The organism is Streptomyces sp. ISL-12 (genome assembly GCF_018614415.1).
Lineage (GTDB): Bacteria > Actinomycetota > Actinomycetes > Streptomycetales > Streptomycetaceae > Streptomyces.
In genome coordinates this window covers 1-102,735 of sequence record NZ_JAGGOO010000011.1, presented here as the reverse complement: position 1 = coordinate 102,735, position 102,735 = coordinate 1, and the positions used below count along the sequence as shown (strand labels likewise).

Annotated in this window: 96 protein-coding genes, 4 tRNA genes and 4 pseudogenes; 53 read left to right on the top strand and 51 right to left on the bottom strand. The window is 70.2% G+C overall.

All coding sequences use genetic code 11. The annotated features are described in order from the left end of the window. The 5 genes and pseudogenes from J7I94_RS03495 to J7I94_RS38945 form a co-directional block, all read right to left on the bottom strand. A pseudogene (locus tag J7I94_RS03495) lies at positions 1-250 on the bottom strand (transposase family protein); the annotation flags it as partial. Between the two features lie 130 nt (positions 251-380). Next, positions 381-2,276 (bottom strand): ABC transporter ATP-binding protein, encoded by a 1,896-nt coding sequence (locus tag J7I94_RS03490; RefSeq protein WP_308114485.1) that lies wholly within the window; start codon positions 2,274-2,276, stop codon positions 381-383. 107 nt (positions 2,277-2,383) lie between these two features. Further along, positions 2,384-3,109 (bottom strand): lasso peptide biosynthesis B2 protein, encoded by a 726-nt coding sequence (locus J7I94_RS03485; RefSeq protein WP_215164977.1) that lies wholly within the window; start codon positions 3,107-3,109, stop codon positions 2,384-2,386. Further along, positions 3,109-4,866 (bottom strand): asparagine synthase-related protein, encoded by a 1,758-nt coding sequence (locus tag J7I94_RS03480; protein WP_215164976.1) that lies wholly within the window; start codon positions 4,864-4,866, stop codon positions 3,109-3,111. The genes J7I94_RS03485 and J7I94_RS03480 overlap by 1 nt, the downstream gene beginning before the upstream one ends. Before the next feature lie 91 nt (positions 4,867-4,957). Next, positions 4,958-5,089 carry a hypothetical protein gene (locus tag J7I94_RS38945; protein ID WP_285442402.1) on the bottom strand — a complete coding sequence of 44 codons (132 nt, stop codon included), beginning with the start codon at positions 5,087-5,089 and terminating at the stop codon, positions 4,958-4,960. A gap of 455 nt (positions 5,090-5,544) precedes the next feature. On the opposite strand from J7I94_RS38945, the gene J7I94_RS03475 reads away from it, so the two are divergent. After that, entirely contained in the window at positions 5,545-6,969 is a 1,425-nt protein-coding gene (locus J7I94_RS03475; protein ID WP_251074582.1) for a transcriptional regulator, read from the top strand. Positions 6,970-7,375: 406 nt separating this feature from the next. Here the strand turns inward: J7I94_RS03475 and mycP are convergent, their stop codons facing one another. Beyond that, entirely contained in the window at positions 7,376-8,785 is a 1,410-nt protein-coding gene (gene mycP, locus J7I94_RS03470; protein ID WP_215164974.1) for a type VII secretion-associated serine protease mycosin, read from the bottom strand. A 1,328-nt stretch (positions 8,786-10,113) separates the two neighbouring features. Between mycP and J7I94_RS39310 the strand changes: the two genes are divergently transcribed. Together J7I94_RS39310 and J7I94_RS03460 are read left to right on the top strand one after the other, a co-directional pair. After that, positions 10,114-11,046 carry a helix-turn-helix transcriptional regulator gene (locus J7I94_RS39310; protein WP_215164972.1) on the top strand — a complete coding sequence of 311 codons (933 nt, stop codon included), beginning with the start codon at positions 10,114-10,116 and terminating at the stop codon, positions 11,044-11,046. Positions 11,047-11,078: 32 nt separating this feature from the next. Next, a complete protein-coding gene (locus J7I94_RS03460) occupies positions 11,079-11,507 on the top strand; it encodes a hypothetical protein (protein WP_215164971.1) in 429 nt (142 codons plus the stop codon). Positions 11,508-11,597: 90 nt separating this feature from the next. On the opposite strand, the gene J7I94_RS03455 is transcribed toward J7I94_RS03460, so the two are convergent. After that, positions 11,598-11,882 (bottom strand): transposase, encoded by a 285-nt coding sequence (locus J7I94_RS03455; RefSeq protein WP_215164969.1) that lies wholly within the window; start codon positions 11,880-11,882, stop codon positions 11,598-11,600. 279 nt (positions 11,883-12,161) lie between these two features. Here J7I94_RS03455 and J7I94_RS03450 point away from each other — a divergent pair, with 279 nt between their 5' ends. Beyond that, positions 12,162-12,419 carry a hypothetical protein gene (locus J7I94_RS03450; protein ID WP_215164968.1) on the top strand — a complete coding sequence of 86 codons (258 nt, stop codon included), beginning with the start codon at positions 12,162-12,164 and terminating at the stop codon, positions 12,417-12,419. Next, entirely contained in the window at positions 12,416-12,796 is a 381-nt protein-coding gene (locus J7I94_RS03445) for a hypothetical protein (RefSeq protein ID WP_215164967.1), read from the top strand. Before J7I94_RS03450 ends, J7I94_RS03445 begins: the two co-directional genes overlap by 4 nt. A gap of 13 nt (positions 12,797-12,809) precedes the next feature. On the opposite strand, the gene J7I94_RS03440 is transcribed toward J7I94_RS03445, so the two are convergent. After that, positions 12,810-15,485 (bottom strand): ATP/GTP-binding protein, encoded by a 2,676-nt coding sequence (locus J7I94_RS03440; RefSeq protein WP_215164966.1) that lies wholly within the window; start codon positions 15,483-15,485, stop codon positions 12,810-12,812. A gap of 194 nt (positions 15,486-15,679) precedes the next feature. Between J7I94_RS03440 and J7I94_RS03435 the strand changes: the two genes are divergently transcribed. Continuing rightward, positions 15,680-15,949, top strand: coding sequence for a hypothetical protein (locus J7I94_RS03435; protein ID WP_215164965.1), 270 nt, complete (start codon positions 15,680-15,682; stop codon positions 15,947-15,949). Here J7I94_RS03435 and J7I94_RS03430 read toward each other — a convergent pair. Further along, positions 15,913-17,739, bottom strand: a complete 1,827-nt coding sequence (locus J7I94_RS03430) for a zeta toxin family protein (RefSeq protein WP_308114484.1) — start codon at positions 17,737-17,739, stop codon at positions 15,913-15,915. The genes J7I94_RS03435 and J7I94_RS03430 overlap by 37 nt on opposite strands. A gap of 158 nt (positions 17,740-17,897) precedes the next feature. Here J7I94_RS03430 and J7I94_RS03425 point away from each other — a divergent pair, with 158 nt between their 5' ends. The 6 genes and pseudogenes from J7I94_RS03425 to J7I94_RS03400 all read left to right on the top strand — a co-directional run bounded on the left by J7I94_RS03425 (position 17,898) and on the right by J7I94_RS03400 (position 25,192). Beyond that, a complete protein-coding gene (locus J7I94_RS03425) occupies positions 17,898-20,159 on the top strand; it encodes a helix-turn-helix transcriptional regulator (RefSeq protein WP_215164964.1) in 2,262 nt (753 codons plus the stop codon). 12 nt (positions 20,160-20,171) lie between these two features. Beyond that, positions 20,172-20,729 carry an XRE family transcriptional regulator gene (locus J7I94_RS03420; RefSeq protein ID WP_215164963.1) on the top strand — a complete coding sequence of 186 codons (558 nt, stop codon included), beginning with the start codon at positions 20,172-20,174 and terminating at the stop codon, positions 20,727-20,729. A gap of 151 nt (positions 20,730-20,880) precedes the next feature. Further along, positions 20,881-21,143: pseudogene (locus J7I94_RS03415) on the top strand (hypothetical protein); the annotation flags it as partial. A gap of 1,021 nt (positions 21,144-22,164) precedes the next feature. After that, positions 22,165-23,274, top strand: a complete 1,110-nt coding sequence (locus J7I94_RS03410) for a bifunctional DNA primase/polymerase (protein ID WP_215164962.1) — start codon at positions 22,165-22,167, stop codon at positions 23,272-23,274. Beyond that, complete coding sequence (locus J7I94_RS03405) at positions 23,271-24,794, top strand: phage/plasmid primase, P4 family (protein ID WP_190078342.1); 1,524 nt, start codon at positions 23,271-23,273, stop codon at positions 24,792-24,794. The genes J7I94_RS03410 and J7I94_RS03405 overlap by 4 nt, the downstream gene beginning before the upstream one ends. Further along, on the top strand, positions 24,791-25,192 hold the full coding sequence (locus J7I94_RS03400; RefSeq protein WP_190078343.1) for a DUF6009 family protein: 402 nt from the start codon (positions 24,791-24,793) through the stop codon (positions 25,190-25,192). Before J7I94_RS03405 ends, J7I94_RS03400 begins: the two co-directional genes overlap by 4 nt. A gap of 3 nt (positions 25,193-25,195) precedes the next feature. Here J7I94_RS03400 and J7I94_RS03395 read toward each other — a convergent pair whose 3' ends face one another. The 4 genes and pseudogenes from J7I94_RS03395 to J7I94_RS03380 all read right to left on the bottom strand — a co-directional run bounded on the left by J7I94_RS03395 (position 25,196) and on the right by J7I94_RS03380 (position 28,604). Beyond that, positions 25,196-25,441, bottom strand: coding sequence for a hypothetical protein (locus J7I94_RS03395; RefSeq protein WP_215164960.1), 246 nt, complete (start codon positions 25,439-25,441; stop codon positions 25,196-25,198). Between the two features lie 166 nt (positions 25,442-25,607). After that, positions 25,608-26,614, bottom strand: a pseudogene (locus tag J7I94_RS03390) (IS5 family transposase). Between the two features lie 106 nt (positions 26,615-26,720). Beyond that, positions 26,721-27,977 carry an MFS transporter gene (locus J7I94_RS03385; protein WP_215164959.1) on the bottom strand — a complete coding sequence of 419 codons (1,257 nt, stop codon included), beginning with the start codon at positions 27,975-27,977 and terminating at the stop codon, positions 26,721-26,723. Positions 27,978-28,010: 33 nt separating this feature from the next. Continuing rightward, positions 28,011-28,604, bottom strand: coding sequence for a helix-turn-helix transcriptional regulator (locus tag J7I94_RS03380; protein ID WP_215164957.1), 594 nt, complete (start codon positions 28,602-28,604; stop codon positions 28,011-28,013). A 323-nt stretch (positions 28,605-28,927) separates the two neighbouring features. Between J7I94_RS03380 and J7I94_RS03375 the strand changes: the two genes are divergently transcribed. The 3 genes from J7I94_RS03375 (at position 28,928) to J7I94_RS03365 (ending at position 31,352) form a co-directional block, all read left to right on the top strand. Then, positions 28,928-29,200 (top strand): hypothetical protein, encoded by a 273-nt coding sequence (locus J7I94_RS03375; protein WP_215164956.1) that lies wholly within the window; start codon positions 28,928-28,930, stop codon positions 29,198-29,200. A 314-nt stretch (positions 29,201-29,514) separates the two neighbouring features. Continuing rightward, positions 29,515-30,276 carry a ParA family protein gene (locus tag J7I94_RS03370; RefSeq protein WP_251074581.1) on the top strand — a complete coding sequence of 254 codons (762 nt, stop codon included), beginning with the start codon at positions 29,515-29,517 and terminating at the stop codon, positions 30,274-30,276. Beyond that, a complete protein-coding gene (locus tag J7I94_RS03365) occupies positions 30,276-31,352 on the top strand; it encodes a ParB/RepB/Spo0J family partition protein (RefSeq protein WP_215164955.1) in 1,077 nt (358 codons plus the stop codon). The genes J7I94_RS03370 and J7I94_RS03365 overlap by 1 nt, the downstream gene beginning before the upstream one ends. Before the next feature lie 365 nt (positions 31,353-31,717). On the opposite strand, the gene J7I94_RS03360 is transcribed toward J7I94_RS03365, so the two are convergent. Continuing rightward, positions 31,718-32,059 (bottom strand): hypothetical protein, encoded by a 342-nt coding sequence (locus J7I94_RS03360; RefSeq protein ID WP_215164954.1) that lies wholly within the window; start codon positions 32,057-32,059, stop codon positions 31,718-31,720. A gap of 296 nt (positions 32,060-32,355) precedes the next feature. Between J7I94_RS03360 and mobF the strand changes: the two genes are divergently transcribed. Beyond that, entirely contained in the window at positions 32,356-34,326 is a 1,971-nt protein-coding gene (mobF, locus tag J7I94_RS03355) for a MobF family relaxase (RefSeq protein ID WP_215164953.1), read from the top strand. A gap of 637 nt (positions 34,327-34,963) precedes the next feature. Next, the gene (locus tag J7I94_RS03350) at positions 34,964-36,589 is read left to right on the top strand and encodes a replication-relaxation family protein (RefSeq protein ID WP_215164951.1); all 1,626 of its coding nucleotides are present in this window, start codon (positions 34,964-34,966) and stop codon (positions 36,587-36,589) included. Between the two features lie 77 nt (positions 36,590-36,666). Here the strand turns inward: J7I94_RS03350 and J7I94_RS03345 are convergent, their stop codons facing one another. Together J7I94_RS03345 and J7I94_RS03340 are read right to left on the bottom strand one after the other, a co-directional pair. Beyond that, positions 36,667-37,536, bottom strand: coding sequence for an IS5 family transposase (locus J7I94_RS03345; RefSeq protein ID WP_215164949.1), 870 nt, complete (start codon positions 37,534-37,536; stop codon positions 36,667-36,669). Positions 37,537-37,964: 428 nt separating this feature from the next. Continuing rightward, positions 37,965-38,576, bottom strand: a complete 612-nt coding sequence (locus J7I94_RS03340) for a L,D-transpeptidase (RefSeq protein WP_215164948.1) — start codon at positions 38,574-38,576, stop codon at positions 37,965-37,967. Between the two features lie 306 nt (positions 38,577-38,882). Between J7I94_RS03340 and J7I94_RS03335 the strand changes: the two genes are divergently transcribed. Together J7I94_RS03335 and J7I94_RS03330 are read left to right on the top strand one after the other, a co-directional pair. Continuing rightward, entirely contained in the window at positions 38,883-40,034 is a 1,152-nt protein-coding gene (locus J7I94_RS03335; protein ID WP_215164946.1) for a sensor histidine kinase, read from the top strand. Beyond that, positions 40,027-41,286, top strand: coding sequence for a hypothetical protein (locus tag J7I94_RS03330; protein ID WP_215164945.1), 1,260 nt, complete (start codon positions 40,027-40,029; stop codon positions 41,284-41,286). The genes J7I94_RS03335 and J7I94_RS03330 overlap by 8 nt, the downstream gene beginning before the upstream one ends. Here J7I94_RS03330 and J7I94_RS03325 read toward each other — a convergent pair. From J7I94_RS03325 to J7I94_RS03310, 4 genes are all read right to left on the bottom strand, one after another. Then, positions 41,253-41,909, bottom strand: coding sequence for a response regulator transcription factor (locus J7I94_RS03325; protein WP_215164943.1), 657 nt, complete (start codon positions 41,907-41,909; stop codon positions 41,253-41,255). The genes J7I94_RS03330 and J7I94_RS03325 overlap by 34 nt on opposite strands. A 271-nt stretch (positions 41,910-42,180) precedes the next feature. Then, a complete protein-coding gene (locus J7I94_RS03320; RefSeq protein WP_215164942.1) occupies positions 42,181-42,390 on the bottom strand; it encodes a hypothetical protein in 210 nt (69 codons plus the stop codon). A 258-nt stretch (positions 42,391-42,648) separates the two neighbouring features. Beyond that, positions 42,649-43,770: an IS630 family transposase gene (locus J7I94_RS03315; protein WP_215164941.1), complete on the bottom strand. Its 1,122-nt coding sequence runs from the start codon at positions 43,768-43,770 to the stop codon at positions 42,649-42,651. 34 nt (positions 43,771-43,804) lie between these two features. Next, complete coding sequence (locus tag J7I94_RS03310; protein WP_189417980.1) at positions 43,805-44,293, bottom strand: YajQ family cyclic di-GMP-binding protein; 489 nt, start codon at positions 44,291-44,293, stop codon at positions 43,805-43,807. A gap of 164 nt (positions 44,294-44,457) precedes the next feature. On the opposite strand from J7I94_RS03310, the gene J7I94_RS03305 reads away from it, so the two are divergent. Together J7I94_RS03305 and J7I94_RS03300 are read left to right on the top strand one after the other, a co-directional pair. Further along, positions 44,458-44,539: transfer RNA gene (locus J7I94_RS03305), tRNA-Tyr, on the top strand. 79 nt (positions 44,540-44,618) lie between these two features. Further along, on the top strand, positions 44,619-44,831 hold the full coding sequence (locus J7I94_RS03300; RefSeq protein WP_215164940.1) for a hypothetical protein: 213 nt from the start codon (positions 44,619-44,621) through the stop codon (positions 44,829-44,831). Between the two features lie 27 nt (positions 44,832-44,858). On the opposite strand, the gene J7I94_RS03295 is transcribed toward J7I94_RS03300, so the two are convergent. Further along, the gene (locus J7I94_RS03295; protein ID WP_215164939.1) at positions 44,859-45,515 is read right to left on the bottom strand and encodes an NAD(P)H-binding protein; all 657 of its coding nucleotides are present in this window, start codon (positions 45,513-45,515) and stop codon (positions 44,859-44,861) included. A gap of 109 nt (positions 45,516-45,624) precedes the next feature. Continuing rightward, positions 45,625-46,884 (bottom strand): amidohydrolase family protein, encoded by a 1,260-nt coding sequence (locus J7I94_RS03290; protein WP_215164937.1) that lies wholly within the window; start codon positions 46,882-46,884, stop codon positions 45,625-45,627. A 235-nt stretch (positions 46,885-47,119) separates the two neighbouring features. Here J7I94_RS03290 and J7I94_RS03285 point away from each other — a divergent pair. The 9 genes and pseudogenes from J7I94_RS03285 (at position 47,120) to J7I94_RS03245 (ending at position 52,731) form a co-directional block, all read left to right on the top strand. Then, positions 47,120-47,192 (top strand) — tRNA-Thr (locus J7I94_RS03285). Positions 47,193-47,238: 46 nt separating this feature from the next. Next, positions 47,239-47,311 (top strand) — tRNA-Met (locus J7I94_RS03280). A gap of 90 nt (positions 47,312-47,401) precedes the next feature. Beyond that, entirely contained in the window at positions 47,402-47,566 is a 165-nt protein-coding gene (gene rpmG / locus J7I94_RS03275; protein ID WP_003948671.1) for a 50S ribosomal protein L33, read from the top strand. A 116-nt stretch (positions 47,567-47,682) separates the two neighbouring features. Then, entirely contained in the window at positions 47,683-48,135 is a 453-nt protein-coding gene (locus J7I94_RS03270; protein ID WP_215164936.1) for a MaoC family dehydratase N-terminal domain-containing protein, read from the top strand. Positions 48,136-48,142: 7 nt separating this feature from the next. After that, positions 48,143-48,571 carry a MaoC family dehydratase gene (locus tag J7I94_RS03265; protein WP_215164935.1) on the top strand — a complete coding sequence of 143 codons (429 nt, stop codon included), beginning with the start codon at positions 48,143-48,145 and terminating at the stop codon, positions 48,569-48,571. Positions 48,572-48,673: 102 nt separating this feature from the next. Continuing rightward, positions 48,674-49,243 carry a TetR/AcrR family transcriptional regulator gene (locus tag J7I94_RS03260; RefSeq protein WP_215164934.1) on the top strand — a complete coding sequence of 190 codons (570 nt, stop codon included), beginning with the start codon at positions 48,674-48,676 and terminating at the stop codon, positions 49,241-49,243. Between the two features lie 92 nt (positions 49,244-49,335). Then, positions 49,336-50,775 (top strand): annotated as a pseudogene (locus J7I94_RS03255) (MFS transporter); the annotation flags it as partial. A 406-nt stretch (positions 50,776-51,181) separates the two neighbouring features. Next, the gene (locus J7I94_RS03250) at positions 51,182-51,565 is read left to right on the top strand and encodes a DUF3291 domain-containing protein (protein WP_215164933.1); all 384 of its coding nucleotides are present in this window, start codon (positions 51,182-51,184) and stop codon (positions 51,563-51,565) included. A 110-nt stretch (positions 51,566-51,675) separates the two neighbouring features. Beyond that, on the top strand, positions 51,676-52,731 hold the full coding sequence (locus tag J7I94_RS03245) for a UDP-N-acetylmuramate dehydrogenase (RefSeq protein WP_215164932.1): 1,056 nt from the start codon (positions 51,676-51,678) through the stop codon (positions 52,729-52,731). Positions 52,732-52,748: 17 nt separating this feature from the next. On the opposite strand, the gene J7I94_RS03240 is transcribed toward J7I94_RS03245, so the two are convergent. The 3 genes from J7I94_RS03240 to J7I94_RS03230 all read right to left on the bottom strand — a co-directional run bounded on the left by J7I94_RS03240 (position 52,749) and on the right by J7I94_RS03230 (position 55,819). Next, entirely contained in the window at positions 52,749-53,381 is a 633-nt protein-coding gene (locus J7I94_RS03240) for an NAD(P)-dependent oxidoreductase (RefSeq protein ID WP_215164931.1), read from the bottom strand. Between the two features lie 37 nt (positions 53,382-53,418). Further along, the gene (locus J7I94_RS03235; RefSeq protein WP_215164929.1) at positions 53,419-54,468 is read right to left on the bottom strand and encodes an adenosine deaminase; all 1,050 of its coding nucleotides are present in this window, start codon (positions 54,466-54,468) and stop codon (positions 53,419-53,421) included. Positions 54,469-54,592: 124 nt separating this feature from the next. Then, positions 54,593-55,819 (bottom strand): pyridoxal phosphate-dependent aminotransferase, encoded by a 1,227-nt coding sequence (locus J7I94_RS03230; protein ID WP_215164928.1) that lies wholly within the window; start codon positions 55,817-55,819, stop codon positions 54,593-54,595. 272 nt (positions 55,820-56,091) lie between these two features. Here J7I94_RS03230 and J7I94_RS03225 point away from each other — a divergent pair. The 11 genes from J7I94_RS03225 to J7I94_RS03175 all read left to right on the top strand — a co-directional run bounded on the left by J7I94_RS03225 (position 56,092) and on the right by J7I94_RS03175 (position 70,449). Next, positions 56,092-56,164 (top strand) — tRNA-Trp (locus tag J7I94_RS03225). Positions 56,165-56,272: 108 nt separating this feature from the next. After that, on the top strand, positions 56,273-56,560 hold the full coding sequence (gene secE / locus J7I94_RS03220; RefSeq protein ID WP_190206132.1) for a preprotein translocase subunit SecE: 288 nt from the start codon (positions 56,273-56,275) through the stop codon (positions 56,558-56,560). An 80-nt stretch (positions 56,561-56,640) separates the two neighbouring features. Then, positions 56,641-57,504, top strand: coding sequence for a transcription termination/antitermination protein NusG (nusG, locus tag J7I94_RS03215; RefSeq protein ID WP_215164927.1), 864 nt, complete (start codon positions 56,641-56,643; stop codon positions 57,502-57,504). A gap of 168 nt (positions 57,505-57,672) precedes the next feature. Then, positions 57,673-58,107 (top strand): 50S ribosomal protein L11, encoded by a 435-nt coding sequence (rplK, locus tag J7I94_RS03210; protein WP_215164926.1) that lies wholly within the window; start codon positions 57,673-57,675, stop codon positions 58,105-58,107. An 84-nt stretch (positions 58,108-58,191) separates the two neighbouring features. Next, positions 58,192-58,917, top strand: a complete 726-nt coding sequence (gene rplA, locus J7I94_RS03205) for a 50S ribosomal protein L1 (RefSeq protein WP_215164925.1) — start codon at positions 58,192-58,194, stop codon at positions 58,915-58,917. 147 nt (positions 58,918-59,064) lie between these two features. Next, complete coding sequence (locus J7I94_RS03200; RefSeq protein WP_215164924.1) at positions 59,065-59,922, top strand: hypothetical protein; 858 nt, start codon at positions 59,065-59,067, stop codon at positions 59,920-59,922. A gap of 57 nt (positions 59,923-59,979) precedes the next feature. After that, positions 59,980-60,987 (top strand): hypothetical protein, encoded by a 1,008-nt coding sequence (locus tag J7I94_RS03195; RefSeq protein ID WP_215164923.1) that lies wholly within the window; start codon positions 59,980-59,982, stop codon positions 60,985-60,987. Between the two features lie 345 nt (positions 60,988-61,332). Further along, positions 61,333-61,863: a 50S ribosomal protein L10 gene (gene rplJ, locus J7I94_RS03190; protein WP_215164921.1), complete on the top strand. Its 531-nt coding sequence runs from the start codon at positions 61,333-61,335 to the stop codon at positions 61,861-61,863. A gap of 142 nt (positions 61,864-62,005) precedes the next feature. Beyond that, complete coding sequence (gene rplL / locus J7I94_RS03185) at positions 62,006-62,395, top strand: 50S ribosomal protein L7/L12 (protein ID WP_215164919.1); 390 nt, start codon at positions 62,006-62,008, stop codon at positions 62,393-62,395. A 578-nt stretch (positions 62,396-62,973) separates the two neighbouring features. Further along, complete coding sequence (gene rpoB / locus J7I94_RS03180) at positions 62,974-66,459, top strand: DNA-directed RNA polymerase subunit beta (RefSeq protein WP_215164918.1); 3,486 nt, start codon at positions 62,974-62,976, stop codon at positions 66,457-66,459. 93 nt (positions 66,460-66,552) lie between these two features. Next, positions 66,553-70,449 (top strand): DNA-directed RNA polymerase subunit beta', encoded by a 3,897-nt coding sequence (locus tag J7I94_RS03175; RefSeq protein WP_215164917.1) that lies wholly within the window; start codon positions 66,553-66,555, stop codon positions 70,447-70,449. Positions 70,450-70,515: 66 nt separating this feature from the next. Here J7I94_RS03175 and J7I94_RS03170 read toward each other — a convergent pair whose 3' ends face one another. Together J7I94_RS03170 and J7I94_RS03165 are read right to left on the bottom strand one after the other, a co-directional pair. Continuing rightward, positions 70,516-70,686 (bottom strand): DUF397 domain-containing protein, encoded by a 171-nt coding sequence (locus tag J7I94_RS03170; protein WP_215164916.1) that lies wholly within the window; start codon positions 70,684-70,686, stop codon positions 70,516-70,518. Between the two features lie 2 nt (positions 70,687-70,688). Beyond that, entirely contained in the window at positions 70,689-71,540 is an 852-nt protein-coding gene (locus tag J7I94_RS03165) for a helix-turn-helix transcriptional regulator (RefSeq protein ID WP_215164915.1), read from the bottom strand. A gap of 157 nt (positions 71,541-71,697) precedes the next feature. Between J7I94_RS03165 and J7I94_RS03160 the strand changes: the two genes are divergently transcribed. Then, entirely contained in the window at positions 71,698-72,111 is a 414-nt protein-coding gene (locus J7I94_RS03160; protein WP_215164914.1) for an ATP-binding protein, read from the top strand. Positions 72,112-72,154: 43 nt separating this feature from the next. Here J7I94_RS03160 and J7I94_RS03155 read toward each other — a convergent pair whose 3' ends face one another. The 13 genes from J7I94_RS03155 to J7I94_RS03095 form a co-directional block, all read right to left on the bottom strand. After that, the gene (locus J7I94_RS03155; protein WP_215164912.1) at positions 72,155-72,406 is read right to left on the bottom strand and encodes a hypothetical protein; all 252 of its coding nucleotides are present in this window, start codon (positions 72,404-72,406) and stop codon (positions 72,155-72,157) included. Further along, entirely contained in the window at positions 72,403-72,657 is a 255-nt protein-coding gene (locus tag J7I94_RS03150; protein ID WP_215164982.1) for a hypothetical protein, read from the bottom strand. The genes J7I94_RS03155 and J7I94_RS03150 overlap by 4 nt, the downstream gene beginning before the upstream one ends. Positions 72,658-72,662: 5 nt before the next feature. Further along, positions 72,663-73,535, bottom strand: a complete 873-nt coding sequence (locus tag J7I94_RS03145) for a peptidoglycan-binding protein (protein ID WP_215164910.1) — start codon at positions 73,533-73,535, stop codon at positions 72,663-72,665. A gap of 23 nt (positions 73,536-73,558) precedes the next feature. Further along, positions 73,559-74,422: a peptidoglycan-binding protein gene (locus J7I94_RS03140; protein WP_215164909.1), complete on the bottom strand. Its 864-nt coding sequence runs from the start codon at positions 74,420-74,422 to the stop codon at positions 73,559-73,561. Positions 74,423-74,502: 80 nt separating this feature from the next. Beyond that, positions 74,503-75,951 carry a phage tail protein gene (locus J7I94_RS03135; RefSeq protein WP_215164908.1) on the bottom strand — a complete coding sequence of 483 codons (1,449 nt, stop codon included), beginning with the start codon at positions 75,949-75,951 and terminating at the stop codon, positions 74,503-74,505. A 29-nt stretch (positions 75,952-75,980) separates the two neighbouring features. Next, the gene (locus tag J7I94_RS03130) at positions 75,981-76,715 is read right to left on the bottom strand and encodes a hypothetical protein (RefSeq protein WP_215164907.1); all 735 of its coding nucleotides are present in this window, start codon (positions 76,713-76,715) and stop codon (positions 75,981-75,983) included. A 3-nt stretch (positions 76,716-76,718) separates the two neighbouring features. Continuing rightward, a complete protein-coding gene (locus J7I94_RS03125) occupies positions 76,719-77,828 on the bottom strand; it encodes a hypothetical protein (RefSeq protein ID WP_215164906.1) in 1,110 nt (369 codons plus the stop codon). Between the two features lie 49 nt (positions 77,829-77,877). Further along, positions 77,878-79,083 (bottom strand): hypothetical protein, encoded by a 1,206-nt coding sequence (locus J7I94_RS03120; protein ID WP_215164904.1) that lies wholly within the window; start codon positions 79,081-79,083, stop codon positions 77,878-77,880. 49 nt (positions 79,084-79,132) lie between these two features. Continuing rightward, positions 79,133-80,080: a phage tail domain-containing protein gene (locus tag J7I94_RS03115; RefSeq protein WP_215164903.1), complete on the bottom strand. Its 948-nt coding sequence runs from the start codon at positions 80,078-80,080 to the stop codon at positions 79,133-79,135. Between the two features lie 333 nt (positions 80,081-80,413). Further along, positions 80,414-81,673: a hypothetical protein gene (locus J7I94_RS03110; protein WP_215164901.1), complete on the bottom strand. Its 1,260-nt coding sequence runs from the start codon at positions 81,671-81,673 to the stop codon at positions 80,414-80,416. Positions 81,674-81,684: 11 nt separating this feature from the next. Further along, a complete protein-coding gene (locus J7I94_RS03105; protein WP_215164900.1) occupies positions 81,685-82,875 on the bottom strand; it encodes a phage tail protein in 1,191 nt (396 codons plus the stop codon). 21 nt (positions 82,876-82,896) lie between these two features. Beyond that, entirely contained in the window at positions 82,897-83,655 is a 759-nt protein-coding gene (locus J7I94_RS03100; RefSeq protein WP_215164899.1) for a hypothetical protein, read from the bottom strand. A gap of 1,247 nt (positions 83,656-84,902) precedes the next feature. After that, a complete protein-coding gene (locus J7I94_RS03095; RefSeq protein WP_215164898.1) occupies positions 84,903-85,103 on the bottom strand; it encodes a hypothetical protein in 201 nt (66 codons plus the stop codon). A gap of 376 nt (positions 85,104-85,479) precedes the next feature. Between J7I94_RS03095 and J7I94_RS03090 the strand changes: the two genes are divergently transcribed. Continuing rightward, positions 85,480-86,346 (top strand): hypothetical protein, encoded by an 867-nt coding sequence (locus J7I94_RS03090; RefSeq protein WP_215164897.1) that lies wholly within the window; start codon positions 85,480-85,482, stop codon positions 86,344-86,346. Between the two features lie 7 nt (positions 86,347-86,353). Here the strand turns inward: J7I94_RS03090 and J7I94_RS03085 are convergent, their stop codons facing one another. From J7I94_RS03085 to J7I94_RS03065, 5 genes are all read right to left on the bottom strand, one after another. Then, complete coding sequence (locus J7I94_RS03085; protein WP_215164896.1) at positions 86,354-86,746, bottom strand: hypothetical protein; 393 nt, start codon at positions 86,744-86,746, stop codon at positions 86,354-86,356. A gap of 65 nt (positions 86,747-86,811) precedes the next feature. Next, positions 86,812-87,102 carry a hypothetical protein gene (locus J7I94_RS03080; protein WP_190206109.1) on the bottom strand — a complete coding sequence of 97 codons (291 nt, stop codon included), beginning with the start codon at positions 87,100-87,102 and terminating at the stop codon, positions 86,812-86,814. An 88-nt stretch (positions 87,103-87,190) separates the two neighbouring features. Further along, entirely contained in the window at positions 87,191-87,802 is a 612-nt protein-coding gene (locus tag J7I94_RS03075; RefSeq protein WP_215164894.1) for a phage tail protein, read from the bottom strand. Positions 87,803-87,960: 158 nt separating this feature from the next. Next, positions 87,961-88,377 carry a hypothetical protein gene (locus tag J7I94_RS03070; RefSeq protein WP_215164892.1) on the bottom strand — a complete coding sequence of 139 codons (417 nt, stop codon included), beginning with the start codon at positions 88,375-88,377 and terminating at the stop codon, positions 87,961-87,963. Between the two features lie 368 nt (positions 88,378-88,745). Beyond that, positions 88,746-89,207 carry a helix-turn-helix transcriptional regulator gene (locus J7I94_RS03065; protein ID WP_215164891.1) on the bottom strand — a complete coding sequence of 154 codons (462 nt, stop codon included), beginning with the start codon at positions 89,205-89,207 and terminating at the stop codon, positions 88,746-88,748. 222 nt (positions 89,208-89,429) lie between these two features. On the opposite strand from J7I94_RS03065, the gene J7I94_RS03060 reads away from it, so the two are divergent. Continuing rightward, entirely contained in the window at positions 89,430-89,669 is a 240-nt protein-coding gene (locus J7I94_RS03060) for a hypothetical protein (protein WP_251074579.1), read from the top strand. Positions 89,670-89,961: 292 nt separating this feature from the next. Here J7I94_RS03060 and J7I94_RS03055 read toward each other — a convergent pair whose 3' ends face one another. The 3 genes from J7I94_RS03055 to J7I94_RS03045 all read right to left on the bottom strand — a co-directional run bounded on the left by J7I94_RS03055 (position 89,962) and on the right by J7I94_RS03045 (position 91,278). Further along, a complete protein-coding gene (locus J7I94_RS03055) occupies positions 89,962-90,180 on the bottom strand; it encodes a hypothetical protein (RefSeq protein WP_215164890.1) in 219 nt (72 codons plus the stop codon). Continuing rightward, a complete protein-coding gene (locus J7I94_RS03050; RefSeq protein WP_215164981.1) occupies positions 90,177-90,881 on the bottom strand; it encodes a hypothetical protein in 705 nt (234 codons plus the stop codon). The genes J7I94_RS03055 and J7I94_RS03050 overlap by 4 nt, the downstream gene beginning before the upstream one ends. A gap of 124 nt (positions 90,882-91,005) precedes the next feature. Further along, positions 91,006-91,278 (bottom strand): WhiB family transcriptional regulator, encoded by a 273-nt coding sequence (locus J7I94_RS03045; RefSeq protein ID WP_215164889.1) that lies wholly within the window; start codon positions 91,276-91,278, stop codon positions 91,006-91,008. Between the two features lie 292 nt (positions 91,279-91,570). On the opposite strand from J7I94_RS03045, the gene J7I94_RS03040 reads away from it, so the two are divergent. The 8 genes from J7I94_RS03040 (at position 91,571) to J7I94_RS03005 (ending at position 99,823) form a co-directional block, all read left to right on the top strand. Further along, entirely contained in the window at positions 91,571-92,017 is a 447-nt protein-coding gene (locus J7I94_RS03040) for a helix-turn-helix transcriptional regulator (protein WP_215164888.1), read from the top strand. Between the two features lie 217 nt (positions 92,018-92,234). Further along, positions 92,235-92,801, top strand: coding sequence for a DUF1707 and DUF4190 domain-containing protein (locus J7I94_RS03035; protein WP_374198353.1), 567 nt, complete (start codon positions 92,235-92,237; stop codon positions 92,799-92,801). A gap of 286 nt (positions 92,802-93,087) precedes the next feature. Then, entirely contained in the window at positions 93,088-93,459 is a 372-nt protein-coding gene (gene rpsL / locus J7I94_RS03030; protein ID WP_003948652.1) for a 30S ribosomal protein S12, read from the top strand. A gap of 2 nt (positions 93,460-93,461) precedes the next feature. Further along, positions 93,462-93,932, top strand: a complete 471-nt coding sequence (gene rpsG, locus J7I94_RS03025; protein WP_003992340.1) for a 30S ribosomal protein S7 — start codon at positions 93,462-93,464, stop codon at positions 93,930-93,932. 39 nt (positions 93,933-93,971) lie between these two features. Further along, positions 93,972-96,098, top strand: coding sequence for an elongation factor G (gene fusA, locus J7I94_RS03020; protein ID WP_215164887.1), 2,127 nt, complete (start codon positions 93,972-93,974; stop codon positions 96,096-96,098). 189 nt (positions 96,099-96,287) lie between these two features. Further along, on the top strand, positions 96,288-97,481 hold the full coding sequence (gene tuf, locus J7I94_RS03015; RefSeq protein WP_215164886.1) for an elongation factor Tu: 1,194 nt from the start codon (positions 96,288-96,290) through the stop codon (positions 97,479-97,481). Between the two features lie 147 nt (positions 97,482-97,628). After that, positions 97,629-98,582: a chlorophyllase gene (locus tag J7I94_RS03010; RefSeq protein WP_251074578.1), complete on the top strand. Its 954-nt coding sequence runs from the start codon at positions 97,629-97,631 to the stop codon at positions 98,580-98,582. Positions 98,583-98,710: 128 nt separating this feature from the next. Further along, entirely contained in the window at positions 98,711-99,823 is a 1,113-nt protein-coding gene (locus J7I94_RS03005) for a hypothetical protein (protein WP_215164884.1), read from the top strand. A gap of 32 nt (positions 99,824-99,855) precedes the next feature. Here J7I94_RS03005 and J7I94_RS03000 read toward each other — a convergent pair whose 3' ends face one another. The 3 genes from J7I94_RS03000 to J7I94_RS02990 form a co-directional block, all read right to left on the bottom strand. Further along, a complete protein-coding gene (locus J7I94_RS03000; RefSeq protein WP_215164883.1) occupies positions 99,856-100,758 on the bottom strand; it encodes a hypothetical protein in 903 nt (300 codons plus the stop codon). Between the two features lie 16 nt (positions 100,759-100,774). After that, positions 100,775-101,041, bottom strand: a complete 267-nt coding sequence (locus J7I94_RS39180) for a hypothetical protein (protein WP_306521737.1) — start codon at positions 101,039-101,041, stop codon at positions 100,775-100,777. A 174-nt stretch (positions 101,042-101,215) separates the two neighbouring features. Continuing rightward, a complete protein-coding gene (locus tag J7I94_RS02990; protein WP_215164979.1) occupies positions 101,216-101,683 on the bottom strand; it encodes an ATP-binding protein in 468 nt (155 codons plus the stop codon). 150 nt (positions 101,684-101,833) lie between these two features. On the opposite strand from J7I94_RS02990, the gene J7I94_RS02985 reads away from it, so the two are divergent. Beyond that, positions 101,834-102,682, top strand: coding sequence for a helix-turn-helix transcriptional regulator (locus J7I94_RS02985; RefSeq protein WP_215164978.1), 849 nt, complete (start codon positions 101,834-101,836; stop codon positions 102,680-102,682). Positions 102,683-102,735 lie beyond the last annotated feature (53 nt).

Here is a 102,735-nt window from a genome sequence, read left to right as displayed (position 1 = left end):
GCAGGGTCACGACGGCTCGGACGAGGCTTGTGACGCGAGTGGTCGAGCACCGCAGCTTGCGGAGGAGTCGCCAGGCCTTGAGGGTGGCGACGGCTTGCTCGGCCAGGGCCCGGATCTTGGCGTGAGGCCGGTTGACGGCCTTCTGACCTCGGGAGAGTGTCTCCCAGCGTCCCCAGTACGGGACGCGGACCGTGCCTCAGGCGCCTCGGTATCCCTTGTCGGCCCAGCACGTGGTGCCAGCGTCCGTGAGAGTAGCGAGAGTACGTTGTGGGGCCTCAGCAGAACATGCGCGACGTCGTGCGCGGTACGGTCCCGGCGGAGGGCGCGCCAGTCCGTCCCCTGGGCCCGGCGGCCGGGTCCTCGTGAGAGCCGACTGCATGTCAGCGATCCGCGCCGTCCTGGAGTCGGTGGAGTTCGGCGAACAGTCCACCGGGCTTGGCCAGCAGTTCCCGGTAGCTGCCGGATTCGGCGATCCGCCCGCTGGCCATGACGACGATGCGGTCGGCGACGCGGGCGTTGGCGAGCCGGTGCGTGATGACCAGAGCGGTTCGCCCGGCCGCGAGTTCGCGGAACTGGTCGAAGACCTGGCGCTCGGCGCGGGCGTCGAGGGCGGCGGTGGGCTCGTCCAGGATGTGCACGGCGGCGTCGGCGTGGAAGGAGCGGGCGAGCGCGATGCGCTGCCACTGCCCGCCAGAGAGGTCGTGTCCGCCCCACCAGGAGCGGGCGAGGGAGGTGTCCAGGCCGTTGGGGAGGGTGCCGAGAACGGTGTCGGCTCCGCTGGCGCGGGCGGCGTCGAAGACGGCGGCGTCGCCGCGTTCGCTGGGGGTGCCGAGGGTGATGTTCTCGCGGGCGGTGAGCGGCCAGCGGGTGTACTCCTGCGGGGTCATGGCGATGCGCTGCCACACGTCGGCGGGCGCGGCGTCGGCGATGTTGATGCCGTCCCAGGTCACTTCGCCGGCGTCGGGCAGGTACAGGCCGGTGAGCAGGTGGACGAGGGTGGTTTTGCCCGAGCCGTTCTCTCCGACGAGCGCGACGGTTTCTCCCTTCTTCAGGTCCAGGTCGACGCTGTCGACGGCCGGGTGGTTGCTGCCGGGGTAGGAGAAGGTCAGGCTGCGGGCGCTGATGATCTGGGGTGCGTCGTGCGGCAGGGGGCGGGTGCCGCGGTGAGTGCGGTGCCGGGCCGCTTCGTCCAGGAAGGCGGCCCAGTCGTCCAGGAACAGGCCGGTACGGAAGACGCGCGCGGCGGAGCAGGTCAGCGTGGTCAGTGATGCGGTCGCGGTGCGCAGCGCAAACAGCGCGGTACCGGCCCCGGCCGCTTCCAGGCGTCCGGCGGTGACGAGCGCGGCCAGGGCGGCGAAGGTGCCGGCGAGGGCGAGCGCGGAGATGGCGTCGCCGGCGAGCTGGACGCGTAGGCCGCGCACTGCTGCCGTGAGTGCTTCGGCTTCCAGCCGGTCGGAGACCTGCCGGTAGCGGAGGGACAGGAAGCCGCCCATGCCGGCGGCGCGGATTTCGGCTGCGGTGTTGCGGGTGGTGCTGTAGCCGCGCAGCGTCTGGCGCAGGCGTGAGTCGGAGCGGGCGGCGGTGGCTGCCGCGTGTTCCAGGCGCGCGGCGCGCAGCGAGGCATACGCGCGGGGTGCGGCCGTCAGCACCAGCAGGGTCATGAGGAGGGGGTCGAGGGTGGCGATGACGGCGGCGACGGCGACGAGTTGTGCCAGGACGGAGATGGAGCTCTGGACGTCGAGGACGAGGTCGCGGGCGGACTCGGCGCCCTTGCCTGCGGCGTCGAGCCGGTCCTCGAATCCGGGGTGTTCGTAGGCGATCAGTTCCACGTCGGCTGCGGCGTTGAGGACGCGCAGGTCGGCTTCGCGGAAGACGCGGGGGCTGAGGCGGGCGGCGGCGGCGCGGGCGGCGGTGTTGGCGAGCGCGGCCCCGGCGAGCGCGGCGGCCACCCGGGCGGCCGGCGCGAGGGCGCCGCGCAGGGCGGGGCCGGTGGGTTCACCGCGGCCGTAGGCGGCGGCCGCGTCCAGGACGTGTGTGATCAGGGCGGTGGTGGCGGTGAGGGCGAGCGCAGCCAGGACGGCGGCTGCCGCCTGCGCGGCGAGCATGCCGGTCAGGGCCCGGCGGTCGGCGTGCCAGGCCAGGCGCATGGTGCGGGCCAGGACGGAGGGCAGGCGGCGTGCGGTGGCGGCCAGGCCGAGGGCCTCTTCGCGCTGGTCTTCGGCGTACCGCATGATCGGTGCGGGACCGGCTGCGGCGGGTGTGGGGTGTGCGGTCACCCGTCTGGTGTAGGGGTGTCGCCCGCTGTCCGGCACGCGGGTTTGTGCGGCCCCCTGCCGGGGAGGGCAGGTGGGCCGCCGGGTGCGTCAGTTTTGCGCCCCTTGTTTCACTTGTTCGGGTGAATGGGAGGTGTGACGGCGACCCCGACCCAGGGGCGGCGGGGGTCGTCGGCGTCTCGGCCGGACAGGCCCAGCGCGCCGGCGGGCGTCCATACCCAGGCGTGGGCCTCGTTCGGCATGCGCCGCGATCCGATGACCCAGTGCGCGCGTCGGCCGCGCAGCGCGATCGTCACAACGGTGGCCAGCGACACCTCCATGCACGCGATCCGTCCTGGCCACCAGGCGGGCCGTATCCGCGGTACCGCGGCCGCGGCGGAGGCGGCCAGAGTGGGCGGTGCCGGCGGCAGGTGGCGCAGGAGGTCCAGCAGCCGCATGCGGATGCTCATCGGCAGGCGCATCATGCCGAGCGCCAGGACCAAGCCGGCTCTCGCCAGGACGCGGACCGCCAGACCCGGCTGGTCGCATGGTGGCGCCGGGGCGGTCACCGCCGGCATCGGCGGCGGCAGGACGGCCGAACCGCGGCCGGAGCCGGTGAGGAGCCCCGCCTGCGTCAGCTGCCCGATGGTGGCGGTGACGATCCGCTCGACGTCGCCGGGAACCCCCTCCGCCCGCATCTGGTGGATCAGCTCCGGCACTGTGCCGGACAGGGCCGCCGACCAGATCCGCTCCGTGGCTGTGTTCATCCACTGCCACGTGCCGTTGGCCGTGTTCAAAACGGCGACGGCGCCGTCGCCGAGGGCGGCCCGGTGCACGCCGGGCGGAACGAGCAGCATCACCGAAGACCTCCCGGCACAGCGAGCGGGTCCATGGTGCGCGCGAGCCACCAGGAGGTGATGAAGAACGCCTCCAGCGCGGGCAGCGGCGGCCGGCCGACGCCCGCGGTCGCCGCGTCCAGCGCCGTGTGCACGGCCGCGGCGTCGATGAGCCCGCCGGAGACGAGCACGCTGGCGTCGATCACCTCGCGCAGCTCCTGCCGACGGGCGCGCAGGCCCTCGTACAGCAGCGGCGTGAAATGCCCCTTGGACTGGCGGCTCGTCAGCCAGTGCGGCAGATCCGGGCGTGCCAGGCCGAGCAGCGGCTTGTAGACGTCCGGCCGGCGCCGCTCGCCCGCGCCGATCCGCAGGCACGCCGTCACGACCTCGTTGTCCAGAAACGGGCTGACCTGGCGCGGGCCGTGCTCGGCGAACAGAGGCGCGCTGTCGCGCATGGCGGAGCCGTTGTAGCGCAGCGCGCTCCAGTCGTCCCACTCGCCGGCGTTCACCTCCCCGATCGTGCGCCCGGAATCGTCGAGCATCGCGGCGAGCACCTGCCGCCCGTACGGGGTGAGCCACTTCACTGCCCCGCCGACGGGACACCACGTCCACACCCGGAGCCCGTCGCGGAAGGTGTGTCCGGTCGCGACTGCCTCCGCTGCCCGGGACATCTCGTACGGGCGTCCCCGCGCGGCCGTCTTCACCGCGCGCCACAGTGGGCCGGGCCCGGTGTTGACCCGGCGGGCCAGCGCGGTCACGGCTGCCCGCGCTCGCCGGGTCTGCCCGTCCTGGGCGAGCGCGGTCCATGCGGCCGTCGAGGACTCCAGCACGACATCGCCGCCGTGCCCCGTCAGGTGGACGGCGGCGACCCCGCGTGCCGGCGGCAGGTAGTCGGCGTCCAGCGGGTACGACGAGACGGGCAGCACCGGCGCGTGCGGGAGCGCAGTGGGCCAGCGGGAGAAGTGGGCGGTCGTGGACCCGCCGCTGCTGATGTGGTGCTCGGCGCCCACGTACTGGGCGACCCGCCGCGCCAGGTCCGTGTCCGTGCCGTCGGCGAGCGGGCCTCCGTAGGTGACCGCCACGATCTGGCTCACCGCAGCAGCCGCGATGACGACCGTCGAGGAGTCCAGGCCGCCGGACAGATCCGCGCTGACCCGCGGCCCCGCCGCGCGGGCGTAGCCCTGCGCCGCCGCCCACAAGGCGGCACCGACGTCCCCGGCGCCCTCTCCCAGCGTCCGTCCGTCCGGGCGTGGCCGGATGTCCACGGTGCGCGCGGTGCCGTCCTGGAGGACCAGGGCGTGTCCGCCGGGCACCCGCTCGATGCCCGTCCACACCGAACGCTGCGGCCAGTGCTCCGCCGACCCCAGCACGACCCGGGCCGTCAGCAGCTCCAGGTCCGGGCCGCGGCCGAGCTGTGCCGCCAGCAGTCCCGCCCCGGTCGCCCAGACAGGCCCGCGGCCGGTCCGAGCGGTGAACAGGCCGCGCCCCTCGGCGAGGTCGCCGGCCACGACCGTGCGCCGCGCATCAGGGTCGTGGACGGCCATCCAGTACGAGCCGCCCAAGGCCCTGATGTCCTCGAACTGTCCCCTGGCCACCGCGCCGGCGACACAGGCGATCTCGGTGTCGCTGCCCCGGCATGCCCCAGCCACCACGGCGGTGACCGCCCCTCGCGTCACCATCCGTACGTCCGCGTCGGACGGGTGCCACACCCCAGCCGTCCGCGCGGTGCCCGCAGGGGCGTCGAAGGCACCCCCTGCCAACCACTCCGCTTCTTCCATCGCGTCCATTCCTCTTCGCTGCCTGCCGGATACGCCTGGGGCGGCGTGGCATGGTCACCGCGCCGCCCCAGAACCTCCAGCTGTCGGCCGGTCAGTTCTCGAAGTAGTTCGACTTGTCGGAGTCGTTGAAGTTCTGGCTGCCCAGGGTCACGGTGTCGACGTCGGCCGACGCCAGGACCGGCAGCTGCGGGACGGCCGGGGCGTGCTCGGTGGTCGTGTTCATGGGGGTTCCCTTCGTGTCCGTTGCGACGGCCGGCGCCGGGCGGCGCAGCCGGTGGTGCAGTGGTACGGACGTGCTCAGCGCAGGACGAGCGGTCAGAGCGCGTACCACTCGACCGCGCCCTCGCGGTACCCGTCCTGGTCGCGGCCGAGCGTCACCGCGTCGATGTCCTCCGTGTGCAGCACGGGGAGGCACTGCTGTTCCTGCTGCATGGGGCGGTCCTCCGGATCCATCGCGCCGGGCTGTCCGGCGCACTCCCATCACAGCGCCCCGAACGGCCGTGCGGGAGCCGGTGCCGGGCCGGTGAACGGCGGCACTCGGCCCGGACGCCGAGCACCGTTGCCTCGGCGCCGGCCAAGCGCCTGGGCGGCGCTTTACGGCGAATCACCCAACCCACTGGGCGACTTGGAGGTGGAGTCTTATCCTGGTTGGTCCGCCGTGGCCATGGAGGCACACCGATGGGCAGGCCGCCGCTCCATCAGCAGCCGAACGCCTCGCTGGCGTACTGGATGCGCCGGTGCAACCTCTCCAACAAGAAGCTCGCCCGCCTCGTCACCGCGCGAGGAGCCGAGCAAGGCGTCACCGGACTGGGCACCGACGAGAGCCGAGTACGGGCGTGGCTGAAGGGATCCCTACCGCGCGATCCTGTGCCACGCCTGATCGTGGAAGTCATCAGCGCCGCCAGCGGCTTGGACCTCACCTTCGCCGATGTGGGAATGCCCGGCGAAGGCGAGCCAGTCGGCCCGCGCACCCCATGGACTCGCGCCGCCGCTCTCGCCGCTCTCACCCAGATCACCCGGAGCCACATGATGCTGCCCGACACCCGAACCGGCCCCGAGGCCACCCGCATCACGACCGGCGACCAGCTCCTCGCCCCGCTGCAGGAATGGGCCTTCCCCCGCACCACTCCCGCCCAGGACGCCACGCCAGAAGCCGGCAGGCGGATCGGCATGTCCGACGTCGAGGGGATCCGCCAGATCACCACCACCTTCCGAGACCTCGACAACCGCCACGGCGGTGTCCTGGCCCCCACCGCCGTCCTCGCCCAGACCGACACCGTCCTGTCCCATCTGAAAACCGACACCTACACCGAAGCCGTCGGCGCTGCCCTGTTCTCCGCCGCCGGCGACCTGGCCGGCGTCGCCGCCTGGATGCTGTTCGACGCAGGACACCACGCCAGCGCCCAGCGCACCTTCGTGGCCGCCCTCCACGCCGCCGCAGAGGGCGGCGACAAACGACTGGGCGCCCACATCCTGCAGTGCATGGCCCGGCAGATGTCCCACCTCGGCCACGTCGACGACGCCCTCGACCTCGTGGCCCTCGCCCAGTACGGCGCCCGGCGGCACCTCTCACCCGCCACCACCTCGATGCTCGCCGCGCTGGAAGCCCGCTTCCAGGCGATCCTCGGCCACATCGACGACAGCGAAACGGCTGCCGACCGCGCCCTCACCGCCTTCGACCGGGTCAACCCTGCCGACGAAGACCCCCACATGGCCTTCTTCGACGCGGCCGAGCTGCATGCCACCTTGGGCATGGCGCATCAGATCGCCGCCACGCACCTCGAGCACGGCACAGCACGCACCCGGCACGTCCGTCGCTCCACGGACCTCGTGGGCGCCGCCCTCACCGCACGGCCCGACCACCGCCAGCGCAGCCGGGCCTTCGACCATCTCGGCCTCGCACGCACCCACCTCGCCGCCGGCGATGCCGACGCGGCCTCCGAAGAGACCACGCACTGCCTGCAGATGCTCGGTACCGTCCGCTCCCGCCGCGTCACCGACCGACTCGGTGAGCTGTACGCGGAGGCCGAGCCGTTCTCCGGGGCAACCCCTGGGCGAGAACTGCGGGAGCAGATCCGTGAGCACCTGGCCACCGCAGGGTGACGTGGGAGACGAGCAAACGGCCTACCGGCGCGTCGCCCAAGAGCTGCGCGACCAGGTCGCTGACGGATGCTCAAGCCTGGTCAGCGCATCCGTCGCTGACGGAGCTGCAGGAGACATTCGGTGTCTCGGACACCGTGATCCTGGAGACCCGCAAGATCCTTACCTACAGCCGCGGCAGTCATGTGCTCCAGGGACGGACCCCTGTGGCTGTGTAGGCCAGACGTGGGAACGAATGCCAGCGAGCCTCAACAAGGGGGTGTCCGGGCAGTTGCGGCAGACCCTGACGGGCGCGGCCCGGCCGGCCGGGCCTGAGGGATGTCCTGCAGTATGTGCCCTGACGGCATGAGATCTCCTGCTGCTGAGGGCCGAACGCCCCGCCCTCAGCTAAGACAGCCGTCGCCCTCCTTCACCGCTCCTGGGGCGGGCGTTGCTGGGTGTAGTGCGGGTGCTGCGGGGCCGGTCCGGGAGGTACGGGGTAGGTCTGCGGCGTGCCGGGACCCGGGTAGGGCGGGTGACCGATTGGCGGCTGAGGGGGCTGGACCGTGCCGTAGCCCGGAGTTTTGCCGAGGGCATTGCCGCGGTTGCGGCGGCGGCTCACTGCGAAAATCACGGCCGCGACGGCCAGTAGCACTGCCACGCCACTGGCGCCGGCGATGATGAGGCTGCTGCGGAAGGAGGGCTGCGTCTCCGCGGCCGAGGCCGGTGAGGGCGTGGGCCTGGGGGCACCGCCGCTTCCGGACCCGATCTGCATCTGACCGAGGGGATTCTCTGCCGGTCCTGCGGGAATGTCCATGGTGAGCGCGGAGTAGGGGCGGACCATGCCGTAGCCGTACTCCTCGTCAGGAGCCGTCAGCCCTTCGTGGTGGGCAAATGTGGCCGACTTGATCAGACGATTGATCACCTGGCCCGCGGTGAGGCCGGGGTGTTTGGAGCGGACCAGGGCGGCGGCGGCCGAGACGAAGGCCGTAGCCTCGGAGGTGCCGCTTGCCACGCCATAGCCGTTGTCCATGGTGGCGTTAGCTCCGACGATGTCCACTCCCGGAGCCGTGAGCACCAGGTCCTCGCCGGTGTTGGAGTCTTCCCAGAGGTTGGCGTGGGCGTCGATGGCGCCGACAGAGACCACGCCGGGCAGTGCTGCGGGCTCGATGACGGCGTTGATACCCTCGTTACCCGCAGCGGCCACCACCACGACGTCGTGGGCCTGCGCGTAGGCGATCGCGTCCCGTCCGACCGAGATGGTGCCGGATCCCCCGCTGGCCCCGAACGACATGTTGATCACTTGCGCGCCGTGGTCGACCGCATACCGGACGGCAGCTGCCCAGGTCTCGTCGAGATTTTTGTCCTGCCTGGTCTGCAGAGTGCGCAGCGGCAGAATCTTGGCTCTGGGAGCAAGACCGACCACGCCGGAGGAATTGTCCGTGCCGTGACCGTGGGCGGCGATGATGCTGGCCATTTTGGTGCCGTGGCCGATGACGTCCTCGTGCGCGTCGCCGCCGCCGGTGAAGTCCTTGCCTCCGAGTACCTGGCCGGTCATGTCCGGATGGTTTGGATCGACGCCTGAGTCAATCACGGCGACGGTGACGCCCTCGCCCTGGGACTCAGCCCAGACATCCTCTGCCGCGAACGCTTCTAGGGCCCATTGCCGGTCTCTGATGTAGTCCGCTGACGCGGGGGTGGCTGTGGTGACCAGCAGGGCTCCCGCCAGTGCCACGGCTCCCGTCATGGACAGCACTCGCTGATGGCTCTCTCGCTTTATCTTCACCGGCAAGGCGTCATCGGTTATGTCAGGGCCTTGGCCGTCGCGGGTGTTGGTCATGCGGGCCATCGTTGCAGGACCGTCCCGGCCGCATCCAACTGGCTTGCGGTCACACATCACACAACTTGGGTGATCTCCGCCAGGAGCGAATCCAGCCGACCGCACCCGGTCCCCGCCTGAGTGCGGCAAGCACGCGGTGCCGTCCTCGTTACCCTCGCGGCCACCAAAGCCGGCAGACGGCTGCCACACGCCGCACCCAGGCACTCGATGGTTCGCGCGCACATGGCCCGGTCCACCCACGAGCAGGCCGCAGCTGTGACGATCCCCTCCATGCAGCCCGGAAGTCCGATGTGGTCACTGCGGCACTGGACGAACAGGGCCTCGTGGAACCGGCCCTCCACCAGTTCGACCGGGCACACCATGTCGGCAAGCCTCACGATCAGTCGTCCCCCCTCCGCACGGATGGCCGGGCGGCAACCGAGAACTTGTGGATCTGCGTCCGGTGCCCCTTCGCCATGAACAGCGGCCTGCGGGAACTCCTCGACATATTGACGGCCGGAACAAGGTATTCCATTTGTCCGGTCCGGGGGACGCGTTCGGCTGGCGCCGCTGGTTTTGTTGACACGCTTGTGGATCTTCGAGGGCTGAGCGGGGGCGCGTAACAGGCGTAGGAGGGGATACGGAACTGTGCGCTGGCGTACTCAGATTCGCAGATTCATCCGACATGCCCTATTTCGATGACAGCTTCTGATCATCTCTCGTCGCAAGCGGTCAATAACTTTTGGGTGTGATCGTGCTGGTGTCGGCAGGTACCCATACCCACGACGCTACTTTCCGGCACCGAGAAAATGCGCAAGGTAGTACGGTCCTGCTCCCGGCACTTTCTGCCGGACGGCAAAGACCCCGGCACCGATGGTTGGTAGCCCGCGCGCCGGGGTCTTGTCGCTTCCAACGTCAGCCCGCAACACCGGGACACAGGAGGTCTCCGATGCCGCTACACCGACGCCGAACGCGTTTTCCCGCAACGGCAGCTGCAATTGCGCGGAAAACGAGTCGCGAACGTATCATCCCGTCACCGTGCCCGGCTCAAACCCCGGTATGGCATGTCAAGGCTGTCATGCTCCGCAGAAGCCTGCCCATCGCGGTGTTCGGCCTTCCTCTGGCCGTGATCCCGCACGTTCAGTCTGCGCAGGCGCTGCCCCTCGTTGCCCTTTTTCTGACGGCTGCTCACGGGTCTGTGCTGGTTCACCAGTGGATTTACCGCCACTGATCTGACCGCCGGTGGGGCGCGAGTCACCGCTCGCGCCCCACCGTCTCCCGCCGTGTCCGGCCGCCCGTGGCCGGACGGGCGGTACAGATACCCGTCCAGCCACCCCGAAAGAGGCTCCGTGCCCCCTCAATCACGCACCCAGAAGGCGGACGCCGCCCCGCGTCCCGCGCGCTCCGTACCGTCGGCCGATGCCGCCCGCGCCAGCCGCTGCACCGAAGCCCTGCGCGACATCGCCGAGGACTGCACCGTGCACTCCGAGGCACTGCTGCTCGGCACCTACAGCGGCACCCTGTCCAACGCAGACCTCCTCCAGCGCCTCGTCGACCTCCGGGAGGTGGTCGACGAGGCGATCGGAGTCGTCGTCGTCCGCCAACGCTCCCAGGGCGCGCCACTGGCCGACCTCGCACCGATCGCCAAGCGCACCGAGGACCGGCTGCGCAAGAAATACAACCCGCTCTCCGTCGACCGCGCCCTGACCAACCGCAGCCGGCCCATGCCCGTCGCTGCCGCCCCCAGCAGCGCGACCGCCGCCGGCACCCCGATCCTGCGCCAGCCCGGTCAGCGCCTGGCCTGTGCCCTCACCCTGATGCGCAACGGCTCCGGACGGCGCCAGCGGGAACTCGCCGCGGAGATGGGCGTCGACGAGTCCTACGTCTCCCGCATGCTCTCCGGCCAGCGCGACCTGTCCTGGAAGTACGTCAGGATCATCTGCGAGGTGTGCGGGGCCGACCCGGAGTCGATGAAGCCGCTGTGGCACGCAGCCGCCGACGTGCAGCCCTCCGACGCCGACGATCCGGTCGAGTACCTGCGCACCTATCTGCGGGGCCTGCACTACGCGGCCGGCTCACCCGAACCCGGCATCGTCCTCGCCGCCGCCCAGCACACCCTCAGCGCCGCCGACTTCCGCCGTGCGCTGCACGGCCCCGGCGTGCCCGACTGGCCGGTGATCGAGCGGCTCGCCTTCGCCCTGCAGAGCCTGCCCAACATCGCCCGGCCCCTGTGGCGCCGCGCCCAGAAGGCCGCCGAGAACGGCCCCACCACCTTCAACTGACCTGTCTGCCCACCACCCCGGGGGAAAGGACCATGAAACCCGCACCGCCCGCTCCGACTCTGCTCACCACCGCCTTCTACGCCTTCTGCGACCTGCACCGCCCGGCCTACCACGCCTACGCCGCCGCCCGCCTCCCGCTAGAGGAAGCCCGGCTCAGCGTCACCCAGCTCTTCGACCTCATCGCCAGCAACTGGACCCGCATCATGGCCGAGCAGCACCCCTCCGCCTGGGCCTGGAGCGAGCACACCCGGGCCGTCGCCCGCCGCGCCGGCCGCGCCCCAACCCCAGCCGAGGACACCGCACTCCTCCATGACGAACTCCGCCTGAGCATCGACCGCATCGCCACCATCACCGGCACCGACCCCGCCCGGGTCACCGCACTCCTGGCCGCCGCCCGCCGCACCCGCCAGCCCGCCTGCCCCAGGACTCCACCCCGCCCGTCAGCGTCTCGCGCCGCCTGATGGGCTCAGGCCCGATGGCCGCCCCGCAGGATCCGGCCGCGCCGGGTACCTGCGGGGCGGCCGGTGAAGAGCAGGGCGAGGGGGATGTCGTCAACGCCAGCGATGACCGCGCCCCCGGCAACGCGCCCGACCGAGCAGACAGGACGGCAGCGGGCACCGGCCGGGGCCGGCTGCGGGGTGGGTGGCGACGCGCCAGGACCGGGGCCGGGGGATGTGCTGCCAGTCGAGGAAGCCCTGGAGAGCGGTCGGGTTCCGGGGCTGTCGGGCGGGTGCCGGCGGGAGGTGGACGCCGATGCGTTCGAGGTTGACCGCGATGGCGGTCAGAACGTGCTGGACGTGGTCCTTCTCTTCGCTGCGGTAGCGGCACTGGCGCATTCAGGCGCTCAGTCTCAGGCTGAGTTCCCCTCGTGTGATATCCACGGCGGGGGCGCCGGACAGCCGTCGGCCCTCCCGTGGGGAGGCCGGGAGGGACGGCGCGGCTCGCGCCAAGCGTCTTGGTGAGCCAGGTTGTCCTCTTGGATTGGGGACTACCACTGGTGGAAGCATGGCACTGGTTCCAGCCATACAACAGGCGTGTGGCTGGATTCGACACACCGTCTTAGCATGGGTACGGGTACGTACCCGTACCCTGTCCAGTGTGGAGGGAGCCCGATGATGCCAGACGCCAATGTCCGCATTCCCGAGGAAGCCCGCGACCGGCTGGCTGCCATCGCGGCGGCGGAGGGAATGTCGCTGCGCGCCTACCTGGCCCGCCTGGCCGAAACGCTCCTCACCCCGGACGAGCGGGCCGCGCGGGCCGAGCAGGCCAGGGCCGCGCTGAAGGAGTGGAACGGCTACGCACTTACCCTCGCCGAGGAACAGGACCTCGACAGCGAGCTGGACCGGCGCCTGGCCCGGGCGGCCGCCCGGTGAGCGATGCCGTGCACATCGTCCTGGACGACACCGCCATGGCCGCGGCCGGCCAGGGCAACGTTCTCGCTTCCCGTCTCATCCACCGCGCGCACGTCCAGGCCGGCTGGTACCTGTACGCCCCTGCGTGCGCGCTGGTCGAAGCCGACCGCGCCCGGCCCGGGACGGCGGAACACCTGGCCGCGCTGCCGGGCATCACCGTGCTCGACCTGGACCTCCCGGCCGCTCTGGCCGTGGCCCGGCATGACACCTGGGCGGCGGCACACTGCCAGTACGCGGCCCAGCCGACTCCGGACCGCCCCGACGGGGCGGTCATCGCCACCGCCGCCCCCGACCGGTGGACAGGCGAGCCGGTCCGCGTCCTCGACCTGACACCCTGAGTCAGAAACCGGATCACCCGTCGGCGCCGAGGTGGGCACGGCGGCTCCGGACAAGGCGATGCCATCGGGCGCGGACGGCGTCGGCCCCGTCGAGCCAGCGTGTGCGGGAGGGGCCGGGCAGGGGCAGGTCGCCCATGTAGTGGGCGATGTCGGCGTAGTAGGCGTAGTCGCCGGTTCGGGCGAGTTCGCGCAGGCGGTCGATGGCGGCACGGACCTTGTCCTGCTCGCCGAGGACGGCGTGGTGGAAGGCGAGCGCCAGTTCCAGGACGGCTTCGGCCGCGGTGATGCCGGCGTCGCGGGTCTCGGCGCGGAGGTCGCGGGCGGCTTCGGGGCCGCCCGGCGTGCCGGCGTCGCGGACGAGCGCGGCAATCCGCACGGTGAGGCTGGTGGCACGCAGGTCCAGGCCGGTGAGGAACTGCTCGGCGAGGTGGAGCTCGTCGTCCGCGACGGCGGGGTCGGTGAAGGCCGCTACGAGGGCACGCTGGGCTTGGCTGGTAGCGCGTTCCCCGGCGACGCCGTGCTGCTCGGCCTGGTCGCGGGCGGCGGCGTAGGCGGCGGCCGCGCGGTCCATGTCGCCGTGGGGCCACAGGACGTCGCCTTCGACGCGGTGCTGGCGTCCGGCCCAGCCCAGGGTACGGGCGGTGTCGTACGCGGTGGGGAAGTCGCCGGCGAGGCGGGCGAGGTGGGCCAGGCCGCGGTGGGCGGCGGGGGCGAGGCGGCCGCCGCCGTCGGCGACGAGCTGCATCCCGTGGCGGGAGGCGGTGGAGTCGCCGAGGTCGCGGTGGGCCTTGGCGAGGTAGTAGACGCCCATCTCGTGCAGGTCGGCGGGGAGCAAGTGGCTGCTGGTGACGGCGGCGAGGCGGGAGGCGGTGACGGAGCGGTGCTCGTGCTGGCGGCGGGCGAGGGCGGCGAGGAGTTCGACGAGGGCGTCGGCCGGCGTCTCCAGGCCGTCGCTGCCCGGCCGGGCGGGCGGGGCGATCGGCTCCCACACGGAGTCGCTGACGTAGGCCCAGGCGGCGTCGCCGAGCCAGCCCAGCTCGAGGCCGAAGTCCCTGGCCAGGGTGAGGCCCTGTCGCAGGCAGCCGACGAGCAGCATCCGGCTCTGGCCGGTGGTACCGGCGCCGCTCCACTGGGTGCCGAGGGCCGCCAGAGCACGCTCGGCGGCCTGCTGCCAGTCGCCCTCCGTCCAGCGGTCGTCGGTGGCGTCGTCGGCGCTGCGGATGGTGGAGCGGATCAGACCGTGCAGGTGGTAGGGCCACAGCCCGAAGACGTTCTCTCGGACGAACGGCCGCTCGATCAGTCGTTGGACCGGTGCCTGGTGCGGCAGGCCGGCGGCGGCGGTGGCGAGGGTGAGGTCGAAGGCGTCCAGCAAGGACACCGACCTCAGGACGTGGCGTTCGTCGGGGGTGAGGTCGGACAGGGTGCGGGCGATCAGGGCGCCGAAGTCGTGGTTGAAGTCGGACGGGACCGGCTCGCGGGTGCGGCGGATCTCCAGGAAGCGGAGCACCGACAGGTCGAGGTAGAGGGGCAGGCCGTGGGACCGGCCGGTGATGACCTGGCGGATCTCGGTGCTGATGAGCGGCTGTCCGTCGCGGGAGAGCCGGCGGGCGAGGTAGTCGTCGCAGTCCTCGGGTGAGAAGTCCCCGACCAGCACTTGCCGCCCGCGCCCTCGTGCGGCGCCTGCTGCCCGTGCGGCCGGGATCGCGGAGGCGGGTGCGGTCAGGCCGGGCCAGGCGATCGGCCCGGTGTAGTCGAGCTGCCCCTGCAGGGCCGGGTCGGTCCACTGCAGGCGCGAGCGGCCGGTGACGATGAAGAAGGCGTTCGGCATGAGCCACACCACCCGCTGGATGAGGCGCTCCAGGTCGCGGTGGGTGCGGTCGCCGACGTCCTCGAAGGTGTCCAGCAGGATCACCGGCGTGACGCGCTTGTCGGCCGGGAGGTGGGCGAGCTCCCACGCCAGCAGGTGCGGGTAGAAGGACAGCGCCTCTACATCGGGCTCGGCCTCCAGCAGGTCGGCGAGCCGGGCGCAGCCGGCAAGCGCGCGTACGGTCTGCCTGCGCTCCCGCAGCGCCCGTACGAGGGAGCCGGTCACCTGGCCGACTGCGGTTCCGATGCTGCCGGGCAGAAGGAGGGCCTGGGCGACATCGGCCATGGCGGACTGCATCTGCTGCGGCATGGCCTTGCCGAACCGGCCGACCAGTCCGCCGCGGCGCAGGTACTCCTCCAGACTCTCGCCCGGGTGCTGCGCCTCCCAGTACCGGCGCAGCGCCACGTCGAAGGCGGGCAGTGGGCGGCCGAGCGTGCTGAGGGCGGCCCGGATCGTCAGGACAAGCTGCTCGAAGTCGGTGCCGGCTGAGCGGGACAGGTCGATCCGGACGGGCAGGATCCGCGTCCTGGCCCAGGTGGGTTCGCCCCACTGCGCGGGCCGGTCGGTACTGGCCAGTGCGGCCTCCAGCTTGCGGGACAGCGTCGTCTTGCCGATGCCGCCGACCCCGTGGAACGCGAGCACGTTGTCGCGCGGCGCCTCCAGGTCCTCCACGTCGAAGGCCGCATCGGCGGTGTGCCGCAGGTGCTCGCTGAGCGCGGCGGCGACGAGCTCCCATTGCATCTGGCGGTTGGTGAACGCTTCTCCGGCCTCCAGGCCGCGGTCGTTCGTGCTGAACAGCGCCCTGAGATCCCGACCTGCCACGTTCAACTCCCGATTCGATGATCACCTCGGGCCAACCTATGCCGGTGTGCGGCCCTTTGGGGAAGCATTCCCCGGACGCCGGAGAGCGCGAAGGCATTCCGTACGCGGACGCGGCGCGTCGCGGCGGGGTGCCACCGGAATCGGCCAGGGGACAATGACCGTTTCCCAGCAAGATCAACACGAAGGTGGTAGCCATGTCCGACAGCCCCGACTTCTCCGGTCTGGAGGGCGGCGTCGAGGCGCAGGCCGCGGACGCCGTGCGGGCGGTGGTGAGCTGGTACAACGATCAGCTCCTCGCCGAACAGGGTTCCCCGGTGCTCGATGAGGAGCGGATCGAGGAGCTGCGGGCCGGCCGTCAGGCCGCGCTCGCCGACCAGCAGCAGCTTGTGACCGCCGACCCGGACGAAGCGGCCCGGATCAAGGAGGTCTACGCGGCCCGGCTGAAGGACCTCGACGCGTCGTAGGCCGCTCCTTGGAACGGGACGGGCAGAGGCCACAGGGAGGGGTGCGGCCGGTCGATCCGGGCCGGCTGCATCCCGGGCGGCATCAGCGGGCGGGCGAGTGCGACCATCTCCTCCAGTTCGTCACGGTGCCGGGGGAGCGCTCGCCGCAGACCGTGGTGGAGGCGGAAGAACGCGGCGGCCTCCTGCTCGGTGTACGGGCGTGCCCGTTCCGCCGCCAGGGCCCATGATGCCCTCCCGGCGCCGCCGGCCTCGTGACGCAGCAGGGCGCGGCCGTCCCGCCGGATCACCGTGATCGCGGTGATCGCCGGATGGCGCTCGGCGGCGGTGACGACATCGGTGAGCGCGTGGAAGCAGGTCCGGTGCCCCGACCGCGTGGTGAACCTGGGGGTGAGGCCGATCTGCAGGGACCGGGCGTAGCGCAGCGCGGTGGCCTGACGGCTGTCGGCCTCGCGGACGGCCAGGACCACAAGCTCGACCAGGTAGCCGCTGGCCGCGTACGGCAGTGCGCTGTCGAACAGCTCCTCGACGCTGCCCGGCGCGCCCTCGATCAGGACGTCACCACGCCGCTCCCGCACGTACTGCTCGGCCTGGGTGAACCACGCCCGGTAGTCCGCCCGAATCGCCGCTCCGGCCCGGCGGGGGTCCTCACGCAGCAGCCGCAGGTAGTCCGGGTGCTGGGCTTTGAAGTCGTCGCCGATCAGATGAGTCGTGCCCGGCCGCATCGCGCGCCGCACCATCCTCGCGGCCAGGAGCTTGCCCGCCCCGGGCTGCCCCAGCACATAGACGGCGCGCGGATCGGGCCGGGTGATGATGCCGCTCAGGTACGACGGGGCGATCAGCTCGTCGAAGACCCAGCGGTGCTCGTCGGCGGAGAGGCGGTGGTAGTCGACGCCGGGCGCTCGCCGTCGGGACTGGGCGATGCGCCGTACGGGCTCGGCGAGCGCGGCAGCGCGTTCGACGTCCCGCTGGACGGCCAGGCGCCGGTCCTCGCAGTCGAGCTCGCGGTGCAGCCGCTGATCGGTCCGGGCGAGGTCCCGGCGGAAGAGGGCGGTCTCCTGGGCGCTCCAGGGCCGGGAGCGCTCGTACGCCACCGCCCGCCCGGCCGCTGGCCGACGCCGCCAGCTGCCGTCGACGAGCTCGTTGTCGTACAGCACGGCGCCATCGCGCCGTACAACGGTGACGCGGTCGGCCAGGTACTCGGCCTCGATGACCGCCAGTGTCGCCAGCAGCTGCTGGGCGCAGGTGTCGTGGTTCTCCCATGACACGTACCGGCCGCCTCCCCGAATCGCCTCGGACAAGAAGCGGTCCACAAGCCCGAGCTGGCTCCACGCCTCGGCCGTCGCGACCGCGACCACCTCGATCCGGTGCCGGGAGCGGCGGTACGCGTACCACGACGCCCGGAACTCCTGCGGATCGGCGAGGGCCGACTCGATGACCGCGTCGAAGCCGCAGGCGCGTACGTAATCTTCGACCGCGGCCTGCCAGCGGCTCGTGTCTGGGCGCACCTGGACGCCAGCGGTGCGGACATCGGCGGTCAGCAGCTCTGTGTACCGGCGGTGCGCCGCCTTGTAGAGGTCGCGGCAGATCCGTACGGCGCCGCCCCGGCGGTCCAGAGCCGCCTGAACGAGATCGGCGATGGCGGTCTTCCCTGCGCCCGGCTGGCCGGCGACAACCACAGCAACCGGACGGGACTGGCGCACGGCTCCCGTCGTGGCCGCCGGAATGATCACCTGTTCCAGCACCTGGCGGCTCTCTGACTCGGACAACGCCTCCAGAATGCCTTCCCCCACCAGTCCTCCATGCCGTTAGAGCCCACCTCGGGACCGAGCAGAGCCGTTCGCATTTCAAGGTCAACATAGCAGGCGTACACGAAAAGAACGAGTTTTGTACGTGATTCGTACGCGATTTGTACGGTTCACGTGCTAGGGTATTGGCCAGGAGGTGTTCCATGTCCGAGTTGTTCGACGCGGTCGACGCGCTGGTCGCGTCCCGCGCCAAGCTGCCGCCGCCGACAGAGCGCAAGCGGCTGCGTGCCTCGCACGGCCTGACGATCGACGAAGTGGCCACGGCGCTGAAGGTGCGCCGGGCGACGGTGTCGGGCTGGGAAAACGGGAAGACCGAGCCCCGCCCGCCGGAGCGCGACGCCTACGCCCGGCTGCTGGACAAGCTCGCGGAGCTCTACCCCGCCGACGCCGCTGCCGCGCCGGTTCAGGACGCGCCGGTGCCGGCCACGTTCACCGCCGCACCCGCCACGGCGGAAGCGCGGACTCTGTCCACAGGCCAGGCGTCCGAGGCTGCGGCCATGACTGAAACCGAGAACACCAAGACCCCTGCCCCTGCCCCTGCCCCTGCTCCCGTTGCCGCTGCTCCGGTGGCCGCGTCCCGTCCGGCGCGCACCACCAGGACGTCGTCGACGTCGCGCCGTCCGGGTGCGAAGAAGGCGGCCCCGGCTGGCACCCCGGCGGGCGGCACCGACCCGCGGTTCGAGAACGGTCCGCTCGCGGTCGTCGACGTCGAGGACGGGAAGGTACTGGCGTACTGCGTCGGCGGCCTGGTCCTGGACGTGCCCGCCAAGTCCATCCCGGCCCTGGTCGACTGGACGCTGCGCGAGGCCAAGCTCGGTCAGCCGAAGCTCGCCGGGCCGGGCAAGGACGCCGACCCGCTGCTCGTGCTCACCGAGGCCGCGCTGGAGCGTTACGGCCTGCCCGTCACGCTCACGGAAGAGGAGAAGCACGCCGGGCGGATCCCGGAGGGCCACAAGGTCATCAAGCAGCTCGCGCGCGCGGAGTGGAAGCTGACCAAGCGCGGCTTCGGCCCGTGGGCGCGGATCTACCGTCCCGCCACCGGTTCGGAGCGGGCCTGCGTGCAGCTGTGCATCACCTCCTGGAACGCGCTGGACACCCGGCACTGGGGCGGGGCCGGGCAGCTCCCGCCCGCCGAGCTCGCCCGCGTCCTGGGCGTGTACGCCTCCCGGGTGATGACGCCGCGCGGCTCCACCGCCGTGACCGGCCTGGAGCTGATGACCGCCCTGCACCCGCCGACCCGCGCCTCCGAGCCGGACGCCGACGGCAAGCGGCACTCCGAGCACAACCCCGGCTCGCTCGGCAAGGACGCCATCGACCCGATGAACTGGCCGCCGTGCGAGGTCCCCGACGGCCACCCCGTCCTCAAGGACCTGCCCCGCTTCCACGTGCGCGGCCCCGGCGAGAAGCTGTTCGAGGAGGCGTACGACTGGGCGCGGCCGATGACCGACGCGGAGTGCACCCTGCGGCACCTGGTCGGCATCGACGTCAACATGGCCTTCGCCGCCGGCGCCAACGGATTGACCGTCGGCCTCGGTGAGGCAACGCACGTCAAGGCCCCGGTGTTCGACCCGAAGCTGCCCGGCTCCTGGCTGGTCGACCTGTCCCACGTGGACTTGTCCCGCGTGAAGGTCGGCAAGGAGTGGGTGGAGCTGGACGGCAGCCTGCTGCCCTCCCCGTTCACGCCGAAGGGCGAGCGGCCCGACGGCCCGGCCTGGTACGCGACGCCCACCGTCGCCTACGCGGTGGAGCTCGGCTACGAGGTGCGCCCGATCAAGGCGTGGGTGCGCTACGAGAACGGCCGCTACCTGGACGGCTGGTACCAGCGGCTGCGTGACGCCTACCTCGCCACTATGGCCGACCTCGGCGTCGATGCCGACCTGTCGCCGGAGGACTTCCTCGCCGCGATGGACGGCTACAAGGAGCGTGACCTGGGGCTGGCGATCGTCGTCTCTGCGATCAAGGCGACGGTCAAGGGTGGCCTGGGCAAGCTGCGAGAGCGCCCGCGCGGCGAGGGCTGGAAGCCCGGGCAGCCGTGGCGGGCCCTGTCCCGCCCGACGTGGCGGCCGGACATCCGCGCGGCAGTCATCTCCCGCACCCGCATCAACCTGCACCGCAAGATCGTCAAGCACGCCGCCTTCACCGGCCAGTACCCAGTTGCGGTCCTGTCCGACTGCGTCGTCTACGCAGCCAACGGCACCAGCCCGCTGGACTTCCTGCCCTACCGCGACGGCAAGCCTCTGCCCGGCGGCTTCAAGCTCGGCATCAACCCCGGCCTGGTCAAGCACGAGGGCACCCAGACCGTCCTGTGGGGAGAGGAAGTCCGCGAGCGGTTCAACGCCCCCGAGCTCAACCTCGCCCGGTACATCAAGGACGGCACCGTCACCGACGTCGACAACGGAGAGTAGGAGAAGGTGACGATGAGCCTGTTCGGGGACGGCCTGGAAGCCGCGTTGCAGAAGGCGTTCACCCGCCCGGCGCCCAAGAGCGCGGGCGCGCAGATGCGGTACCTGGTCAAGCAGCTCAAGGGCACCAAGGCGGTCGCCCAGATGCTGCGGATCTCCCAGCGCACCGTCGAGCGGTACGTGAAGGACCAGATCAAAAAGCCCCGCCCGGACCTCGCCGCCCGCCTGGAGCGCGAGGTGAAAAAGCGGTGGCAGCCGCAGATCCGTGCCAAGGCCAAGGAGCGGGCGGCGACGACCGGCGGCATCGTCATCGACACCCGCGCCCGCATGGGCTACACCGCGCCGATCGGGTCGACGGACCAGGACCGCATCCGGCACCTGACCGTCGCCCTGCCCCCGCAGTACGCCGGGCGCCTCTTCGACGCCCAGGACGCCGGCGCCACCGACCAGCAGCTCCAGGAGATCGCTGCCGAAGCCCTCAAGGAGGTCTACTTCCAGGACAGCGGCCGCCGCGCCGGCAGCCTGGAGGAGGTCCGGTTCACGGACATCGAACACCTCGAGTTCGACCTGTAGCAGCCGCGCCCCGAACAGCCCGCGGGCCCGGACCGACACGGTCCGGGCCCGCTCTCAACGGCCTCCCCCCGGTGGATGACTGCACGCCGTGGAAGGAGCTGCGCGAGGCCCACCTCACCCGGCTCGCCGCCCAGCGCCCAGCTGTCACCTGATGCCTGCACCGCACGGTCCGCGCCGCGCCCGGGGCGCGTTCTCCGACTCCGCCGCCAAGCAGCTGGACGCCATCACCAGCAAAGCCGAGCTGCACGGGCTGGACCGCGCCCTGGTCGTCATCTCCGTCGACCCCGACGTTGGAGAGCCTCTCCCCAGCGACAGCCGCGGGCCGCAGCTGCGCCAGTACGTCGCGACGTGGAGCGCGTCCGGCTTGTGTACTGGGTGACGGCGTTGAAGACCGTGGTGGTCGTGGCCTTTGTATCAACCTCCCGCTGCCACTGGCTGCTCACTCTCCTGGGTCGTGCTGCCCAGATGCTGCATGGTGGTTGCGAAGGCAGCGCAGCATTCGCACGGCGCGGTCGGCACGCGGGCGCAGCGCGGGCAGCCTCATCGCGTAGCGGCCGCTGCCTGCCCGGCTGCTCTTGCTGCTGTTTGCGCCGCACCACCGAAACGCGAGCACGCTTGCAGCCTGCAGTCGAAGTACACGTCGGCGTTCACGCTGCGAGTCGGCGGGCGGTTTCGTACGCGCTCCTCGCCGCCTCGAAGGCGGCCGGCACGGGCAGGGTGACCTCCTTGTGAACCCCGGACGCCAGTTCGAGGTAGTGGATGAACCGAAGTTGAGACTGAGATCGCGCTCCGCGTAGTCACGCGTCGGTGGGCCTCGCCTGCCGCTTCGAAGTACCGCAGATCGTCGTGCACGCCCACGGCTGTCCGTGACGTTCCCCGGGAACGGTGACGTTGTCGCGGGCGAAGGGGACCTGAAGCGACTGAAGCGACCAACGGACGGAGAAGGCTGCAAGGCCTCAGATGAACAGCCATACCTGTTGGAAGGAGAGTCGCTTCGGTCGCTCTGATCGTCTCGGTCGCTTCCGCGTGGCAGCCAGCGACGGAAGCGCAGCGATTGAGGGGGTCGTCGGTCGCTGCGCTCTGACGCTGCGAAACCGCAGCTCAGCAGGGCACTAGAGCGACTGAAGCGACCGAAGCGACTCAAGTTCGGGGTATATGAAGCCATTCCTGTGCGCGCGTGTGCGTCATATATAGAAAGATTCGGTCGCTTCAGTCGCTGTGCGTGGCCCTGTCTGCGCGCTGACCTGGCGTTTTACTGAAACAGGCGAGTCAGCGACTGAAGAGGCTCCAGTCGCTGACTCGCCCGGTGGGTCGCTCATCACCTCCGGTGCCAGACCGTTTATCGACACGGGCCCGAGTTCCTCATCGCCTCCCTGCTGCGTTCGCTAAGGTATGTCCGTCGTTGAGTCGCTTCGGTCGCTACCAGGGGGTGAGCATGTCCGCTGAGCTGCAGATCTCTGCCAGCGACTCAGCGTCCGCTGCCCTCCGTGCTTCAGTCGCTGGCCATTCGCTGGCTACAGCGCAGTGGTGTGCTCGCCTCGGCTGGCCGGTCCACCCACTCGCAGCAGGACGCAAGACACCAGCCTCGAACTGCCGGGACTGCCGGACCCCCGGGCACACCGCCGCAGGCTGTGCCTGTCTGTCTGCCGGCCGCTGGTGCCACGGATTCCACGCCGCCACCCTTGACCAGCGTCGCATCGACCACTGGTGGAGCAAGCACCCGGAGTTCGGCGTCGGTGTCGCCTGCGGCCCCGCAGGCCTGGTCGTCATCGACATTGACGCCCACGAAGCCCAGCCCCCCGCCCGGGACCGCCTCCTACCCGGCATCCCGATCGGCGACCACGTCGACCTGACCGGCATCTCCACGGGCTTCCACACCATCGCTGTCCTCGCCGCCCTGCGCGGCATGCCCAGCCCGGCCGAGGACACCACCACGCTGCGCGTCCGCACCCCTTCCGGCGGCATGCACGTGTGGTACCGGGCCGGTGACCCCCGGCGCTGGCAATGCTCCGCCGGCTCCAGTCAGGGCCGCGCTCTGGCCTGGCAAGTCGACGTGCGCGCCCACGGCGGTTACATCATTGCTCCCGGCACCACCACCAGTGCAGGCACCTACAAGGTCCTCGGTGAAGTCAGGCAGCCCGCCGTCCTGCCGGGCTGGCTGGCGCAGGAACTCGAACGAACCGGCCATCTGCCTGCCCCGAGCGTCCCCGCCCCCCGGCCGGTTCCGCCCCGCGCCAGACAGGCCGTCCTCGCCGCAGGCGGCGGCGCCGACACTGACCGGCTCCTCGCCGCCGTCCTTGCCCCGGTAGCCGCCTGCGCCCAGGTCTCCGAAGGCGCAGGGTTCTCCGACACCCTCAACCGCGCCGCCTACACCCTCGGCGGACTCGTCGCTGCCGGCCGCCTCACCCAGGAAAGCGCCGAACGCGCCCTGACCGAAACAGCGGCCACCGCCCGCCCCGGACAGGACCGCCGGGCCGAACAGATCATCCGCAGCGGCCTTGCCGCCGGGCTCAGGCGCCCCCTGAATCCCGGACGCCGCCGATGACCTCCCCGGGCAATGACAACACTCTGTTCGACTTCGACGCCAAGGCCGTCGCCGAACAGATTCGCAGCCAACCCCAAATCCCGCTGCCCACCCAGCCCACGGCCCCCGCCGCATCCCTTCCGCAGGCCACCCCGGACGGACTGCTGCCCGACACCCTCACCGACCGCGGCAACGCCAAACTGTTCGTCAAGCTCTACGCCCAGGACTTCCGGCACGTCCCCGGCATCGGCTGGTACCGCTGGGACACCACCCGCTGGCAGATCGACGAGGACGACACCGTCCTGTGGGCTGCCGGCGACCTCGCCGAGAGCATCGCCACCCATGATCCCTACGGGCGGTTCACCACAACAGCCCTCGCCCGACACCGGCGCCGCGCCCTGTCCACCGCCGGCATCAATGCCATGCTCACCCAGGCCCGATCAGCCCCTGGCATGGTCCTCAACGCCACCCGCCTGGACGCCGATCCCTACGCCCTCTGCACTCCCGACGGCATCGTCGACCTGCGCAGCGGCCTGCTCAGAACCCCTGACCCCAACAAGGACTTCCATTCCCGCTCCACCACCGTCGGCCCCCGGCCCGCGCAGACCCCCCGCTGGAGCCGCTTCCTGACCGACACCTTCGGCACCGACGCCGAAGGCACCGAAATGATCGGCTACCTGCAGTTGGTGCTCGGGTACGCCGTGACGGGAGACGTCGGCGGCCAGGTTCTGCCCTTCCTTTTCGGCGCCGGGAAGAACGGCAAGTCCGTCCTCCTTGACGTCCTGATGAAACTCCTCGGCGACTACGCCGACGCCGCACCACCCGGCTTCCTGATGGCCCGCCCCTACGAAGGGCACCCCACCGACCTTGCCGAACTCCACGGCCGGCGCGTCATCGTCTGCAGCGAGGTCAACCCCGGCGACAAGTTCGACGAGGCCCGCGTCAAACTCCTCACCGGCGGCGACCGCATCAAAGCCCGCCGCATGCGCCAGGACTTCTTCAGCTTCACGCCTACCCACAAACTTCTTCTGGTCGGCAACCACCGCCCCGAGGTCGGCACCGGCGGCTTCGCGTTCTGGCGCCGCATGCGCCTGATCCCCTTTGAGAACACCGTCCCCGACCACCGCAAGATCGACAACCTGGCCGACATCCTCGTCACCGAGGAAGGCCCCGGCATCCTGGCCTGGCTCGTCGACGGCGCCCGACGCTACCTCGCCGGTGCCCGCGACCTCACCGGACCCGAACGCGTCCGCATCGCCACCACCGCCTACGCCGAGACCGAGGACCACACCGGCCGCTACTACGAGGAATGCTGCACCCTCGCCCCCGACCTGCGTGCCGAGCAGACCGGCCTCTACAGCCACTACAAGGCGTGGTGCCAGAATGAAGGGGCACCCGCCCTGTCCTCCCGCGCGTTCGCCGCCCGCACGCGGGAACTGGTGGGACTGGCCTCACCGAAGCAGATGATGACGTCCAACCAGCGCAAGTACTACCCAGGCATCGGCCTGCTCGCCGACCAGGAGAGGGAAGCAACCGCATGAGCTCCCTGATCACCGAGGACGAGATCAGCCACGAGACCGACCTGGTCTGGCTAGAGAACGTCGACAACCTCGACTACGTCCGCCAGAGCCTGGACCGCCTCCCGACCCGCAAGGGCAAGCCCGCCTACCACCGCGACGGCCGCATGGTCGGCTACGCCGTCCTCGGCAACACCGCCAAACCCTCCCGCGCCTCTGGCACCTTCCGCCGACGGGTGTTCTGGCTCCTGCCCCACGATCGCGACAGCGAGCCCGATGGCCTCTACACGACGGGCGCCCCCGCCGAAGCCGTCGACCCTCGCACCCTGGAGCCTCGGATCAAGGGTTACAAGACCGAACGCTCCGAGGGCGGCCCGCCCTCCGACGCCATGCAGGAACTCGGCATAACCCTGCCCCTCTAGCGCTCACCTAAAGCCCGTCATACCACCCCGAGCAGATCGCCCTTCAATTGGCCGAACCTGCCCCAAGCCGTCGCCACCGATGGTCAGCCAGTCCCAAGAGGCGGCTCCCAGAACCTGCTCGACCGGCTCCAGGAGGCCAAGGAACAGGGATGGCTCGGCGAGGTCGCCGCAATCGAGGCCAGCCTCGCCGCCGCCGAGCAGAGGCTCGCCGCCATACGCGACCTCGCGGCCCGGCACACCACCGTCCACCTGGGCATGGTCTACAACGACGTGAGTCACCTCCCGGACGACCTGCGCTGGACCGGCTTCCCGCCCCAGCTCCGCACGCCCTGACAGCTTCCTGCCCGGATGGCGGCTTGCTGGTGGCCGACGCTGTGCAGGGCGAACCAACCACTCGTCGGCCAGCCAAGGGGGTTCAGTCTCGTGTGGTGGGACGGAGGCTGCGGAGCCAGATGATCGCGCCGCGGAGGTGGAGGGCTGCGAGGTAGCTCTCGGGGGTCTTGTCGTAGCGGGTGGCGATGCCGCGCCATGCCTTCAGCTTGTTGATCAGGCGCTCGATGATGTTGCGGTCACGGTAGAGCTCGGCGTCGTGGGTGACGGGTCGCCCACCGCGGCGTCCCTTTTTCTTCCGGTTGGCGGCCTGGTCGGCCTTCTCCGGGATGACCGCCTTGATCTGGCGTCTGCGCAGGTGGGTGCGGTTGCGGCGCGAGGAGTATGCCTTGTCGCCGGCGACCGCGTCGGGGCGGGTGCGCGGCCGGCCTACCGGGCCGCGCACCTTGATGCCCTGCAAGACGGGGATGAACTGCGGGCTGTCGGCGGCCTGCCCGGGGGTAAGCACGAAGGACAGCGGACGGCAGCGTCGTTCGGCAGCCAGGTGCACCTTGCTGGTCAGCCCGCCCCGCGAGCGCCCCAGGGCAGCGGACTTCAGCCGCGCGCGGCGCCGACGGCGAACCCGGCGCCGCTCGGCACGGGCCGGATCAGCCGCGTCAGCTTCTTCCGCACCTTCTTGATCTTTTTGTCCCTTCCTGCGGCCCCCTTTGACTGCTCGATGACCTCCTCCAAGACGGCCAGGACATCTTCACTCACCCGTGCGCCCGCAGCGTCGTGATGTGCACGGGCGGTCGTGGAGTCCACGCTGACCAGCGACAGGTCCACCTGCCCGCGCCGCGCGGCCTCGGCGATCAGCGCCTCCATCAGGGCCTGGAACACCCCGGCATCGCGCCACTGACGGAACCGGTCGTAGACCGTCGACCAGGACCCGAACTCCTCCGGCATCTCCCGCCACTGGCTTCCGGTACGGAACCGCCAGACCACACCCTCGAACTGATCCCGCAGCCGGTGCGGATACGGCCCGTACCCACCTATCGGCAGCAACGGCTCCACCAACGCCCAACCGTCATCGCTCAGTTCGCGTCTCGCCACACGAATGTTCTACCGCCATGTTGATCACGACTCCGCACAGGCCCTAGCAGGCGAGAGCTGGGCCGACTACCTCGCAGCCCGCCAGGCCGAATAGCGCGGTACCCGTTCAACTGCGTCGGGGCAGTTCGGCGCGCCGTACCGTGTTGGAGGCCAAGGCGATGGCCACACCCAGGCTCGCGAAGATGCCGCAGCCGACGAACACTGGGGCGGCACCCCAGGCTCCGATGGCAGCGCCGACCAGCGGATAGCTGAGGGGCGCGAGACCGACCATGGTGAGCATGACGACGGAGGTGACCCGGCCGAGATAGGCCGGATCCGACGCCGTCTGTATGAGGGCGTTGCCCAGGCTGCCGAAGATGCCCGCGCACAGCCCGATAACCGCGGCCAGCACCACAGCGAGCCAGAGGGTAGGCACCAACGCGATGGCGGCGGCGCCCGCGCAGCCCACGAGCAGTGTGCCGGCCATCATCAAGCCCGCACGGGGCAGCCAACCGGCGATCGCGAGCAGCGCGGCGCTGGCCGCTGCTCCTGCACTGAAGCTGCTGACGATCCAGCCGTAGCCGGAAGGGCCCCAGCCGCGCTCGGCGTTGAGGAGCACCATGCCGACGTTGAGGGTGCCGATGAGCCCGAGCTCGCAGACAGCCCCGGCGGCGACGAGCGGACCGATGAGTTGGTGTCGGCGGATGTAGCGCAGCCCGTCGAGCAGGTCCCGCCGCGCGGTGCCGGGCCCCGGCCGCTCCGCGTCATGTGACCCCAGCGACCGTATCCGTACCGTCAGCAGGAGCGGCAGGGACAGCGCGAAAAGCGCGCCGGCGACGATGAAGGCGGCCGCAGGCCCGCCCAGTCCCATGGCCAGGCCGCCGATCGGCGGGCCCCCGATCTGGCCGAGGCGCATCGACAGTGAGCGCAAGCCGGTGACCCGGGCCAGCTGGTCAGGGCTGGTGATGCGCGGCGGGAGGGCACCGACAGCGGGCACGAACAGCGCGTCCACGGCGCCGAAGACGAGCGCTACTGCAACCAGGACCCACAAGGCTGGCGCAGTCAGTGCGATACCGGCGGCCGCCGCCAGGATGAGGAGACAGCGCAGCGTGTCACTGCCGAGAATCACCCGACGGAGGTCGAACCGATCGGCCACCACGCCCCCGCCGAGCATGAGTAACGCCCGCGGCAGCGCCCCGGCGGCCATGACGAGGCCGACTTCCGTAGGGCCGGCGGCCTTCTGGGCGGACCAGCCCAGGGCCACGAAGTACACGCTGTCGCCGACGAGAGAAGCGGTGTACGCGGCGAGCCAGCGCAGTACGTTTCCGTCCCGGTAGGCCGGTGTGGTGACGTATTCGGGCAGGGCTGTCTCTGTGGTGGCCATGACGGGCTCCAGTAGTCGGGGAAACGGTCCGGGTCAGGGCCGGAAGGGAAAGCCGTAGAGGTGCACGGACACGTGCTCGCGGTCCTCGGTGTCACCGGCCGCCTTGGCGGCCTTGCCGCGCTCCCGCCAGCGCCGGGCCAGCTCCTCAAGTTCGTCGCTCATCTCGGAGAGTTCGGCGGGGGTGAGGTCGAGTAGCCACTCGGAGCTGAAGGCTGCATCGGTCCACGCTTTGCCCCAGGCGGCCTTCTGATCGAGATACGTGCGGTACTGGGCGACGCGGGTGTCGAAGATGCCACGGGTCACCGCGCCGACTGCGGCGGCGCCCTCGGGTGTGTCCGCGAAGTCCGAGTCGCGAAAGCCCCAGCCCTCCTCGGACGCTACCTTCCACCACCGCTCGCGGCCGTCGGTGCCCTGGCCGCTCGCCTGGGTTACGAAGCCATGCTCGGCCAGTTTGCGCAGGTGGTAACTGACCAGCGACGGTGTTTCGTCGACATGCTCGGCGAGCTGAGAGGCGGTCGCGGTGCCCGCGGCGTACAGCATTCGGTAGAGCTGCATCCGCAGCGGGTTCATGAACGCTCTCAACCGGGACAGGTCAGTGATCTGTTCAGGCTCGTGCTTCGGTCGCATGCGCTAACCGTAGATGTGAAGCAGAAACTTCACAATAAGGGCTTCAGAGTTTTCACGGCGGCAGAGCCCGAGTCTGTGCCGACGAGGTCAGCGCCGACTGTCTTTAGGTAGCAGGCCCGTCGTGACCCCGACCCGTCCGCATCACTGAGCTCCGGCACGGCGGGGCGGTGGCCAACCTCGGCGGCTCACCACAGAATTGCGCACGCTCCGCATACCGCCTCTGCACCAGTGGGCACCGTCGGCGAGCCGACCGGACTGCGCGTCCTCGCCGAGCCTGCCCACGCGCACCGCGACAGCCACAAGATCGTCCCGGCCACCGCCGCGTGACCGCCCGCTTCCGCCGCTGCGGCCACGGCACTGGCCCCCTCCACCCCGGCGACCACAAGGCCGTCGCAGAGTTCACCGCGATGCTCACCGCCCGACAGAGGCCGGCCCCGTGGACCGGCCACGGCGACGTCGCCATACGGATCACCCCCGACGCCCGCGCCCTGGAGCGCGGACGCCCCACCGAAGGGCAGCAGCCGGACGCCGACCCCGTCGCCCTGATCCTCATCCACCCCGACACCGAGACCGCCCTCACCGGCACCCTTCACTGAGCCAGAGCACGAATCCACGGCGCGTGGACCGACCCCTACCGACTCCTCACCCACGCCCTCGCCGGGCGCGACCTTCCACCCACCATCGATCTGAGCACCTGAGCACATGAAGCGGCCCTCGCCCGTCCGGACCTTCGCGGTCCGAGCGGCGGGGGCCGCTTTTGTGTTTCTGGAGCAGTCAGCTCCGTGGCAGTTTTACGGCCGTAAAACTGCCACGCCCCGCATGCCTCGCAGGACCCCCTTTGATCTTCTGAGAGGATGCTTCCCGTCCATCCGAAGTACCGGGTTCCCGGGAAGTAGTCGGAGAGCAGTACATGCCCTACATCACCGTGCTCTTGAACCGTAAGGGCGGGGTCGGCAAGTCCCTCTTGTCGGTCAACCTCGCTGCGGTCTACGCCGAAATCCTTGGCTGCGATGCTGCCGAAGCCGAGACCGCAGACGACGGCCCGTCCGTAGCGGTCGTCTCAATAGACCCCCAGGGCACCAGCATCGAACACGCTGAGAAGGTCAAAAAGGCTGGCAGGCCAGTCCCCTTCCGCGTGGTCGACGCGAGCCAGAGCATCGACAAGTTGCGTCGTCTGCGCAGCGCCAAGGCCGACATCATCATCGTCGACACCCCAGGCTTCATGCCCCTGAAAGCCGAAGACGACGAAGACGAGTCCATCGACCCCCTGGGCGACGGAACCACCGGAGACGCGCTGCGCGCCGTCCTCGACGTTGCTGACGACGTCATCGTCCCCCTCGAAGCAGAGGGATCGGCCTTCACCCCGACCAGGGTCACCGTGGAGCGGGTCCTCATCCCCCGCCAGATTCCCTACGGCATCGTCGTCAACAACTGGGACCCCCGCGACGGCACTGCAGACCGCGACCGCACCATCAGCCTCGTCCAGCGCAGAGGCTGGGAGCTGTACAACGCCACTGTCCGTCACTACAAGCCGCACACCCGCGGCATCACCAACGGACGGTTCTGCACCCAGTACGAGTCCAACCACATCGCCACCAAGGCCAAGCAGGACTTCGTGTCCCTGGCCCTGGAGCACCAGCTCCGCCGCCAGAAGCACGCGGGAGCTCGATAATGGCCAAGCACGACGAGTTCGACGACTTCTTCGGCGACGACGATGACACCCCAGTCGTCGACACCCGAGCCGACGGCCGCCTGCTCCGCGTTCCTCTTGGTCGGCTCGCCCCCAACGGCGTCAACCCGCGTACCGACTTCGGCACCGAAGGCGAGCTGATCGACCTCGGGAAGAGCCTGCGACGCCGCCAGATCCAGGCGTGCCCTGCCGTCAGTCGTAGCGCCTACCTGAAACTGTGGCCCGACCACGCGAAGCAGATCGGTGACGTCGACTACGTCCTCGTCACCGGTGAGCGTCGGTACCGTGGCGCCAAAGCGGCTGGCAATCCAACCCTGAACTGTGTCGTCGACGACGGCTTGGCCAAAGACCGCAAGGCGTTCATGGAAGCCGTGGTCTCCGAGAACGTCGACCGCCAGAACTTCAACCCCGTTGAAGAGGCGTACGCGGTCCAAGCCCTCGTTGCCGAGTTCGGCTCCAACCGCGCCGTCGCCCAGCACTTCGAGCGGGTCGACGGATGGGTCACCCAGCGCATCCTCCTCACCCACCTGGCCCCAGAGGTTCAGGACCTGGTGCGGAAGAAGACCATGCCGCTTGACGCCGCCCGGTCGCTGGGCAAGCTGGCCCGGGACAACGAGTGGGACCGCACGGAGCAGCTGGCATGGTGGCAGGACGAGCAGAAGCAGCGGGCGGCAGCATCTGCTGAACGGGCGGCAGCCAAGAAGGTCGCCAAGAAGGCCGCCGCTCCCAAACGGCTGACCGCCGAGCCGCCTGCTGGTTCTGGGCAGCAAGGGGGCGATCCGTTTTACGGCCGTAAAACGGATCCGGCCGACCTGGCCGCTGCGGAACAAGAGGCACCCGCCGACGCAGCACAGGAGGGCGCGCCAGCCGTTCCTGGACAAGCCAGCCCGCCCGAAGTGACAGCTGGAGGAGGGAGCCAGCAGCCCAAGCGGTTCCCCTACGAAGACGGTGTCGACGCGGCACAACACCTGATCCATAAGATGCCGACGGACGAGTTCAACAAGATGCTGGACCTGCTCAACAAGCATCGAGAACGTCAGGCCGTACCTGCCGGTTGACCTGACCCACCGGCTTGAGCGCATCCACTGGAAATGGCGGTGGCCCCACCAACAGAGGTGGGGCCACCGCCATTTTCGAGGGCGCCGCAGGGAGATCGGCGCATCAGCGCTCGGTCAGTCCTGGAACTCCCTGCTCTTCACGCCGTAGAACGAGGGCTTCGCGGGGCAGACCTGGGACTGCTCCATGCTGTCGGCGAGCGGGGCGAAGGTCTCGCTGCGCCGGACGACGTTGAGGAACTAGCCCAGCGCCTCCTTGTCCTCCCACAGTGCCGACGCGGTGCTGATGATCAAACTCTGCACGTGCTCCGACTCAGTCACGGCCTCGGTTGCTGCCACGCTATGTCCCCTCCTGGTCATCGGAACGATCAGCCAACCAACCGGCCGCCCTGCCCCGCAAGATGGCCTTCGGCCAGGGGCCGGTCCAGGATGCTGTGAGTCCCGATCCGGTGCCATATGACGTGGGGGAGCCCGGCGACCACCGTCCGGCCGTAGGACCACGTCGCGCGCCCGTCTGGCGCCCAGGTGAGCTCGTAGACGCCCGGCGCGCAGTGCACTCCCTTGATCCGTAAGCTGGGGCGGAATTGGCGGCCGGTGCGCAGGTCGGGAACGAAGGCGTCCAGGACGACGCGGCGGAAGCGCCGGCGCTGGGCGGGGGTGAGGTGCTGGAGGTCGGTGGTTAAGCGGGGGAGTGTCTCGAAGGTCGGCACGGTGGGTTCCTCCGGGCAGCACGACGAAGCCCCCGACGGATGCCGGGGGCTGCTGTAGGCGGTGCTTCCTTGGCGGTGCTCGTCTCTTGGCGCGTGGTGATGCTCAGTGGTGCTTGTTGGTGTCGTTCGGGTCGTGGTGTGCGTGCTGCCGGAGAGCGATGACATTCGCGTCCGGCCCGGCGCCGCTTCCCGCCCGGCGGGCACCTGAGAAGAAAGTTCGGCCGCTGCTCCCGCCTGGCGGGACGTGCTGCTGATCGGCCTTCTCTTGCAGGTCAGAGCCGTGTGGCGTGGTCTGCATGACAGTGGATATCAGGGTGATTCGGGCCGGTCAGATGTACCGGTACTACTTGCGCGAGACCGTTGTTGGCGACGGCCGCCGCCCGGCCCGTACGCCGCTGCGCGTCGCCCAGGAGCAGGCCGGGGTCCCGGCCGGGCGCTGGATGGGCCGCGGTCTTGCCGTGCTCGGACTGGCGCCGGGTGAGGAGGTCACCGAGGCGCAGTTGCGGAACCTGTTCGGCGAGCGGGGCCGCCACCCGTACGCGGACCGGATTGAGGCCGAGCGGCTCGCCGCGGGCGACTCCCCGAAGAAGGCGTATCGGGCCGGCGCCCTCGGACGCCGGGTGACGGTGACGGGTGTCGACTTCGTGTTCCGGCCGCAGCCGACGATCTACCTCCTGTGGGCGTTCGGGGATGAGGAGACGCGGCGGGTGATCGAGGCCGCGCACGAGCGGGCGATCGAGCGGGTGCTGGAGTGGATCGAGGACGAGGTGGCGGTGATCCGGTACGGCAAGGACGGCATCTACCGGGTGCGGCCGCCCGGCGGTCTGGTCGCCGCCCGCTTCCGCCACTACGAGGCGCGTTCCGGGCGACCCTTGCTGCATGACCATCTGATGGTGTCGGTGAAGGGGCAGCGCCTGGACGGGAAGTGGGGCTCGATCCACACCACGGCCCTGCACGAGAACACGGTCGCGGCGTCCGCGCTCTACAACGAGCTGGTCGCCTCCGAGGTCTGCGAGGCGCTGGGGCTGGCGACCGAGCCGCGCACCGTCACCCCGGGACGCCGCCCCGTGATGGAGATCGCCGGGGTGCCGCACGAGCTGATCCGCTGGACCTCCCGGCGCAGTGACCAGATCGCCGCCTGCCTGACCGAGCTGGAGCACGAGTACGTCACCGCCGTCGACGACGACGGCGAGCCGCTGTTCCTGCCTGTGGTCTCCGAGCGGGCCCGCGCCAAGCTGAACGCCATCGCCGCCCGCGAGACCCGCCCGCCCAAGCAGTCGGCCCGGCCGCTCGCGCAGCTGCGCGCGTGGTGGAAGGCGAGCGCGATCCTCACCTCCGGTGTCGCCGCCGACGTCATCACCTCTCTCCTCGAGTACGCCCGTGCCGCAGCCGCCGTGATCCGGGCCCGGGTCGCTGCCGTGGTCGACGTCGCCCTGGAGGCCGTCGACGTCACCGCGACCGTGTTCGTGATGAACGACGGGGGCCGCTTCCACCGCCGCCACCTGCTCGCCGAAGCCCGCCGCCACCTCGCGTTCGTCCTGCGCGGCCGCCGCCGCGACCCCGGCCTGGACGACCAGGTCGTGGCCGCCGCCATCTCCACCCACTGCCTGGACATCAGCGAGCCGAAGACCGTACGCGGCCTGGAGGCCGGCTATCGCCTCTACACCGCCCGGTGGGCCCTGTCCGACCTCCCCGCCCGGCGCCGATCTCCGACCGCCGCGCCTGACCCGGACCGGCACCCCCCGGCCGACCCGGGCGAGCCGGCTGCGCCCCGCCCGCCGGGCCCGGACGTGGGGGAGTGGGAGATCCCCCGCATCCCGCTCCAGTACGACCGTGCCGTCCTCGCCGGTGCGGTGGTGCGGGAGAAGCTGCGCACCGCCGCGGCCGCCGCCGTGCGGGGCCGGGCGTACGACGTCGTCGCCCACCAGCAGGCGGCGATGCCCGAGCAGCTGCTCGCGCCCGAGCCGGCCGACCCCGAGCACGACGACCAGGAGCAGAAGCCCGGCCGCCGCGAGGCACTGGACATGACGGCGCTGCGGGCCCTGCGGGAATCCCGCACGGACGTCGAAGCCCTCGATGTCACCGCCGAACGCCTGCGCCACCTCCAGGACGCGTTCAGCGAGGCGGCCGACCGGGCCCACACCACGATGAATCGCTACACGCGCCGCGACGACACCGAGACGCCGCACCCGGTGCGCCGGGACGATCAGCAGGCGCACCACCCGCAGGATCCGGGACCGCACCGCGGCCGGGAGGCCGGCCACTGAGTGGACCCGATGGTGCGCACCCGGTGCGGTGGTGCGCACCGACGACGCCCGGCTCCACTCCACTGAGTGGAGTCCACCGTCCGGGAGTGGACGCCACCGTGCTCGTCATCCACTCCACCGAGTGGAGCCCACCGCGTGGGAGTGGACGCCATCGACGGGAGTGGGGCCGCGCATCCACCTGGGGCGTTTCTCCTTGACCTGGCCACGGTTAGACCGCGGACAAGGGGGGTCCGTGCACGCTGCTCCTTCGCCCCGACCACCTGGGCCGGGGCAGCGAAGGAGACGAGACGATGACGAGCACCCACCCGGGGGTCGGGCAGCACCGCCGCTCGGGCCGATCACACCGGAGGGCCGGCGCCTGGCGGGCAGGCCCAAGGGGGATCCCTGGGCGCCCCCTTCGAAGGCCCCTTTGGATCCCCCTTTGGTGCCCGGCACCCCCGGCCGGAGGAAAACCCCTTGTCAGGGCAGCAATCGGCGCGAGAACTGCGCCGTCACAACCCTCTTCTCTCCTCCTGATGTCCGTAGTGGAGGAGAGCATCGGGTTCCGGGGGGCCCGGACGCCCTCCCAGGCCGGGCGCGGCCAGCGGCGGCGGCGGTCGGCCGGCGGCCGGTCGCGAGCAACGAGGGAGCAGAGCTGATGGCGGGGAAGCGGAAGAACAACCCGGCGGGGTGGACGAACAGCTACCGCGGCGACGTGCTGCGCGTGCTCGGAGCGCTGAAGGTCGCGACGGCTGATCAGATCCAGCGGATCGGCGCTCCGCACTTGACCTTCCGGCACGCCGACAAGCCGACCCCGTCGAAGCGGAAGCAGGCCCGCACCGCCTCGCACACGGCCGCGCTCTCCGACATGCGGGGGCACGGCCTGTCCGAGAACGGCGGCTCCACCGAGACGGGCGACGCCCTGCGGAACCTGACGCCCAAGGGCCTTCTGGCCGCCTCCTACGAGCTGAACCGGCCGGTGACGGAGATGGGCTCCACCGCGCGCGGCGCGGGCTCGTCAGGGGCCTCCCACCCGATGGCCGTCAACGAGACGGTGATCGCGATGCTGTGCCCGAAGCCGAACATGGCCAGGCTCACCGTTGACCCGCCGCACGTTCAGGCCGCCGCCCAGGCCGCCGTCGACGGACCGGACGGGATCGGCACGATCGCCTCGTTCTGGACCGAGGTCCCGCTCCCGGCGACCGGCACGTGGAACGCGCCGGGCAAGGGCGGCGCCCAGGCCGACATCGTGCTCACCGCCCCGCAGGACGGGGTGCCGCTGCTGTTCATCGAGGTCGACAACTGCCACGAGACCGCCGAAGAGCTCGCCGACAAGCTGGAGAAGTACGCCCGGTTCTTCAAGCGGAGGGTGAAGGACACCGACGGCCGTGAGCGGCCGATGTGGCGCACCCGCTGGACGGTCCCCACTGACCCGCGTGCGGACCAGCCCTATCCGCCGGTGCTGCTGGTGTTCAACCGGCTCGGCGAGCGCAACCCCAACCGCACGGTCCCCCGGCTCATGGAGCTCACCCGGCACTTGTGGCAGGGAGAGCGGGAGGAGGGAGGCCACCACCGCTACGACAAGAAGATCCCGATCATCGCGGTCGGGCTGAACCAGCTGCGTGAGCACGGCCCGACCGGGGAGGTGTTCGCCCGCTTCGGGCGCAGCGGCCCGCAGAGTCTGCTGGAGGCGATCGGCAACCCCCGCCTCGACGCCGCCATCGCCCGGGCCCGGCAGCGGCAGCGGGCCCTGGCTGAGGAGCAGCAGGCGCGAGCGCGGCAGGCGGCCCAGGAGCAGGCAGCCGAGCGCGAAGTCCGCCGTCCCGGCTGCACCGGCTGCGGGGCGCGGTTCACCGACGCCCGCTGGCAGGCGGTACAGCCGAAGGACTGGGGAGCCACGAAGGACTCCCACCCGCACCTGTGCGACACCTGCAAGCAGAAGGCCAGCGCCGCCGTCAGCCCAGCGGCTGACACCCAGGAACGCCAGGAGCCGGAACGCGGTGAGGCAGGGCCGGACGACTCCTGGCCCGCCTCCCAGCGCCCCGTCTGCACCGAATGCGGTGCCGCGTTCACCGACGAACGGTGGAAGGCGACCGCGCGCGTCGGCTGGAGCCCTTTCCCGGCGAAGCGTCCGTCTCTGTGCGGGGAGTGCGACCGGCGGTTCGAGGCCGACTTGGACCTGGCCTGGGGTGTGGGTCACCGGCAGGAGGAGTGCGACCAGGAGCAGGAGCCGGCCGTGCCTGAGCAGAAGGCCACCGGCTGGTTCTCCCGCCTGCGCGGCTGAGCAGGGCAAGCCGTCGGCACAGGGGGTGGGCAAGCACAAGGGGACCCTGGGCTTAGAGGTCGTTTTCTCCCGGTGTTTCATCCTGCAATGCGGACTTCATCATGTGATGTCGGGTCGCGCCAGGAGATGGTGGCCTCCCCGGTGAGGCGGCGGGCCATCAGGTCGGTCATGGCGAGGTGGACCATGGCTTCGGATCGGGCGGGAAGGGTCTCGTAGTCGCGGGCAAGGCGCCGGTGGAGCATCAGCCAGCCGTACGTCCGCTCCACCGCCCACCGCTTCGGTATCGGGGTGAATCCCCTGGTCCCGGGTTTGCGGGCGGTGATTTCCATGTCGATGCCCAGGGTGGCGGCATGCTCGACGAGGTGCTGGCGGTAGCCGCCGTCGACCCACACCTTGCGGATGCCGGGATGGCCGGCGGCGACCTGGTCGAGCAGTTGGGTGCCGGCCACGGAGTCCTGGACACTGGCCGCGGTGACCAACACCGCGAGAAGCAGTCCGAGCGTGTCGGTGACGATGCTCCGCTTGCGGCCGACGATCTTCTTGCCGGCGTCCGTGCCCTGGCTCGCGGCGGGAACGCTGGTGGAGGTCTTCACGCTCTGCGCGTCGATCACGCAGGCCGAGGGCTCGGCATTCCGGCCCTCGCTTCGCCGCACCAACTCCCGCGGTATGCCGTTGAGCTGGGCGAACACCCCTTCCTTCTGCCACTTCGCGAAGTAGCCGTAGACCGTCTCCCAGGGCGGGAAATCGTGCGGCAGGTAGCGCCACTGCACCCCCGTGCGGTCCACGTAGAGGATCGCGTTCATGATCTCGCGCAGGTCGTGTACGGGAGGCCGGCCGAAGTCCAGGGCCCGGCCGCGGCGCTCGAAGCGCCAGGCCGCGAAGACCGGCTCAATCAAATCCCAGCGGGCATCGGACAGATCACTCGGATATGGACGTCGCTCATTCATGACCTGGGCGTACCGCTCCAAGCCGAGTGCGCCCAGGCGTGCGTCTTCGGTCGTGGAAGCACGGCCTGGAACCGGGCGTCTTGGAATGAGACAGGCGCACGTCGCATCCCGCCCCAGACATCACCCCGTCCGGCTCTCGGGACCCACTCGCGCCGGCAACCTCACCAGCATCAAACCACTACGACTCGCAATCCATGGGATATCTGAGCAATTAAGGTGAAAACGACCTCTTAAACGATCGAGTCCATACCGAACCCGGAACGGTTCAGTCCAGGACGCGGACGACGGCACCGCCGACAACCGGTGGCGCATCGTGGGGGACCGAACGTAGTTCGCCGCCGAGGAAGCGTATGTCCCGCACTCCTCCCGACCGGTACCGCGTGACCTCCGCCGGGCCACGCGGTAGCGGCTCGCGCGTCAGCCCGCCGTCAGCTCACGACCCGCACCTTCCTCGGCCACTTCTTCGCGCCCGCCTTGGAGAACATGCTCTTGATGTCGGACGGCCTCATCTTAATGCAGCCGTTGGACTTGTAGTCGCGGTTCCCGTCCCAGCGCCAGGGCGAGTCGGCACCCTGCTTGCTGCCCTGCTTGCCGTTCGCCCGCATCTCGCTGTGGATGAAGAGGTCCGTGCGCTTGGTCCTCTTTCCGGCGCAGTACTTGTTCTCCAGCTTGACCACGTAACCCTTGATCTTGCTGCCGTTGTACGTCTTCGACTTGAACTCGATGTCGTAGGTGCCGTTGGGCAGCCAGCCCTTGTTCGAGGCGCAGGCGTTCGTGTTGCCGGTGCCCGAGCCTGCCCGCCAACTCGCCACCTTCGTGTCCTTCTTCTTGTTGGACCCCTTCTTCATCAGGTACAGCCGGGAGTTGGCCGGGTTGCTCCAGTTCTTGTTGAACAGGAGGTAGTAGCTCGACGACCCGGACGACGGCTTCTTCGCGGCCTCGGCCGGTTGCGCCGCGGTGACGGCCGCGCCGCCGAGCAGCACGGCGGTCAGCGCGACCGGTGTCAGACGCCGGCGGAAGGCTCCTGTGGTGATGGACATCGGTCCCCGTTTCTCGGTGATGGGTACGGGGGGCGGACGTGCCCCGCGCGCGGGGCGTGCACCGGACCCGCCTGCCACCCCCCACGACAGACGGATCTGGGCGACGCATCACCGGGGCCGTTCTCGCGACCGGTCCCGGTCGGCGTCGCGGCACCGACGTTAGTGACGGGAGAGGGGTGGGTGTGTCGGTCGTTCGACCCACATATTGAGGGAAAGCCGTCGTGTCCGGCTGGGGACTTTGTCAGGATGGTCGGCCACGTGTGCTCTTCGGACGAACGGCGGTCGATGGGACCTACGGAGAGAGAGTTGACAGAGCTGCTGCGGCGGTACGTGCCCCTCTTCCGAACCGTGGTCGTCTGTGCGTGCACGCTGCTCGTGGTCCCCGCGATGCCGGTGGGCGGGATGGCCGCGGCAGGAGGCGTCTCCGCGGTGGCGATCGTGTGGAGCTTGCTGTACCGCTTCTGGTTCCGGGCCGCCCCGGGGGCGCGCACGCTCCTGGTGACCGACCTCGTGGTGATGACCGGACTGTGCCTGAGCCAGGGTCTGACCGTTCCGGCCGCGCAGACCGGGCACGGCAGCACCTGGATCAATGTGGTGATCAGCTTCGTGGCCGTCGGGTACCAGCTGACCCACCCGGTGCCCACCGGCGCCGTCGTGGCCGTGTACCTGGCCGCCGCCGATCTCGTCGGCGTCGCCCTGGCCGGTGCCGCCCAGGGGCAGCCGGACACCTGGACCGAGGCCCTGCCCCACATCGGCCTGCTGCTCCTCCAGGCGGCCATGTCCCGCGCGCTCCACGTCATCGTGCACCGGTCCAGCAGGGAGGTGGACAGAGCGGTCGACGAGACGGCCGCTGTCCAGCGTGATCTGCGGGTGGCCGAGTCCCGGCGAGCCGCTGAGCGAACGCACCTGGCAACGCTCCATGACACGGCCTGTACCACGATGCTGATGGTGTCGCTGCCAGGGTCCCCGGTGCCGGTCGAAGTGGTGCGCGCACAGGCGGCCCGGGACCTGGACCGGCTGCGGAACGTGGAGGAACCGACCGGCACAGCGGACCTGATGGCCGAGTTGTCACGGGAACTGGCGCGGCACCCCCTCGTGGTCCAGCTGCGCGGGCCCGGCGACGGACGAGAAGAGTACGGCGCCGCCGACGGCACCCCCCTGTGGTTGTGGCGCCCGGCCGTGGCGGCGCTGCGGGACAGCAGCGGTGAGGCGTTGCGCAACGTGGTGCGGCACGCCGGGGTGAGCGAGGCACGGATCGCGGTGGAGCAGGTGGCGGAGCAGACGGTCGTCACGATCGAGGACCGGGGCCGTGGCTTCGACGTCACGAAGGTGCCCGAGCACAAGCAGGGGCTGGCGCGGTCGATCGTGGACCGGATGCGCGTGGTCGGTGGCCGGGCCGAGGTGCGCTCCCGGCCGGGGCAGGGGACACGGGTACGTCTGGAGTGGCCTCGTGTGTGATCCGCGGAGCGACACCCTCGGTGCCCTCGGCCTGCCGGCGGAGCTGCTGACCGCGCGGATCTCCGAGCGTCTGCTGACGGGTGCCAGGCTCGCGGCGGTGGGCATCCTGGCCGCCGTCCATCTGGGACTGGCGTTGCCCGCTCTGCTGAGCCTGCTGCACGGTTACCGGCGGCCCTGGCTGCAGCTCTGCGCGTTCGGTCTGCTGACGCTGGTGCTGCTTGTCCTCATGGTCAGCGCGGCGCGGGAGTGGTCCCGTCGGCACACCGGGTCCGGAAGGCTCGCGGCGGCAGGGACGGGGCGCGCTCGCCCGGCGGCATCGGTGTGGCCGGTCGCGGGTGTCGCCTGCGCGGTCATCGGGTCGGCCGTGGCCACGGCTGATCTGCCGGACAGGTATGTCCTCAGCACCTGGCACTGGTCCTTCCAGACGACCGGTTGGTTCGGCGTCGTCCTGCTGATGGACCGGCCGCTCAGGACCACGTGGGCGTTCCTGTCCGGGCACCTGCTGCTCATGCTCGCGCAGCTGTCGCTGAACGACCTGCCGACGCGGCAGCAGGGGGCCGCGATGGCCGTCGTTGTCGTGGCGGTGTGCGGCTTCCAGATCACCGTGGCCCTGGGCATCCGGCTGCTCAGCGACAGGGCGGAATCCGCCGGTGCGGCACTGCGGGAACAGCAGCGCCTGCGTACGGAAGCGGCGGTGGCCGGGCATCTGCACCAGGATCAGCGGGCCCGCTACCGGGCGCTCGGCTCGACGGTTTTCCCCCTGCTCACCGGGCTGGCGGACGGCTCACTCGACCCACGGGACGACGGAGTGCGCCGCCGGTGCGCCCTGGAGGCGGCCCGGCTGCGCCGACTCCTCGCCGAGCACGACTATGCCGCCGACCCCCTCGTGCACGAACTGCGCGCCGGGATCGACGTGGCTGAGCGCAACGGCGTCGGCGTGCAGCTCGCCGTCCGGGGCGCGCCCGTCGAACTGCCACGGGAGCTGCGCAGGGCGTTGATCGAACCCGTACTGGCCGTGCTGACCGCCGCACACGGCACGGCCAGGGCCACGGTGGTACGCGGTGGCGGTCGCGTCAGCGTGGGGGTGGTCGTCGACGGATCGGCCGCGCCGGTGACCCCGGCCCACTCGGACGAGGTGCGGGTACGTGCCGTCAGCGGCGAGGGCCGGCTGTGGGTGGAGAGCGTGTGCTCGGCACCTGCGCCTGCCGTGATCGGCGCTCAGAGTTCGTCGAGGGAGACCAGCCCGTCCTGAACGGCCCTGGCGACGAGGATGGCCTTGGTGGACGCGGGCCGCCCGGCGTTGGCGTACTTGATGCGGACGCGGTCGAGATATGTGTTCACCGTGCGCACGGACAGGCCGAGGCTCTCGGCGACCATCACTTTGGACTCCGACTTGAACCACTCCAGCAGCACGTCGATCTCACGTGTCGTGAGTGCCGGACGGCTCCGCCGGGTGTCGCTGCCGAACGCTCCCGCCAGCGCGGGCGGTGTATAGGGAACGCCCTGCGCGGCGGCCAGCGTGGCGGCGACCAGGTGACGCTCGCCCTCGGCCTTGGTGAGGTAGGTGAACGCCCCCAGGTCCAGGCAGGTCAGTGCCGTCTCCGGGCTGTCCTTCATGGTGTAGACGACGACCTGCCGCTGGTGTACGACCAGATGCTTCAGCTCCGGATAGGCCGGGCCACCCTGCGACAGCTGAAGGTCGAGGACCACGACGTCGGCGTCCCTGCCCGGCCCGGTGAGAGCGACCGACACGTCGCGTCCCTTGGCCAGCACTTCGATGGGATGGGCGGACGAGGTGTACCAGTGCTCGATCCCGGCGAGCACCACCGGATGATCGTCCAATAGCACCACACCGACCGGCCGGTCACCCCGCATGCTTCCCCCTACCCCTCGTGTCCACCGCGGCTCGTCGGAGCGGTCGGCGGGTCGCCCCGCGCTCCGGTACCCAGCATGCACGGGGCGGGGCGGAACATGCACGGGGCGGGGCGGAAGGTGCGGTGAGCGTGAGGGGGATGCGCCGGTTCTGGCGTGATCCGCGGGTCGGCGGTGGCGAAGCGGTCCCAGCCTTGCCAGGTGGTCAGGGGCCAGGACACCTCGGTCTCACCGCTGCCGCCTTGTGTGCTGCCCGCGCTTGTCTGGCTCGGATTCACCATGTGGCGGCTTCCTCGTGCGCGTTGTAGAGCCCGGACCCGGTGGTCGGGGCGGGGCTGGCGTCGTCGTCTGGCAGGTCGTCGAGGTCGTCGATGCTGTCGTCGTTGCCTTCGTCGCCTTGCTGCGCCGGGTTGTCGGCGGGTGCTTCGGTGTCGTGCTCCCCAGCGCGGGCTGTGGGGAGCGGGATGTGAGCGGTGCGGGCCATGAGAGCCTGCTCCGTTTTGGTGGCGTGGCCGCTGTGGACGCGCCGCATGAGCTGGTCGAGGGCGTCGGCGAGGCCGGCTTCGTACTGCTCGGTGTCACCGTGGTTGCCGTCAACGGCCTGGGTGCGGATGTGCTGCCAGGTGCGTTCGTCGAAGGGCCGGTGGACGTGGTCGCGGTGGATCCACGGAATCTCGGTGAGTTCACCGTCGGGAAGCCGGACCCAGATCTGGCGGACATCGTGGGGGTTGTAGTGGATCTCCTAGTGTCCTGCGCCGGAGATCCGTCGGCAGAAGCGGGCGAGGGAGTCGAGGATCTCTTCGGCTGTCTTGGTCCAGATGAACGGCTTGGGGTTTTCGTTCCCGTCCTTGACCCATGCCCGGATGTCGGCTTCGAGGGCCTGGATGTTCTTGTGTGCGCCGCGGCGGATCATCTGGTGGGCCAGGTAGCCGAACCACCGCTCGACCTGGTTGATCCAGGAGGAGCCGGTCGGGGTGAAGTGCAGCTCGAACCGAGGGTGTTTGGCCAGCCAGGCCCTGATCGCCGGGGTCTTGTGGGTGCCGTAGTTGTCCACGATCAGGTGGACCTGAAGGTGAGCGGGCACCTCCTTGTCGATCCGGACCAGGAACTTCTTGAACTCCACGGCCCGGTGTCGGCGGTGCAGGGCCGTGATGACCTCACCGGTGGCGACATCGAACGCGGCGAACAAGGTGGTCAGGCCGTTACGGACGTAATCATGGGTACGCCGCTCGGGCATGCCGGGCATCATCGGCAGTACCGGCTGGGAGCGGTCCAGGGCTTGGATCTGCGACTTCTCGTCCACCGAGAGGACCACGGCACCCTCGGGCGGGTTGAAGTACAGACCCACGACGTCGTAGACCTTCTCCACGAACAACGGGTCCGTCGACAGCTTGAAGGTGTCGGCCAGATGCGGCTTGAGCTGGAACTGCCGCCAGATCCGGCCGACCGTGGACTTCGACAGGCCGCTGTGCTCCGCCATCGATTTCCTCGACCAGTGGGTGGCGTTCTTCGGGATCTGCTCCAGCGTCGTGACCACGACCGCCTCCACCTGGTCGACGCTGATGGTGGGTGGCCGGCCCGGCCGGGGCTCGTCGGCCAGCCCGTCCAGCCGTTCGGCAAGGAAGCGCCGCCGCCACTTGCGGACCGTGTCCGCGGCCACCCGCAACTCGCGGGCGACCGCGACGATCGGCGGTACTTCTGGACCAGCGCATGCCAGCACAATCCGCGCCCGCAGGGCCAGGGCCTGGGCCGATGTCGCCCGACGCGTCCACCGTTCCAACTCCGCCCGCTCGTCCTCGGACAGCAGCAACGGTTCCAGCTTCGGGCCCCGACGAGGAACTGACGCACCAGCAGCAGAAGTCACACGCCTACTAACGAGCAACTACTGGCGCAGGACACTAGCGGTAGTTCACGAACTGCAGCGCGAAGTCGAAGTCCTTGCCCTTCAGCAGCGCGATCACGGTCTGCAGGTCGTCGCGGCTCTTGGAGGAGACCCGGAGCTCGTCGCCCTGCACCTGGGCCTTCACGCCCTTCGGCCCCTCATCGCGGATGATCTTCGCCACCTTCTTCGCGTTGTCCTGGGAGATGCCCTCCTCGATCGACGCGAAGATCTTGTACTCCTTGCCGGAGAGCTGCGGCTCACCGGCGTCCAGGGCCTTCAGCGAGATGCCGCGCTTGATCAGCTTGGACTGGAAGACGTCGAGGATGGCCTTGACCCGTTCCTCGGAGTTCGCCTCCATGAGGATCTTCTCGCCGGACCACGAGATCGAGGCGCCCACGTTCTTGAAGTCGTAGCGCTGAGAGATCTCCTTGGCGGCCTGGTTGAGGGCGTTGTCGACCTCCTGCCGCTCGACCTTCGAGACGATGTCGAAACTGGAGTCGGCCATGTCCTGTGGCTCCTTGTGTCCGGTTGCGTGTCGGCCAAGCCTAGCCACCCGCCACGCCCCAGGCGCAGATCAATCGGGTGGCGAAGCACCCCGTGGCATCGGGTATTGTTTACGTCGTTGCCACGGAGCACCGCCGAAAAGCGGTTCGAAGGGCAGCGAACCCCGGCGGTGTGCCCGAGCGGCCAAAGGGAGCAGACTGTAAATCTGCCGGCTCAGCCTTCCCAGGTTCGAATCCTGGCGCCGCCACACTGGGGAAGACCCCCTCCACCTGCGGAAACGCAGTGCGGAGGGGGTCTTTGTCATAGGGCTGCGGCACACTGGCCCCATGTCGTCCCGTCGCCGTCTCTGCCCCGAGTGCCGTCGTGAGATCGCCGTCGTCGCCGGCCGGTACGCGCGGCACGATCCGCCCGGCGCGCGGGAGAGCGGAGAGCTCACGTCCTGTCCCGGTTCCCGTCGGCACGCGCAGATCGGCGCCGTACAGCCCTCGCTGGACGGGTACGCCGTGCCCGACTTCCCCGGGCAGCTGCCCCTGTTCTGAGCGGCCGCCCGGGGCGGGGCCGGGCGCTCAGTTGCCGGCCACCGACTTCACCGCCACCGACACCGGCGTCGAACCGCTGACCAGTTCGAGCGTCAGGCCGGTCGTCGCCGGGGTGTCCACCAGTTCCGCCAGCACGGCGGCCACGTCGTCGCGCGGGACGGGGCCGCGACCGGTACGCGCCTCCAGCCGGACCAGGCCGGTACCGGCGTCGTCCGTGAGGGCGCCCGGGCGCAGGATCGTCCAGTCCAGCGCGTCCAGCGACCGTACGTACGCGTCGGCCTCGCCCTTGGCGCGCAGGTAGACGTCGAAGACCTCGTCGCCCTGGTGCTCGGGGTCGGCGGCCATGGACGACACGACCACGAAACGCCGTACCCCGGCCCGGACCGCCGCGTCCGCGAACAGCACCGCCGCGGCCTTGTCCACCGTCTCCTTGCGGGCCGTCCCGCTGCCCGGGCCCGCGCCCGCCGCGAAGACCGCCGCGTCCGCGCCCCGCAGCCGCTCGGCGACCTCGTCGACGGAGGCCGACTCCAGGTCCAGGACGACCGGTTCGGCGCCGGCCTCACGCAGATCGTCGGCCTGCTCGGCCCTGCGGATGATGCCCGCCACCTCGTCCCCGCGCGCGGCGAGCAACCGCTCCAGCCGCAGCGCGATCTGACCATGACCACCAGCGATGACAATGCGCATGTCTTCGACCGTACGCCTCGGCGGCCGCCTCCGCCGCACGGCTCCCCGGCCGTCCCCCGGCCCCCGGCCCGACAGGACGCGCGACACCACCCGGCCGCGACCGTCCCGGTCAGGGCACCTGCCCGTGCCCCTGCCGGGGCAGCCCCAGCTCCGCGGCCGTGGCCGCCGTGCAGTCGCCGTACTCCCGTACCGCGCTGGTCCGCGCCACCACGCGCCCCCCGTGCACCACGATCCGGCTGTACGCCAACGAGAGCGCCCCCGCGAGCCGGTCCCCGCGCACCGCGAGGAGTTCGGCCGGAAAGCCCGCCTCCACCCGTACCTCGGGCAGGCCCAGTGCCGCCCGGGCCGACCCGCTCACCGCCTCGTACGCCTCCTCCGGCCGCAGCCCGTGCCGGGAGGCCAGCAGGTACGCCGCCTCCAACGGGTCCCCGCGCCCCACCGGGTTGGCCACGTCGCGCAGCGCGCCGCTGCCGGCCGCCACCCGTACGCCGGCCCGCCGCAGCAGCCGTACCGGGGCCGCCGCGCGGCCGCCGGCGTCGCCGCAGCCGCCCTGCGGCAGGCACACCACCGTCACCCCGGCCGCCGCCAGTTGGTCCGCCGTCCGGTGGGCGACCTCGGCCGGCAGTGCGTCAAGTCCACCGCAAGGACCCAGGGTCACGCCCGGCCGCAGCCCGCCCGCCATCGCCGCCAGCCGGGCCAGCCGGGCCGGGTCGGCGGCGTCCGTGTGCAGGTCGACGGGGCAGCCGTGCTCGGCGGCGACCTCCAGGACCGCCTCCACGTACCCCGTCGGATCGGGGTCCAGGTCCGGGCACCCGCCCACCACCCCCGCGCCCATCTTCAACGCGTCCCGCAGCATCGCCAGCCCGTCGGCCCCGGCCGTCCCGGTCAGCACCCCCGGCATCGCCACCGTCGTCAGTTCGACCAGGCCGCGCAGCGCCCGCCGGGCCCGCAGTACGGCGGTCAGGGCGCCGAGCCCCGGAACGCCGCCCACGCGCACGTGTGCCCGCGACGACGTGGAGCCGTGCCCCAGTTGCAGCAACGCCGCCTGGGTGGCCCGGCGCTGGACGTCCCGCGGCGCGTAGGAGACCGGGCCGCCGGAGTCGGCGGTCAGGGCGGTGTCGGCGTGCGCGTGGGGTTCGGCGGGGGCCGGCAGGAGGAGGTAGCCGGTGAGGTCCACGCGGGCGCCGGGCGGGTGGACCGGCGAGAGGCTGCCCGCCGTGCCGACGGCCTCGATGCGGCCGCCGTGCAGCCGTACGTCCACGGTCCTGCCGTCGGTGAGCCGGGCCCCCGACAGCAGCAGCGCGCCGTGGTCGGAGGCGCCCGGCCGGGAGGAGGAGCGGGAGGGCCGCTGCGGCTGGCTGTCGGGCATCGCGCTCCTCTGGGCTCGGGGCTGCGCAGTGGGGGACGCATGATCACGCAGAGTGAGTCGAGCCTAGGACGGTGGCCCGTCCGCGACGCGGAGGAGCGCAATAGTCATACCGGTGTGGTCGGCCCCCGTCGGGCGCCCCTCGGACGTGCCCGGACGGGCGGGCGACGGGTCGGGGCAGGAGCCGCGAAACGGATTTGGGCGAACGGCTGCCGACCGTGTAATGTCTTCATCGCTCGCCCCAATAGCTCAGTCGGCAGAGCGTCTCCATGGTAAGGAGAAGGTCAACGGTTCGATTCCGTTTTGGGGCTCTGGTGTGAGAGGTTCCCGCCGTCAGGCGGGGCCCGATCGCATCGCAGCGGTGTAGCTCAGTCGGTAGAGCAAGCGGCTCATAATCGCTGTGTCACCGGTTCAAGTCCGGTCACCGCTACTCTAAGTAGCCGATTGCGGGGTCGGTCCTTCGATCGGCTACTCTTCTATGCGTTAGTCCAGTCCCATCCGTTCGTCAAGGAGCACTCACGTGGCTGCCACCGACGTCCGCCCGAAGATCACGCTGGCCTGCGTGGAGTGCAAGGAGCGGAACTACATCACCAAGAAGAACCGGCGTAACAACCCGGACCGACTGGAGATGAAGAAGCACTGCCCGCGTTGCAACGCGCACACCGCGCACCGCGAAACGCGATAATTTCAGGCTCGTACGCGAGGCCGTCCCCGAGGTCTGGGGGCGGCCTCGCGTCGTTCCGGTCCAGGTGGCGGACGCCGCAGCGGCAACCGCAGAGAGCAGCAGGAGGTACCGAGCCCATGGCGCTCGACCAGTCCTTCGTGGGGCGGACCTATCCGCCCACCGCGCCCTACGAGGTGGGCCGGGAGAAGATCCGTGAGTTCGCGGAGGCGGTGGGGGACACGAGCCCGGCGTACACCGACCCCGAAGCCGCCAAGGCGCTCGGCCACCCCGATGTGATCGCGCCGCCGACCTTCGTGTTCTCCATCACCTTCCGGGCCGCCGGAGAGGTCATCCAGGACCCGCAGCTCGGGCTCGACTACAGCCGGGTGGTGCACGGGGACCAGAAGTTCGCCTACGTCCGCCCCGTGCGGGCCGGCGACCGGCTCACCGTCACCTCGACCATCGAGTCGGTCAAGTCCCTCGCGGGCAACGACATCCTGGACATCCGCGGTGAGGTCCACGACGAGGCCGGCGAGCACGTCGTGACCGCCTGGACGAAGCTGGTCGCCCGCGCGGCCGAGGAGGTGTGAGCATCCGATGACGGCGAAGATCGCGTACGACGACGTCGAGGTCGGCACCGAACTGCCGGCGCAGTCCTTCCCCGTGACCCGCGACACCCTCGTCCGGTACGCGGGCGCGTCCGGGGACTTCAACCCGATCCACTGGAACGAGCGGTTCGCCAAGGAGGTCGGCCTGCCGGACGTCATCGCGCACGGCATGTTCACCATGGCCGAGGCGATCCGGGTGGTCACCGACTGGACCGGCGACCCGGGCGCGGTCGTCGAGTACGGCGTCCGCTTCACCAAGCCGGTCGTCGTCCCGGACGACGGCCGGGGCGCCACGGTCGAGGTCAGCGCCAAGGTCGCCGCCAAGCTCGACGACAACACCGTCCGCGTGGATCTCACGGCGACCAGCGCCGGCCAGAAGGTGCTGGGGATGTCCCGGGCGGTCGTGCGGCTGGGCTGAGGCCCAGGGAGCAGGACAAGTAAGGGGCGGTCTCCCATGAGGACGCCCCTTACCCGTCCGTACGGCTTGCTGTAGTTAGTGATTGAGTACTAACCTGGCTTCATGGTCAGGATGAGTGCGGAGGAGCGGCGCGAGAGTATCGTCCGTGCGGCGATGTCCGAGTTCGCCCGTGGCGGCTACTACGGCACGTCGACCGAGACGATCGCCAAGCGGGTCGGTGTCTCGCAGCCGTATCTCTTCCGGCTCTTCCCCGGCAAGCAGGCGATCTTCCTCGCCGCCGCCGAGCGGTGCATCGAGGAGACCATCCGTACCTTCGAGGAGGCGGGCCAGGGGCTGACGGGCGAAGAGGCCTTGCGCGCCATGGGGCACGCCTACTCCGAGGTCATCATGGAGCGGCCCGAACGGCTGCTGATGCAGATGCAGATGTACCTCACCGTGGGCGCCGCCGAGCAGGCGGGCGACCATGAGTTCGGTGAGGTCGTGCGGGCCGGCTGGATGCGGCTGTGGGACACGGTCAACCTGCGGCTCGGCGGTGACATCACCGACACGGGTGACTTCATGGCGAAGGGCATGCTCATCAACTCCCTGGTGGCGATGGGGTTCCCGCCCGGACACCGGGTCTGGGAAGGCGTGTACGGGCCGGACGAGTCCGCGGGGCGGGGCGGGGTGTGAGCCGGGGAAGGGCTTCGCGCCCTTTTCTTTTGGCCAGGAAAGTTAGTCATCAATTACTAACCAAAGAGTCAGTGACAACCTCTGGGGGAGTCATGTCACAGCAGACCCCGCGCCGCGGAGGAGCGGCCTGGGCACTCGTCATCACCAGCGTGGCCGGGTTCATGGCCGCCCTGGACAACCTCGTCGTCACCACCGCCCTGCCCGCCATCCGGGAGGACCTCGGCGGGGCACTCCACGACCTCGAATGGACGGTGAGCGCCTACACGCTCACCTTCGCCTGCCTCCTGATGACCGGCGCGGCCCTCGGCGACCGCTTCGGCCGCCGCAGGCTCTTCCTCGTCGGCACGGCCGTCTTCACGGCGGCCTCCGCCGGCGCGGCCCTGGCGCCCGGCATCGGCGGCCTCATCGCGGCCCGCGCGGTCCAGGGCGTCGGCGCGGCGATCATGATGCCGCTGACGCTCACCCTGTTGACGGCCGCGGTACCCGCCGCCAGGCGCGGCATGGCGTACGGCATCTGGGGCGCGGTCAACGGACTCGCGGTGGCCTCCGGGCCGCTGATCGGCGGCGCGCTGACGGAGCACATCTCCTGGCAGTGGATCTTCTGGCTGAACGTGCCCCTGGGCATCGCCCTGCTGCCCCTCGCCCGCCTGCGGCTCGCCGAGTCCCACGGCACCGGCGGCCGGCTCGACATACCCGGCACCCTGCTCGCGAGCGGCGGTCTGTTCGGGATCGTGTACGGCCTGGTGCGCGGACCCGCCGACGGCTGGACCGACACCGTGGTCCTGCTGTCCCTGTTCGGCGGGGCCGCGCTGCTCGCCGGGTTCGTCCGCCACGGCATCCACGCGAAGAACCCCGTGCTCCCGATGCGGCTGTTCCGCTCCCGGGCCTTCGCCGGGATCAACGCGGCGAGTCTGCTGATGTTCCTCGGCGTGTTCGGCTCGGTCTTCCTGCTCAGCCAGTACCTCCAGGGCGTGCTCGGCTACTCGCCCACCGAGGCGGGGCTGCGCATGCTGCCCTGGACCGGCATGCCGATGCTCGTCGCGCCCGTCGCCGGCCTCCTGGCCGACCGCTTCGGCGGCCGACCGGTCGTCGCCACGGGCCTCTTCCTCCAGGCCGCCGGGCTCGGCCAGCTGGCCCTCGTGATCACCACGGACGCGTCCTACGCCGTCCAGCTGCCCGGCCTGGTCATCAGCGGCGTCGGCATGGCCCTGTTCTTCGCCCCCGCCTCGCACCTGGTGATGTCCAGCGTCCGTACCCACGAACAGGGCATCGCCTCCGGCGCGAACAACGCCCTGCGCGAGGTGGGCGGGGCGCTCGGCGTCGCCGTGATGGGCTCGATCTTCTCCGCCCAGGGCGGCTACGAGACCGCGCTGACCTTCGTCGACGGCCTGCGGCCCGCGCTGGTCACCGGAGCCGCGGCGGTCGCGGTCGCCGGAGTGGCGGCGCTGCTGATCCCGGCACGCCGCGGGTCCGGTCCCGCGGCCCCGGCCGACGAAGGTGCCGGACGGGCGCCCGCACCGGCCGCCGAGACCGACGCCGGGAGCGGGCCGTCGCCCGCACCGGTCGCCGAAGCCGAGGCCGGGAGCGGGCCGTTGCCCGCACCGGTCGCCGAAGCCGAGGCCGGGAGCGGGCCGTTGCCCGCACCGGTCGCCGAAGCCGAGGCCGGGAGCGGGCCGTTGCCCGCACCGGTAGCCGAAGCCGAGGCCGGGAGCGGGCCGTTGCCCGCACCGGTCGCCGAAGCCGAGGCCGGGACCGGGCCGTCGCCCGCACAGGTCGCCGAGACCGAGGCCGGGAGCGGGCCGTTGCCCGCACCGGTCGCCGAGACCGAGGCCGGGACCGGGCCGTCGCCCGCACCGGCCGCCGAAGCTGTCTCCCGCTGACCCCCGGACCGCGGCACCGAGCTGACCCCCGGACCCGCAGCACCGAAAGGAGCCCGTCATGCCCACCCTTCCCTGGATCACGCCGAACCCCCCGCCGCGCGCCGCCGCCGACGTCCACGTCTTCGCCTCCCGCTTCGAGACCCGCACCCTGTGGGGAGCGCTCCGCTTCCTCGTCCGGACCCCCGGGGTGTGGCGGCAGGTGAGCCGGGCGCCCGGCGCGTACGGCGCCACCCTGAAAGCGCGGCCCTTCCGGCGGACCTACTGGACCCTGTCCGCCTGGGAGTCGCCCCAGGCCCTCAAGGCGTTCGCCCGCTCGGGCGCCCACGGGCCGACGGCCGACGGTCTGGCCGCGCAGATGAGGGACGCCAAGTTCGTCACCTGGACGACGAGCGTCGACAGCCTCCCGGTGGACTGGGACGAGGCGCTCAAGCGCCTTGAATGAACCCGCGCGAACCACCCCGCACACGCGCGTGCGGGCGAGGAACGGGCGAGGAACGCCCCGCCCGTTCCTCGCCCGCCGCGCTGTCGGTGCCGTCTCGTAGTCTTGGGCGCGTGCAGGAACTCCACGACGCCCCCCTCGCCCCGCTGACCACCTTCCGGCTGGGCGGCCCCGCGACCCGGCTGGTCACCGCCACGACCGACGCCGAGGTGATCGCCGCCGTCCGCGAGGCCGACGACACCGGCACGCCCCTGCTGGTGATCGGCGGCGGCTCCAACCTGGTCATCGGCGACAAGGGCTTCGACGGCACCGCGCTCGTCGTCGCCACCAAGGGCTTCGCCCTCGACGGCACCCGTCTGGAGCTGGCCGCCGGCGAGGTCTGGACCGACGCCGTCGCCCGCACGGTCGAGGCGGGGCTCGCGGGCGTCGAATGCCTGGCGGGCATCCCCGGCTCGGCCGGCGCGACCCCCATCCAGAACGTGGGGGCGTACGGCCAGGAGGTCGCCTCGACCATCACCGAGGTCGTCGCCTACGACCGCACCACCGGGGAGACGGTCACCCTCACGGCGGAGCAGTGCGCGTTCTCCTACCGCCACAGCCGCTTCAAGGCCGAACCCGACCGTTACGTCGTCCTGCGCGTCCGCTTCGCCCTGGAGGACGCCGACGGGCTCTCCGGGCCGGTCAAGTACGCCGAGACCGCCCGCGCCCTCGGCGTCGAGCCTGGCGACCGCGTCCCCCTGGAGGCCGCCCGGGAGACCGTGCTGAAGCTGCGCGCGGGCAAGGGCATGGTCCTCGACCCCGAGGACCACGACACCTGGTCGGCCGGGTCGTTCTTCACCAACCCGATCCTCACCGACGAGGAGTTCGCCGCCTTCCACGCGCGCGTGCGGGCACGGCTCGGCGACGGCGTGGAGCCGCCCGCCTACCCGGCGGGGGAAGGGCGCACCAAGACCTCCGCCGCCTGGCTGATCGACAAGGCGGGCTTCACCAAGGGCTACGGCACCGGACCCGCGCGAATCTCCACCAAGCACACCCTCGCCCTCACCAACCGGGGCGCGGCCACCACGGAGGACCTGCTCGCCCTGGCCCGCGAGGTCGTCGCCGGTGTCCGGGACGCCTTCGGGGTCACCCTCGTCAACGAACCGGTGACCGTCGGCGTCAGTCTCTGACCCGTACCGGACCGGTCTCAGCAGGCGATCCCGACCGCCTGCCGTACCGTCGCCGGGTCCGCGACGGACGCCAGCATCGCGTGGGCCACGTCCGCGCGGGCCAGGGAGCGGCCCTTGGCCGGGTTGCCGCCGACCACCTTCCGGTACCGGCCGGTGCCCGGCTCGTCCAAGAGCCGCGGCGGCCGTACGACCGTCCAGTCGGCGGTGCCGGCGGCCAGGTCGGACTCCATCCGGCGCAGGTCGCCGTAGACGTCCCCCAGGCCCTTCCAGAGCAGGGCGCGCAGTGCGCGGTCCACGAGGCCGTCCGCGTCCGCCGCCGGGCCGAGCGGCGAGGCGCTCACCACCACCAGACGCCGTACCTCCTCCGCCGCCATGGCCGCCAGCACCGTACGGGTCAGCCGGCTCGTGACGCCGGCCTCCTTCCACGTGCGGGCGCCGAGCCCGGACAGCACCGCGTCCCGTCCGGCGACCGCGGGCCGCAGCCGCCCGGCATCGGACAGCTCCGCCCGGAACACCTCCAGCCGCTCACCGGTCACCGGCAGCCGGGCAGGGTCCCGTACCACCGCCGTGACCCGGTGCCCGGCGTCCAGCGCCTGCCGGACGATTTCCCGGCCCACACCGCCGGTGGCTCCGACAACCGTCAGCCGCATGGCGTACCTCCCCTGCTCGACACCCGACTGCCGTCCGTCAATCCTCGCCGGGAGGCACCGCTCCGATCCAGGCGTCGACGCCCGACAGCAGCTTCGCCTTGATGTCCTCGGGGGCGGCCGAGCCGCGCACCGACTGCCGGGCCAGTTCGGCCAGTTCGGCGTCGGTGAAGCCGTGGTACCGGCGCGCGATCTCGTACTGCGCGGCCAGCCGGGAGCCGAACAGCAGCGGGTCGTCCGCGCCCAGCGCCAGCGGCACCCCCGCGTCGAACAGCGTGCGCAGCGGGACGTCCTGCGGCTTCTCGTAGACGCCCAGGGCCACGTTGGACGCCGGGCAGACCTCGCAGGTGATCTGCCGGTCGGCCAGCCGCTTCAGCAGCCGGGGGTCCTCCGCCGCCCGGACGCCGTGCCCGATCCGGTCGGCCGCCAGGTCGTCCAGGCAGTCCCGCACCGAGGCCGGGCCGGTCAGCTCGCCGCCGTGCGGCGCGGAGAGCAGCCCACCGTCCCGGGCGATGGCGAAGGCCCGGTCGAAGTCCCGGGCCATGCCGCGCCGCTCGTCGTTGGAGAGCCCGAAGCCGACCACGCCGCGGTCGGCGTAGCGCACCGCGAGGCGGGCCAGCGTACGGGCGTCCAGCGGGTGCTTCATGCGGTTGGCGGCCACCAGCACCCGCATCCCGAGCCCGGTCTCCCGCACGGTCGTGTCCACCGCGTCCAGGATGATCTCCAGCGCCGGGATCAGCCCGCCCAGGCGCGGCGCGTACGAGGTCGGGTCGACCTGGATCTCCAGCCAGCCCGAGCCGTCCCTGAGGTCCTCCTCGGCGGCCTCCCGCACCAGCCGCTGGATGTCCTCGGGCTCTCTGAGGCACGAGCGGGCGGCGTCGTAGAGCCGCTGGAAGCGGAACCAGCCGCGTTCGTCCGTCGCCCGCAGCTTCGGCGAATGGCCGCCGGACAGCGCGTCGGTCAGGGCGTCGGGCAGCCGGACACCGTGCTTGTCGGCGAGTTCCAGCAGGGTGGCGGGCCGCATCGAACCGGTGAAGTGCAGGTGCAGATGGGCCTTCGGCAGCTCAGTGACATCACGTACACGCTCCATCCAAGGATCTTGCCGTACGTCGTGTGCGTCCCGGTAGCCGGTTCCTCGGACGGGGTCTTGCTCGCACAAAGAACGGGGAGGTCATAGGAACGTTCCTATGACCTCCCCGGTACGGCGGCAGGCGTCAGTCCCTGGCCTCCGCCAGCAGCTTCTGGACGCGGCTGACGCCCTCGACGAGGTCCTCGTCGCCCAGCGCGTACGACAGCCGCAGGTAGCCGGGCGTGCCGAAGGCCTCGCCGGGTACCACCGCGACCTCGGCCTCCTCCAGGATGAGCGCGGCCAGCTCGACCGTGTCCTTCGGGCGGCGGCCGCGGATCTCCTTGCCGATCAGCGCCTTGACCGACGGGTAGGCGTAGAACGCGCCCTCGGGCTCGGGGCAGAGCACGCCGTCGATCTCGTTGAGCATCCGCACGATCGTCCTGCGGCGGCGGTCGAACGCCTCGCGCATCGTCGCGACGGCGTCCAGGCTGCCGGAGACGGCGGCCAGCGCGGCGGCCTGGGAGACGTTGGCGACGTTGGAGGTGGCGTGCGACTGGAGGTTGGCGGCGGCCTTCACCACGTCCTTGGGGCCGATGACCCAGCCCACCCGCCAGCCGGTCATCGCGTACGTCTTGGCGACACCGTTGACCACGATGCACTTGTCGCGCAGCTCGGGCACGACCGCCGGGAGCGACACGGCCGTGGCGCCGCCGTAGACCAGGTGCTCGTAGATCTCGTCGGTCAGCACCCACAGGCCGTGCTCGACGGCCCAGTGGCCGATGGCCTCGGTCTCGGCCTCGGTGTAGACCGCGCCGGTCGGGTTGGACGGGGAGACGAAGAGGACGACCTTGGTCTTCTCCGTGCGGGCCGCCTCCAGCTGCTCGACGCTGACCCGGTAGCCGGTCGTCTCGTCCGCGACGACCTCGACCGGGACACCGCCGGCCAGCCGGATCGACTCCGGGTACGTCGTCCAGTACGGCGCCGGGACGATGACCTCGTCGCCCGGGTCCAGGATCGCGGCGAACGCCTCGTAGATGGCCTGCTTGCCGCCGTTGGTGACGAGGATCTGGGAGGCGTCGACCTCGTAGCCGGAGTCGCGCAGGGTCTTCGCGGCGATCGCGGCCTTCAGCTCGGGCAGACCACCGGCCGGGGTGTAGCGGTGGTACTTCGGGTTCTTGCAGGCCTCGATCGCCGCCTCGACGATGTAGTCGGGCGTCGGGAAGTCCGGCTCACCGGCGCCGAAGCCGATCACCGGCCGCCCGGCGGCCTTGAGGGCCTTCGCCTTGGCGTCGACGGCGAGGGTGGCGGACTCGGAGATCGCGCCGACTCGGGCGGAGACCCGGCGCTCGGTGGGAGGGGTTGCAGCGCTCATGCGCCCCATCGTTCCAGACCGGAAACCTGCCCGGCACGCGGGTTTCACGGACTGAACAGGTCCGGACATAGCTGTGAACAACAGTCCGGAACCGCCTCCCGGCCAGGGCGATCTTCGGTCACCCGGGCCGTATCCGGTCCTCTCCTGGTGCTTTCTGTTCGACGCCCGGCGCCGAACCACGTACACTCACACCTCGTCGGCCTCCAGCAGCCCGCGCTCACCCGGTGCACACCAAGCATCCGAGTGGATGCGGTACGTTGGGGGACACGCAAAGGGTCGTAGCTCAATTGGTAGAGCACTGGTCTCCAAAACCAGCGGTTGGGGGTTCAAGTCCCTCCGGCCCTGCTACACACACCTTCGCCAGGATGTGTGCGCATGTACGTACAGCAATGCACCGCCGTGCGGCTCAGACCGGGCGCGGCACGGCCACGACCCGGAATCAGGTGAGGACGAGTGACGGACGCCGTGGGCTCCATCGACATGCCTGATGCCCAGGACGAGGCGCCGGACTCCAAGAAGAAGCAGCGCAAGGGCGGCAAGCGTGCCAAGAAGGGCCCCCTGAAGCGTCTCGCACTCTTCTACCGCCAGATCATCGCGGAACTCCGCAAGGTGGTCTGGCCGAGTCGCAATCAGCTGACGACGTACACCACTGTGGTGATCATCTTCGTCGTCATCATGATCGGCCTGGTCACCGTGATTGACTATGGGCTCAGCCACGCCGCCAAGTACGTCTTCGGCTGACCCGCGAGCGAAGAGCGCCGAGGTACCCGGCGCTCCTTTCGCGTGTTCCACCCCTATGTATCCAGGAAGAAGCAGCCACCGTGTCTGACCCGAACGTGAACGACGCCCTCGAGCCGGTCGAGTCCGTCGAGGACGAGCTCGACGCCGTCGAGGGCGCGGACAACGAGGACACCGCGGCCTCCCCGGAGGCCCAGGCTGCCGATGCCGCCGCGGACGAGACCGCCGACGAGATCGAGGCCCCCGAGTCCGACGAGGACGAGGACGCGGAAGACGCCGAGTCCGACGAGGACGCCGCCGACGAGGCGGAGGCCGAGGACGAGCCCGACATCGACCCGGTCGAGAAGCTCCGCCAGGAACTGCGCGTCCTGCCCGGCGAGTGGTACGTCATCCACACGTACGCCGGCTACGAGAACCGCGTGAAGACCAACCTGGAGCAGCGCGCCGTCTCGCTCAACGTCGAGGACTACATCTTCCAGGCCGAGGTGCCGCAGGAAGAGGTCGTCCAGATCAAGAACGGCGACCGCAAGACGATCCGCCAGAACAAGCTGCCGGGTTACGTCCTGGTCCGCATGGACCTGACCAACGAGTCCTGGGGCGTCGTCCGCAACACCCCCGGCGTCACCGGCTTCGTCGGCAACGCCTACGACCCGTACCCGCTGACCCTGGACGAGATCGTCAAGATGCTCGCCCCCGAGGCCGAGGAGAAGGCCGCCCGCGAGGCAGCCGAGGCCGAGGGCAAGCCGGCGCCGCAGCGCAAGGTCGAGGTCCAGGTGCTGGACTTCGAGGTCGGCGACTCGGTCACCGTCACCGACGGCCCGTTCGCCACGCTGCAGGCCACGATCAACGAGATCAACGCCGACTCGAAGAAGGTCAAGGGCCTCGTCGAGATCTTCGGCCGCGAGACGCCGGTCGAGCTCTCCTTCGACCAGATCCAGAAGAACTGACCTTCTGGCTCACCTACGTCCGAGCAGGTCAGACGGTCGCTCCGGCGAGCGTCTGACCTGCTCGGTTTTCAGCCGCGCATCTATACCCGTTATCGTTGTGCGGTATGCCTGCGTCCGAGTTGTCGCCCGGCCGCTGGCAGGACCCGAATCGAAAGGACCCGGAGAGCCATGCCTCCCAAGAAGAAGAAGGTCACGGGGCTCATCAAGCTCCAGATCCAGGCCGGTGCCGCGAACCCGGCTCCGCCGGTCGGCCCCGCGCTGGGTCAGCACGGCGTGAACATCATGGAGTTCTGCAAGGCCTACAACGCCGCGACCGAGTCGCAGCGTGGCTGGGTCATCCCGGTGGAGATCACGGTCTACGAGGACCGCACCTTCACCTTCATCACCAAGACCCCGCCGGCCGCGAAGATGATCCTCAAGGCCGCGGGCGTGGAGAAGGGCTCCGGCGAGCCGCACAAGACCAAGGTCGCGAAGATCACGCGTGACCAGGTCCGTGAGATCGCCACCACCAAGATGCCCGACCTCAACGCCAACGACCTGGACGCCGCCGAGAAGATCATCGCCGGCACCGCCCGTTCCATGGGCGTCACGGTCGAGGGCTGACCTCCACCCCCGTAACCCAGCAGTAGTAGTGGAAGGGCCTGCTCGGCCCGGACCACGACTCCTCAAGAGCCAACAGGAGCAACAGTGAGCAAGCGCAGCAAGTCTCTCCGCGCTGCGGACGCCAAGATCGACCGGGAGAAGCTGTACGCCCCGCTCGAGGCCGTCCGTCTCGCCAAGGAGACCTCCACGACCAAGTTCGACGGCACCGTCGAGGTCGCCTTCCGCCTGGGTGTCGACCCGCGCAAGGCCGACCAGATGGTCCGTGGCACCGTGAACCTCCCGCACGGCACCGGCAAGACCGCCCGGGTCCTGGTCTTCGCGACCGGTGACCGTGCCGAGGCCGCGACCGCCGCGGGCGCCGACATCGTCGGCTCCGACGAACTGATCGACGAGGTGTCGAAGGGCCGTCTGGACTTCGACGCCGTCGTCGCCACCCCGGACCTCATGGGCAAGGTCGGCCGCCTCGGCCGCGTCCTCGGCCCGCGTGGTCTGATGCCGAACCCGAAGACGGGCACCGTGACCCCGGACGTGGCCAAGGCCGTGACCGAGATCAAGGGCGGCAAGATCGAGTTCCGTGTCGACAAGCACGCGAACCTGCACTTCATCATCGGCAAGACGTCGTTCGACGACACCAAGCTGGTGGAGAACTACGGCGCGGCCCTGGAGGAGATCCTCCGTCTGAAGCCGTCCGCCGCCAAGGGCCGCTACATCAAGAAGGCCGCCATCAGCACCACGATGGGCCCCGGCATTCCGGTCGACTCCAACCGCACCCGCAACCTCCTCGTCGAGGAGGACCCGGCCGCGGTCTGAGCCGACGGCTCGCCCCACCGGTTCACGGGCCCCGCACCCCTTCCAGGGTGCGGGGCCCGTCCCCGTCCGGGCCGGTTGTCAGTGCTCTGCGTTAGCTTTCTGATACGGGACAGGTGGGGCGACGGCTGGGGGGGGCGGGTGACGGCGATGGCGGGGACGGGCGTGCGGTGGCCGACGGGGCGGACCGCGCTCACGGTGGCCGCGGTGATCGCGGTGCTGGTGGCGGGCGGGACCGGCTGCGGCCCGTCGGACGCCGACGACGGCCGGCCGGCCGCCTCCGTGCCGGCCGCCGTGACCGCCGGGCTGCGTGCGGCCGAGCGGGCGACGGAGTCGGCCCGGTCCGCCCGGGTGACGTCCACGACGCGGATCGGCTCCACGATCTCCCTGACGGCGGACGGCGTCCTCGGCTGGACCGAGGGGGTCACCGGCACCCTCACCCTGACCTACACCGGCGGCACCCTGGCCGACAGCATGCGGCAACTGGGCAGCGCGTCGATGGAGGCCCGCTATCTGCCCGACGCGTACTACGCGCGCATGGGCGACGCCTTCGCGGCGCGGGCGGGTGGCCGGCACTGGGTCAGATACGCGTACGACGACCTGGACGACCTGGCGGGCGGCTCCGGAGCGGAACTGGGGGACCGGATACGGGCCGCGACCCCCGACCGGTCCCTGGACCTGCTGCTGGCCTCCGACGACGTGCGGGAGGTCGGCGCGGAGCGGGTGCGCGGCAGGCGCACCACGCACTACTCGGGCACGGTCCGGGACATGGACGCCGGTGTCACCGGCCAGACCGTCGAGGTCTGGATAGACGACCGGGACCTGATGGTCAAAAAGGTGGAGAAGGCGACCACGGCGGACGGCGCGCTGACCCAGACCGCCCACTACCACGACTACGGCGTACGGGTCCGCGCCGAACAGCCCCCGGCGGACGACACCCGGGACGTGACCGAACTGTTGAGCGGGGCGGGCGGCGAGGAGGGGGAAGCCGGAGATCCGCTGGGATAAGCTCACAGAGTTTTCAAAGATCAGCAAACTGTTCCTTTTGTTTCCTTGGGGGGAATCATGGAGCTCGGTATAGGTAAGCGGGGCGGGGCCACCCTCGCCGGAATCGCGGCGCTGGTGCTGGCCGGCGGTGCCGTCGGCTGTGGCGCGGAGAAGGACGGGGCCGCCGAGCGGACGGTCCACCAGGTGATCACGGCGGCGTACGAGAAGACCGCCGAGGCCAAGTCGGCCAAGATCGAGATGACCATGTCGATGCCGACCGCGGCGGGCGGCGACATGACCATGAGCGGCGTGATGGGCTGGGACCCGACCGTCATGGATATGACGATGAAGGGCTCCGCGTTCGCGGCCGCCGGGGCGAACGCTCCCGACCAGATGCGCATGATCTGGCAGGACAACGTCATGTACATGGACATGGGGGCCGAGGCCGCCAAGGACATGGGCGGCAAGCGCTGGATGAAGTTCGACCTGGCCGCCGTGGCGGAGGCGTCCGGGGACGAGGCGCTGGCCAAGCAGATGACCTCGAGCCTGGAGAACGTGAACCAGAACCCGGCCGAGCAGCTCGCCATGATGCTGGAGTCGCCCAGCCTCAAGCACGTCGGCACCGAGAAGATCGGCGGCGTCGAGGCCGACCACTACAAGGGCATGCTCACCGTCAAGGAGATGATGGAGAGCAACGAGAGCCTGGACGTGCTGGAGCCCGCGGAGCGCAAGCAGCTCCTGGACAACATCGAGAAGTCCGGCGTCAAGGGCTACGACACCGAGGTCTGGGTCGACGAGAACGACCTGCCGGTCCGCATGGACGTGACGATCGAGTCCCCCGAGGGCGACATCGACACGAGCATGAAGTTCTCGGACTACGGCGCCAAGGCCGAGGTCGAGGTGCCGCCGGCCAGTGAGACCACCGACCTGTTCGAGATGCTCAAGAGCATGGGCGACGCGCTCGGCGACCTCTCCGACGCGACCGGTTCCACCGGCACCGGCTCCACCGAGGACCTCGACAAGCAGCTCGACGACATCGAGAAGGAGCTGGCCGATCTGGAGGCGCTGGACTCCTCCGGCGCCTGAGCCGCTCCCGTCCCGGTCATGACGACGGTCCACTGAGGTCATGACGACGGTCCGCTGACCGGATTTGCCTGCCGGCGATCCGGTCGCGTACTCTCCTTGAGAAGCCAAAGACCGCTGGTCGTTGCCGCACGTTCGCAAGAAGGTGCGGTGGCCGAAGGATCCGCTGAACAGCGGACGACCCGCGCAGGTGTCAGTGGAGAAGCTCCCGACGGAATCCGTACCGTGCGCGTGCGGAGGAAAACCGGTTGAGCTACGCCCCGTGCGCCTGCGCCGGGGCGTTTCGTTTTCCCCAGTCCTCCTTCGGGTCCGCGCGGTCCGAATCACCCGGAAGGAGGCCGAGGCTCTATGGCGAGGCCCGACAAGGCTGCCGCGGTTGCCGAGCTGACGGACCAGTTCCGCAACTCGAACGCCGCCGTGCTGACCGAGTACCGCGGTCTCACCGTGGCGCAGCTCAAGACGCTGCGCCGGTCGCTCGGTGAGAACGCCCAGTACGCCGTGGTGAAGAACACGCTGACCAAGATTGCGGCCAACGAGGCCGGGATCACGACGCTGGACGACTACTTCAGTGGTCCGACGGCTGTCGCCTTCATCACCGGTGACCCGGTGGAGTCGGCGAAGGGTCTGCGCGACTTCGCCAAGGACAACCCGAATCTCGTCATCAAGGGCGGTGTCCTTGACGGCAAGGCGCTGTCCGCCGACGAGATCAAGAAGCTTGCGGACCTCGAGTCCCGCGAGGTTCTGCTCTCCAAGCTGGCCGGTGCCTTCAAGGCGAAGCAGTCCCAGGCTGCCTCCGTCTTCCAGGCGCTGCCCTCGAAGCTCGTCCGCACCGTGGACGCGCTCCGTGCCAAGCAGGACGAGCAGGGCGGTGCCGAGTAATTCGGCTCGCTTTCTGACCCGCGCCGCCTGAGCGGCAAGGGTCGCAGCGGGCCCGACGTCTACGCAGTAATGCCGTAAGGCACACGCCCGCGTCACCCAGTACATCCGGCACCCCCTGCCGAATAGTGGAAGGACCGCCATCATGGCGAAGCTCAGCCAGGAAGACCTGCTCGCGCAGTTCGAGGAGATGACCCTCATCGAGCTCTCCGAGTTCGTGAAGGCGTTCGAGGAGAAGTTCGACGTCACCGCCGCCGCTGCCGCGCCGGTCGTCGTCGCAGGTGGTGCCGCTGGTGGCGCCGCCGCCGAGCAGGCCGAGGAGAAGGACGAGTTCGACGTCATCCTCACCGGTGCCGGCGACAAGAAGATCCAGGTCATCAAGGTCGTGCGCGAGCTGACCTCCCTCGGCCTGAAGGAGGCCAAGGACCTGGTGGACGGCGCCCCGAAGCCCGTCCTGGAGAAGGTTGCCAAGGACGCCGCCGAGAAGGCCGCCGAGTCCCTCAAGGGCGCCGGCGCCTCCGTCGAGGTCAAGTAAGACCTTCGCGACCGCGTCGGCGGCCCGTAGCGCGGTAAACATTCCGCCAGGGCTGTAACGCGTACGCACCGAAGAGCGATCATCCATCCGGGTGGTCGCTCTTCGTCGTTCCCGGGCCCTCGCCGTGGTTGCCTTGCGACTGTGTGTGTGCGAGGTATGGTGATCTTCGTTGTGTCTTCGAGCGCTCCGGTTCGGGCAAGGGGGGCCTTGACGAACCGCACGCAGCGCGCAATTCTCAGGACGCGTCGTCACAACGATCCGGGTTCCGAGGCATGGATCGGCGGCGCAGAGGGAAGTATCACCGTGCGTTGAGGGCAGGCTTGCCGCAGGCGTTGAGATGAGGGTAGTGAGGCGCTCCGTAGAGCGGGACTGGACATCAGTGTGCCAAGTGGCTACACTGACCCTTTGCGCTGCCTGTTAGCTGCTCCCTGCCCGTCACCAGGGGCATGCCCTCGCTCGAGCACGGAAACCGGACCATCTCTGACCTGGCCGAACGGCCACAACGGGAAGTCTGTCTCCGTGTGGGGTGAGGGACCGGTACGCGCGTAGTGAGTCCGAGCCCTCGGAAGGACCCCCTCTTGGCCGCCTCGCGCAATGCCTCGACCGCGAATACGAACAACGCTGCCAGCACCGCCCCGCTGCGCATCTCCTTTGCAAAGATCAAGGAGCCCCTCGAGGTTCCGAACCTTCTCGCGCTGCAAACCGAGAGCTTCGACTGGCTGCTCGGCAACGACGCTTGGAAGGCTCGCGTCGAGGAGGCTCTCGAGTCGGGTCACGACGTCCCCACCAAGTCCGGCCTGGAGGAGATCTTCGAGGAGATCTCCCCGATCGAGGACTTCTCCGGGTCGATGTCGCTGACCTTCCGCGACCACCGCTTCGAGCCGCCGAAGAACTCCATCGACGAGTGCAAGGAGCGCGACTTCACGTTCGCCGCCCCGCTCTTCGTCACCGCCGAGTTCACCAACAACGAGACCGGCGAGATCAAGTCCCAGACCGTCTTCATGGGCGACTTCCCGCTCATGACGAACAAGGGCACCTTCGTCATCAACGGCACCGAGCGTGTCGTGGTGTCGCAGCTCGTCCGGTCCCCGGGTGTCTACTTCGACTCCTCCATCGACAAGACGTCCGACAAGGACATCTTCTCCGCCAAGATCATCCCGTCCCGGGGTGCCTGGCTGGAGATGGAGATCGACAAGCGCGACATGGTCGGTGTGCGCATCGACCGCAAGCGCAAGCAGTCCGTGACCGTCCTCCTCAAGGCGCTCGGCTGGACCACCGAGCAGATCCTGGAGGAGTTCGGCGAGTACGAGTCCATGCGCGCCACCCTGGAGAAGGACCACACCCAGGGCCAGGACGACGCGCTGCTCGACATCTACCGCAAGCTGCGTCCGGGCGAGCCCCCGACCCGCGAGGCCGCGCAGACGCTGCTCGAGAACCTGTACTTCAACCCGAAGCGCTACGACCTCGCCAAGGTCGGCCGCTACAAGGTCAACAAGAAGCTCGGCGCGGACGCCCCCCTCGACGCGGGCATCCTGACCGTCGAGGACGTCATCGCGACGATCAAGTACCTGGTCAAGCTGCACGCCGGCGAGACCGAGACGGTCGGCGACAACGGCCAGCCGGTCGTCGTCGAGACCGACGACATCGACCACTTCGGCAACCGTCGTCTGCGCAGCGTCGGCGAGCTCATCCAGAACCAGGTCCGTACGGGTCTGGCGCGTATGGAGCGCGTCGTGCGGGAGCGCATGACGACCCAGGACGTCGAGGCGATCACGCCGCAGACGCTGATCAACATCCGGCCGGTCGTCGCCTCCATCAAGGAGTTCTTCGGCACCAGCCAGCTGTCGCAGTTCATGGACCAGAACAACCCGCTGTCGGGTCTCACCCACAAGCGCCGCCTGTCGGCTCTTGGCCCGGGTGGTCTCTCCCGTGAGCGGGCCGGCTTCGAGGTCCGTGACGTGCACCCCTCGCACTACGGCCGCATGTGCCCGATCGAGACGCCCGAAGGCCCGAACATCGGTCTGATCGGCTCGCTCGCCTCCTACGGCCGGGTCAACGCGTTCGGTTTCGTCGAGACCCCGTACCGCAAGGTCGTCGACGGCCAGGTCACCGACGAGGTCGACTACCTGACCGCCGACGAGGAGGACCGCTTCGTCATCGCGCAGGCCAACGCCACGCTCACCGACGACATGCGGTTCGCCGAGGCCCGCGTCCTGGTCCGCCGCCGCGGCGGCGAGGTCGACTACGTCACGGGCGAGGACGTCGACTACATGGACGTCTCGCCGCGCCAGATGGTGTCGGTCGCGACCGCCATGATCCCGTTCCTGGAGCACGACGACGCCAACCGTGCCCTCATGGGCGCGAACATGATGCGCCAGGCCGTGCCGCTCATCAAGAGCGAGTCGCCGCTGGTCGGCACCGGCATGGAGTACCGCTCCGCGGTCGACGCCGGTGACGTGGTCAAGGCCGAGAAGCCGGGTGTGGTCCAGGAGGTCTCCGCCGACTACATCACCACCGCCAACGACGACGGCACGTACATCACGTACCGCCTGGCCAAGTTCGCCCGCTCCAACCAGGGCACCTCGGTCAACCAGAAGGTCATCGTCAACGAGGGCGACCGGATCATCACCGGCCAGGTCCTGGCCGACGGTCCGGCCACCGAGAACGGCGAGATGGCGCTCGGCAAGAACCTGCTGGTCGCGTTCATGCCGTGGGAGGGTCACAACTACGAGGACGCGATCATCCTGTCGCAGCGCCTCGTGCAGGACGACGTCCTCTCCTCGATCCACATCGAGGAGCACGAGGTCGACGCCCGTGACACCAAGCTCGGCCCCGAGGAGATCACCCGGGACATCCCGAACGTCTCCGAGGAGGTCCTCGCCGACCTCGACGAGCGCGGCATCATCCGCATCGGCGCCGAGGTCATCGCCGGCGACATCCTGGTCGGCAAGGTCACGCCCAAGGGCGAGACCGAGCTGACGCCCGAGGAGCGCCTGCTGCGCGCGATCTTCGGTGAGAAGGCCCGTGAGGTCCGTGACACCTCGCTGAAGGTGCCGCACGGCGAGACCGGCAAGGTCATCGGCGTCCGCGTCTTCGACCGCGAGGAGGGCGACGAGCTTCCCCCCGGTGTCAACCAGCTGGTGCGCGTCTACGTCGCGCAGAAGCGCAAGATCACCGACGGTGACAAGCTCGCCGGCCGCCACGGCAACAAGGGCGTCATCTCCAAGATCAACCCGATCGAGGACATGCCGTTCCTGGAGGACGGCACGCCGGTCGACATCATCCTGAACCCGCTGGGTGTCCCGTCCCGAATGAACCCGGGACAGGTCCTGGAGATCCACCTCGGCTGGCTCGCCAGCCGCGGCTGGGACGTCTCCGGCCTCGCGGAGGAGTGGGCCCAGCGGCTCCAGGTGATCGGCGCCGACAAGGTCGAGCCCGGCACCAACGTCGCCACCCCGGTCTTCGACGGCGCGCGTGAGGACGAGCTGGCGGGTCTGCTCCAGCACACCATCCCCAACCGCGACGGCGAGCGCATGGTGCTCCCGTCCGGCAAGGCGCGGCTGTTCGACGGCCGCAGCGGTGAGCCGTTCCCGGACCCGATCTCGGTCGGCTACATGTACATCCTCAAGCTGCACCACCTGGTCGACGACAAGCTGCACGCCCGCTCGACCGGTCCGTACAGCATGATCACCCAGCAGCCGCTGGGTGGTAAGGCCCAGTTCGGTGGCCAGCGCTTCGGTGAGATGGAGGTGTGGGCGCTGGAGGCGTACGGCGCCGCTTACGCCCTCCAGGAGCTGCTGACCATCAAGTCCGACGACGTCACCGGCCGCGTGAAGGTCTACGAGGCCATCGTCAAGGGCGAGAACATCCCTGAGCCCGGCATCCCCGAGTCCTTCAAGGTGCTCATCAAGGAGATGCAGTCCCTGTGCCTCAACGTGGAGGTGCTGTCCTCGGACGGCATGTCCATCGAGATGCGCGACACCGACGAGGACGTCTTCCGCGCGGCGGAGGAGCTTGGCATCGACCTGTCCCGGCGCGAGCCGAGCAGCGTCGAAGAGGTCTGACGGGAGTCCGGCCGGGCTCGACTGAGCCCGGCCGGCCCCAGGACCCCCGTATCAGACCCCATGACTTACAACCCTGAGAGGGATTGACGCATAGTGCTCGACGTCAACTTCTTCGATGAGCTCCGGATCGGTCTGGCCACCGCTGACGACATCCGTCAGTGGAGCCACGGCGAGGTCAAGAAGCCCGAGACCATCAACTACCGCACCCTCAAGCCGGAAAAGGACGGGCTCTTCTGCGAGAAGATCTTCGGTCCGACCCGGGACTGGGAGTGCTACTGCGGCAAGTACAAGCGCGTCCGCTTCAAGGGCATCATCTGCGAGCGCTGTGGCGTCGAGGTCACGCGCGCGAAGGTGCGCCGTGAGCGGATGGGCCACATCGAGCTGGCCGCTCCCGTCACGCACATCTGGTACTTCAAGGGCGTTCCGTCGCGGCTCGGCTACCTGCTCGACCTCGCCCCGAAGGACCTGGAGAAGGTCATCTACTTCGCCGCGTACATGATCACGTACGTGGACGAGGAGCGCCGTACGCGCGACCTGCCCTCGCTGGAGGCGCACGTCTCCGTCGAGCGCCAGCAGATCGAGCAGCGCCGCGACGCCGACCTGGAGGCCCGCGCCAAGAAGCTCGAGACGGACCTCGCCGAGCTGGAGGCCGAGGGCGCCAAGGCCGACGTGCGCCGCAAGGTGCGCGAGGGTGCCGAGCGTGAGATGAAGCAGCTGCGCGACCGCGCGCAGCGCGAGATCGACCGCCTCGACGAGGTGTGGAACCGGTTCAAGAACCTCAAGGTCCAGGACCTGGAGGGCGACGAGCTGCTCTACCGCGAGCTGCGCGACCGCTTCGGCACCTACTTCGACGGCTCGATGGGCGCCGCCGCGCTGCAGAAGCGCCTGGAGTCCTTCGACCTCGACGAGGAGGCCGAGAAGCTCCGCGAGATCATCCGTACCGGCAAGGGCCAGAAGAAGACCCGCGCGCTCAAGCGCCTCAAGGTCGTCTCCGCGTTCCTGCAGACCAGCAACAGCCCCAAGGGCATGGTGCTCGACTGCGTGCCGGTCATCCCGCCGGACCTGCGTCCGATGGTGCAGCTGGACGGTGGCCGCTTCGCGACCTCCGACCTGAACGACCTGTACCGCCGTGTCATCAACCGCAACAACCGCCTGAAGCGGCTTCTCGACCTCGGCGCGCCCGAGATCATCGTGAACAACGAGAAGCGCATGCTCCAGGAGGCCGTGGACGCCCTCTTCGACAACGGTCGTCGTGGCCGGCCGGTGACCGGTCCGGGCAACCGCCCGCTGAAGTCGCTGTCCGACATGCTCAAGGGCAAGCAGGGCCGCTTCCGCCAGAACCTGCTCGGCAAGCGTGTGGACTACTCCGCGCGTTCCGTGATCGTCGTCGGTCCGCAGCTGAAGCTGCACCAGTGCGGTCTGCCGAAGGCGATGGCGCTGGAGCTGTTCAAGCCGTTCGTGATGAAGCGGCTCGTGGACCTCAACCACGCGCAGAACATCAAGAGCGCCAAGCGCATGGTCGAGCGTGGCCGGACCGTGGTGTACGACGTGCTGGAAGAGGTCATCGCGGAGCACCCGGTTCTGCTGAACCGCGCGCCCACGCTGCACCGCCTCGGCATCCAGGCCTTCGAGCCGCAGCTGGTCGAGGGCAAGGCCATCCAGATCCACCCGCTCGTCTGCACCGCGTTCAACGCGGACTTCGACGGTGACCAGATGGCCGTCCACCTGCCGCTCTCCGCGGAGGCGCAGGCCGAGGCCCGCATCCTGATGCTGTCCTCGAACAACATCCTCAAGCCCGCCGACGGCCGTCCGGTGACGATGCCGACCCAGGACATGGTCCTCGGTCTGTTCTTCCTCACCACCGACGGCGAGGGCCGGGACCTCAAGGGCGAGGGCCGCGCGTTCGGCTCGGCGGCCGAGGCGATCATGGCCTTCGACGCGGGCGAGCTGTCGCTCCAGTCGAAGATCGACATCCGCTTCCCGGTGGGCACCATCCCGCCGCGCGGCTGGACCCCGCCGGCCCGTGAGGAGGGCGAGCCCGAGTGGCAGCAGGGTGACACCTTCACGCTGCGCACCACGCTGGGCCGCGCGCTCTTCAACGAGCTGCTGCCCGAGGACTACCCGTTCGTCGACTACGAGGTCGGCAAGAAGCAGCTCTCCGAGATCGTCAACGACCTCGCCGAGCGCTACCCGAAGGTCATCGTGGCGGCGACGCTCGACAACCTGAAGGCGTCCGGCTTCTTCTGGGCGACCCGTTCCGGCGTCACCGTGGCCATCTCCGACGTCGTCGTCCCCGAGGCGAAGAAGGAGATCGTCAAGGGCTACGAGGCGCAGGACGAGAAGGTCCAGAAGCAGTACGAGCGCGGTCTGATCACCAAGGACGAGCGCACGCAGGAGCTCATCGCGATCTGGACCAAGGCGACCAACGAGGTCGCCGAGGCGATGAACGACAACTTCCCGAAGACCAACCCGATCTTCATGATGGTGAACTCGGGCGCACGAGGCAACATGATGCAGATGCGTCAGATCGCCGGTATGCGTGGTCTGGTGTCGAACGCGAAGAACGAGACGATCCCGCGTCCCATCAAGGCGTCGTTCCGTGAGGGTCTGTCCGTGCTGGAGTACTTCATCTCCACGCACGGTGCCCGTAAGGGTCTGGCGGACACCGCCCTGCGTACCGCCGACTCGGGTTACCTCACCCGTCGTCTGGTCGACGTCTCCCAGGACGTCATCATCCGCGAGGAGGACTGCGGCACCGACCGCGGTCTGCGCCTGAAGATCGCCGACCGGCAGGACGGCGTGCTGCTCAAGGCGGAGGACGTCGAGACGTCCGTGTACGCGCGCTGCCTCGCCGAGGACATCGTGGTCGACGGCAAGGTGCTGGCCCCGGCCGGCACCGACCTCGGCGACGTGCTCATCGACGAGCTGGTCAAGCACGGCGTCGAGGAGGTCAAGACCCGCTCGGTCCTGACCTGCGAGTCCGCCGTCGGTACCTGCGCGATGTGCTACGGCCGCTCGCTGGCCACCGGCAAGCTGGTCGACATCGGTGAGGCGGTCGGCATCATCGCCGCCCAGTCCATCGGTGAGCCCGGTACCCAGCTGACGATGCGTACCTTCCACACCGGTGGTGTGGCCGGTGACGACATCACCCAGGGTCTGCCGCGTGTCGTCGAGCTCTTCGAGGCCCGTACCCCGAAGGGTGTCGCCCCGATCTCCGAGGCCTCCGGCCGCGTCCGGATCGAGGAGACCGAGAAGACCAAGAAGATCGTCGTCACCCCGGACGACGGCAGCGACGAGACGGCGTACCCGATCTCGAAGCGTGCCCGTCTGCTGGTGGGCGAGGGCGACCACGTCGAGGTGGGCCAGAAGCTCACCGTGGGTGCCACCAACCCGCACGACGTGCTGCGCATCCTCGGTCAGCGGGCCGTGCAGGTCCACCTGGTCGGCGAGGTGCAGAAGGTCTACAACTCGCAGGGTGTGTCGATCCACGACAAGCACATCGAGATCATCATCCGGCAGATGCTGCGCCGCGTGACGATCATCGAGTCCGGCGACGCCGAGCTGCTGCCCGGCGAGCTGGTCGAGCGGTCGAAGTTCGAGACCGAGAACCGGCGGGTCGTGCAGGAGGGCGGTCACCCGGCCTCGGGTCGTCCGCAGCTCATGGGTATCACCAAGGCCTCGCTGGCGACGGAGTCCTGGCTGTCGGCCGCCTCCTTCCAGGAGACGACCCGAGTGCTGACGGACGCGGCGATCAACGCCAAGTCCGACTCGCTCATCGGCCTCAAGGAGAACGTCATCATCGGTAAGCTCATCCCGGCCGGTACGGGTCTGTCCCGTTACCGCAACATCCGGGTGGAGCCGACCGAGGAGGCCAAGGCCGCGATGTACTCGGCGGTCGGGTACGACGACATCGACTACTCGCCCTTCGGGACGGGGTCGGGTCAGGCCGTGCCGCTGGAGGACTACGACTACGGGCCGTACAACCAGTAGGAGTCGAGGGATCTGAAGGGCGGTCACCCCGGTGGGGTGGCCGCCCTTCGGCGTGGGTGCGGGGTTTCAGAGGGTGCGGGTGAAGGCCGTCCAGGTGGTGCGGCTGACGGTGGTGCGGGGGTGGTGGGGGTGTTTGGAGTCGCGGATGAGGATGGTGGGGCCGAGTTCGGCTATCTCCACGCAGTTGTTGCCGGATGCCTCGGAGTACGAGGACTTGGTCCACTTCACCTCGGGCACTTCTACAGCTCCTTGAGAATGTCCAGGATGGCGTCCCTCGACTGGCTGCGATTCAACGCCAGTTGTTCGACTGCGTCCATACGACGGCGGAAGTTGGCCAGTTGCCCGCGAGCGTCGAAGAAGATGGCGCCCGTGGGGGCATCCACCTGCACTGTGTCCAGGTGCGGGCTGGAGGCTGTCGCGTAGAGCACGGAGTCGCCGGCCATGGGGAAGCCGCCCGCGCTGAACGGGATGACCAGCAGCGAGACGTTCTCCCGTTCGCTCTCCGAAAGCAGGTGCTTCAACTGGGCGCGGGTGACGTGGCGACCGCCGATCTGCATGCGGAGCGCGGTTTCGTGGATGAGGCCTACGTACGGTGTCGGTGGCTCCCGTGTGATCACGGAGTGCCGGGACAGACGTTGCGCGATCCGTAGTTCGACTTCCAGACGGGGGAGCGCCGGGATGAAGAGGTCGAAGATGGCCCGGGCGTGCTCCTCGGTGTGGAACATGCCGGGCAGGTGAGCTGTCTGGAGGGTACGGAGCCGGACCGCGTGGTGTTCCAGTTCGGCCACGTCCAGAAAGTCCGGGGGTACCTTGCCCCGGTACTCGTCCCACCAGCCGGTGCGGCGTCCGCCCGTCATCCCGGCCAGTGCGTCGATCAGCGTCGGGTCGTCGCACTCGTAGATGGCGGCCATGCGCCGAAGGCGCTGCTCGCTGATGCCGAAGCGGCCGGCTTCGGTGTTGGAAATGGTGGTGCGGTCGGTGCCGAGGAGTTCTGCCGCGCGTGGTGCCGACATCCCTGCGGCTTCCCGCAGCCGCCGCAGTTCAGCGCCGAAACGGCGTTGCCGGAAGGTCGGGGCGTGCCTGGGTGCCATGTCTTCCTTTCCTCGCTGGCGCCAGTTTGCCCACCGGTGTCGGGCTCGTCCATCGAACGCCGATACTCAACTCGTTGGGGTGAATGGCGTCTCACGTGTTGGGGACAAGGCGCTACTGTGCGGCGCACGTCACTACTCGACCTCAGCGAGGTGCCCGATGGACTGCCGCTTCGACGCCACCCCCACCCGCGTCGGCTGGGACGTCTCCGCACTCGATCCGGTGCGTCCCGTCGCCGAGGCGCGGCATCGGACCCGGGTGTGGCTGTACGAGCAGTGGAAGCTCGGGGATCTCGCGGACACCGTCGAGCTGGTGGTGAGCGAGATGTGCACCAATGCCGTGCGGCACGGGGGCGGGCTCGCCGGTCTTGAGCTGGCCCTCGTGCCGTCGATGCTGCGGGTGATGGTGCTCGACCAGGCGCCCGAGCTGGCACCTGCCGTGGCGGCCGGCGGGGACGATCCCTGGAGTGAGGGCGGGCGGGGGCTGCGGCTGGTCGAGGCGGTGTCGCGGCGGTGGGGGTGGCACCGTACGGGGTTCGACGAGAAGCAGGTGTGGTGCACCTTCGGGGTGTGAGGGGCGGTCGTAGGGCGCTGGGGACGACCGCCCCTCGGCGGGTTCAGCGGGCGGTCAGTTGCAGGGTGGTGACCACCGTGGTGGCCAGGGCGGCCAGGACGCCGATGCTCGCCAGTGGCCAGCGGGAGCGTTCCAGGGCGTCCAGGCGTTGTTCGTGGTCGGCGAGTTGCTTGTCGGTCTGGTCGCTGCGCTGGACCAGCAGCGCGAGGGAGCCGTCGGCCCGGGCGAAGCCGGCTTCCACCGTGCCGCGCAGGCGTTCCAGTTCGACGGCCACGGTGGCTTGATCGTCGCTCATGTCGTGTTCTTCTCGGTCTTGTCGTTCGGGTTCGGTTCGGGTGCTTCCGTGCGCAGCCAGGCGGGGAGCCGGGACTGCACGGCCGGCAGGGCCATCGCCCGGGTCACCGCGCCGGACACGGCCAGGGCCCCGGCGACCCAGGGCAGACTGCGGGGCAGGCCCGCCGTGTCGACCAGCGACGGCAGCAGGACGCACAGGGCCACGGCGGTCTGGACGACGGTGCGCAGGGTGCGTCTGGTGGCGTCGGACACGGGCGTCACGTCCCGCTGGTGTACGGCACCCTCAGCGCGGCCCAGGAGGTGGCGCCCGGCCAGCCGTCGGCGTCGGTGCCGGTGTAGCCGAGCTTGCGCTGCCACTTCGCGTAGCTGTTGCGGTCGGCGTCGGTCCACTGCGGGCCGGGGCCGGTGGAGTACGCCGAGCAGCCGGCCGCGACCAGGCGCTTGCCCATCGCCGTGACGATCGGTGACTTCGGCCTGTCCTTGAACCAGGCGGCGCCCGGGAAGGGCTGGTAGGTCGGGGTGGTGGGCGTGGGCTTCTTGCCGAGCAGTGTCGCGACGCGGGTGCGCAGGGACGGCATGGTGAAGCCGCGCGGGTCGATCTTGGTGTTCGTCCACTCCTTGTGGCCGATCACCGAGGCCGCGCTCCAGCCGTGGGCGCGGCAGATGGCCGCCGCGGTGCGGGCGATGGCGTCCAGCTGGGCCTCCGGCCAGGGGTCCTCGCCGTCGCCGAGGTTGACGCACTCGAAGCCGTAGAAACGGGTGTTGCCGTCCGTGTTCTGCTGGTTCGGGGCGGGCAGGGTCGCGCGCTCGGCGACGACGGCGGCCAGGACGTCGGCGTCGCCGCTGCCGGCGTGGTTGGCGCGGCCGTTGCCGACCAGGTGGACCGTGCCGTCCTTGGCGATGACGCCGTGGCAGAGCGGGCCGGGGAGGTCGGAGCGGCCGTTGTAGCAGAGGTTGACGGTGGCTGTGGTGCCGGAGGTGACGGTGTGGTGGATCATCACGCCGTTGACCGGGCCCCAGGCGCCCTTGCTGTTGCGGTTGTGGGTGCGCCAGCCGGCGTGTTCGACGACGGAGACGCCCTCGGCCTTGAGGGCGGCGACGAGGGCGGTGGCGGTGAGGGGTGTGGACATGCGGTGGTCCTCCGGGGAGCGGATCAGGCGGTGTAGGGGACCTTCAGGGCGTTCCACGAGGTGGCGCCCGGCCAGCCGTCGGCGTCGGCGCCGGTGTAGCCGAGCTTCTGCTGCCACAGGGCGTACGAGGCGCGGTCGGCCTCGCTCCACTGCGGGCCGGGGCCGGTGGTGTACGCCGAGCAGCCCTCGGCGACGAGCCGGCCGCCCATCGCGGCGACGATGGTGGAGTTCGGGGCGGACTTGAAGAAGGCGTCGCCGGGGAACGGCTGGTAGTGCGCGGCGGAGCCGCCCGGCGCGGTGGCCAGCAGGGCGGCGACCCGGGTGCGCATCGAGGCCATGGAGAAACCCCTGGGGTCGATCTTGCGGAACGTCCACTCCAGGTGGCCGATGACGGAGGCGGCGTTCCAGCCGTGGGCGCGGCAGATCGCGGCGCAGACCCGGGCGATCGCCTCCAGCTGGGCCTCGGGCCACGGGTCGGAGCCGTCGCCGAGGTTGACGCACTCGAAGCCGTAGAAGCGGGTGTTGCCGTCGACGTCGTCGCTGTCGGGGGCGGGCAGCGCGGTCTCGGCGATCACGGCGGTCAGGACGTCGGTGTCGCCCAGTCCGGCGTGGTTGGCGCGGCCGTTGCCGACCAGGTACACCGTGCCGTCCTTGTCGATCACGCCGTGGCAGAGCGGACCGGGCAGGTCGGTGGTGCCGTCGTAGCAGAGGTCGACGGAAGCGGTGGTGCCGGAGGTGACGGTGTGATGCACCATCACGCCGTTGACGGGGCCCCAGGTTCCGACGCTGTTGCGGTTGTGGGTGCGCCAGTCGCCGTGTTCGACGACGGTGACGCCCTCGGCGGTCAGCGCGGTGACGAGGGTGTCGGCGGTCAGGGGGGTGGCCATGGTGGGCCTCCTTGCGGTGAGTGAGGAACAGGCCGGCACGGGAGGTCCGTGCCGGCCTGCGGGAAAAGGGTCGGGACAGGTCAGGAGACCGCGGCCCAGATCGCGTTGGAGTCGGCCACGATCGTGGACGGGGTGAACGAAGTGGGCAGTGCGGTCAGGCCGGTGGTGGGCAGGCGGCCGTGCCGGACGAAGGCGCCGGGCATCCGGGCGCTGCCGCCCGGGTAGCTGCCCATGCTCGCCCCGACCAGGAAGCCGGGGCCGTTGGTCCGCGGGTCCGGGCCGTTGATCAGCAGCGCCACCCAGTAGTTGCCGGCCGCGGCGGTGTAGGCGGTGGTCAGCTTCAGGACGAACGTGGTGCCCTCGGTCGCGGTGATCAGCGTGTTCAGCGCGCCGGTGACGCCGACCCTCTTGCCCGCGCTGTCGTAGAGCCCGGCGAAGGAGGTGGCGGCGAGACCGGTGCCGACGTAACCGGCCACGAAGAAGCAGACGTTGGTGATGGTCCCGGCCGTGGTCAGGGGCACGCCGACGAGGTACACGTTGCCGTTGATGCAGTACTGGGCGGTGGACGGGGAGGACGCCGCCGGGTCGAACGCCCACGCCTTGAAGCCCAGCGCCGACGGCGTCCACATGCCCGAGGGCACCCGCGTGTCGACGTACGACCGGCGCACCAGCTGGTTGTCGGTGGCCGGGTCGGCGGAGACGGCGGGGACGGTGGCGAAGGTCTTGGCGCCCGCGACGGTCTGGTCGCCGGTGAGCAGCACGGCCTGGTCGGCGGGGACCGCGCCGAGACCGGAGGCGGTCAGCGTGACCGCGCCGGTCTGGCCGTTGACGGAGAGCACGGGCGCGCCGTCGATCGCCAGGTACCGGGCGTCGGCCGCGGCCGGGGTGAGCGCCCCGAGGTCGGCGGCGGCCAGGGTGACCGCGCCGGTCAGGCCGTTGACCGAGGTGACGCCGTCACCGGTGCCGTCGGGCAGCTGGGCGAGCGGCACCTTGCCGGTGGCGTCGAGCTGGGCGACGCCGCTCGCCTGCCCGGCCGCCGAGGTGGCGAGGGCGCCGACCTCGGAGGCGGTCAGGATGATGTCGGCCTCGGTGTGGCCGTTGACCGAGCGGACCGGACCGGCGGGGCCCTGCGGACCCGGCTCGCCCTGCGGTCCCGGCGGGCCGGGCACGGTCACGTACTGGGGACCGGCCGGGTCGGCGGGCGCCAGGTCGGCGAGGTCCACCTCGGGCACCGACTGGGCCAGGGCGATGCGGTAGGTGCGGCTGCTGGACAGGCCGCTGAGGCGTTCGGTGACCGTGTACGCCCAGGCCAGCGGGTTCCAGCCGTCGGCGTCGGTCGCGGGCAGCGTCACGTCGAGGCGGCCCTCGCTGTCCAGGGCCGCGGTCGTCGGACCACCGACGAACACGTCGGCGTCGGAGTGGGTGAGCAGGGACGGCGGCGCGAACTCGACGGTGCCGCCGAGGGGGCGGCCGTCGAGGCCGAGGTACTGGGCGGTGAGGTGGACGGTGGGGATGGATTCGGGCAGCACGGGGACTCCGTTGCTTCTCGGGGAGGGGGTCAGGACTGGATGCCGTACAGCGCCCGCGGTACGCAGGCGACGGTGTCGCCGGCCGCCGCGACCCTGGCCTGGATCTCGAAGGTGACCGGGTCGCCGAAGGCGGCAGCGGTGTTCCCGGTGAAGGTGGCGTACCGCGTCGAGGCGTCGGTGACGGTCTGCTCGGCGGCCACCGGGATGCCGTCGACCAACAGCCGTACGGCGGCGCCGACGCTGCCGGAGACGGCGACCTCGCACTGGACGCGCGGGTGCTGGGCGATGCCCGGACCGGCGTAGAGCGTGGTCCAGTCGGTGGCGGTGGTCGACTCCCAGCGAGCGGTGTCGACCGGGACGGGCAGCGGGAAGGCCAGGTAGGGGCGGGCCAGCCCGCCGTGGACCGCGTCGGTGGCGAGCAGCGTGTTGCCCTGGTGGTCGAGCACCCGCAGCTGCTGGACGGGGCTGTTCACCGGGTCGGCGGTGATCAGCGACAGGGCCATCGAACCGTCGTCGCGGCGCAGTTCCAGTCCCTGCTGGTACTGCCGGGCGTCGGTGTCCCGGTCCGGCTCGACCCGGCCGACGAGGAGCAGATCGTCGCCGAGAGAGGTCCGGGCCCGGATGCGGCCCTGGTCACCGACGACGATGTCACCGCTGCCGACCTGGTTCATCGGCGGGCTGCTGTTGGCCGACGCCATCAGCTCGCGGATGCGGCGCTCGATGGTCCGGATACGGTCGAGGAGGTCGGTCGGGATGGTCGCCACGGATCACACGCCTTCCAGGTAGAGGGTGGCCGTCTCGGACTTGCCGCGCTGCGGCGGCTCCACGGCGATGCCGACGACGCGGTACCGCTCGTCCCGCGGGTCCTGGTGCCACAGGTCGCGCAGCCGCAGCCGGACGCCGGCGCCGAGCAGCGCCGGGGTGATCCGCCCGTCGAGCCGGACCGTGATCTCCGGGATGACCTCGGGCAACCGCTGCTCGGCGAGCTGCGCCTCGGCCAGCGAACGCAGCGTCGCCTCGTCGGTGACCCCGCTGTGGTCCGAGGTGGACTCCAGCCGGGGCCAGCCCTCCGCCAGGTCCTCGGGGGCCTCGACGGACACGGTGAGCGGCTGCGACTCCTCCGACTGGTCGCTGTTGGGCGAGTCACCGCGTGCCACCCACACGTCGGCCTGCACGGTGGAGTCGGCCGGCAGGCTGTAGGTGATGACCTGGCCCGGGTGGTCCAGGACGATGTCCGAGGCGCTCGCGGTGATCCTCGGGTGCCCGAGCTGGAGCCGCTTGGCCCGGCGGCCCTCGGGGTCCCGGTAGCAGTGCACCCGCCACTCGAACCCGTCCGCCAGCTGGGCCAGCGAATCGAGGAGTTCGCGGATCCGGCTGAGGGATGCATACGAGTAGGAGACGTCCCGCGCCACCCCGGACATCTCGTGCCCGAGCTGGATGCCGATGTCGCCGCCCGGCTGGTCCTGGGCGTGGGCCACCAGCTCCCGTGCGATCTCGAACTGGTCAAGGGCGGTGTAGGACAGCGGAGCGGAGAGGATGCGGTGGTCGAGGTAGGAGTCGAAGGTGCCGGCCTGGAACGCGGCCCGCATCCGGCCGCGTTCGTCGCTGGACGGGGTGCAGGTCCACAGCACCCCGCCCCACCAGATGTCACCGTCCCGCTCCAGCCACACCGCGGTCCGGCCGGGCACCAGCGCGGCGCGGGCCCGGCGGGCCAGCGCGGCGTTCGGCAGCGGGACGGTGGCCGACAGCGAGCCGGACTTGCCGATGTAGTCGTCGAACTTGGTGTCCGTCAGCGGCAGCACGTCGATCACCTGATCGGTGCGCAGGTCGCAGAAGACGGCTCGGTAGACCGGGGTGAGCGGGGTGTAGGCGGTCATGGGGGAACTACGGGGAGAACTTCCGGGGGAACTCGTCACGCGGCGCTCCTCAGAGCATCGGGTCGACGCGGACGAACCGGTTGTCGAACCAGTGGTTGTTGGTCGTCGCGTTGGACGAGTACGCCGAGACGGCCGTGTACGTCGCGCCCGCGGTGAGCCCGGTGACCGGGAAGGTGGTCGTCACCGACTGGTTGCCGCGGTTGGTGTCGATGGCCGACCGGGTCTCGTCGGCACCGAGGCCGGTGACGAGAACCCCGCCCTTGCGGATGTTGGCGGACATCCGGCCCCAGCCGCCCTCCACCGACGGCTGGCCCTGGAACCCGACGGTGACCAGGACGCTCCCGGAGATCGGCGCGGTGAAGGTCGCGGTGACCGTCGGCCCCGTGGTCCCGGTCAGCGCCTCCGACCAGGTGGTCGTCTTGCAGTAGCCGCCGTCGTTGTTGTACGCGAACACCGGGCTGGGCACCGCCAGCACCCAGGCGGTGCCGCTCCAGCGCTCCAGCCGGCCGTTGTTGTCCCGGTACTGGCCGACGTACGAGCCGGTGGCGATCCGCCCGGTCGGGGCGATGCCGCCGAGCTGGGCCGGGTAGTCCACCCAGGCGTCGCCGTTCCACCGCTGGAGCGTGGAGCTGACGTCCCGGTACTGGCCCGGGTAGGCGCCCGCCTCGGCGGTGTTGCCGTACAGCGGCAGGATGCCGCCCACGCCGACGGTGGTGGTGCGCAGGTCGTCGACGGCGGTGGCCCAGTCGATACCGCCGGCGCCGACCGAGGAGCCCGCCCGGACCAGCACGCTCGCCAGCGGCAGGGAGGCGTCCGGGACCCGCGGAAGGGCGCGGGAACCGTCGGTGGGTCCCTGGACGACCTCCAGGACCGCCTCGGTGCGGCCGGAGTTGTCGGCCTGCGCGTCGTAGATCCGCAGGACGACCAGGTCCGTACGGTCGTTGTTGGCGTCGCCGTCGGCGAAGGTGACGCTGGTGTAGTCGGTGAGGACGACCGGGTACGCGCCGGCGGTCTCCGAGCCCTGGACGACGGCCCGTCCCGGCGCGATCGTCGCGGTCATCCCGGCGGTCGAGCTGAACACGTAGAACGCCGAGGCCAGCGACTTGCCGTCCGGCGAGCCCGGGATCAGTCCGCTGCGGCCGGCCAGTCCGCTGACCGGGGTGACGGCGCCGAGCGGGGCGAGCCGGGTGTCGGCGCGGGACTGGCCGTTCTCGGCGTCGGTGCGGTTGACGAGCCATGCGGTGCGCAGGGGCATGGGTTTCCTTTCGCGTTGTTCATGGGTTTTGGGTGGGGCGCGGGTCGGATCACCAGTGGGCGTCGCGCCAGCGGACGGTGACCGAGGCGGCGGCGGACGGGGTGACGTCGTCGGAGCGGAACGCCAGGTCGGTGGTGCCGGGTTCGAGCGTGAACAGCTGCTCGGGGGACGAGTCGGGGGTGGCCGTGTAGATACGGGAGGCGGTGCCGTTGAGCAGGACCGTGCCGGCCTCGGTGTCGACGGTGAGGAGGTCGCCGGGGCCGAGCGCCAGGTCGTACCGGAGCTGGCGGCCGTCGGAGAGCCGGGTCAGCGAGGGCCGCTGCACGGGCCCGCGGAACTCGACGACCGGACGGACCGAGGCGCCGCCCGCGTTGACCGCGGCGATCGAACCGGCGGCCCCGGCACCGCCCCAGTCCAGCGGCCAGGACAGTCCGGAGCCGGCCGCGTCCTCCCAGACCAGGCCCGGTTCCGCGACCGGCAGCCCGGTGAGCGCCTCGTGCAGCGCGGGGGCGTAGCGGCGCGGGTCGGTCGCGGTCCACTGGAGGCTGACCTTGGCGAAGCCCGCGGTGGCGTACGAGCGGTCCTGCGGAACGACCCGGCGGCTGACCCGGGCGCGCACGGCCAGGGTCTCGCCGAGCAGCCGGACCGCCAGCCAGCGTTCCTGGCCGTCGGGGCCGGTGGCGGCGCGGAACGCCGTGGTGGTGGCGAGGGGGTCGGTGCCGGCCGGCGGGGCGAGCCAGACGGTGGCGCCGACCAGGCGGGGCTGGGCCCAGCGGTCGCCGGGCCAGGCGCCGTGCTGGTCGGGGCGGAGGACATCGCCGAGGTCCAGCTCCGGGAGGTCGTCCCAGCCGGTGATGCCGGCGCGGTCGACGGGGTAGGGGGTGCCGGTGCCCATGAGGAGGGAGCCCCACTGGAGCTGGCCGTCGAGGGTGATGAGGGAGCCGGGGGTGTCGTCGGGGGTGGTGGACGCGGTGGGGCTGAGGACGGTTGTGGCCATGAGGGGCCGTCACCTCGCTTGGGTCGCTGGTGGGGCTGGTGGGGCTGGTGGGGCTGGTGGGCGGAGTACGCCGGTCGCGGGCATGCCGGAGGCCGCCGACGGTGTGGCCGGGCGGTTTTTTGGGTGGTTCGGGTGGTTCGGGAGGTTCGGGCGGTTCAGGTGGTTCAGGTGGTTCAGGTGGTTCAGGTGGTTCCGGTGGTTCGGGTGTGGCTGTGGTGGCGTTCGGCGGCAGTGGTGCGGGCGTGGCTCCGGTGGCGCGTCAGGCGGCAGTCGTGCGGGCCTGGCTCCGGTGGCGTTCGGCGGCAGTCGTGCGGGCCTGGCTCCGGTGGCGCGTCAGGCGGCGCGGCGCAGGAAGAGGAGGTCTTCCGCGACGGTCATCGGGCTGCTGCCCTGGCGTTCCTCGTAGACGCGGACTTTGGGGCGGCCGGCGAGGGAGGCGGGCCCGGTGGTGGTGGCGCGGGAGGGCGCCGGGAGGTAGCGGCCGAGTGAGGTGAGCGGCTTGACGGTGGCGGCGCCGGGCACCGCGGCCGGATGGACGACGCCGCCCTCGGCGAGCTGCGGGATCTTCTTCAGGTGGACGCCGAACTTCTTGCCGAGGAAGCTGAAGCTGAGGTCGTTGAGGCCGTCGATGATCCAGTTGGCGAAGGCGATGAGGCCCTGGATCGGGCCCTTGACCACGCCGGCGACGGTCTGCGCGCCGGTCGTCATGAACTGCCCGATGGCGCGGAGGGTGCGGGAGGTGGCCTCCTTGGCCCGGGTGAACATCCGGGGGATGTCGACGGTGATCCAGGTCAGGATCGGTTTCACCCGGTCCTTGAAGCCCCGCCAGATCGACGACACCCGGCCGCTGAGCGCCCGGGTGTCCCCGGTGGTCAGCGCCCTGAGCACGGCGAAGCCGGTGCCGAGGAGGGTGCCGATCACGGTGAGCGCGGTGGTGATGACGTCGAGGTAGGCGGTGACGTAGGTGTTCACGGCGGTCCCGACGGCCTTGAGCAGCGGGGTCATGAGGGTCAGGTAGCCCTCGACGTACTGGAGGATCAGCGTGGCGAGCTGCTCCATCAGGCGTTGCCCGGTCTCGGAGTTGAGCGCCAGGTCGATCAGCCAGCCGGCGACCGGGAGGAGCAGGCCGGTGACGAAGCCGATGGGGTTGGCGCGGGTGAGGGCGTTGATCACCAGCATGACGCCGGAGGCGATGGTGAGGGCGGTGCCGAAGGTGCCGAGGAGGGGGCCGAGGACACCGGACGCCGAGATGAGCGCGCCGACGATCGCGAAGACCCCGCCGAGGGCGGAGCCGAGCTTGCGGAGGGCGGTGGAGGAGCGCTTGGCGTTGGCTCCCACGGACTTGATGCCGGGGGCGGCGGTGGTGGCGGAGCGGGCGGTTCGGGTGAGGGAGGTGGCGGCGGCGTCGGCGGTGGTCTTGATCCCGCGGATGACGGTGGCGGTTTGGGCGGCGGCGGTGCGGACCAGGTCGGCGCCCGATGCCGCCCTGTTGATCTGACTGCCGAGGGTGCGTACGGCGGTGCGGCTCTGGTCGGCCCGGGACCGCAGGGTGGTGATCGCCGGCACGAACCCGCGCAGCGGGTCGGCAGGCACGCTTGCGGCACTCATCCGCGTGCCTTCGCCAGGAACTCCAGGGCGTGGGCGGTCTGCTGGGCGTTGCTGGTCTCGGCGGCGTAGTAGTGCTCGATGTACAGCGCGCTGTCCGCTCCGGCGGTGCCGGCGTACGCCTGGCGCCCGGCGGCCCGGCGCAGCAGCTGGTCGAGCTTGCTCAGCGGCAGGACGGCCTCCGCCTCACCGGCCTCGGCGAGGATCGCCGGGACGCCGCCGGAGCGGGGCATGACGACACCGCCGGTGGCCAGCATGGGGATCTTCGGGAGGTTGACGCCGAAGGTCTTGCCGCCGACGCCGGGGACCCAGCCGGGGATGGAGACCTTGATGCCGTTGAGGGCACCGATCGCGCGGTTGATGATGCCGATGACCGAGTTCAGCGGGCCCTTGACCGCGCTCTTGATGCCGTCGAAGGCGCGGCCGGCGATGCCCTTGAGGCCGCCCCAGATGCTGGACAGCTTGTCCTTGACGGCACGGAAGGCGTTGGGGATCGCGGACTTGACCCAGTTGACGACCGGGGAGATGACGGCCTTGATGCCCTTCCAGACACTGGAGACGACGGTCTTGATCGCCTTCAGCGCGGTGGTGATGACCTTCTTCCAGATGGCGACATAGGTCTTGATGACCGTGGCGACGGCCTTGACGACGGCAGAGATGGCCGTCTTGATGCCCTTCCAGATGGACTTGATCAGCTTGGCGGCGTTCTTCATGATCGGCCCGATGGCCTTCATGACGGTGCTGATCACGGACTTGATGACGCCGAAGGCGGTCTTGAGGACCTTCTGCATGGTCTTCGACTTGGTCGCCATCTCGACGACCTTCTGGATGAGCGGCATGAGCAGGTCCATGAGCATGCCGAAGAAGTTGCCCTTCATCGACTTGTTCATCTTGTCCTGGCCCTTGGCCGCCTTGGTCGCCCCGGATTCGTACTTGCCGAGGTTCTTGCCGGCGGTGGTACCGGTCTTGCCGGCCTTGGCGACCGATTTTTCGGCCTTGTCGGCGGCGGACTTGAGGTCCTTGAGCTCCTTCTCGGTGCTCTGGGAGGCCGTCTTCAGAGTCTTGAGCTGTCCGGCGCCCTTCTGGCCGGCGCTGCCCAGATTCTTGGCGGCGGTTCCGGCGGTGCCGGCCTTCTGCTTGAAGTCCTGAAGAGAGCCGGATGCCTTCTTCAGTGAACTGACGAGGCTCATGAGTTTTCTCCTGGACGGTGGTCAGCCCGCGGTCGCGGCCAGTTCACGCATTTCACGGTTGAGATCACCGATCGAGTTGGCGAGCCCACTGATGTTCTGGTGCTTCTTCGCCGCGCTCTCCAGCTTCTTGGCGGCGGAGGCCATTTGGCGCATGGCGCGAGGGGTGGCGAGTCCGCGGACCTTTTCGCGGTAGGTGCCGATCTGAGAGTTGAGTTCGCGCATCGCGTCCGTGACGGCGGTGATGCGCTCTTCCGAGGGGAGGGCGGCCGGCTGGGCTGCGGCGCCAGCGGTGACGTTGGCGGTGGCCGCATCCTCTGGCCTCAAGCCCCACCTTCTCGGCCTACCGTTCGCCCTTACCTGGCCGTCTGGAAGGCGGCCGATGTACTGCCGCTGACGGTCAGATTCCGGCCTAGGGGCACCGAAAGCGAAGGCCTGCCGCTCCCGCCCCGTCCAGGCCAAAGTCAGTTTTTTGAATGCTGCCGCGAGACCGACGATGATTCCGACGCCAGCGGCAACGGCAGTCGCAGTGAGAATAAATGTAGATATCATGTCGCCACCCTTGGTGGCGGCGATGAACTCCTTGACTGGAGACATCTCCTTGACGAGATCTTTCCAGTTCTGAGGATCTGCCTTTTCCGGCCCTTTCTTTATGGCTTCCTCAAGGTCCTTGACCTTGGTGTCGAAATGTGACGTGGTAACGGAGGACTTGTGGTGAGTGTCGAGCTTCCCCTCGACGTCGACCACCTTTTCGTAGACCTCGTCAGTGGTGTGCTGTCCCACGAGTAGCTCCCTTTCCGGGGGTCAAGCAATCTCGAGCGTGTGATAAAAGCCTTCAAAACGGATCATAGCTGACTAATGACGTGAAGAGTGTGCTCTTGCTTTGCGTCTCGATCTTTCGGTAACATCGGCAATGTTCACGACTGGTGAAAGGGGTGGGCGTGGCAATTTGGTATTTCTTCATGGCCGTGGGGGCTTTGGGGGTTGCGTGCGTATTCTTCTTCTTTGCTTTCGCGATGTGGGACTCGGGCCGGAGGGACTCCAATGGAGTACCGAGGCCCAAACTCGTGGCATTCGATGTTGGCGCCGGTTTGGCGTTCGTAGGGCTCACTCTGTGGCTGCTGTCGATGCGAGGTGCGTGAGGCAGGGAGATGGATACTGAGCGACCCCCGACGTGTGCCTATGCCATCTGGAATTCGGGGAGAAAAGATCCAGAGTACACGCCCAATCCTGGTGGGGTTGCGAGATGGAGTGGGGTGGCGGTTGCTTGCCTGGGGCTGATGACCTTGTTCTGGCTGTTGTGATCTGTGTTCGACCGCTGCTTCAGCGCTGTAGTGCCGTTTCTGAGTGAGTCCGTCGGCGCCCTGGGCCCGCGTCTTCTGCCGTTTTCAGGCGAAAGGCGAGCAGTTCACCGTCGGTCCGTGGTCAGGACCGGACTCCACTTCGCCGCGCTTCCGCGCCTGTCGGCTATACCTGGGTGGTCATTGCTCGTGGCTCCCTCGCTCGCCCATTCGGTCGCCGCCGGCGAATCAACTGCGCGACGGGGCAACAGCGCGACGGGGCAACAGCGTTGCATGGTGCCGCCGTGAGATCCACACGTGTTCCGTCCGGCAGTCGTCCGGACGGCCGGGCCTTGGCACCGGTACTGGAGCCTCGGACGGCTCGCTGTCTTGTTCTGCTGCTCGGCGTTGGCGGGCTCATGCAGAGCGGCGCGAGGGCGCCGCTCTGCCTCACTGGTGCGCCGGCCTGACGCGTCGGCCGCTACGGCGGCCTGTTGCGTCGTTCGCCGGCGCGCGAGGTAAAGCAAGACTCGGAGTCTTCGCCCTGGTGGCCCGCCTCGGGAGTGGCAGGTGACAGACCGGTCCGGAAGGACCGGAAACATGGCCGTGCTGGTCGTCAGGCGCGGATCAGGGCCGCGTGCGCGGTCGGCCCGGGTGCCGCGGTCCTGCGACTGTCCGGGTACCGCCGATCGACGCACCGTGCACTCGCGGAGTCACTGTGCCGCGGGTGGGGAGCGGGCAAGCCGGCGGCTACGGCCGGGACGCCCGGCGAGCTCCCGAGAGCGCGTCCGACCAGCCCGCCGCGTAAGCGCGGGACTCCCGGACGAGCAGCTCCTCGTACACCCGGTCGACCAGGGTCTCGCCGTCAGGGGCCGGGGTGCGCAGGAGGTGGGCGAGGCGGGCGTAGGAGTCGGTCGGCTGGTGCGGGGAGTTGCTGGTGCCAGTCGCCATGTCGGCCTGCTTTCCGGTCTGTCCGCTGGGCTGTGGTGCGGCCGTCCCGCCGAGGCGATCGAGTCGTACGGGACGGTCGAAGCGCCGGCGAGTCGGATCGAACGAGTGTACGAGTAATGCGGTGGTTCCGTTCCGTGATTGGCCCGGTCTTTGCGTGATTCGGTGCGTCGGACCTGCGGTGTTGCGGGATGCGCCGTCTCTCGTGCTGGGTGCGTCGAGTAGGATCCGGCCGTTCGTCTGTCGGGTAAGGGAACGTATGAACCGTCTCTTCCGTCGGCGAGTGTGAGGGCTCGTCAGGCGACGGTGGACGGTGACAGGCGGCCATCCGCACGCTGGGGGGCGTGGGGAGACTCGGAGTGAGGGCAAGGCCAGCGGGGTGGACGGCGTCGCGAGCAACGCGCGGAATGATCATGAGGTCGACTGGCTGGAACAGTTCTCCGATCTTCCTCATCTCATAGCCCGCGTCTGCGAACTCGTCCTGCGCCTCGGCTACGACCCCGGCGAGCTCCTCACCCTGCCGCGCACCGAGCTGGACCGCCGGGAGACGGCCGCCTACAGCGCCGGCTGGTCCGATGTCGTCGCCGAGCAGTTCCCGGCGATCCGCCGCGCCTACGAGGAACGGATCACCGCCGCCTATCTCCAGGGCCAGGCGGACGCCCGTACCGGCCGCCGGCCCCACCGCGCCCGGCGGACCGAGGACGGTCCGGGCGGCGACGTCATCCAGCTTCCGTACGTTCCTCTGCTGCGCGCACCGGCCGAGATGACGCGCGCGGAACGGGGTGCCGTTCAACCGGTGTCGAAGCCGGCGCCGGAACCCAAGGCGACTGCGCCGTCCCTGCCTTCGCCGGATCCGGAGCCGCGGAGGGAACGGGACCGGGACGAGCACGAGGGGCGGGACGGACCCGGGAGTCCGACCGTCGTGCCCTCGCCCGACGTGCTCCTCTCCGCACGTGAGGTGCGGGAGAAGCGGCCGGCGCCCGCCGAGCATCGGCCGGTGGTCCGGCGCAACGGCCGCCCGAGCGTGCCCCCGCTGGACCTGCCCGGCGATCCGGGAACCGCCGGGCGGGACAGGGGACGCCGTGCGGACGACCCGGCGAGCGGGCGGCAGGTCGCGGCGGACGCGGCCGGTACCGACGACTCCCGGCGGCTGTCGAAGCGGGCCCGGGCCCTCGCCGACGACCTGGAGGGACGGGCGGACGGCCGGCGCCGCGGCGTACCGCCGGAGGCGCCCGACCCCCGCTGAGCCCGGGTCAGGCGAAGAACCGGGCCAGCTCGGCGGGGGAGGGAGCCTGGGGATCGGCTCCCTCCGCGGTCCCCGCCGCCTGAGTGTCCGTGGCCGGGCCGGCGTTGCCGTCCCCGTCCCCCTCCCCGTCCGCATCCGCGTCCTGTGCCCCGTCTCCCGGACGCGGCACCGGAACCGGTGGCTCCGGCTGGTCGCCCTCCTCCGAGTTGACGGAGGCGAACATCCAGTTGGCCGCCGCGAGGTGGTCGACGGCGGCGGCCAGCAGGTGGTCCGTCACCGACCAGTCAGCGGCCTCGCCGTGCAGGTCTCGGTTGAGGGCGCTGTCCCGCGGCAGGTGCTTGATGAGCACCGCGAGCCGCCGGCTGGAGAGGCGTTCGCGGTGCCAGTCGAGCAGGTCCACCCCGTAGTGCCGGAGCAGGTCCGCTTCGAGAGCCTCGGCGTGTTCGTCGACGAACCCGACGAGGCTCAGCCTTCCCCCAGGCCGAGCCCGGTCTCCTTGCCGTAGGCCTCCAGGATGGCGGCGATGTCCTGCATGGTGACCTCGTACTGCTCGAAGCGGGCGAACTGCTGCTCGCCCATGAGCAGGCGGAGCAGGCCGTCCACGTCGTTGTCGTCGAGCTTGCGCAGCGCCTTCGCGGTCGCGCGGGACAGTTCCGTGGGCAGGGTGAAGCTCTCGCCGTCGAGCTCGAACGACCAGGTACGGCCGAGGGCTTCGAGGCGCTGGGCGCGGGCCGCGTTGACATCGAAACGGGACACGGAGGCTCCTTCGTCAGTGAGGGGGTGAGAGGGGGAGAGAGGGGGAGAGAGGGGCGGGGCGGTGTCGGCCGCCCCGCCCCTCGGTGGATCAGGCCGCCGAGGCGGCGTACGCGCCGTCCTTCATCACGAAGCTGGCCAGCGGCGAACCGTCCGGGGCGGCCATGGCGGTGAAGGTGATACCGAGCTGCGCCGGGGCCTTGCGGGCCAGCTTGATGTCGTCGGCCGCGGTGACCTGACCGCGCGGAATGCCGAGGCGGTACGTCACCGCCGTGCTGTCCGACCGGTCGGTGAACTCCAGGCCGAGGGCGCGGGCGTCGGCGTACGGACGGTCCGCGATGTTGTACTTGTAGACGCCCGCGGAGGTGGTGCCGCCCGCTGAGGCGACGCTGCCGCCGCCCATGAAGAACGGCAGCGTCTCCTCGTTGAACTGGAGCAGCGAGAACTTCAGCGTCAGGTCCCGGTCGGAGTAGACGAAGTGCACCGGGCTGATGGCCTGCCAGACGTCGACCGGCTCCAGCTTGTCCTTCTTGCTGAAGGTGACGCCGTCGCCGGAGGTGTAGCCGAGGTCCTGCCAGTCGGTGCCCCAGTCGCCGGCGGTGTCGGTGCTGGTGAACGTCTCCGGGATGGCCGTCCCGGCGTCGGCGATGAAGAGGCGGCCTACGCCGGCGATACGGATTTCGGAGGTGTTGGTGCCTGCCATGCTCGGACTCCTTGGTGATGGGTGATGGGTGATGGGTGAGAGGTGATACGGGGGTGTGTCCGGTCGCGCGGGACGGCGCCCGGACACGACGAAGGCCCCGCCGGGTGACGGGGCCTTCGGGCTGGTGGGGCGCCTCGCGGGGGCGGGGCGCGGGGTGGTCAGTAGACGTCGACCGCGACCTTCAGTACGCACACGTAGCGGTTGGCCGCGGCGTACAGGTAGTCGGGCATCCAGCGCGGGCCGTCCTGTTCGACGACGTCGGTGACGGCGTTCGTGCCGAAGGTGCGGCCCGCGGCGGCCAGCAGCGCGCGTCGGCCCGCGTTGGCCAGGGTGTGCGCGGTGGCCTTGTCCGGCCCGTACACCTCCAGCTCGATCAGCGGCTCGTCGACGTGCAGTTCGCCGACCCAGGCGCCGCCGCGCCGGTTGACCAGCACGGCTGCGGCCGTGCCGTCGAAGCCGGCGGGTGGTTCGACCGCGACGAGCGCGGTGGCCAGGGCGGGGTCGTCCTCCAGGATCTCGACGACCAGGCGCTCGACTTCGATGAAGGCGTTCGGGGGCGGGACGGGTGTGGTCATGCCGGTTCACCTCGGGGCGGCGGGGCGCGCGGGGCGCCGGGGCGGGGTACGTGCTGTGGGGCGAGGCTGTGCGGGGCCAGGCTGCGGGGCGCGGCCGAGGGGCCGCGGAGGCGCCGGGCGAGCGCCGCGCGGAGGGGCGGGGGAGGGGCGCGGCGCTACAGCCCGGCGGGACGGCGGGAACGCTGCTGCCCGAACCTGCGGGCACAGCTCCGCCGCTGCACCAACTGTGACATGGAGCGTGCGAGCGCGCAACTAATGGGTTGTGGTTCAAGGGCTTGACGGGCTCGGCGGGGTGCAATGGAAAAGGCGCTCCACGGTTCCGTGGGCGCCTGTGCGAGGGGGAGACCTGCGTGAGGGGAGAGTGGACGTCAGATGGAGGCGCGCGCCGGCCGGCCGCCGCCCTCGCCCTCGTCCCGTCCCTCCGTCGGCAGGAACTGCTCCACCACCCGTACGAACATCTCCCGCCGGTCCGCGGGCACTCCCAGGAGATCGGCGACCTCCTCCAGTGTCGGCCGGGGAGCGGCGACCGTGGCGTCGGGGCCGAAGGCCGGGCTGCTGCGCGTTTCGACCAGTTCATCCGCCGTCAGACGCCCTGAGCGGATCAGCATGTCGCGGACCGGGACCCCCAGGACGCGCGCGAGCCGCCGGGCCGTCTCCAGGTCGGGCATGCTCTGCCGCTGGAACAGCCGGGTGACGGCGGTGCGGTGCACCCCCGCTTCGTCGGCCACGCGGGACTTGCCGCCGCCGCGCGGGCTGTCGATGTCGTATCCGCGGTCGCGCATCAGGCCCTCGATCCACGCGGCGAAGGCGCTCAGCTCGGGGGAGTTCATCTCGGTCTCGCTCTCTTCGGGGTGGCCCGAAGTTTAGTGTGCTTGCGCACGCGGAATTACCTGCTCCCGGGACGGGGGATGATCGCAACAGTCCGTCATATGCCGGGTGTTCGTGTGGACTCTGCGTTACGCTGGGGATTAATTCGAACAGGATTTCGAACAGGACGGTGAGGTCATGACGACGATGAGCGGGCGGGGGCCGGTTGCCGGCGGTGACGGGGCATGGTGACCGGCGGGCCGCGGGAGCGCCTTGCCGATGTGACGGCCGCCGCGGTGGCGGTGGCCGTGGAATCAGCGCGGGCCGGCCGGTACACCGGTGAGGTCGGACGGACTCTGGCCGCCGTCGTGGGTGAGTTCGGGGCGCGATGCGTCGACGACGCGGAAGTACGGGGGTTCGCGACGGGGTGGCAGGAGGCGTTGGTGGCCCGGTCCTCCTCCGCCGTCAACGCCGGCCCTCGCTGATCGGGCCTCCGGCGGCCGGGCCACGGTCGCCGTGACCTACGTGGACGTCACGCGAAGTGACCGTCGCGCGCTGGCTGCCGCGGACCCTCCTCGATCGCTCACGGCGCCGGTCCCCGACGGTCCCCGACGGTCCCCGACGGTCCCCGACGGTGCCCGTTGCCGTCCGGACGAGATGGCCCCCGGTCCTGGTGAGAGCCGGGGGCGTTGTCATGCGGCGGAGTGGCGGAGTGGCGGAGTGGCGGAGCGGCGGAGCGGCGGAGCGGCGGGGTCGCGGGGTGGCGGGGTGGTGGGGTCAGTCGGTGCGGTCGCGGAGTGGACGGGCCCGGGTGGTGCGTTCGGCGGCGAAGACGTCCTCCAGGCGGTAGAGGTGGGTGCGGCCCTGGCGGCCGGCCGGGCTGAGGTGGCCGAGCTGGACCCACTTGCGGATCGTCGCCGGGACGACCCCGGCCTCCTGCGCGGCCAGGACGCCGGTCACCAGGGTGGCGCCGGCGGCGTACGGGCGAGACGTCATCGGCGTTCACCCGCCGAACGCGTACCCGTCAGGGCCTCCCACGCGTCCCGCTCCCACAGGTGGCGGAAGGCCGGGTCGGTGGCGCAGTCGCACTCCGTGTTCCCGCACCGACAGCCGGGGTTGACGCACAGCACGGCGTCCCGGTCGGGGAAGGCGCGCAGGGAGACGGAGTCGCACCACGGGCAGCGGCCGGGCAGCCGGACCATGGTCTCGGTCTCGCCCAGGGCGCGGGCGCAGCGGCGGGCCATCCGGCGCAGTTCGTCGCGCGCGTGGCGGGCGAGCAAGGGGTCGGCGGCCGTCTTGCCGAGCAGTCCGCCGATGCGGGTCAGCCGTTCCGGCACCGAGGCGCGGCGGGGGCGGCCGAGACCGAGCCGGTCGTACAGGGCCTCCTCCAGTTCCACCACGCCGTCCGTGATGTCGCGCAGCGCGTCCGACACGTGCAGCCGGACGGGGGCCGCCGAGTGGCCCGGGACGGCGAGGCCGTGCTCCTTCTCGTTGCGCAACGCCTCCGCGCGCTCCTCGCGGAGCAGAGCGGCCAGGGCGGCGCGCTCCGCAGGGCCGGGAGCGCGCCGGGCGGTGGTGGCACGGGCGCCTGCCGACGGAGCCAGCTCGTCGAGGAGGTCGGGGAATCGGCGCAGCAGGGTCGTCGCCCACAGGGCCGCGTCCCGCGCGGGACCGGCGCCGTCGTCCGGCGCCCGCATGCTCCGTCGAGCCTCGTTCTCGTCCTCGTCCGGGGTGGCGGCTGCCGGTGCGGCCGGGTGCTCGGTCATGGCGTGGCCCTTCTCGTGCGGGTGGTACGGGATCGGGGAAAAGGAGTGCTCCGGCTTACGCGGCCGTCGTGCGGCGCCGTCCGCCCCGGTCCAGCGGGACCGGGCGGCCGTTGTGCCACAGCCGGCCCGCGCACACGCCGTCGAACCAGCTGTCGGCGGGGGCCACCGTCGCCTCGCAGAGCCGTACGACCGGACAACGGGCGCAGGCGGCGAGGGCCGGGGCGGCCTGGGCGGGGCGACCGGCGAAGACCGCCTCGGGCGGCAGCCCGGTGCAGGCGGCCGAGGCAGTCCAGCTGTGGTCGACGGCGGTGAGAGGAGCGAGGTCCATGAGGTCTCCGAGGAACGCGAGCAGTGCGAGGCGTGCGGGATGCCGGGGTGGCGGGCGGCGGGGGAGGAGCGAGGGAACGGCGCCGAAGGCACACTGACAGATTGCGTGCGAGCTCGCAACGATAATCTGACGGTGTGGTTCCGGATGGATACGGAGGGTGTGAGGTAGCGCCTCGCGGCGTCCGGAAGTAGCGCTTCCTCGACGAAATCTCCACATTGCGTCTGCGAAAGTTGTAATTCCGTGCGCGCAAGCGCGATAGCCTTGGGCCCGCTCTGAAGGGAGGCGAGCATCCGTGACAGTCAGCGAACTGGAAGCGTTCACGGCCTGGATCGAAGAGGTGATCCGTCGGCGGGGCTACGACATCGACAGTCCGCGCGGCGGCGGCAAGTCGCGCCTGGCCGATGAGGCGGGGGTGCACCGAGCCGCCATCACCCGGCTCCTGCAGGGCCAGAGCATGCCCGACCTGGAGACCATGCGGCGCCTGGCCCGCGTCCTCGACATCCCCGTACGGGAGATGCTGATCCGCTCCGGGCGGCTCACCGAGGAGGAACTGCCGCTGCCGTCGTCCCAGGACGCCCCTGACCGGCCCGGCGGCGGGGAACGGCTCACCCTGGAGGAGGCCGCCACGGCCCTCGGCGTTCCGGCTGAGCAGCGGGAGATGTTCCTGCGCGTCGCCGGGCAGTTCCTCCCGGCCGCCGCCGACCGTGAGTTCCCCACTCGCCGCAGCCGACGCGGCTGACCTCCGCGAGGGTCGCGGAGCGCGGGCAGGCGTGTTCTGGGCTGGGGAAAGGGGCGAGCGTTGAGCTGTGCGCGTCTGTCGTCCACGTGGCGGCCGGCCGAGCACCAGGAACGCCGTCCGTCTTCTCGGTCTTTTTCCGTCCAGCCCGGACGTACCGCTCCCATACGGCCTTCCGGCAGCGCATCATGGAGAGACCCCGCCCCTCGGGAGGTGCTCCGTGTCGCAACCGCCGTCGCCGTACCCGCCCTGGCAGCCCACGCCGCAACCGCAGCCGCCGCTGCAGCCGTGGCACGGCCAGGGTCAGGGCCAGGGCCAGGGGCAGCCGTCCATGCTCGCCTCCCACGCCGAGCGCGAGCGGGCCGTCGATGTGCTGCGGGCCGGGTACGGGGAGGGGCGGCTGGAGCACGCCGAGTTCGAGAAGCGGGTGGCGCGGGCGTACGAGGCGCGGACCGTGGGGGAGCTGGCGTTGCTCGTCGCTGATCTGCCGCAGGGGCCGGCGCCGCTCGGGCAGGGGGTGCCGGCGACGTTTCTGCCGCCTCCGCCGGTCACCAACGGCAAGGCGGTCGGGGCGCTGGTCTGCGGGGTGCTCACGGTGGCCACGGCCGGGCTGAGCGGGGTGCCCGCGGTCATCCTCGGGCATGCGGCGCGGGCCGAGATGCGGCGGAGCGGGGAACGTGGCGAGGGGCTGGCCATGACCGGGCTGGTGCTGGGGTGGCTGTCGGTGGCCGGGTGGGTGTTCTTCGTCCTGCTGCTGGTCGTGGCGGGGCTGGTCTCGGCCGGCTGAGCGCGTTTTCGGTGCGGTGTCTTGACAGGGGCCGCATGGCGATGCAGGTCGCCGCCCATTTGTTTTGACCACAGCGAATGCGGTAGGTACGCTCAGACCTTGTGCCTGGGGTGTGCCCTGGCTCCTGTGCGTGCCTGTGAACCGTACGGGGGTCCGCGAGCGGCCACCGTAATCTGTGCTCTTTTCGCCTCGCGGCGGGAGTCCGCCGGATTCGACACACCCGACCGCGTGGGTCGGCGACGTTCCAGGTTAGCTGTACCCATCGGCACAAGAGACCGGAGAAGTAGTGCCTACGATCCAGCAGCTGGTCCGAAAGGGCCGGCAGGACAAGGTCGAGAAGAACAAGACGCCCGCACTCGAGGGTTCTCCTCAGCGCCGCGGCGTCTGCACGCGTGTGTTCACGACCACCCCGAAGAAGCCGAACTCGGCCCTGCGTAAGGTCGCGCGTGTGCGTCTGACCAGCGGGATCGAGGTCACCGCTTACATTCCGGGTGAGGGGCACAACCTGCAGGAGCACTCCATCGTGCTCGTGCGCGGCGGCCGTGTGAAGGACCTGCCGGGTGTTCGCTACAAGATCATCCGCGGCTCCCTCGACACCCAGGGTGTCAAGAACCGCAAGCAGGCTCGCAGCCGCTACGGCGCCAAGAAGGAGAAGTAAGAATGCCTCGTAAGGGCCCCGCCCCGAAGCGTCCGGTCATCATCGACCCGGTCTACGGCTCTCCTCTGGTGACCTCCCTGATCAACAAGGTGCTGCTCAACGGCAAGCGCTCCACCGCCGAGCGCATCGTCTACGGCGCCATGGAGGGTCTGCGTGAGAAGACGGGCAACGACCCGATCATCACGCTGAAGCGCGCGCTGGAGAACATCAAGCCGACCCTCGAGGTCAAGTCCCGCCGTGTCGGTGGCGCCACGTACCAGGTGCCGATCGAGGTCAAGCCCGGTCGCGCCAACACGCTCGCGCTGCGCTGGCTCGTCGGTTACTCCCGCGCCCGTCGCGAGAAGACCATGACCGAGCGTCTGCTCAACGAGCTTCTCGACGCCTCGAACGGCCTCGGTGCGGCCGTCAAGAAGCGCGAGGACACGCACAAGATGGCCGAGTCCAACAAGGCCTTCGCGCACTACCGCTGGTAGTCGCTACCCCCATCGAGACCGAGAGAAGACTGAAGCCTTATGGCTACCACTTCACTTGACCTGGCCAAGGTCCGCAACATCGGGATCATGGCCCACATCGACGCGGGCAAGACGACCACCACCGAGCGGATCCTGTTCTACACCGGTGTGTCGTACAAGATCGGTGAGGTCCACGACGGCGCCGCCACGATGGACTGGATGGAGCAGGAGCAGGAGCGTGGCATCACGATCACCTCTGCTGCCACCACCTGTCACTGGCAGATGGAAGACGTCGACCACACCATCAACATCATCGACACGCCGGGCCACGTCGACTTCACCGTCGAGGTGGAGCGTTCGCTGCGGGTGCTCGACGGTGCCGTGACGGTGTTCGACGGCGTCGCCGGTGTCGAGCCGCAGTCCGAGACGGTGTGGCGTCAGGCGGACCGCTACGGCGTCCCGCGCATCTGCTTCGTCAACAAGCTCGACCGCACGGGTGCCGAGTTCCACCGCTGCGTCGACATGATCTCCGACCGCCTGGGCGCGCAGCCGCTGGTCATGCAGCTGCCGATCGGCGCGGAGGCGGACTTCAAGGGCGTCGTCGACCTCGTGACGATGAAGGCCTTCGTCTGGTCCGCCGAGGCGACCAAGGGCGAGATGTACGACATCGTCGATATCCCGGACACCCACACCGAGGCTGCCGAGGAGTACCGCGGCAAGCTTCTGGAGGCCGTCGCCGAGAACGACGAAGAGCTGATGGAGCTGTACCTGGAGGGCGAGGAGCCCTCCGTGGAGCAGCTGTACGCGGCGATCCGCCGTATCACCATCGCCTCCGGCAAGGGTGAGGGCACCACCGTCACCCCCGTCTTCTGCGGCACCGCGTTCAAGAACAAGGGCGTCCAGCCCCTGCTCGACGCGGTCGTGCGCTACCTCCCCTCCCCCCTGGACGTCGAGGCCATCGAGGGCCAGGACGTGAAGGACCCGGAGAAGGTCATCGCGCGCAAGCCGTCGGACGACGAGCCGCTCGCGGCGCTGGCGTTCAAGATCATGAGCGACCCGCACCTCGGCAAGCTCACCTTCGTCCGCGTGTACTCCGGCCGTCTGGAGTCCGGCACCTCCGTGCTGAACTCCGTCAAGGGCCGCAAGGAGCGCATCGGCAAGATCTACCGCATGCACGCCAACAAGCGTGAGGAGATCGACGCGGTGGGCGCCGGCGACATCGTCGCGGTGATGGGTCTCAAGCAGACCACCACCGGTGAGACGCTGTCCGACGAGAAGAACCCGGTGATCCTGGAGTCCATGGACTTCCCGGCGCCGGTCATCGAGGTCGCGATCGAGCCCAAGTCCAAGGGCGACCAGGAGAAGCTGGGTGTCGCCATCCAGCGTCTCGCGGAGGAGGACCCCTCCTTCCAGGTGTCCACCAACGAGGAGACCGGCCAGACCGTCATCGGCGGTATGGGCGAGCTTCACCTCGAGGTGCTGGTCGACCGGATGAAGCGCGAGTTCAAGGTCGAGGCCAACGTCGGCAAGCCGCAGGTCGCGTACCGTGAGACGATCCGCAAGGCCGTCGAGCGCGTCGACTACACGCACAAGAAGCAGACCGGTGGTACCGGCCAGTTCGCCAAGGTGCAGATCGCGATCGAGCCGATCGAGGGCGGCGACGCCTCGTACGAGTTCGTCAACAAGGTCACCGGTGGCCGTGTGCCGAAGGAGTACATCCCTTCGGTGGACGCCGGCGCGCAGGAGGCCATGCAGTTCGGCATCCTCGCCGGTTACGAGATGACCGGTGTCCGCGTGACGCTGCTCGACGGTGCCTACCACGAGGTCGACTCCTCCGAGCTGGCGTTCAAGATCGCCGGTTCGCAGGCCTTCAAGGAGGCCGCGCGCAAGGCGAGCCCCGTGCTGCTCGAGCCGATGATGGCCGTCGAGGTCACCACGCCCGAGGACTACATGGGTGACGTCATCGGCGACATCAACTCCCGCCGTGGCCAGATCCAGGCCATGGAGGAGCGGGCCGGTGCCCGCGTCGTCAAGGGCCTCGTGCCCCTGTCGGAGATGTTCGGCTACGTCGGCGACCTCCGCAGCAAGACGTCGGGTCGCGCAAGCTACTCGATGCAGTTCGACTCCTACGCCGAGGTTCCGCGGAACGTCGCCGAGGAGATCATCGCGAAGGCCAAGGGCGAGTAACGAGGCTCCGTTTAACGGACCACGTTCCCACGCCTTAGGCTTGACTCCGGAGCCTGCATCAGGGCATTCCGTCGCGAACCGGCTACCCGCCGGGCCGTCGGCGGAAAGCCCCCCGGGCCCGGGCTATCCAGCAAAGATCACCTGGCGCCGATGAAGCAAGGCGTTCAGAACCACTCCAGGAGGACCCCCGTGGCGAAGGCGAAGTTCGAGCGGACTAAGCCGCACGTCAACATCGGCACCATCGGTCACATCGACCACGGTAAGACGACCCTCACGGCCGCCATTACCAAGGTGCTGCACGACGCGTACCCGGACCTGAACGAGGCCTCGGCCTTCGACCAGATCGACAAGGCTCCCGAGGAGCGCCAGCGCGGTATCACCATCTCCATCGCGCACGTCGAGTACCAGACCGAGACGCGTCACTACGCCCACGTCGACTGCCCCGGTCACGCGGACTACATCAAGAACATGATCACGGGTGCGGCGCAGATGGACGGCGCCATCCTCGTGGTCGCCGCCACCGACGGCCCGATGCCGCAGACCAAGGAGCACGTGCTCCTGGCCCGCCAGGTCGGCGTTCCGTACATCGTCGTCGCCCTGAACAAGGCCGACATGGTGGACGACGAGGAGATCCTGGAGCTCGTCGAGCTCGAGGTCCGTGAGCTCCTCTCCGAGTACGAGTTCCCGGGCGACGACCTGCCGGTCGTCAAGGTCTCCGCCCTGAAGGCCCTCGAGGGCGACAAGGAGTGGGGCCAGTCCGTCCTCGACCTGATGAAGGCCGTGGACGAGTCCATTCCGGAGCCCGAGCGCGACGTCGACAAGCCGTTCCTGATGCCGATCGAGGACGTCTTCACCATCACCGGTCGCGGTACGGTCGTCACCGGCCGCATCGAGCGTGGTGTCCTCAAGGTCAACGAGACCGTCGACATCATCGGCATCAAGCAGGACAAGACCACCACCACGGTCACCGGCATCGAGATGTTCCGCAAGCTGCTCGACGAGGGCCAGGCCGGTGAGAACGTCGGTCTGCTGCTCCGCGGCATCAAGCGCGAGGACGTCGAGCGCGGCCAGGTCATCATCAAGCCGGGCTCGGTCACCCCGCACACCGAGTTCGAGGCGCAGGCCTACATCCTGTCCAAGGACGAGGGTGGCCGCCACACGCCGTTCTTCAACAACTACCGTCCGCAGTTCTACTTCCGTACGACGGACGTGACCGGCGTCGTGACCCTCCCCGAGGGCACCGAGATGGTCATGCCGGGTGACAACACCGAGATGAAGGTGGAGCTCATCCAGCCCGTCGCCATGGAAGAGGGCCTGAAGTTCGCCATCCGCGAGGGTGGCCGGACCGTGGGCGCCGGCCAGGTCACCAAGATCAACAAGTGATCTGACCTGTCCTGAGTGGCTCGGAGGGGCCCGTACGACTTCGGTCGTGCGGGCCCCTTCGCCGTGTCCGGGTGTGGGTGTGTCGACTGAACGGAGCGGTGTTCCGTATCGTAACGGAACATGGTTCCGCTTAGTGGAGGGCGCATCATGAGCGCACCGACCCCTGTTCTCTCGTACAGCCCCGTCGTCCTGCCGGTGCCCGGACGTCCCGTGGACCTCCAGGTGCGGGTCACCGTGCCCGCGACCGGGGCGGCCGGCCTGCCCGTCATCCTCTTCTCGCACGGTCACGGCCCCTCGAACCACCTCTCCTCCCTGAACGGCTACGCGCCGCTCGCGCACGCCTGGGCCGCGCAGGGCTTCGCCGTCGTGCAGCCCACCCACCTCAGCTCCCGGACGCTGAGCCACCTGCACAGCGGACCCGGCTCCGGGTCCCTGTTCTGGCGCTCGCGTGCCGAGGACATGACGCACGTCCTCGACCGGCTCGACGTGGTCGAGGCCGCGGTGCCGGGGCTCGCCGGGCGGATCGACCACGGCAAGGTCGCCGTCGCCGGGCACTCGCTCGGCGGCCACACCGCGAGCCTGCTGCTCGGGGCGCGGGCCACCGACCCCGACGACGGGCGGGTGGTGAGCCTGCTCGAACCCCGCATCAAGGCGGGCGTGCTGCTGGCCGCGCCCGGCCGGGGCGGGGACGTGCTGACCGGCCCGATGACCGAGGCGGTCCCGGTCTTCCGGTCCATCGACTTCTCCACGATGACGACGCCCGCCCTGGTCGTCGCCGGTGACGAGGACGACTCCCGGCACTTCACGGACCTGGGCCCGGACTGGCACGCCGACCCCTACCACCTCGCTCCCGGCCCCAAGTCCCTGCTCACCGTGTTCGGCGCGGGACACGGCCTCGGCGGGATCGCCGGGTACGACGCCGCGGAGACGACGGACGAGGACCCGGCGCGGGTCGCGGCCGTCGCCCGGCTCGCCGCGGCGTACCTGCGCGGTGCGCTCGTCCCCGGAGACGGCGCCTGGAAGACGGCGTGCGACGAGCTGGCGGCGGAGGCCGAGCCGGTGGGGCGGGTCGCGTCCAAGCAGGGCGAGCGGGGTGAGTAGGGCGAGCGGGGAGAGTCGGGCGAGCGGGGTCCGATTTGATCACAGGCCGCGCATAGGTATGGGCATTGTCAGTGCCGGGAGGAAAACTGGTCCCGCGACATGTCCCGTCTCTTGCCTGTGAGTGAACCGTGAGTAACTCGTCCGGTGACGAACCGTCCCTTTCCGACGCCGAGCTGGAGGCGTTCCTGAAGGACGCCGCCGAGGGCTCCCCGGGCGGGGGAGCAGCGCCGCCCGAGGAGCCCTCGGCGCGGGCGCGGATGGTGGCGCGGCGGCTGCGGGAGGAGGAGGAAGCCGCCCGGCGGCGGAAGAAGGGCCGGCAGGCCGACCCGCCCGGGTGGCGTACCGGCCCCGCGTGGGACGAGCTGAACGGCCGGCGTACGCGCCGGCGCCGTGTCCTCGCCGTGGCCGGCGTGGTGCTCGCCGCGGCCGTCGCCGTCGTGGCCGTACGGCCCTCGCTCCTGCTGGACCGCTTCGGTGACACGGGGACGACGGAGGCGAAGTCCCCGGACTCCGGGCTGCCCACCCGCGCGGAGCCGTTCCGCGGGTCGCCCGCGCTGGGCTGGGCCGACGGCGCGGAAGGGATCGAGCTGCCGAAGGCGAAGGCGGTCGGCGGCATGAGCGAGGCGGACGTGGCGTCCGCGCTGCGGATGACCAAGGAACTGCTGGTCGCCTCCCACCTCGACCCGGATGTGCTCGGCGGTGAGCGCCCGGAGAAGGCGATCGGTCTGCTCGACCCGAAGAGTCCCGGCCTGACGGACCAGGTGGAGCGGTCGCTGAGCGACCCGAGCCGGGAGGACGACCCGCTGACGCTGTTCACCCGGTTCGACCCGGACGAGGCCAGGGTCATCGGGGGCGCGGTGAAGGTGCGCGGGGAGATGACGTACGAGGCCGGCGACCCGGGCTCGGTCGAGGTGCACGCCGACTACACCTTCGTCTACGCCGTCGAGCGGGTCGGGGGCGACGAGGCCGTCGACCGTACGATCGTCCGCCGGGACGTGACGATGATGCTGGCCGACCCGGAGCGGTGGGAGGCCACCGAGGGGCGGCTGCTGCCGAAGTCGTACTACGCCGACTTCGGCAACACCGCGTGCGAGGTGTACGACGGTTACCTCCACCCGTCCTTCACGGGCGCGTCCGCCACGGGCTCGCCGGCGACGGGGCCGGAGGTCGATCCGTACGACCGGAGCGAGCCGTTGACGGGGAAGCGGGACATGACCTGCGGGAAGGTCACGAGAACCTGACGCTCCCCTGCTGGGCGCGCTTCTGGGAGCTGTCAGTCGATGACCTCGTCGAGGGAGGTCGCGGTCACGGCTCGCAGGAGCCAGGTGTGCAGCAGCTCGGGATCACCGCAGTGGGTGATGCGCTCGCGTGCCTCCGGCGGGACGTCGATGCCGCGCTGGGCGAGGACGTCGAGGACGTCCTTGACCGCCTGTTGGGTTTCGCCTTCGGCGCGGCCTTCGGCGCGGCCTTCGGTGCGCGCTTTCTCGGTCGCCTTCTGGAAGAAGTCCGACTGGTAGAAATCAAGGTCCACGACCACCAGTTTGCTCCAGATCTCTGCGGCGGGCAGCTTGCCCAGTCCTCGGAAGATGAGTTCGACGAAGGGAATGCTGACGGGCTCCGGTTCGTCCATGAGCGCCGTCGACATGGCCTTCAGTATGCCCTCGATGTCCGGGCTCGCGCCGTGGACGATCGCGGCCAGCGCGGCCAGGGCGAGGTCTTCGCGGACCTGGTCCGGGTCGGTGATCACCGGCATGTTGTGGGGGCCGGCGACGATGGGCCGAACGGTCAGCGAGGGCCATGAGCAGAACCCGATGGGCTCCGGTCGGGCCGCCCACTCGGCCGTGGCGCGGTCCTGGCAGACCACGAGGAGGAGGGGCGGCAGGCGGTACTTGCTGCGCAGGTAGGCGAGGTAGTAACTCCAGCTGACCGATTTCTCCGGGTCCTTTTTCCGCTGTGCCTCGATGGCGAGCAGGAAGGACCCGTCGTGCCGGGTCTCGATGCGGAGCAGAGTGTCGATACGGCGTTCGATGGGCTCCGTCTCCGTCACGTCGTTGGGCAGCACGCTGACCGAGACGGGCGGTGGCAGAGGGACGCCGAGGGCTTGGGAGACGCGGGAGAAGAGCGTCGGGTGGTCCTGGAAGACGCGGTGCATCGCCTCGTGCGACGAGCTGACCATGGAGTTCCTTGCGGGGTTACGGGTGGGTGGGTGTGCGGCGGAGGTCTTCCAGGGCGCTGAGGCTGAGGGTGCCGTCCGCCTCGGTGAGCTCGCGCAGTACGGCGATCTCGCGCAGCAGGGGGACCGCCTCCGCCGGTTCGGCCGGGTCGGCGGCGGGTGTGCCGGTCGGCAGCGACTGGATGTGGACGGCCACGCCGATGGCCAGGCCGGAGAGTTCGCTGTGTTGCGCGAGGTGGTTGCCGATCACCACGAAGTGGGTGGTGTGGCGGGTGTTTTCGTGCATCACGCCGGAGCGGGGAGGGCAAGGCGCGATAGGGTTTTGGTATCCATCGGGAAGGTCTCTTCTTCCTGGGTGGTGAGGCCCTCGCTCCGGGATTGCCGTCCCTGCGGGGGCCGTTCTGTTGCCGCTGAGCGTAGGGCAGTTGGGGGACGTGAACGCCAGCCCGGCCGGTGATGTTCACCCGGGCGAGTGAGCGGGTGCCACGGGGGCGCTCGCGGCACCGGAGTTCGGAGAATCGGGTTCCGGTGGCGTGAGGCGCAGTTCCGCCCACACGGTCTTGCACGGGAAGCGGTCGTCCGCTACCCCCCAGCGGTCGGCCAACGCGTCGACGAGCAGCAGGCCACGGCCGGTTTCGGCGTCCGGCGGCGTGTCCTGGGGTTTGGGGAGGCGGTCGCCCTGTGTGTCGGTGACCTCGATGCGGAGGGTGCCGTCGATGACGTGGAGTACCAGGCGGAAGTCGCGGCCCTGGACTCGGCCGTGGGTCGCGGCGTTGGCCGCCAGTTCGGCGACGAGGAGGTCGGCGGGGTGGGTGGGGAGGCCCCAGGAGCGGAGTTGCTCGGTCGACAGGAGACGGGCGAGGCGGGCACCTCGGGGTGTTGAGGAGAGCCGCACGTTGAAGGGGCATTTCTGATTCACGTCACTCAGCGTGGCGTTCCTTGCTTACCGTGGACAGTGACTCTGCGGATGCGTGCCGTGACTGTCCGGAGCTTGTCCTGGGCGTCCGGGGCTGTCGGTGCGGGGTGGAGGGGTAGGGCGGTGGGTGACGTTGCGGGTTCGGCGAAGGGGTGGTGCGTGATGGCCGTCGAGGTGGATGAGCCGGGGTGGGAGGTCGACCCGGACGATGAGTGGGGGGTCGCGGTCATTGCGACGGTGGGGCGGCAGTTGAAGTTGCGGAGGGAGGCTGCGGGGATGGGGGCCGCCGAGTTCGGGGCGGCGATCGGGTACGGGGAGGACCTGGTCTACAAGGTCGAGGGTGGGCGGCGGATTCCTCGGCAGACGTATCTGGACAGGTCGGATCGAGTACTCAACGCGGGTGGGCTCATTTCCGCGACCTGGGAGGACGTGAAGAAGGTCCGGTACCCGAAGAGGGTTCGGGCACAGGGGCAGGCGGAGGCGAAGGCGGTTGAGATCGCCGTGTACCAGAGCAACAGCATCAACGGGTTGTTGCAGACGCCGGAGCATGCGCGAGCTGTGATCGGAGCCGCGCAGCCGCCGTACTCACCGGACGACGTAGAGCGCATGGTGGCCGCGCGGATCGCCCGGCGGGCGGTCTTCGAGCGTTCACCCGCTCCCGCGCTCAGCTTCGTCCTGGAAGAAGGGGTGGTGCGTCGTCCCATCGGAGGCACAATGGTCTGGCGTCCGCAGCTCGAACGTCTGCTGGAGGTGGGGCAGTTGCACAATGTCGTGCTTCAGGTGATGCCGATGGACTGCGAGACTCACTCCGGGACGGACGGCACGATCGAGTTGCTGAAGTTCGAGGACGGGTCGGCGGTCGGCCGATCCGATGGGGCGTTCAACGGGCGACCGACCTCGGACCCCAAGCACCTCCGCATCCTGGAGCTGCGGTATGGCACGATCCGAGCCCAGGCGCTCTCTCCGCGGGAGTCGCTGGTCTTCATCGAACAACTGCTGGGAGAGACATGATCCGCAAGACCACCGCCGGAGACGCCTCTGAGCTGGCGTGGTTCAAGAGCAGC

Coding starts and splice junctions, on each gene's coding strand:
- J7I94_RS03000 (WP_215164883.1), bottom strand. CDS start 100,758: ATGGTCAGCTCGTCGCACGAGGCGATGCACCGCGTCTTCCAGGACCAC.
- J7I94_RS03410 (WP_215164962.1), top strand. CDS start 22,165: ATGTCCGCTGAGCTGCAGATCTCTGCCAGCGACTCAGCGTCCGCTGCC.
- J7I94_RS03420 (WP_215164963.1), top strand. CDS start 20,172: ATGAGCCTGTTCGGGGACGGCCTGGAAGCCGCGTTGCAGAAGGCGTTC.
- J7I94_RS03295 (WP_215164939.1), bottom strand. CDS start 45,515: ATGCGCATTGTCATCGCTGGTGGTCATGGTCAGATCGCGCTGCGGCTG.
- J7I94_RS03350 (WP_215164951.1), top strand. CDS start 34,964: ATGGCGGGGAAGCGGAAGAACAACCCGGCGGGGTGGACGAACAGCTAC.
- J7I94_RS03010 (WP_251074578.1), top strand. CDS start 97,629: ATGAGCGCACCGACCCCTGTTCTCTCGTACAGCCCCGTCGTCCTGCCG.
- rpsG (WP_003992340.1), top strand. CDS start 93,462: ATGCCTCGTAAGGGCCCCGCCCCGAAGCGTCCGGTCATCATCGACCCG.
- J7I94_RS03370 (WP_251074581.1), top strand. CDS start 29,515: ATGCCCTACATCACCGTGCTCTTGAACCGTAAGGGCGGGGTCGGCAAG.
- rplJ (WP_215164921.1), top strand. CDS start 61,333: ATGGCGAGGCCCGACAAGGCTGCCGCGGTTGCCGAGCTGACGGACCAG.
- J7I94_RS03070 (WP_215164892.1), bottom strand. CDS start 88,377: ATGACCACACCCGTCCCGCCCCCGAACGCCTTCATCGAAGTCGAGCGC.
- J7I94_RS03270 (WP_215164936.1), top strand. CDS start 47,683: ATGGCGCTCGACCAGTCCTTCGTGGGGCGGACCTATCCGCCCACCGCG.
- J7I94_RS03300 (WP_215164940.1), top strand. CDS start 44,619: ATGTCGTCCCGTCGCCGTCTCTGCCCCGAGTGCCGTCGTGAGATCGCC.
- mobF (WP_215164953.1), top strand. CDS start 32,356: ATGACAGTGGATATCAGGGTGATTCGGGCCGGTCAGATGTACCGGTAC.
- J7I94_RS03065 (WP_215164891.1), bottom strand. CDS start 89,207: ATGAACTCCCCCGAGCTGAGCGCCTTCGCCGCGTGGATCGAGGGCCTG.
- J7I94_RS03125 (WP_215164906.1), bottom strand. CDS start 77,828: ATGACCGCCTACACCCCGCTCACCCCGGTCTACCGAGCCGTCTTCTGC.
- J7I94_RS03385 (WP_215164959.1), bottom strand. CDS start 27,977: ATGGCCACCACAGAGACAGCCCTGCCCGAATACGTCACCACACCGGCC.
- J7I94_RS03345 (WP_215164949.1), bottom strand. CDS start 37,536: ATGAATGAGCGACGTCCATATCCGAGTGATCTGTCCGATGCCCGCTGG.
- J7I94_RS03425 (WP_215164964.1), top strand. CDS start 17,898: ATGTCCGAGTTGTTCGACGCGGTCGACGCGCTGGTCGCGTCCCGCGCC.
- J7I94_RS03115 (WP_215164903.1), bottom strand. CDS start 80,080: ATGGCCACAACCGTCCTCAGCCCCACCGCGTCCACCACCCCCGACGAC.
- rplK (WP_215164926.1), top strand. CDS start 57,673: ATGCCTCCCAAGAAGAAGAAGGTCACGGGGCTCATCAAGCTCCAGATC.
- J7I94_RS03400 (WP_190078343.1), top strand. CDS start 24,791: ATGAGCTCCCTGATCACCGAGGACGAGATCAGCCACGAGACCGACCTG.
- J7I94_RS03045 (WP_215164889.1), bottom strand. CDS start 91,278: ATGGACCTCGCTCCTCTCACCGCCGTCGACCACAGCTGGACTGCCTCG.
- J7I94_RS03155 (WP_215164912.1), bottom strand. CDS start 72,406: ATGAGCGACGATCAAGCCACCGTGGCCGTCGAACTGGAACGCCTGCGC.
- J7I94_RS03290 (WP_215164937.1), bottom strand. CDS start 46,884: ATGCCCGACAGCCAGCCGCAGCGGCCCTCCCGCTCCTCCTCCCGGCCG.
- J7I94_RS03460 (WP_215164971.1), top strand. CDS start 11,079: ATGAAACCCGCACCGCCCGCTCCGACTCTGCTCACCACCGCCTTCTAC.
- J7I94_RS03060 (WP_251074579.1), top strand. CDS start 89,430: ATGGTGACCGGCGGGCCGCGGGAGCGCCTTGCCGATGTGACGGCCGCC.
- J7I94_RS03405 (WP_190078342.1), top strand. CDS start 23,271: ATGACCTCCCCGGGCAATGACAACACTCTGTTCGACTTCGACGCCAAG.
- J7I94_RS03485 (WP_215164977.1), bottom strand. CDS start 3,109: ATGCTGCTCGTTCCGCCCGGCGTGCACCGGGCCGCCCTCGGCGACGGC.
- J7I94_RS02985 (WP_215164978.1), top strand. CDS start 101,834: ATGGCCGTCGAGGTGGATGAGCCGGGGTGGGAGGTCGACCCGGACGAT.
- J7I94_RS03320 (WP_215164942.1), bottom strand. CDS start 42,390: ATGGCCCGCACCGCTCACATCCCGCTCCCCACAGCCCGCGCTGGGGAG.
- J7I94_RS03265 (WP_215164935.1), top strand. CDS start 48,143: ATGACGGCGAAGATCGCGTACGACGACGTCGAGGTCGGCACCGAACTG.
- J7I94_RS03145 (WP_215164910.1), bottom strand. CDS start 73,535: ATGTCCACACCCCTCACCGCCACCGCCCTCGTCGCCGCCCTCAAGGCC.
- J7I94_RS03380 (WP_215164957.1), bottom strand. CDS start 28,604: ATGCGACCGAAGCACGAGCCTGAACAGATCACTGACCTGTCCCGGTTG.
- J7I94_RS03340 (WP_215164948.1), bottom strand. CDS start 38,576: ATGTCCATCACCACAGGAGCCTTCCGCCGGCGTCTGACACCGGTCGCG.
- J7I94_RS03195 (WP_215164923.1), top strand. CDS start 59,980: ATGGAGCTCGGTATAGGTAAGCGGGGCGGGGCCACCCTCGCCGGAATC.
- J7I94_RS03235 (WP_215164929.1), bottom strand. CDS start 54,468: ATGGAGCGTGTACGTGATGTCACTGAGCTGCCGAAGGCCCATCTGCAC.
- J7I94_RS03240 (WP_215164931.1), bottom strand. CDS start 53,381: ATGCGGCTGACGGTTGTCGGAGCCACCGGCGGTGTGGGCCGGGAAATC.
- J7I94_RS03260 (WP_215164934.1), top strand. CDS start 48,674: ATGGTCAGGATGAGTGCGGAGGAGCGGCGCGAGAGTATCGTCCGTGCG.
- J7I94_RS03105 (WP_215164900.1), bottom strand. CDS start 82,875: ATGAGCCTCGTCAGTTCACTGAAGAAGGCATCCGGCTCTCTTCAGGAC.
- rplL (WP_215164919.1), top strand. CDS start 62,006: ATGGCGAAGCTCAGCCAGGAAGACCTGCTCGCGCAGTTCGAGGAGATG.
- J7I94_RS03200 (WP_215164924.1), top strand. CDS start 59,065: ATGGCGGGGACGGGCGTGCGGTGGCCGACGGGGCGGACCGCGCTCACG.
- fusA (WP_215164887.1), top strand. CDS start 93,972: ATGGCTACCACTTCACTTGACCTGGCCAAGGTCCGCAACATCGGGATC.
- J7I94_RS03310 (WP_189417980.1), bottom strand. CDS start 44,293: ATGGCCGACTCCAGTTTCGACATCGTCTCGAAGGTCGAGCGGCAGGAG.
- J7I94_RS03435 (WP_215164965.1), top strand. CDS start 15,680: ATGTCCGACAGCCCCGACTTCTCCGGTCTGGAGGGCGGCGTCGAGGCG.
- J7I94_RS03230 (WP_215164928.1), bottom strand. CDS start 55,819: ATGAGCGCTGCAACCCCTCCCACCGAGCGCCGGGTCTCCGCCCGAGTC.
- J7I94_RS03095 (WP_215164898.1), bottom strand. CDS start 85,103: ATGGCGACTGGCACCAGCAACTCCCCGCACCAGCCGACCGACTCCTAC.
- J7I94_RS03165 (WP_215164915.1), bottom strand. CDS start 71,540: ATGGCACCCAGGCACGCCCCGACCTTCCGGCAACGCCGTTTCGGCGCT.
- J7I94_RS03250 (WP_215164933.1), top strand. CDS start 51,182: ATGCCCACCCTTCCCTGGATCACGCCGAACCCCCCGCCGCGCGCCGCC.
- J7I94_RS03450 (WP_215164968.1), top strand. CDS start 12,162: ATGCCAGACGCCAATGTCCGCATTCCCGAGGAAGCCCGCGACCGGCTG.
- J7I94_RS03160 (WP_215164914.1), top strand. CDS start 71,698: ATGGACTGCCGCTTCGACGCCACCCCCACCCGCGTCGGCTGGGACGTC.
- J7I94_RS03455 (WP_215164969.1), bottom strand. CDS start 11,882: ATGCGCCAGTGCCGCTACCGCAGCGAAGAGAAGGACCACGTCCAGCAC.
- J7I94_RS03075 (WP_215164894.1), bottom strand. CDS start 87,802: ATGGCAGGCACCAACACCTCCGAAATCCGTATCGCCGGCGTAGGCCGC.
- J7I94_RS03120 (WP_215164904.1), bottom strand. CDS start 79,083: ATGCCCCTGCGCACCGCATGGCTCGTCAACCGCACCGACGCCGAGAAC.
- mycP (WP_215164974.1), bottom strand. CDS start 8,785: ATGACCAACACCCGCGACGGCCAAGGCCCTGACATAACCGATGACGCC.
- J7I94_RS03050 (WP_215164981.1), bottom strand. CDS start 90,881: ATGCGGGCGCCGGACGACGGCGCCGGTCCCGCGCGGGACGCGGCCCTG.
- J7I94_RS03480 (WP_215164976.1), bottom strand. CDS start 4,866: ATGGAAGAAGCGGAGTGGTTGGCAGGGGGTGCCTTCGACGCCCCTGCG.
- J7I94_RS03055 (WP_215164890.1), bottom strand. CDS start 90,180: ATGACGTCTCGCCCGTACGCCGCCGGCGCCACCCTGGTGACCGGCGTC.
- J7I94_RS03475 (WP_251074582.1), top strand. CDS start 5,545: ATGGGCAGGCCGCCGCTCCATCAGCAGCCGAACGCCTCGCTGGCGTAC.
- J7I94_RS39180 (WP_306521737.1), bottom strand. CDS start 101,041: ATGCACGAAAACACCCGCCACACCACCCACTTCGTGGTGATCGGCAAC.
- J7I94_RS38945 (WP_285442402.1), bottom strand. CDS start 5,089: ATGAACACGACCACCGAGCACGCCCCGGCCGTCCCGCAGCTGCCGGTC.
- J7I94_RS03365 (WP_215164955.1), top strand. CDS start 30,276: ATGGCCAAGCACGACGAGTTCGACGACTTCTTCGGCGACGACGATGAC.
- J7I94_RS03325 (WP_215164943.1), bottom strand. CDS start 41,909: ATGCGGGGTGACCGGCCGGTCGGTGTGGTGCTATTGGACGATCATCCG.
- J7I94_RS03140 (WP_215164909.1), bottom strand. CDS start 74,422: ATGGCCACCCCCCTGACCGCCGACACCCTCGTCACCGCGCTGACCGCC.